Source organism: Flavobacterium sp. KS-LB2, assembly GCF_036895565.1.
GTDB lineage: Bacteria > Bacteroidota > Bacteroidia > Flavobacteriales > Flavobacteriaceae > Flavobacterium.
The window spans coordinates 2364528-2479870 of sequence record NZ_CP145904.1 but is presented as its reverse complement, the minus strand read 5'-3'; the positions used below and the strand labels follow the sequence as shown (position 1 = coordinate 2479870).

Genomic DNA, 115343 nt, shown 5'->3' with positions numbered 1-115343 from the left:
TTTTTCTTTGGAAAAGTTTAAAAACCAGAAGTTAGTCCATAAAATTACTGCTACCAGAATAAAGTGGAACCCGAAGGACAGTACCTACACTATGTATGATTATACTAAAAGGACAGTGGGTGAACTGAATGATAAGATTGAAAAAGCACCTCAAAAAGATGCTGTTTTTACTTTTGATTTAGAGGATTTAACGCCAGTAGTGTACATTGCTGAAACCCTGAGTTTAGGAAAATTGAATGCTTTTATTGCCAAAGAAAAAGCAAGAGGATCATCTAATATCAATGTGTATTTGGTGGTTTTATACAAAAAATATAGCGTCCCGGTATCAGCATTTATTCTAACTATTATTGCTGTTGCAGTTTCTTCGATGAAAAGAAGAGGAGGAATGGGAACTAATCTAGCCATAGGAATTGCATTGGCTTTTGCCTTTGTGTTTTTTGATAAAATCTTTGGTGTATTGGCCGAAAAATCAAGTATTCCACCAATGTTAGCCGTGTGGTTGCCTAATATTGCTTTTGGAATTTTAGCCATTTATTTGTTACGAAATGCAAAACGATAAATTAAAACCATACTTAAATCTTCATCTCATTGTTTTTATTTGGGGTTTTACGGCCATTTTAGGCGCTTTAATCACTATTTCAGCGGATGCTTTGGTTTGGTATCGAATGTTTTTTGCCGGAGTGTTTTTAGCGGTGTTTATTGCATTCAAAAAAATATCTTTTGTAATTCCTTTGCAATCGTTCTTGAAATTGATTTTTGTTGGATTATTGATTGCTTTGCATTGGATTTTTTTCTTCAAAGCCATTCACGTTTCTAATGTTTCTATTACACTTTCTGTTTTTTCATTAGGGGCTTTTTTTGCTTCCATACTTGAGCCTGTTTTTTATGGACGAAAAGTATTGTGGTATGAAGTATTTTTTGGACTTATCATAATCGCTGGATTAGCATTGATTATGAAAGTTGAAATTAACTATTTGGAAGGAATGTTATATGCGTTGGTAGCCATTATATTAGGAGTTTTGTTTACGTTGATGAATGGTAAATTGATAGCAAAACACGAACCATCCGTAATTGCTTTTTATGAATTTCTAGCGGGCGTATTCTTTATTACGATTTACTTTTTATTTCAACAAAAATTCACCGTTGACTTCTTTGTATTGACGACTAATAATTGGATTTTAATACTTATTCTGGCTTCTGTTTGTACCGCTTATGCTTTTACATCGTCCGTAAAAGTGATGCGCAAATTGACGCCGTATACCGTAATGCTGACGACAAATTTAGAGCCAGTTTACGGTATTGTTTTAGCCTATTTTATCCTTGGCGGAAAAGAGAAAATGAGCTTTGAGTTTTACATTGGAGCACTAATAATTGTGATCACTGTAATCCTAAACGGAGTTATAAAACACTATCAAAAGAATAAATAATAATAACTTTCTCAATGTTTCGAGAAGCAAACTTTTACACATAAATAGAATATTTACCTTTTTGAACGATTTAAAATTTTATATTTGCCGTTCGAAATAAAAACAAAAACGCAAAAATCCTATGGAATATTTAGATTTTGAGCTTCCAATAAAAGAACTAGAAGAACAGTTAGACAAATGTCTTATTATTGGTCAAGAATCGGATGTTGATGTAACGAATACTTGCAAACAAATCAACAAAAAGTTAGAAGAGACTAAAAGACATATTTATAAAAACTTGACCGCTTGGCAACGTGTGCAACTATCAAGGCATCCAAGTCGTCCGTATACAATGGATCACGTACGTGCATTGTGTGGGGATACTTTCCTAGAACTTTTTGGAGACAGAGGTTTTAAAGATGACAAAGCCATGATTGGTGGTTTGGGTAAAATAGACGGACAGTCGTTTATGATTGTGGGCCAACAAAAAGGATTCAACACAAAGACGCGTCAGTTTCGTAATTTCGGAATGGCAAACCCAGAAGGATATAGAAAAGCGTTGCGATTGATGAAAATGGCAGAGAAATTTGGCATTCCTGTTTTGACTTTGATTGACACTCCGGGAGCATATCCAGGACTTGAAGCTGAAGAACGTGGACAAGGAGAAGCAATTGCCAGAAACATTTTTGAAATGATTCGTTTAAAAGTGCCTATTATTACTGTAATTGTTGGTGAAGGAGCTTCTGGAGGAGCATTAGGAATAGGCGTGGGAGATAAAGTGTACATGATGGAAAACACATGGTATTCTGTTATTTCACCAGAATCATGTTCTTCTATTTTATGGAAAAGCTGGGAATACAAAGAGCAAGCTGCCGAAGCATTAAAATTGACTTCAGCTGACATGAAAAAACAAAAATTAGTAGATGATATTATCCCAGAACCATTAGGTGGAGCACACTATGATAGAGAGACTACTTTCAAAACAGTGGAGCAATATATCATGAAAGGTTTTAATGAATTGAAAGACTTATCAACAGAACAATTAATTGCCCAAAGAATGGATAAATACAGTAAAATGGGTGAATATAAAGAGTAAAATCTTACAAATTAATCTTTAATCCGAAGCCTTACCGTTTCGGATTTTTTTTTGGTTATAAACAAAAAATAGTTACTTATGAACAATTATTTGTAACAACTCAATGCCAATATTTTTTTAATTATTGCTACTTTCGCTCTATGGAAAACTTCAGAAATATAAACCCCGTAAAGGTGGATAAAACAACAATTATAAGCTTAGAAAAAGGGAAATTACCACCTCAGGTTCTCGATTTAGAAGAGGCGGTGCTGGGTGCCATGATGATTGACAAAAAAGGAGTAGATGACGTTATTGATATTTTACAGCCGGATGCTTTTTACAAAGACGCACACAAACATATTTTTGAAGCTATAGTTCAGCTTTTTACCGAAACACAGCCTATTGACTTATTAACCGTTTCAGCTCAATTAAAGAAAAACGCAAAATTAGATTTGGCAGGCGGTGATTTTTACTTAATTCAGCTTACACAAAAGATTTCCTCCTCGGCTCACATTGAATTTCATTCCAGAATCATTTTGCAAAAATTTATTCAGCGTAGCTTAATCCGAATATCTTCAGAAATAATTGAAGATTCGTATGACGAAACAACCGATGTTTTTGATTTATTGGACAGAGCTGAATCTAAATTATACGAAGTAACACAAGGAAACATCAAACGTAGTTCGGAGACCGCACAAAGTTTAGTGTTGCAAGCCAAAAAGAGAATTGAAGAAATTGCTGGTCAAGAAGGATTAAGTGGTGTAGCTACTGGTTTTGATAAATTAGACAAAATTACTTCTGGTTGGCAACCAAGTGATTTAATTATTATTGCCGCGAGACCAGCGATGGGTAAGACCGCATTTGTATTATCGATGGCACGAAATATGGCCATTGATTTCGGAATGCCAGTCGCCTTATTTTCACTGGAGATGGCATCGGTTCAGTTGATCACCCGTTTGATTTCCTCTGAGACAGGTTTGTCTTCGGAGAAATTGCGTACTGGAAAACTAGAAAAACACGAATGGGAACAATTGAGTACGAAAGTGAAAAATTTAGAAAAAGCACCATTGTTTATTGATGATACACCTTCTTTGTCTATTTTCGATTTACGAGCAAAAGCAAGACGTTTGGTTTCACAACATGGAATTAGAATTATTATTGTCGATTATTTGCAATTGATGACTGCTGGTGGAAACGGAAAAGGAGGCGGAAATAGAGAGCAGGAGATTTCTACCATTTCACGAAACTTAAAAGCATTAGCAAAGGAATTAAATGTTCCGGTTATTGCACTTTCACAATTGTCGCGTGCGGTAGAAACGCGTGGATCTAGTAAAAGACCGTTACTTTCTGACCTTCGTGAATCGGGTGCGATTGAGCAAGATGCGGATATTGTATCGTTTTTATACCGTCCTGAATATTATAAAATTGACGAATGGGATGATGATGAAGCTTCGCCAACAACTGGTCAAGCCGAAATTATGATTGCGAAACACCGTAATGGTAGTATCGAAAACGTCCGTTTGAAATTTATTGGGCATTTAGGTAAGTTTGATAACCTAGAAGATTTCAGTGGTGGTTACGATGATTTACCATCGAGTATGAATCAAGATGACAATCCTTTTATAACAAAAAATTTACCATCAGCTAATGAAGCTTTTGGAAGCAATCTGAATGATTTAGACGATGATAGTGATGTTCCTTTTTAGAAAATAAACTAGATTGTTTTTAAAATATAGCATTAAAAAGCCTAAATTATTAATTTGATTTGGGCTTTTTAATTTTGTATTGATAGGATGTATTTTGTTAAAACAATAAAAAAATAGTAGTTTAGCTATCGATTTTTAATTTAAAAATTGAAGGTAACCAAAACCAAAAAATCTATGAAACAAAAAACCACTTCAGAAGAGAAACCACAAGTAAAATCGATTAATGCGATACCATTAAAAACCGCTCAAAATTGGACAAAAAGATGGAGAGACAAAGAAAGCAGCTACAATAAATACCATGAGCTCAATGCTTTTTTAATACCCAATGTTGATCTAGCCGAAGTTTTGGCAGAAAAGGGTTCTGATTATGTAAGAGCCTATATAGGAGTTGAAAAAATTGCACCAACTAGAAAAGGAGAAAAACCGACTTATGTTGAAAAATTAATGTTTGTGGCAACACAATTCAATTCAGAAACAGGAATATATGAGGATATGATAACTGATGGAATAGGAAGTGCTACTAACGAACAGGAAGGAATTTATGATTTCTCACAGCCCTGTCCTCCTAATGGAGACCCAAATACCCCATTAAATCAGTAATTAGATGTACGATTCACTTGTTTATATTGGTTATTTCTTGTCATTTATTAATTTAGTGCTTTATATTAAATCGTATTCGTCTCAAGATAAAACCTTTAACGTGTTTACTTTGTATTTGGGAATTGTCTTTTGCATCCAAATGATTTCAAGTATCTATGTTTATTTTTCAGTTAATAATTTATTTTTATCACATTTCTATTTTGTTGGACAGCTAGTTATTTTGAGTTTTTTTTATTACTTGCTTTTGAAAACAATAATGCAAAAAAGATTTTTAAAATTTGCTTTTGTTTTGGGGATATTGGCGTTAAGCATTCACTATTTTTTAGATCCAAGCCAATTTTTTAAGTTTAATCTATTTGAAATTGCTGTTACATCATTGCTCGTAGTCGTTTTCGCCATGATGCATTTGTACAATATGCTTGTCGAAGAGAAAGAATTTTATTACGTTACAGTTGGGATTATTATTTATCTTTTAGGAAGTACGGTTTTGTTCTTTGTTGGGAATTTAACTGTAGGTTTAAGTTCTGAATTTAAATTTCTCACATGGACACTAAACGCAGTTTTGATTATTGTTTATCAGTTGTTTATACTATTTGAATATAGAAAGAGTTTTACAAAAGTAGGGTCAAAAAATAAATTATATTGAAGAATTTAGCGAACGAGAAAGAAATAGTAGCCATCATTTTTTACACCTCAGGTTTTTTTATAATCATGGCGGTGATTTTAGTCTTGTTTTTCTATTTTTCAAGAAAGAAAATTATTCAAAAGGAATTAGAAAAAAAAGATTTAGAAATTCAGTATCAAAAGGAACTTTTAAGTGCTGTAATTATTACTCAGGAAGAGGAACGCAAACGTATTGCCCAAGACTTGCATGATGATATTAGTTCTAAGTTGAACATAGTTTCTTTGAATAGTCATTTGCTGTCGACACCTAATTTAACCAATAATGAGGTGATCGAGATTACAAATACTATTATTAATCTCACAAGCAAAGCATTAGATAATTCTAGAAAAATTGCACACGGATTGTTGCCTCCTGTTTTAGATAAATTTGGACTTCATGCGGGTGTTGAAGAATTATGTTTGGACTTCAGCAGTTCCAAAGCTGTAAAAGTAAATTATGAAAATAAAACTACATTTGATATCATGGACAATGATAAGCATTTGCATGTGTTTAGAATTTTACAAGAGCTCATGAATAATTCGCTACGTCATGGAAAAGCATCGGTTATTTCAATTGTTTTTGAAAAAAAAGATACCAAAGATTGGTGTTTTTATACCGATGACGGAATCGGTTTTGAAATCAAAAACCATAATAATCAGAAAGGCCTTGGAATGAAGAATATAGAAAGTAGAGTCGCTTTTTTAAAGGGAGAAATGGTCTTAGAGACCTCAATAAATAAAGGAGTTTCAGTAGTTTTTAATTTTTAAAAAATGAGTAAATCCATAAAAATAATACTAGTAGATGACGAAATTCTTTTTAGAAAAGGAATCTCTTTTTTATTGGGCCGTGAAACAAATATTAATATCATTTTTGAAGCGTCTAATGGAGAGGAATTGATTTCTTTTCTCCAAAACAATAAAAATAATCATCCAGATATTATCATCATGGACTTAAAAATGCCGGGAATTAATGGTGTTGAGGCAACTAAGATTATTAGAAAGGAATTTCCAGAGCTAAAAATCATTGCATTAACTAGTTATGATTCTAAATCTTTTGTTGCTAATATGATTGATGTAGGTGCTGTTTCCTATTTAATCAAAAATGCCACTCCACAACAATTGATTACAACTATAAATGAAGTTGCTGAAAAAGGTTTTTACTATACAGATTATGTAATGAAAATTATTCAAGCCGATGTATTGACAAATAAAAGAAATAAAAATAATTTTGAAAACAACGATCTAAGTCCACGTGAAATCGAAGTGCTCAAACTTATCTGTACTCAAAAAAGTACAGTAGAAATTGCCGAACAACTTTTTATTAGCCCAAGAACAGTAGAAGGACATAGAAATAACTTGTTACTAAAAACCGAATCCAGAAACATTGCGGGTTTAGTAGTCTATGCCGTTCAGAATCAATTTATGTTGCTGAATGATTAATTAGCTGAGAGGATTGATAGGATTAAGAAACTTAGAGTAATTTTTCTACTCTATTGTAGGTTTTAAATCGGATTTTATAATTTTTTAAGTCTCTTTCAAAAATTCTTTCTAATAATTTTTTAACTGAATTTTTGCCTCCAAAATCTTTTAAATAAGACAATAAGAAATCGGAAACTTGAATTGTTTTTGACTCCTCGTCAAATTCGGTTTCTAGATGAATAAAATCGGTGGTAACTGTAGTTAGTTGTTCCTCTATCACTTCAGAATCGAAATAATCTATAGTTTTTTGCGCTAAATTAAGGCTTCTCAATGCAAAATGGATTCTATAATCGACCTTGCTTACTGCTAATTTTTTTATAAAATCGGAGTAAAATGGATTTGTGATGTAACCATATCCAATTCTAAATTTATATTTTCTTAAAATCCCGTGTTCAATATCGTTTAATGAAAGTATGGCACGTGCAATTTTGATTCTTTTCAGATTGAATATTTCTTTTCCTTGTTTGGTTTCTTTTAAGGTAATAAGGTAAAAAGCATTGTAGATATTTATCCAAAACGTTTTTTTTAAATCATCGGTGTCTAAACTTTTTTCAAGTTTTGATAGTCTTATATAAAAAAGCTGCCTTCGTAAGGGGATGGTGTCTTTCTCTAATTTAGCTACAGAAAGAATCTCTTCTGATAAAGTGGTGTAGTAGTTTTTCACAATAATGGGGTATTGTTTGCTAGGATTTTAAAGAGTTGTTAATTAAAAATTAGCTGATAACACAAGACATAGAAAGTAATGATTAGTAGTATTAAAATTACTATTGCAACATTTTTTATAAGATCCTTAATATTGACGGGTCTATTTTTTTCAGTAGAATTCATTATTAAATTTTTCATGTTGTTTGGTTATTGGATAGGTGCGAATTTAGGAATAGGAAATAGTTTGACGATGCGTATTTTTACGTGTTTTTAACTTTAAACTGATTTTAGGGATTGATTTAATCGTTAAATTGTATGTATTTGAATGGCTTACTTTCTATCTTTGAAGTATAAAAATTAAAATCGATGTCAAAACCATTTCTCTATATTCTTATTTTTTTGCTGACAACGACAGTAAAAGCTTCTTTTATTTTGTTGCCAATGGATGAAACGAGCCAACAGAATCATCTTAAAGCATACGGAATTACCTATTGGTGCTTGGATAAAAATTATAAAGCCAGTTGGTTACTTAATTATCGCGGCGGTTCTTTTTTATTGCCTGATGCAGAAGAAATACGCAAAGAATGTCAAATTAGAGGCGTAAGTTTTGAGGTTATTTCAGATGGAGATGAATTGGCAATCTTGAACGAAATATCCAGCCCTTCCCAAAATATGGAATCTGTTGTTCTAGAGAAAGCACCTAAAATTGCTGTTTATACGCCAAAAGGGAAACAACCTTGGGACGATGCGGTGACCATGGTATTGACTTATGCCGAAATCCCGTTTACCCCAATTTATGATGAAGAAGTTTTAAGTGATCAATTACTACTTTATGATTGGTTGCATTTGCATCATGAGGATTTTACGGGTCAATATGGTAAATTTTATGGTGCGTATAAAAATGTACCTTGGTATATCGAACAAAAGAAAGACGCTGAAATACTCGCTACAAAATTAGGATTTCCTAAAGTATCGCAAGCAAAAGGAGCGGTTGCTAAAAAAATTAGGGATTTTGTAATTGGTGGTGGATTTATGTTTGCTATGTGTTCTGCAACGGATAGTTTTGATATCGCTTTAGCAGCAGATGGCGTGGATATTTGTGAAGCCATGTTTGATGGAGATCCGAGTGAAGGCAATTACCAATCAAAGATGAATTATAGTAATTCCTTTGCCTTCAAAGATTTTACTTTAGAAAGAAGACCAGAACAATATGAATTTTCAGATATAGATATGACTTCAAAACGCAGAATTCCTATGGAGAAAGATTATTTTACATTAATGGAATTTTCGGCAAAATGGGACCCAATTCCAAGTATGTTGTGTCAAAATCATACCCAATTGGTAAAAGGATTTATGGGACAAACCACTGCATTTGATGCACCTTTGATTAAATCGAATATTCTTGTGATGGGGACTTGTGAGCTTAATGGGGAAGCACGTTATATTCATGGACAAAAAGGAAAAGGAATGTTTACGTTTTATGGTGGCCATGATCCAGAAGATTTTCAACATCAAGTAGGAGATCCACCAACGGTTTTGGACTTGCATCCTAATTCACCAGGATACCGTTTGATTTTGAATAATGTATTGTTTCCAGCAGCGAAAAAGAAAAAACTAAAAACATAAGATACAATAAAAGCCAATCGTAAATTTGATTGGCTTTTATTTTTTAGCCTTGATGGCAGTGGTATCCTTTCTTTGCCTTTTTAGGCGAAGAAAGATATAACGGACATCAGGAATAGCTCCTTAAAAAAATCACACAATTCCGTTTTCGTTTTCTTTGTCTAAATATTCTTGTACAATATCGATAGCATTTGTAACAACATCACTTAATGCGGTGATGAAACTTCCTTCTTCGGCACAATTGATGGCGTGTTTGATGGCTTCTGTTTCTTTTGGGATAATTTCATAAGTTACGGTTTTGCCTGATTTTTTAATTCCGTCAAGGATTAAATTAATAAGTTCATCTTCGGTTCTACCTCTCAGATATTTTTCTTGGCGAATAATAATATGGTCAAACATACGGGCGGCAATCGAAGCGCATTCTTTGATATCTTCGTCACGACGGTCTCCAACACCAGCAATAATTCCAATTTTTTTAGTAGCTTCAACACTTTGTAAATATTCTTCGACACCTTTGTAACCGGAAGCATTGTGAGCAAAGTCAATCAATACTTTGAATTTTTTAAACTCAAAAATATTCATACGACCTGGAGTTTGCGCGGCACTTGGAATGAAAGTTTGTAATGACAAGCTGATATCTTCGGTTTTAAATCCCCATAAATAACTTGCTAAAGTGGCAGCAAGCACATTGGCAATCATGAATTTTGCTTTCCCGCCTAATGTTAATGGGACATGAGTAGCGCGTTCAATTCGGATTTTCCATTCTCCTTTTTTGATGGTAATATATCCGTTTTCATATACGGCAACTGTTTTTCCTTCGGCACACAATTTTTTGATAAAATCACTGTCTTCGCTTAAACTAAAATAAGCGACATTGCAATTCAAATCTTGACCTATTTTTATACAATGTTCATCGTCTCCATTTAAAACTGCCCAACCATTTTTCTTGATGCTTTTGACGACCGTAGCTTTTACTCTGGCCAAATCATCCAAAGTATGAATGTCACTTAAACCTAAATGGTCTTCTTGAATATTGGTAATGATTCCAATATCACAAAGGCTAAATCCTAAACCGGATCGAAGGATTCCTCCTCTGGCAGTTTCTAGAACAGCAAATTCTACTGTTGGATCTCTCAAAACATATTCAGCACTGATAGGTCCAGTTGTATCACCTTTTTCCATCATGTGGTTTTGAATATAAATACCATCAGACGTGGTGAAACCTACTTTGAATCCATTATTTTTTACAATATGAGCCAAAAGTCGGGTAGTAGTGGTTTTTCCGTTGGTCCCAGTAACGGCAATTATAGGAATGCGACACGATTTTCCTGGAGGATATAACATGTCAATAACTGGAGCGGCTACATTTCTTGGTAATCCTTCAGAAGGAGCAAGGTGCATTCTAAACCCTGGAGCTGCATTGACTTCCAGAATTACACCACCATTTTCTTTTAATGGTTGTGTTAAGTTCTCGGCCATGATATCAACTCCGCATACGTCTAGTCCAATTACTCTTGAAATCCTTTCAGCAAGAAATATATTTTCAGGGTGCATCATATCGGTAACATCCACAGAAGTTCCGCCAGTGCTTAAATTTGCTGTAGATTTTAAGAATACAATTTCACCAATTCTAGGAATGGTTTCTAATGTGTAGCCTAGTTTTTCTAATAAATCTTCGGTATCTCTATCGACATCGATTTGGGTTAGCACATTTTCATGACCGTAACCTCTTCTTGGATCCAGATTCGTAGTTTCAATTAATTGCTGAATGGTATCCGTTCCGTTTCCAATTACATGCGCAGGAACTCGTTTTGCAGCTGCCACTAGTTTATTATCAATAACCAATATTCTAAAGTCGAATCCGGTAATAAATTTTTCTACAATGATTCGCTTGCTGTATTCTTTGGCGAAAGCTAAGCCTGAAACGGCATCTTCCCAATTTGTAACATTGATCGAAGCACCTTTTCCGTGGTTTCCATCCAATGGTTTCAATACGATAGGATAGCCAATTTTTTTTATGGTCTCTGCCAAGTCGTCTTCGTCCACACAAATACTTCCGCTGGCAACAGGAATTGAGGCCATATCCAACATTTTTTTGGTAAGCTCTTTATTGCAGGCAATATCAACAGCAATACTGCTTGTTTTGCAAGTGATTGTTGCTTGAAAACGCATTTGATTGATTCCGTATCCTAATTGTACCAAAGAATTTGTCCCTAATCTTATCCAAGGGATATCACGAGAAACAGCTTCTTCGACAATACTTCCAGTACTTGGTCCGAGTCGAACACGTTCTCGTATTTCACGCATTTTCTGTAAATCGGCATTCAAATCATATTCTGTTCCAGCAATTAAAGCTTCGGCAATAGCCACAGAAGATTCTGCAGCAAAAAGGCCTACATTTTCTTCAGTATAACTAAACACTACATTATAGGTTCCTAGAGTTTTGGTTTCTCGTGTTCTTCCAAATCCCGTTTCCATACCAGCCAATGATTGAATTTCAAGAGCAATATGCTCAATAACATGTCCCATCCAAGTGCCTCGTTCTACTCTGGAAAAAAATCCGCCACGACAACCCTCTGAGCAGCGATGCTCAATCATTGTAGGGAACATTGCTTCTATTCGTTCTCTAAATCCTTCTATTTTATTAGTAGGAAATTGTTCCATTTCTTCCAAATCCAATCGCATTTGGATTAATTTTTTTCTTTGGATACTCCAAATATTGGGACCACGAAGTGCTTGTACTTTGATTATTTTCATAAAACGAACAGATTATTTTGAACTAAAAAATGGATATGTAATGAAATGATTTTAAATGCTATAGATTCTAAGTTAGAAAAAAAATATGGGTTGGTATTTTTTTTATAACAAAAGTATAGAATCCAACTAATGTAGTTTTTTAAAAATAGGAATCAAAATTTATTCCCCTAAAAATAAACAATAAATATTGAGTTTGTTATAATTTAAAAAAAAAGCATAGTTCAATAGCTTCTTTTATCTTTTTGGTTATTTTTACAAAATGAATATACTAGGAAAACTAATAATAATAGGTGGTGCGGTAGATAAAGGAAGTTTTACGGAAACCGATTTAGATAAAAATGCAACTAGCAATTTAAACTTTTTTGAAACGGGAATTTTAAAGAGGATACTAAATGAATCAAAACACAAAGAGAATTCACGAATAGAAGTTATTACTACGGCTTCAGTGATTCCAAGAGAAATAGGCCCTGAATATGTTAAGGCATTTGAATATTTGAACGCTAAAAATGTAGATATACTGACTATCGAAAGACGGGAACAAGCAGCTGATGAGGAGGTTTTAGCCCGATTAAGAGCTGCAGATATAGTTATGTTTACTGGAGGCGATCAATTGCGATTGACTTCTATTCTTGGCGGAACACCATTTCATGATATCTTGTTGGATAAATACCATAATGAAGAGTTTATTTATGCTGGAACTTCGGCTGGAGCAGCTGCAGCCTCAAATAATATGATTTATCAAGGCAGTAGTTCTGAAGCTTTATTGAAAGGAGAAGTTAAAATTTCAAGTGGTTTAGGTTTAATTGATGGTGTTATTATCGATACTCATTTTGTACAACGCGGTAGAATTGGCAGGCTTTTTCAAGCTGTTGTTGGTAATCCAAGAGTTTTAGGAATTGGGCTAGGTGAAGATACTGGTTTGTTGATTACCAATAATACTCAAATGGAAGCCATCGGTTCTGGGTTGGTAATTTTAGTTGATGGTCGTGAAATAAAAGACACTAATTTGACGAAAGTAGAATTAGGTCAACCGATATCAATCTCACATTTGATAACGCATGTTATGAGTAAATTTGACACTTACAATCTCGAAACCCATAAAATGCACATCCAGTCATCACACTACGTATAAATAAGATAGCAATTTAGTATTTAGAGAGCTGTCTAAAGTTGAAATATGCACCCAATACATTATGAAAATAATCATTCACGGAGGTTTTTTTTCAGAATCTTCCACTAATCACGAAACAAAAGTTGCCAAACAAAATGCATTAGAGCATATTGTAAAAGATTCGTATGATTTTTTAAAAACACATTCGGCATTAGAAACAGTTGTTTATGCAGTTTCACTTTTGGAAGATGATGAATTGTTTAATGCGGGAATCGGTTCCCAAATTCAAAGTGATGGAAAAATTAGAATGAGCGCCGCAGTCATGGATGGAGAAACGCAGAAAATGAGTGGCGTTATCAATATTGAAGAAGTGAAAAATCCAGTTCAGGTTGCTCAAAAATTGATGCAATATGACGATAGGATTTTGGGTGGAAGCGGAGCAACTAATTTTGCAAGACACCATAATTTTGAGGCTTTTTCAACGGAGATTCCACAACGCCGTGCAGAATATGAAGCGAAGTTAAAATCATTAGGAACCGGAACTGTGGGTTGTGTAGTTTTAGATTCAAATGGAAAAATTGCTGTTGCAACTTCTACAGGTGGTAAAGGATTTGAATTTCCGGGACGCATCTCAGATTCAGCTACTGTAGCGGGAAATTATGCCAATGAATTTTGTGGTGTAAGTTTGACGGGAGTAGGAGAGGATATTGTGAGTAATGCTACGGCCACGAAAATTGTGACTCGCGTTACAGATGGTTTCACCTTAGAGAATGCCTTTGAAAAAACGTTTAACGAATTAAAACCCTATGATGGCTTTGCAGGTGCAATTGCTATTGATAGTCATGGGAATATGTTTCACCAAGACTCACATCCTAGTATGGTTTTTGCCAGTTTTGATGGAGATACATTTGAGGTTTTTGATTAATTCAAAGAAAATTCAAACCAAATGGGGATATGATCTGATATTATTCTAGCGCTTTTTAATGAATTAAATTTTTTATAAAAAGGGATAATTCCTGAATTGAGAGCTTTGATTTTAGAGGTTTTGTAATACATATTGTCAAATTCAGATGCGAGGCAAATATCATTTTTGCATTCTTGCTTTAAAGAGGTTTTTTGGTTTACTAGTATGGATTGATATCCCATTTTTTTTAAAGGATTAAAAACCGTGTGCGATTGCGGACAGTTGAAATCCCCAGCAAATATTAAATTCAAATTTGGATACTCATCTGGTAGAAACTTAAAATATTTTATTTCGGTTTCAGGTTGTCTATTTTTAGTGATAGCATGAAAATTTACGATAGTAAATTGTTTGTTTTCATTTTGAAACGTACAAAAATAGGGTTCCCGATCAATTTCTAAATGGTATTTTTTTTCGAGCCAGGCCTTTCCTATCTTTTTTAATTTACTCATTTTCCAAATAAAAGCATAACGTTCCGTTTTATAAGCACTACTACTAGTTGGATCGCTTATCACATAATCCCATTTTGCTCCTTTGCGATTGAGTTCATCTGCTAATCGAGCTACTGCTTGAGCACCACCATAGCCTGCTACAACTTCTTGAATAGCAATGACATCATAATCACGAAGTGTATTGGCAATAAAGTTTATCGTTTCATAAGATTTAGATGTGCCAAGATTTTCTATATTCCAAGAAATGAGTTTGATTTGCGAGAAACATAATGGAGTAATAAGTAGAAATAGCAGCGAAAAGAAAGATTTCAATTTTGGAAATTATTTTTTAAAGTTATTAGTTAAAGCATAACGGAAAGTAATGATAAACACTTGTTGGAGCTTTTATTTCGTTTTGAGTTTATTTTATTATTTCACTTCTCTTCTAAAACAGATTTGATAGCAAAAACAGAAAAATCATTTTCAGATTTGAATTAGTAAAATGTATCATTTTTTTCAAAGTTACTACTAAATATGGAAAATTGTATTTCATCTCCTTTTCCATATTTTATACACTAAATAAACGATAAATATTGAACCAAAAAAAATTATTGTAATGTGTGTTATGTATATTAGATTGGATTTTAAAAGGAGTATTGACTTCATTAATTTAGTTTTTAGTTGTATAAAATACACACTTGAAAAAATAATATTTACAGTTTTCTATTTTAAGATAAAAAGGATGATCTTTTTATTCAAAAGCGATAGTTGGAGTTTTTGGATAATTTTTTATATAGATAATTTTTCCTTTTCGATGTCTGGAAAAATGTTTCACAGGATGTTGTTTCTTAGAAGAGTCTATATATGTTTTTATGGGCTCGTCACGTTTATTTGATAAATGACTATTGCTGTTAATCAATAACTGTTTTTCATTTGAATTATATTTAATTGGTTCATCCTTTTCTTTTTCTAGTTGTTTTTTTGATGTATAAGAGAATAACCCAATAAATACTAAAAGTCCAAAAAATATAATTTTTTTCATTTATTTTGAAGAGTATATTAGTTAATACATGTATTCACTATTTTTTTTCGAATTTTAAAAATCGTTGTTTGTTGCTTTTTTGTCAAGAGCTCTTTCTTGATTCCTTTATTTAATTTTTTGTTTAAACTTTCAGACTTCAGTTTGAAATAAGGGTATTTAGACAGTGAAATACTATTCCCTTTAAGCGATTTTTTATAATGTTTGAGATACTCTTTGACATAATTATTATAGTCATTGAGTTTTTTATCCCATTTGTTTAAAGTTAATTCTTCTTTATTTTTTTTCGGTACGTTCAGGATGGTAATAGTTTCATTTTTTTCCATGACCTAATTTTTTTTGAAAATGACTTCGATTTTTTATGGAATCAAAAGTAACTTTGAAAAAAGACATTACTTTACGGGATTCCGTAAACTAGGGGAAAATAAATATTGCGATCCAGTATCGTATACAATAATTAGAAATGGATTGGGTAGCAACAAATCGGTATTATAATTTTATCCAATTACTTGCTATCCAGTCTAATAATTGAGAGCGGTAAATTTCGTTTTCCAAAGATGGGTGTTGTAAAAAGCTTTCTGCTTTTTGAAAACTTGCTTTGGTTTGTGGGACTTTATATTTCTTTAGGAATTGATTACAAAAATGAATTACTTCCAACTCTTCTGTTTTATCAATGTAAATCCTATCTAGGACTTCGATAGTTTTAGGATAATCTTTGGAATCAATTGTTTGGGAATATCCTGTAAATGCTAAGTCTTCTCTCGTGAAATCTGCCATTTTATATGATTTAAAGTTTTATTGGTCAAACCTAATATCTTTAGACTTCATTTCTTTACGGGAAACCGTAAAAGCAGTTTTTTTTTAAAATAATTGTAGCAATTAATTCTTAAATGATAAAGTGTATTTTTTTTTGTATCAATTTCATCGCTTGTTTAGCTTTTTTTGGAAGGGAGAATTTGTTTAAACCAAACCTAAATCTTTGGTAATGGCAATAAGGTGCACATTGTTATTGGCTTTAAAGTATATTTTTAATCGATTGATTCGTTTTTCAAGACTGCTACTACCATTTGGAATAATTCCTGAATCTTTAAATTCAGTTGAAATTTCTTCAAGTGTTAAGCCTTTGGATAATGATTTCAAAAGAGAAATGTCATAAGATTCAATTTCAAAAAGTGATTTGTCTCTTAAGGCATTAGATATTTCAGCTGAAGGTTTAATTTCTTCATTGTTATAAATGCGTTGAATGGCTTTCTTGAGTTCAGGAATGCTGTCTCTTCCTTTAGATACATAGGCATTAATTTCTAAATTATTGAATAGTGATTTTATTCTAAAAGATTTATCTTCTATAGAGAATACTATTGTTTTGATATTAGGTTGTACTTTTTTTGCTGCCTCAATTAGTTCCTCCCCTGAGCTGAGCTTATTTTCTCGATGGTCTGGTTTGAATGATAAGTCGCTGATTAATAAGTCATAGGGCTCATCATCATGGAGTGCTTTTTTAATTTTTAAAAAAGCTTCATCACAGTATTTTGCATGATGAATTTTTAAGATAAAAATTTCTTCAAGAGCTTGAATTACAGCTATACTGATACTATCTAAATCTTCGGCAACTAAAACTTTTTGGAACATAGAATCGAGTATTATATTGGAATAATAAATTGCACTTTAAATCCTTTATTTGATTTAGTATCAAAAGTAATAGTTCCTTTTATCGCCTGAATACGGTTTTCCACATTTTGAAGTCCATTTTTAGAATTTAATTGATTAAATGTTGCCCCAACTCCATTATCACTGTAATCTATTTGTAATTTTTTTCCGTTTCGTTTGAAAGAAAGAACTACTAAACTGCATTGGCTGTGTTTTTTCATGTTGACAAGCAATTCTTGGAGTATGCGATAAATGATGATTTTTTTATTGCTTTCTATCTCCATCCAATTGATTGAATCCATTCCATTAGTTATCACATTTACTTCTTGAGTATTAAAACCAGACATCATTTCTTTTAAATTAGTTATAAATAATGATCCAGTTTCCATAGTATTGTTTTCTCGGGATATATTTCGTGTCCTTGAATAAATAGTATCTAAATTTGAAATCAATATTTCTTTATTGTGTGTAGTGGATAAATCTTGAGTTTCTGCAAAAGCTATGGTATGATATACATCATTAGCTAATTCATCGTGAAGTTTTTTAGCAATTCGAATTTCAGTAGTATAGGAAGCTTTAATTTTTTCTCTTTTATTTCTGGCTAAAAGGAGATTAGTTAAAAAAATACTTATTGTAGTAATGCTTCCTAGGACTATATATAATATTAAATTTCTCTTTTTCTGATGTTCTAATTGTAGCCCTTTTTGGGCTTTTAGTTTCAGGTTTTCATCTTTTTCTTTCTTCGAATCGTATTTGATTTTAGCAAATTGATTTTTAGCTTTTTGTCTTACTTTAGTAATACTATCATTAATATGGATGTATTTTAGAGAATATTCTTTGGATTCATTTCCGGTATTGAGTTCAATTAATAATTTTAAGCAGTAGAGGCGATCATCAGGGCATTTTAATTTTGTGGCAGCATTATAGGCTAATAATGCATATTCATTTGCTAAATTTTTATTCTTTTTTTGATGATATTCTGATAGATAAGCATAGCTTGATATTTTGCCAATATCATTTCTTTTAAGTCTTATTTGAAGTGATTTATTTAAATAATTCAATGCTTTAGAATTACCCGTTTTAAAATAACAATATCCTAAGTTTGTCATTATTCTTGAATAATTTGATGGATCACTTAAGATTTCTTTTTTAGTAATTAAAGGCTCCAGTATAGTAATCGCTCTTTTAAATTCTTTCATTTGTATATATACAAATGCAATATTACTTAAAGAAGCTAATTTTTCAATAGCAGTTGTTGTTTTTATAAGTGATGCTTTTTTATAACTATATATAGCATTCTCATAATCGAATGTGTTTGAATAAATATTTCCTAAAGTTAGGTTTAAGTCAAAGTTATAGGAATGATCTTTCTTTGTTTCAAGTAATGGAATAGTTTCAATAGCTACAGTTTCAGCTCCACTGTAATCAGCTTGGATATGATGGATTGTTGCTAAATTTATCAAGGAAAGGATCATTCGAGAAGTGTCTTTTTTTGATTCAGCAGATAATTTAGCTTTAGAATAATAGTAATAGGCTTTATCATAATCCCATTTTTTTAAAAGACTATCTCCTGCATCTATATATCTGTCTGTTTCTACTCGGTCTGCTTTTGATCTTTTCCAAGAATCTTGTTTCTTTTCACAAGATTGTAAGACATGTAAAATTATTAACACTAAAATATATTTGTATAGTTTTTTTGTTGTCATTTCCCGAAAATACAGAAATTAATTAAAATACTGGAACTATCTTCTAAGCTATTTTGATTATAGTTTAGAACGCGAGTTGGTACTAATACTAATTAAATTATTCTCAGTGTTTTAGATAATTGCATTGTTTAATTTTAGTAGTTAAATTCATTAAACATTAGAATTCAATGGGAGTGTATATTACACATGCTAACTTATCCATCCCAGAAAATTTAAAAATAAATCTTAATTTTAACCTTAGAAACAACTGCGCAAAATTTATGACAAGGCTTTTAAAGGGAAAGCAGTCCAATTTAGTTATGTTAGAACATAAATATCAGAACTCGCCAGAGAGTTAGGTGTATCAGACCCACAGTTGTATAAATGGCGCAAAGAGTTTGTAGAGTTTGGAGAAGGAAGTTTTCCTGGAAAAGGAAATTTAAAACTAAGTCTCGAGCAAGAAAAGATTTATGAACTGGAGAAAAGACTCAAAGATGCCGACTTAGAAAGCGATTTATTAAAAAAAGCAATCGGCATATTTTCCAAGAGCGGTCGATGATTTATAGTTTCATAAAAAACAATCAACAACTATTCCCGATTGAAAAAATGTGCAAGGTTCTACAAATGAATAGCGGAAATTATTACCGATGGAAGAAAACAAGCAATTATAGTAAGACAACAACTAAAAATTACGATAAAAGAATAGATAACATTGATTTATTTTGGAGCCAAACAAAAATATGGAAGCCCTAGAATAACATTGGAATTACAGTATTTAGATTAATAATTTTCACGATCAGAGAGCTTGCTCGAACATGCGAAGTAATTACAGTTGTAAAATATATATGAAAGAACTTGGTTTACGAAGCAAATTAAGCAAGAAGTTCAAAGTTACAACCAACTCAAATCATAATTGTTTAGTTGTCGAAAATGTATTAAACAGAGAGTTTATTATAAAAAGACCTTCAAAAGTTTGGGTTTCGGATATTACATATATCCAAACTAAAGAGGGGTTTGTATACCTGACCACTATTATGGATTTATACGACAGAAAAATTATTGGTTGGAGTTTCAGTGACGGAATGAGTACAGAAGAAACTACGCTTGGAGCTTGGAAAATGGCAATTAAAAACCGAGATATCGATGAAGGTTTGATTTTTCATTTTGATAGAGGTGTTCAATATGCTAGTAAAAAGTTTGTAAATGTTCTTGATTCCTATAAAAAAATAACCCGCAGTATGAGTCGTAAATAAAATTGCTGGGATGATGCTGTGGCGGAAAGCTTCTTCAAATCTTTAAAACGGAATTGGTTTATGGGAACAAACTGATTTTTAAAGAACAAATGAAACTGGAAATCTTTGAATACATTGAAATTTGGTACAACAGAAAAAGGAGAGATTCTGCTTTAAATTATGCAACTATTGAAGAATTTAACAATCAAATTAATTGCAAAAATGTAGTTTAACTGATACTGCAGGTTTTATTTGCATATCCAAAAGCTTTGTAGTAAATTTTATGTAACTATTTCCTAAGTTAAAATTAATTTCTTAATTCTATTATAAGCTAAGTTAGCATGTTCAATAAATAATTACGAAGTAGATTATAAAAAGTCCAATTTTAAAAAATGAATTATGTAAAAACAAAAAACCCCAATCTTTCGATTGAGGTTTTTATATAAGTAAGTAATCTAAATTGAGTTTATAAAACGTTTATTTTACTTTGTTAAGAATTGCTTTGAAAGCAACTGGGTGATTCATTGCTAAATCGGCAAGAACTTTACGGTTCAATTCGATATTATTAGCTTTTAATTTCCCGATGAATTGAGAATAAGACATTCCTTCCAATCTAGCTCCAGCGTTAATACGTTGAATCCATAATGCACGGAAATTTCTTTTATTCACTTTTCTGTCACGGTAAGCGTAGCACATTGCTTTCTCTACCGCATTCTTAGCAACTGTCCAAACGTTTTTACGTCTACCAAAGAAACCTTTGGCTTGCTTCATTATTTTTTTTCTTCTTGCTCTTTTAGCAACTGAATTTACCGATCTTGGCATAATTTTTACTTTTTTTTTGTAGCAGGCGTCCCGAATTGAATCAAGAGAACTTAAAAGCCATACTCCAAGGTTATTTTTAAATTGTTTTAACCTAAAGGGTCAAAGTGTACAGTTTTCAATCTCAGTTTACAGTTCATAACTGCTTACTGTGATTTCGACTGGATACTAGATTATCCTTAATTGTTGTTTGATGCTTTTCATATCTGTTTTGTGAACTAGCGCTGAGTGTGTCAAAGCTAATTTACGTTTTTTAGACTTTTTAGTCAAGATGTGACTTTTAAAAGCATGCTTTCTTTTAATCTTTCCAGAACCAGTAACTTTAAAACGTTTCTTGGCGCTAGATTTGGTTTTCATTTTAGGCATTTTTTCCTAGTGTTTTAATTTATTCTTACTTACTTATTTTTTTAGTTTCAGTCTCAGTTTCCAGTCATCAGTCTGAAAACTGCTTACTTCTTTTTCTTCGGAGCAATGAACATAATCATTCTCTTTCCTTCTAGAACTGGCATCGCTTCTACTTTACCAAACTCTTCTAGATCCGTCGCTAATCTTAATAATAAGATTTGACCTTGATCTTTATAGATAATTGAACGTCCTTTAAAGAAAACAAATGCTTTCAATTTTGCACCTTCTTTCAAGAACTTCTCAGCATTCTTTCTCTTAAATTCGTAATCATGCTCATCTGTTTGAGGTCCAAAACGAATCTCCTTAACGACTACTTGTGTAGATTTCGCTTTTAGGATTTTATCACGTTTCTTTTGCTCGTAAACAAATTTCTTATAATCCATGATTTTACAAACCGGTGGATCTGCATTTGGTGAAATCTCAACTAAATCCAATTCAAATTGGTCAGCTAATCTTAAAGCTTCCGAAAGTTTAAAAACTCCAGGCTCAATGTTTTCACCTACAAGTCTTACTTCTTGTACACCACGAATAAGGTTGTTTATTCTGTGGGCATCTTTTTTTTCTACGCGAGGTTGGTAACCTCTGTTGCTTCTTATTGCTATGACTTTATAATTTAAGTTAAACTGTAAATACTTTTAATGTTTTTTTAATCTCTTCGTTTACAATAGCAGCAAATTCTTCTATTGTAACGCTGATATTTCCTTTTCCTTCTTGTCCATGACGACGTATAGAAATCGTACCATTTTTTTCTTCTTCCTCACCTACAATCAACATAAATGGGGTTTTTTGCATTTCTGCATCCCTAATTTTCTTCCCGATTGTCTCGTTTCTATTATCAATGAGGGCGCGAATTTCGTGATTTTCTAGCAAATCTAAAACTTTTTTCGCATATATTTCATATTTCTCGCTCAAAGACAATATTATAGCTTGTTCAGGCATTAACCAAAGCGGGAAATTTCCTGCTGTATGCTCTAATAAAATAGCAATAAATCGTTCCATAGATCCAAAAGGAGCTCTGTGAATCATTACAGGTCTATGCAATTCATTGTCAGATCCTTTGTAGGTCAAGTCAAAACGTTCTGGTAGGTTATAATCCACCTGAATTGTTCCTAATTGCCATTGTCTTCCCAAGGCATCTTTTACCATGAAATCTAATTTCGGACCATAGAAAGCAGCTTCACCATATTCAACTACTGTATTCAATCCTTTATCTGCAGCAGCATTGATTATTGCATTTTCCGCTTTTTCCCAGTTTTCATCAGTACCTATATACTTATCTCTGTTTTCTTTGTCTCTCAAGGATATTTGTGCGGTAAAGTTTTCGAATCCTAATGATCCAAATACATAAAGCACTAAATCAATTACTTTCTTAAATTCCTCGTCTAGTTGTTCTGGTGTACAAAAGATGTGCGCATCATCCTGAGTAAACCCTCTTACACGAGTCAATCCGTGTAACTCACCACTTTGTTCGTATCTGTAAACGGTTCCAAACTCAGCATATCGCTTCGGTAAATCTTTATAGGACCAAGGTCTTACGTTGTAAATTTCACAGTGATGGGGACAGTTCATTGGTTTCAATAAAAACTCTTCTCCTTCAGCAGGAGTGTTTATAGGTTGAAAACTATCAGCCCCATATTTTGCATAATGTCCAGAAGTTACGTACAACTCTTTTTGTCCAATATGTGGAGTCACTACTTGTTCGTAACCGCCTTTTTTCTGTGCTTTTTTCAAAAACTGTTCTAATCGGTCTCTTAAAGCAGCGCCTTTCGGTAGCCACAAAGGTAAACCCGCGCCTACTTTTTGTGAAAAAGCAAACAGTTCCAATTCTTTTCCTAGTTTTCTATGATCTCGGCGTTTGGCTTCTTCTAGTAATTCTAAGTACTCTGTTAAATCCTTTTGTTTCGGGAATGAAGTTCCGTAAACACGAGTTAGCTGTTTGTTTTTCTCGTCTCCACGCCAGTATGCTCCAGCAACACTCATGATTTTCATCGCTTTGATGATTCCTGTATTAGGAATGTGACCTCCGCGACATAAATCAGTAAACGTATCGTGATCGCAAAAAGTAATTGTTCCGTCCTCAAGATTGGTAATCAATTCGGTTTTGTAAACATTGTCTTTATATATTTCCAAAGCTTCTGCTTTAGTAACAGGGCGTAGTTTGAACTCATGCTTTCCCCTTGAGATTTCAAGAACACGATCTTCAATTTTTTTAAAGTCAGCATCTGTGATTTTCTGATCTTCAAAATCGACATCATAATAGAACCCATTAGATATTGCGGGTCCAAGAGTTAATTTTATTCCTGGGTACAATTCCTCAAGAACCTGTGCCATGACGTGAGAAGTCGAATGCCAAAAAGCTTTTTTTCCACCTTCGTCATTCCATGTGTATAATGTAAGACTTCCGTCCGTCGTCAAAGGAGTTGTTGTTTCCACAGTTGTACCATCAAAAGAAGCCGAAATAACATTTCTGGCAAATCCTTCACTAATGCTCTTGGCAACATCCATAGGTGTAATCCCTGGAGTAAACTCTCTAATTGACCCGTCGGGCAAAGTAATCTTAATCATCGTTTATTATTTTAAGAATGCAAATATAGTCCATTACAAAAATACATACAATATATATGTAAGGTTTGTTGCTATTTGTAGGTTTAAAAACGAAATCTATAGCTAACATATATAGGTAGAGAATGAATTTTTCTGTTTGAGAGTTTTTTTTGCTCCTGATACTTAGGGGTGTTTCAGTCTTTTACTCATTAATATTAAGGCGATTAAAGGATCTTCATAACTATATTAGGGTTGTTGAAGTGTTTTTTTTGATCTGTAATCCGTCTCAAAGGTAGGTAGGTCTTGTGGTTTAGGTGGTTTTAATATTAAAGTGGGAGGTTTTAATCTAACTTATATGTACTCTCAATGATGATTTTATTTGCAAAAAAAAATATTTTTAAGGTATTTCTGATTTTTTTGAAAGTGAGTTAAAAAACTTTGTTATTCAAAAACCATGTTTACAGCGAGTTAAAAAAAAGACGAATAAAAAGGAAAAAAAAGGGTTTAAAAAAGCTTGAATAACGGTATAAAGGTTGTAGTTTTGCACCCGCAACAACGGCAAACGTTCATTTAAATACTGGCAAGCACAACGAATCGGGTTGAAAATTTATTTTCAAAAAAGATTAAAAAAAGCTTGTGAGATTAGAAAACGGATGTTACATTTGCACCCCGCTAACGAGAGAAGAAACGAGTTAGAGATGTTACTGCGAGAGTGGTAATTTAGGTTAAGCAAAACAAATGAAGTTCCTTGAAATACTGATAAGAAAAGAAATTAAACGGAGATAAAAATTTCCAAAAAAAACTTCATAATTTTCTTGCCAGTTAAAAAAAGAATTTTTACTTTTGCACCCGCTTCGAGCGACACACAATGTGAGTTAAACGAGGTTAAAATAAAAGAAGAATACGTTCCTAGACATATTGAATTGACAGCCGTTTTAACAGAGATGTTAAAACAAAAGAATAAGAGTAATAGAATCGAAAGATTTGAAAAAACCACTAGAATTTAGTCGAATAACAATAGCTTGAAGAGATTCAAGCAAACAATATACGATGAAGAGTTTGATCCTGGCTCAGGATGAACGCTAGCGGCAGGCTTAACACATGCAAGTCGAGGGGTATAGGTTTTCGGACCTAGAGACCGGCGCACGGGTGCGTAACGCGTATGCAATCTACCTTTCACAGAGGGATAGCCCAGAGAAATTTGGATTAATACCTCATAGTATAACATGACCGCATGGTCGAGTTATTAAAGTCACAACGGTGAAAGATGAGCATGCGTCCCATTAGCTAGTTGGTAAGGTAACGGCTTACCAAGGCAACGATGGGTAGGGGTCCTGAGAGGGAGATCCCCCACACTGGTACTGAGACACGGACCAGACTCCTACGGGAGGCAGCAGTGAGGAATATTGGACAATGGGCGCAAGCCTGATCCAGCCATGCCGCGTGCAGGATGACGGTCCTATGGATTGTAAACTGCTTTTGCACAGGAAGAAACAACTCTACGTGTAGAGTCTTGACGGTACTGTGAGAATAAGGATCGGCTAACTCCGTGCCAGCAGCCGCGGTAATACGGAGGATCCAAGCGTTATCCGGAATCATTGGGTTTAAAGGGTCCGTAGGCGGTTTAGTAAGTCAGTGGTGAAAGCCCATCGCTCAACGGTGGAACGGCCATTGATACTGCTAAACTTGAATTATTAGGAAGTAACTAGAATATGTAGTGTAGCGGTGAAATGCTTAGAGATTACATGGAATACCAATTGCGAAGGCAGGTTACTACTAATGGATTGACGCTGATGGACGAAAGCGTGGGTAGCGAACAGGATTAGATACCCTGGTAGTCCACGCCGTAAACGATGGATACTAGCTGTTGGGAGCAATCTCAGTGGCTAAGCGAAAGTGATAAGTATCCCACCTGGGGAGTACGTTCGCAAGAATGAAACTCAAAGGAATTGACGGGGGCCCGCACAAGCGGTGGAGCATGTGGTTTAATTCGATGATACGCGAGGAACCTTACCAAGGCTTAAATGTAGATTGACCGGTTTGGAAACAGACTTTTCGCAAGACAATTTACAAGGTGCTGCATGGTTGTCGTCAGCTCGTGCCGTGAGGTGTCAGGTTAAGTCCTATAACGAGCGCAACCCCTGTTGTTAGTTGCCAGCGAGTCATGTCGGGAACTCTAACGAGACTGCCAGTGCAAACTGAGAGGAAGGTGGGGATGACGTCAAATCATCACGGCCCTTACGCCTTGGGCTACACACGTGCTACAATGGCCGGTACAGAGAGCAGCCACTGGGTGACCAGGAGCGAATCTATAAAACCGGTCACAGTTCGGATCGGAGTCTGCAACTCGACTCCGTGAAGCTGGAATCGCTAGTAATCGGATATCAGCCATGATCCGGTGAATACGTTCCCGGGCCTTGTACACACCGCCCGTCAAGCCATGGAAGCTGGGGGTGCCTGAAGTCGGTGACCGCAAGGAGCTGCCTAGGGTAAAACTGGTAACTAGGGCTAAGTCGTAACAAGGTAGCCGTACCGGAAGGTGCGGCTGGAACACCTCCTTTCTAGAGCCTTAGTGTTAGTAGCAATACACGCTAGGGAAAGAAGACGAAAGTTCAAGTTGGAAACAAATGTGGACATTTTATTACTCTTGCTGTTAATTTAAAAAAAAAGAATAAAATTTAAGAATAAGAGTGTCTCGTAGCTCAGCTGGTTAGAGTACTACACTGATAATGTAGGGGTCGACAGTTCGAGTCTGTCCGAGACAACTATTTAGACTTAAAAAAGGAAATTCTAGAGTTGAAAGATTACGAATTACAACAATTCATAATTCATAATTCACAATTCATAATTAAATTGGGGGATTAGCTCAGCTGGCTAGAGCGCCTGCCTTGCACGCAGGAGGTCAACGGTTCGACTCCGTTATTCTCCACAAGATAGTATCAAGCGGATAGTATCAAGTATCAAGATTAGTCTTAATACTTAATACATTAAACTTAATACATATTAAAGTTCATTGACATATTGAGATAAGAAATAATAAAAAGTAGAAAGCATTTTTACTTGTTTATCATTAGACAAGTAAAGAAACGGTCATTCATAATTGAATGATTGGTACAATAAGCAAAATAAGGGCGTATGGGGGATGCCTTGGCTCTCAGAGGCGATGAAAGGCGTGATAAGCTGCGAAAAGTTACGGGGATTGGCACACACGATACGATCCGTAAATACCTGAATGGGGCAACCCACTATGTTGAAGACATAGTACACCGATAGGTGGGCAAACCCGCTGAACTGAAACATCTAAGTAGGCGGAGGAGAAGAAAACAAAAGTGATTCCGTAAGTAGTGGCGAGCGAACGCGGATTAGCCCAAACCAATGTTGTTACGGCAATGTTGGGGTTGTAGGACCACGATATTTCTTGCACAAAGAATTAGAATCTACTGGAAAGTAGAGCCATAGAGAGTGATAGCCTCGTATAAGTAATAAGTGTAAAGGATAGTGGTATCCTGAGTAGGGCGGGGCACGTGAAACCCTGTCTGAATTTGGCGGGACCATCCGCTAAGGCTAAATACTCCTGAGAGACCGATAGTGAACCAGTACCGTGAGGGAAAGGTGAAAAGAACCGTGAATAACGGAGTGAAATAGATCCTGAAACCATACGCTTACAAGCGGTCGGAGCCCTTTCGTGGGGTGACGGCGTGCCTTTTGCATAATGAGCCTACGAGTTAACGTTGCTGGCAAGGATAAGTGGTTAAGCCACGGATCCGTAGCGAAAGCGAGTCTGAATAGGGCGCTTTAGTCAGTAGTGTTAGACGCGAAACCGTGTGATCTACCCATGGGCAGGATGAAGCGCTGGTAACACAGTGTGGAGGTCCGAACCGGTTGACGTTGAAAAGTCTTCGGATGACCTGTGGGTAGGGGTGAAAGGCCAATCAAACTCGGAAATAGCTCGTACTCCCCGAAATGCATTTAGGTGCAGCGTTATGCGTAAAGTTATATAGAGGTAGAGCTACTGATTGGATGCGGGGGCTTCACCGCCTACCAATTCCTGACAAACTCCGAATGCTATATAATGTTTCATAACAGTGAGGGCTTGGGTGCTAAGGTCCAAGTCCGAGAGGGAAAGAACCCAGACCATCAGCTAAGGTCCCCAAATATATGTTAAGTTGAAAGAACGAGGTTTGTCTGCCCAGACAGCTAGGATGTTGGCTTGGAAGCAGCCATTCATTTAAAGAGTGCGTAACAGCTCACTAGTCGAGCGGACGAGCATGGATAATAATCGGGCATAAACATATTACCGAAGCTATGGATTTGTAATTTATTACAAGTGGTAGGGGAGCATTCTAACAGGGTAGAAGGTGTGTCGTAAGGCATGCTGGACTGGTTAGAAAAGAAAATGTAGGCATAAGTAACGATAATGCGGGCGAGAAACCCGCACACCGAAAGACTAAGGTTTCCACAGCTATGCTAATCAGCTGTGGGTTAGTCGGGACCTAAGGCGAACCCGAAAGGGACAGTCGATGGACAACGGGTTAATATTCCCGTACTAGTTATTACTGTGATGGGGTGACGGAGTGATGAAAGCGCCGCGAACTGACGGAATAGTTCGTTGAAGTACCTACCTATAAGCTGCGCAGGCAAATCCACGCGGCTTGGGGAAATACGATAGTACTCGGAGTCTTCGGACAAAGAGATAGTGCGCCTAAGGGCTTCCAAGAAAAACCTCTAAACTTCAGGTAATAAGTACCCGTACCGCAAACCGACACAGGTAGTCGAGGAGAGAATCCTAAGGTGCTCGAGAGATTCATGGCTAAGGAATTAGGCAAAATAGACCCGTAACTTCGGGAGAAGGGTCGCCAGCAGCAATGCTGGCCGCAGTGAAGAGGTCCAGGCGACTGTTTATCAAAAACACAGGGCTCTGCAAAATCGTAAGATGAAGTATAGGGCCTGACACCTGCCCGGTGCTGGAAGGTTAAGAGGAGATGTTATCTTCGGAGAAGCATTGAATTGAAGCCCCAGTAAACGGCGGCCGTAACTATAACGGTCCTAAGGTAGCGAAATTCCTTGTCGGGTAAGTTCCGACCTGCACGAATGGTGTAACGATCTGGACACTGTCTCAGCCATGAGCTCGGTGAAATTGTAGTAGCGGTGAAGATGCCGCTTACCCGCAGTGGGACGAAAAGACCCTGTGCACCTTTACTATAGCTTAGTATTGACCTTGGACAAATGATGTGTAGGATAGGTTGGAGACTGTGAAGTGGCGTCGCTAGGCGTTGTGGAGTCATTGTTGAAATACAACCCTTTGTTTGTCTGAGGCCTAACCCCCAATCGGGGGGACATTGCTTGGTGGGTAGTTTGACTGGGGTGGTCGCCTCCAAAAGAGTAACGGAGGCTTCTAAAGGTTCCCTCAGTACGCTTGGTAACCGTGCGTAGAGTGCAATGGCATAAGGGAGCTTGACTGAGAGACATACAGGTCGATCAGGTACGAAAGTAGAGCATAGTGATCCGGTGGTTCCGCATGGAAGGGCCATCGCTCAAAGGATAAAAGGTACGCCGGGGATAACAGGCTGATCTCCCCCAAGAGCTCATATCGACGGGGGGGTTTGGCACCTCGATGTCGGCTCGTCACATCCTGGGGCTGGAGAAGGTCCCAAGGGTTGGGCTGTTCGCCCATTAAAGTGGCACGCGAGCTGGGTTCAGAACGTCGTGAGACAGTTCGGTCTCTATCTACTGTGGGCGCAAGAAATTTGAGTGGATCTGATTCTAGTACGAGAGGACCGAATTGGACAAACCTCTAGTGTATCTGTTGTCACGCCAGTGGCATCGCAGAGTAGCTACGTTTGGAAGGGATAAGCGCTGAAAGCATATAAGCGCGAAACCCACCACAAGATGAGATTTCTTTTAAGGGTCGTGGGAGATGACCACGTTGATAGGCTATAGATGTAAAGGCAGTAATGTCATAGTCGAGTAGTACTAATAACCCGTAAGCTTATGTACGCTTTTCCTCTCTCATTCTAGGATGAGAGAGGGAGAAACTTTCTTTATGCTGAACTTGTTTCAGTATCAAATTTTTTATATTCTTTATCTCAGTATGTTAAGATATTATGTAGTTGATGTTTATTATACAATATAAACAACATTACAATAATTGCCCAAAGCAATTATAACCTCTTAAGGTGGTTATTGCGGCGGGGCTCACCTCTTCCCATCCCGAACAGAGTAGTTAAGCCCGCCTGCGCAGATGGTACTGCAGTTATGTGGGAGAGTATGTCGTCGCCTTTCTTTGAAGAATCCTCATCATTTATTTGATGAGGATTTTTTTGTATTGGTTAGATGTGATAACCATTGCCTCGGCTAGTCGCTTTTCTTTAATCTGAACTAGTTTCAGATTCTATTAAATCCTCATCATTTAGTTGATGAGGATTTTTTGTTTTACAGCGGGTTCAGCCCTGTAAGTCCATTGCTTCGGCTGGTCTTGCTTATTTTAATCTAAACGCTTTTAAGATTCTTTTACATCATAATCATTAATCTGATCAGGATTTTTTGTGTATGGTAAGGTTTATGGATAATTTTTAGTTTATTGAGTAGTATAATTCTTCTTTTTCTAATTTCTACAAGTTTTAAACTGGTATTATTTCTCCTTTTATAATATTTTTCAAAGATAACCGATTTCAAATAGCTATAAAACTATCCATGCATAGCTTACTGATTTTTGCGTAAATATTTTTAATGAAGTTAAGAATGGATTAATTTATTATCCTGAAGTGTTTGTTCGGTGTTTGATTAAAGTTTAAGTTGTATTTTTGTTTTAATTATAAAAGTATAATATGAAAAGAATTATTTTGTTTTTGACATTTGTTATGTCTTTAAACTCACAAGCGCAACAACGCCCCAAATTAGTGGTAGGTATAGTGGTAGATCAGATGAAAATGGAATATCTATATCGTTTTTCAGAGGATTTTTCGGCAAATGGATTTAAAAGATTGATGAATAATGGATATACTTTCCACAATATGCATTATAATTATGTACCAACCTATACCGCTCCTGGTCATGCAAGTATTTATACTGGTACCACACCTTCTACACACGGTATTGTTGGAAATGATTGGTTTAATAAAGCTATAGGGAAAGATATGTATTGTACTGATGATGAATCTGTTAGAACAGTAGGTGATGGTACAGAAAAAGAAGGAGCAATGTCTCCGAAAAACTTGTTAAGTACCACCATTACCGATGAATTGCGAATGGCAACGAATTTTAAAGGTAAAGTAATTGGGATGAGTATCAAAGATCGTGGTGCAATTTTGCCTGCGGGTCATTTTGCAAATTGGGCATTTTGGTATAGTAAAACTGGAGCTTTTATTTCAAGTACTTTTTATGGTTCAGCATTACCTAATTGGGTTACAGAATTTAACCAAGAAAAACGATACATGAATTATATTAATAAAGGTTGGAATTTATTGAAGCCCATAGCTACTTATAATGAAAGTCTTCCTGATGATAATCCGTATGAAGGGAAATTAGATAAAGCTAACGCTCCGGTTTTCCCATATGATTTGAGTAAAATATACAAAGACAAAGGAGCTGATGTTTTGAGAACTACACCTTTTGGGAATGATATTTTGGCGGAATTAGCAATGAAAGCTGTTGAAAAAGAAGATTTAGGGAAAGATGACATTACTGATTTTCTTACTGTTAGTTTTTCTTCCACTGATTATGTAGGACATACTTTTGGACCTCGTTCTATGGAGTTGCAGGATACTTATTTGCGTTTAGATCAAACGATAGCTCAGTTTTTAAACTATTTAGACAAGACCGTTGGAAAGGACAATTATTTACTTTTTCTAACTGCTGATCACGCTGGAGCTGAGAATTCAAATTATTTAAAAGATAACAAATACAATGTTAAAAATATTCCTTCTAAAGATATTGTTGAGGCATTAAAAAAATATTCAAACGAAACATTTGGTTCAGATTTGATATTAGATTATTCTAACTTTAATCTTTTCTTTAATAAGGAAACTATTAGACAAAAAGGTTTAGAATTAACTAAAGTAAAACAAAGTTTCAAAGAGTTTTTGATGACACAAGAACAAGTTAAAAGAGTGTATACTGAAGAGGAAATTTTAGCTTCGTCAGGAGATGATTATTTCTTAAGTTTTATTGCTAAAGGTTATGATCCTAAACAAAATGGCGATATTGTAATGCTTGATAAAACGGGTTATATGGAATATCAAGCTACAGGAACTACACATGGTTCACCTAATAGTTATGATACACACGTTCCGTTACTTTTTTATGGATGGCATGTTCCAAAAGGAGAATTACACACTAAAAAACACATAACTCAAATAGCACCGACGCTTTCTCAAATGTTGAAAATTCCATTTCCTAATGGTACGGAATCTGAAGTATTGGAAACGCTTTTGGAAAAAAAATAATTGATTTAAAATCTTTTTAAACGATAAAAAACTCCTCTCTTTTTAATAAGATAGGAGTTTTTTAATTTTATGGTTGTTTCTAAAATTTATTTTCTACTTCAGCGGCCTCTAGCATTAAATAATGTAGGTCGGTGTTTTTTATGAAAGGTTTCAGTAAATTACTTCCGGGTCCGTATATTGCTAACTCACTATAATCTGCAGAATGATCCATACTGATCCAACCCACTGAATTGTGTTTCTTTTGGATATCGGCTAATACTTTGAAAGGCAGATGTTTCGGATTATAAAGACCTTCCTCCAATTTTATATTCGAATAAAAATTCAAAATTTCTTTTGCCTCATCTTCTTTTAAAATAGTTTTATTGGCATATTCAATTCTTTCAATTACTTGTGATACAGATGTTTCTTGACCAATTCCATTTAAAATCCAATCGTTGGTTTGTTTGTAATTTTGGATCGAATCAAAATTTTCATTGGCCTCTTTTCCATAGATAATTCCCGGATTTGCATTCCCATGATCTGTAGTGATGATTACCAATGTGTTTTTGTCTTTTTCAGCAAAATCAATAGCAACTTTTACGGCTTCATCATGAGCTACTTGATCATAAAGTAATCCAGCGATGTCATTTCCATGTGCTGCCCAGTCTACTTTTCCTGCTTCGACTTGTAAAACAAAACCGTTAGGATGATTTTTCATTTTAGCAATGGCACGTTCCGTCATTTCGGCTAAAGTTGGAATGGTTCCAGTTAGTTCTTTACTACTTTCTCTGTCTTTGGAATAGGGTAGGCCATCGTTATAAAACACTCCAAGTATTGGTTTACTGTTATCACAGGCCAACATTTCACCTTTATTTTTTACAACTGAAAATCCATTTTTTAAAAATTCGTGGTACATATCACGTTTGTCTTTACGGCTTTCCGAGGAGAAATAGTTATTTCCGCCACCCATCATGATATCAAATTTCAAGTCAAGATACATTTCGGCAATACTTTCCTGACTGTTTCTACTTTTTGAAGCAATACAAAAACCCGCAGGTGTGGCATGTGTGATAGGAACAGTGGTAACACATCCTGCCATTTTTCCTGCTTTTTTAAATTTTTGCCATATTGGAAGGTATTCTTCTCCGTTAACGCCTACATTTAAGGAGCCATTTTTGACACGAAAGCCACTTCCCCAAGAAGAACTTGCTGCAGCTGAATCTGTAACAATTGATGAAGCTGATGCCATGTCCATCAATGCTCGTGTTACTTTGTTGTCTTTATACAATTGGATCCAATTACTCCCTATACCTGTTTTTCTATTCAGATAGATGTCAGCCATATTTAGTGTACCAATGCTCATTCCGTCACTAACGATTACAATGATATTTTTAGCTTTTTTATTTTTTTTTAAAGTGTCAAAATCTAGCTCGTTCGCATTACCTTCAAAAGGATTTAAGAGTGAAGCACCAATAGCAAATAAAGAACCGTTCTTGAAAAATTTCCGTCTATTCATTCGTTTGAGTTTTTTTGTAAGAATTTCAAAAGTAAAGAAACTCTTTTACTGAATATGTTAAGGATTGATTATTTTTTGGAATAAAAAATATTATAAAGAGATTGGTTTTGGTATCTAAAAAATAATCCCATTTACAGTTGCAAATGGGATTATTTAGATTATGATGTTGTTACAGCAACTGGTAACGGAATTTGATTTTTAAGAATATCTTCAAAGGTTTCATGTGCTCTGATTAAATGTCCTTCACCATTCATCCACAAAACCTCGGCGGGCTTGTATCTCGAGTTATAATTGGAAGCCATGGAGAAGCAATACGCTCCTGCATTTCTAAAAGATAAAATATCACCTTCTTTTATTTCTGCAATTTTTCTATTATTGGCAAAAGTATCAGTTTCGCAAATGTATCCTACTACGGAGTAAAAGCGTTCTTTCCCTTTGGGATGAGATATATTTTCGATATGATGTTGTGAACCATAAAACATTGGTCTAATTAAATGATTAAAACCACTGTCTATTCCTGCGAAAACTGTTGAAGTAGTTTGTTTAACGACATTTACTTTAGCCAAAAAGAAACCGGCTTCACTTACTAAAAACTTCCCTGGTTCAAATATCAAGGTTAATTCTTTTCCATATTCGGTACAAAAGGCATTGAATCTTTTAGATAATTTTTTACCTAATTCTTCAATGTCAGTTTCGATATCGTCTTTCTTATAAGGTACTTTAAATCCACTTCCGAAGTCTAGAAATTCAAGATTTTTGAAGTTCCTTGCTGCATCAAATAATATTTCAGCGGCATATAAAAATACTTCGATATCCAAAATATCAGAACCAGTATGCATGTGGATCCCTACAATATTCATTTTTGTATTCTCAACAATGCGAACTAAATGAGGTAATTGGTGTACCGAAATACCAAATTTACTATCGATATGACCCACAGATATATTTGCATTTCCTCCAGCCATTACATGCGGATTTATACGGATACATACTGGAACATTTGGATATTTTGTACCAAATTGCTCTAATATGGATAAGTTGTCTATATTTATTTGAACTCCCATTGCAGATACTTCCTCAATTTCTTCAAGAGAAACACCATTTGGAGTATAAAATATTTTTTCTGGATCATAGCCAGCATGAAGTCCTAATAATACTTCTTGAATGGAAACAGTATCTAAGCCTGAGCCCATTTCTTTCAATAACTGAAGTATAGCAATATTCGACAAAGCCTTCATTGCATAATTGATGCGCAACTTATCTACCTTTGAAAAAGCTTTTGTTAATCTATTGTATTGAGATTGTATTTTTTCGGCATCATAAACGTATAATGGACTGCCAAATTGTTCTGCTAATTGTACTAAGTCTTTTGATTGCATGATTATTAATTTTGAGCAAATTTATTACTCTTTATTTAGTCCCACAAGCTAATGAATGAATTCTAACAAAATATAACAAAAAGTTATAAATTAAACATTTACTTGAAATTTTATAAAAAAAATAACCCTTGAAAAATTTTTCTGTCAAGGGTTATACTATTATTTAAAACTACAAGCTGGGTAAATCGCCATTTCCCTTGGTTGGTAAATTGGTGTAACCCATTAAATATTTATCGACTTCTCTTGCAGCTTCACGGCCTTCAGATATTGCCCATACAATTAATGATTGTCCTCTTCGCATATCACCCGCAGTAAAAATATGAGGAACATTCGTCTGATAATTAGTTGCTTTATAATTGCTTCTCATATCAATTTCTATACCTAATTGATCACTTAGTGTTTTCTCCGGACCTGTAAATCCTAGTGCCAATAAGGCTAAATCACAAGGCCAGATTTTTTCTGAACCTTCTTTTTCTATCAATTCAGGTCTTTGTCCAGGTGTCATTTTCCAAGCCACTTCAACGGTTTTTAAACCAACAAGTTGGCCGCTTTCATTAGCAATAAATTCTTTGGTATTGATTAGCCAGTTTCTATTACAACCTTCTTCATGTGAAGAGGATGTTTTTAGTTGCAATGGCCAAAATGGCCAAGGAGTAGTTTCACTTCTTCCAACTGGTGGTTTTGGTAAAATTTCAAAATTAGTAACTGATTTTGCACCGTGTCTGTTTGAAGTTCCAATACAATCTGAACCTGTATCTCCACCACCAATAACGATCACATCTTTGCCTGTCGCCATTATTTGATCATGAATTTCCTCACCATATAAAGATTTCGTTTGTTGTGTCAAGAAAGTCATTGCTTGAACAACTCCCTTACTTTCTATTCCTTTAGTAGGTAAACTTCTTCGTTCGGTTGCGCCACCACATAATACGATAGAATCAAAAGAATTTAATTCTTCAACACTATAGTTTACGCCAACATTTACATTCGTTTTAAAAGTAATTCCTTCAGCTTCTAAAACAGCAACACGTCTGTCGATAATTCCTTTTTCCAATTTGAAATTGGGAATTCCATAACGTAGTAATCCACCAATGGCATTATCTCTTTCAAAAACCGTAACAGTATGTCCTGCACGATTTAATTGTTGTGCAGCCGCTAAGCCAGCAGGACCAGACCCTATTACAGCCACTGTTTTTCCTGTTCTAACTTCTGGTGGTTGTGGTTTTATCCAACCTTCGGCAAAGCCTCTTTCGATGATATTTTTTTCAATATTTTCGATAGCTACTGGCTCGCTTATAATTCCTAAAACACATGATTTTTCACATGGTGCAGGGCATAAACGACCTGTAAATTCGGGAAAATTATTGGTTGATTGCAATATTTTTAAAGCACTTTCCCATTCTTCCTGATGTACCATGTCATTAAAATCAGGAATTAAATTTCCTAAAGGGCAGGCGCTATGGCAAAATGGAATTCCACAATCCATACATCTGGATCCTTGTTCTTTGATTTTTTCTTTGGTTAACGGAATTGTAAATTCATTATAATTCGATACTCTTTCTGGAACAGCAACATTACTTTCGTCGGTTCTAGTGTATTCTTTAAATCCTCCTATCTTTCCCATGACTATAGTGCTATTAGTTCTTCAATTTTTTTTTCTTCGGCTAATCGCTGTAACGCTTTTTTGTAATCAGTAGGCATTACTTTGATAAAATGATTGCGTTGGTTTTCCCAATCTTCTAAAATCCTTTTTGCCAAAGGACTGCTAGTGTACAACGAATGATTTTTTATTAAACGTCTCAGTTTAGTAAAGTCATCGTCTTCCAATGCTTCAAAAGCGACCATTTCCATATTGCACAATGTAGCGTCGAATTTTTTATTTGGATCAAAAACATAAGCAATTCCACCACTCATTCCAGCAGCAAAATTTCTTCCTGTTTTTCCTAAAACAACGACAGTTCCTCCAGTCATATATTCGCAACCATGATCTCCAATTCCTTCTACAACTGCTGTTGCTCCCGAATTTCTAACACAAAAACGCTCTCCAGCCATACCATTGATGTAAGCTTCACCTGTAATCGCTCCGTAAAGAGCCACGTTACCTATGATTATATTTTCTTCTGGTTTAAATGTAGCCGTAGGTGGGACTTTGATAATCAATTTACCGCCTGAAAGTCCTTTTCCTAGATAATCATTACAATTTCCATGTATTTTGAAAGAGAGACCATTGGTTGCAAAAGCACCAAAACTTTGTCCTGCAGAACCTGTAAAATCAACTAATATGGTGTCCTCAGGTAAACCTTGTGCACCATATATTTTTGAAATCTCATTACTCAACATAGCACCAACAGAACGATCTGTATTCTTAATATCAAACGTAACTCTTGTTTTTTCTTTTCTATAAATAGAAGGAATTGCAGCTTTGATAATATCAAAATCAAGTACATGTTCTAAAGCATGGTCTTGCGTTGTTGTGTTGTGATTAGGAACTTCTTTGGCTTTTTCTGGTTTATATAAAATGGTAGACAAATCTAATCCACTTGCTTTATAATGCTTGATGGCTTTATTGACATTCAATTTTTGAGATTGTCCAACCATTTCTTTTAATGTTCTAAAGCCAAGTTGAGCCATGATTTCTCTCAACTCCTCAGCAATAAAATACATGAAGTTGATGATGTGTTCAGGTGTTCCTTTGAAATTTTTTCTCAATTCAGGATCTTGTGTTGCGATACCAACTGGACAAGTGTTCAAGTGACACGCTCTCATCATAATACAACCAGATGCTACTAAAGGAGCGGTTGCAAAACCAAATTCCTCAGCTCCAAGTAAAGCAGCGATAGCTACATCACGACCTGTTTTCAATTGTCCGTCACATTCTAAAACTACGCGACTTCTTAAATCATTTAAGATTAATGTTTGTTGCGCTTCGGCTAATCCAAGTTCCCAAGGAATACCAGTATGTTGTAGTGAAGTTAATGGTGCAGCTCCAGTTCCTCCATCGTATCCTGAAATCAAAATCACGTCGGCTTTTGCTTTAGCAACACCGGCAGCGATAGTTCCAACACCCACTTCAGAAACTAATTTTACATTAATTCGAGCTTCACGATTGGCATTTTTTAAATCAAAAATTAATTGTGATAAATCCTCAATAGAATAAATATCGTGGTGTGGCGGCGGTGAAATTAATCCAACATAAGGTGTAGAATTTCTTACTTCAGCAATCCAAGGCACCACTTTTTCGCCTGGTAATTGACCACCTTCTCCAGGTTTTGCACCTTGAGCCATTTTTATTTGTATCTCTTTGGCGTTTGTCAAATAGTTGATAGAAACCCCAAATCTTCCAGAAGCTACTTGTTTAATAGCACTATTTCTGGAATCTCCATTTAAGTCTTTTTGGAAACGTTTTGGATCTTCTCCACCTTCTCCAGAATTACTTTTTCCGCCAATTCTGTTCATTGCAATTGCAAGATTTTCATGAGCTTCCTGGCTGATAGATCCATAAGACATGGCTCCTGTTTTGAATTTTTTTACAATTTCAGTCCAAGGTTCCACTTCGTCAATTGAAATAGGATCTAAGTTATTGAATTCAAATAAACCTCTAATGGTCATCAAGTTTTCACTTTGATCATTGACCATTTTTGAATATTCTTTATAACTCTCAGGACTGTTTAAACGTACTGCTTGTTGTAGTTTAGAAATCGTCGTTGGATTAAACATGTGTTTTTCTCCTGATCTTCTCCATCTGTAAATACCTCCAATTTCTAAAGGCAGTAAATTGCTGACTTTTGAATTTGGAAATGCTTTCTGATATCTTTTTTTGATTTCTTTTTCGACTTCCATTAAACCAATTCCTTCAATTCTGGAAGGAGTATATGGAAAATATTTAGAAGTGAATGTTTTATTTAACCCTAAAATTTCAAAAATTTGTGCCGCTCTGTACGAATGTAAAGTAGAGATACCAATTTTATTCATGATTTTCAGAATCCCTTTTGCAATAGCTTTATTATAATTTTTAATGGCATAATCAGCTTTTACACTAGTGATAAAACCTTCGTTTACTTGGTTATGAATAATTTCATTTACCATGTATGGGTTAATAGCACTAGCACCATAACCAAATAGTAAGGCAAAATGGTGTGGTTCACGGGGCTCAGCAGATTCTATTATGATTCCAAATTTAGAACGAACTTTTAGAATGTTAAGCGAATGATGAATGTAAGAACACGCCAATAACATTGGTATTGGAGCCATTTTTTCACTTACTCCTCTATCTGAAAGAATTACAATATTACAACCTTCAGAAACTGCTTTGAAAGTCGCTTGTACTGCTTTTTCCATAGCGCGTTCCAATCCGTTTACTCCTTTTTTGATTTCATACAAGGTAGAAATAGTGACTGATTTGAAATCAGCATGATCAATGTTTCTTATTTTATCTAAATCTTCGTTTGAAATAACTGGATTTTGTATTTTTAATTTCTTACAATGTTTTGGTACAATGTCAAAAATATTATAGTCTCCACCAATCGCTAAACTGATATCAGTAATGATTTCTTCACGAATACCATCCAATGGAGGATTAGTAACCTGAGCAAATAATTGCTTGAAATAGTTGTATAAAAGTTGTGGCTGATCTGACAAAACGGCTAGTGGTGTATCGTTCCCCATAGAACTTAATGCTTCTGCACCTTCAGCTCCCATTGGGTTTATAATTGTTTTTAAATCCTCTAGCGTGTAGCCAAACAAACGTTGTCTGGTTTCAAAATCAATATTTTCTACAGGAATTGGATTGTCAGTATACGGAATTTGTGCTAATTGCAATAAATTTTCATCTAACCATTGTTTGTAAGGGCGTTTAGTAACAATAGCATTTTTGATCTCATCATCTTCAATGATACGACCTTCATTCATGTCAACCAAAAACATTTTTCCAGGCTCTAAACGACCATGTTGAATCACGTCTTCTGGTTTGATGTCAAGAACACCAATTTCTGAAGACATAATTACGAAACCACTTTTAGTCAAAGTATAACGGGAAGGACGCAATCCATTTCTATCCAATAAAGCGCCAATAACATTACCATCTGTAAAAGGTATTGAGGCTGGGCCATCCCAAGGCTCCATGATGCAAGCGTTGTATTCATAGAAGGCTTTTTTATCGGCTGACATCGTCTGGTGTTTTTCCCAAGCTTCAGGAACGACCATCATCATTGCTTCCGGCAAAGAACGACCTGTCATTAACAACAGTTCAATTACCATATCCATTGAAGCAGAATCTGATTTTCCTTCTAAAATAATTGGGAATAATTTTTTGATATCATCACCAAAAACATCACTTTTCATCAATTCTTCACGAGCACGCATACGGCTAATATTACCACGAAGTGTATTGATTTCACCATTGTGACACATATAACGGAAAGGTTGTGCTAATTCCCAAGATGGAAATGTATTGGTAGAAAAACGTTGGTGAACCAAAGCTAATCTGGTTACCAAGTCATCGTCTAACAAATCAGTATAGTATCTGCTGATGTCTTCCGGCATCAACAAACCTTTGTATATAATAGTTGTAGTGGAGAAACTTGAAAAATAGAATCTGTGGCTTTCTGAAATTCTTGAATTTCTGATGGTGTGTTCAGCAATTTTTCTTGCCGCAAACATTTTGGCGTTAAATTGTTGTTCGGTAAGATCTAATCCATTTTTACCAACAAATACTTGTTTTACAGTGGGTTCCTTTTCAGCAGCGATTTGACCTAAATTAGAAACATCCACAGGAACATCTCTCCATCCTAGAATTTCTAAATTTTGATCGCGCACTGATGCTTCAAAAGTTGTTTCGCAAAAAGCTACTTGGTTGGGACTTTTTGGCATAAAAACCATTCCTACAGCATATTGTCTTGCTTCTGGAATTTCAAAATCACATACTTTCTTAAAAAAATCATGAGGGATATCAAATAATATTCCAGCTCCATCTCCTGTTCTGCCATCTGAACTCACAGCACCACGATGTTCTAGTTTGATTAGAATGTCCAGTGCTTTGTGTATTATGTCATTTGATTTAATTCCATTTAAATTACAAATGAATCCTGCTCCGCAATTGTCGTGTTCAAATTCGGGCAAATAAAGGCCTTGTTCTTTAACTTTCATGCTTAATATTTTTTTCACAAAATTAAAGATTTACTAATATATAATAGGCTTAAAAGTTAAAAACGCCTTGTTTTTACAGTTATAATAGAAAAAGGTTAAATAAATCACAATAATAAGATTTAAGTGCATCTGATTTGGTTTTTCGACAAAAACAAAATGAAATTTGAGCCGTAAACACGAGAATTTTGAGCGAAATGTTATACCAATTGTTTTTGTTAAATATTTATAACAAATTAGTGATTAATTTTTATAAATTTTTCATTTTGATGTCTCTTGTCGCTGGGTTTAAAATATCTAAATTTAGACGCCATTTAAATTAAAAAAAAAATAACAGTTAAGTTTAATTTTGCTATTTTTGTGCCACTTTTATTCTGAAATAAATTCAGAATCCAGACAAATTCTATATTATGAACATACACGAATATCAAGGAAAAGAGATTTTAGCTAGTTACGGAGTTCGCATTCAACGCGGAATCGTTGCTAATAGCCCAGTAGAAGCCGTTGCTGCTGCAAAACAATTAACTACCGAAACTGGTACAAGTTGGTATGTAGTAAAAGCCCAAGTTCATGCAGGTGGACGTGGAAAAGGTGGTGGAGTTAAACTTGCCAAAAATTTACAACAAGTAGAAGAAATTGCAGAGCAAATCATCGGAATGCAATTGATTACACCTCAAACTTCTGCTGAAGGTAAAAAAGTACACAAAGTTTTAATCGCTGAAGATGTTTATTATCCTGGTGAAAGTGAAACTTCGGAGTTTTATGTATCTGTTTTATTGAATAGAGCTACAGGTCGCAACATGATTATGTATTCTACTGAAGGTGGAATGGATATTGAAGAAGTTGCTGAACACACACCACATTTAATCTTTACTGAGGAAGTTGATCCTTCTGTTGGATTGCAAGGTTTTCAAGCAAGAAGAATTGCTTTTAACTTAGGTCTTTCTGGAAATGCTTTCAAAGAAATGGTAAAATTTATCGATTCTTTATACAATGCTTATATTGGATCTGATGCTTCAATGTTTGAAATCAACCCGGTTTTAAAAACATCTGATAATAAAATTATGGCTGTAGATGCTAAAGTAAATATCGATGATAATGCTTTATACAGACAAAAAAAATATGCTGATATGCGTGATATTCGTGAGGAAAACCCAATCGAAGTGGAAGCAAAAGAAGTAGGATTAAACTATGTAGATCTTGACGGTACAGTAGGATGTATGGTTAACGGAGCTGGTTTAGCGATGGCAACTATGGATTTAATTAAATATGCTGGTTTTGAGCCTGCTAACTTCCTTGACGTAGGTGGAACTGCTGATGCAAAACGTGTTGAAACTGCTTTCCGTATTATCTTAAAAGATCAAAACGTAAAAGCTATTTTGATTAATATTTTTGGTGGAATAGTTCGTTGTGACCGTGTGGCGCAAGGAGTTGTTGATGCATACAAAAATATGGGAGATGCAATTAAAGTGCCAATCATTGTTCGTTTACAAGGTACAAATGCAGCTATCGCAAAAGAATTAATTGATAATTCAGGAATGCCAATTTTATCAGCTGTTGAATTCCAAGAGGCTGCAGACCAAGTACAAGCGGCACTTTCTTAATTTACACATTTTGTATATTTCTAAAACCTGTTTGCGCAAGCTAACAGGTTTTTTTAGTTTAAAGCAGTTGCTAATTGTAATGAAACAAATCATAATAATAATTGAAAGTGTAAAGTTTTCTGGCTAACAACAATTATCTTTGTTTTTAATGATTTTTAGTACTCATGAAACTCCATATACAAAATAAATTTACTTCTGAATTACCTGCTGATTCCAATCAAATTAATGTTCCAAGACAGGTTCATCAGGCTTGTTATTCGTTTGTATTACCCAAAAAACCTTCAAATCCTTCACTAATTCATGCTTCAATTGAAGTAGCAAATGCAATTGGTCTTTCTAAGGAAGATATACTTTCTACTGATTTTTTGAATACTTTTTCAGGAAGTACCATTTATCCTGGTACTAAAGCGTATGCGATGCCTTATGCAGGACATCAATTTGGAAATTGGGCCGGACAATTAGGAGATGGTCGTGCCATTAATTTAACTGAAGTTGTTCATAATAATAAGACTTATACTTTACAGCTAAAAGGAGCAGGGCCAACACCATATTCCAGAACAGCAGATGGTTTTGCGGTATTACGATCTTCTATTCGAGAGCATTTATGTGCCGAAGCGATGCATTATTTGGGAGTTCCTACCACGCGTTCGCTTTCGTTAATGCTTTCTGGCGATCAAGTATTGCGGGATGTTTTGTATAACGGAAATCCAGCTTACGAAAAAGGTGCTATTGTTTGTAGAGTCGCTCCTTCTTTTATTCGTTTTGGAAGTTTTGAATTATTTGCTTCCCGAGAAGACCATGTTAATCTCAAATTATTGACAGATTTTACGATAAAACATCATTTTCCTCATATTAAAAAAGAAGGTATCGAAAAATACCTAGCCTTTTTTCAAGAAGTTACTCAAACTACGTCGAACATGATTATGCATTGGCAACGCGTAGGTTTTGTTCATGGCGTTATGAATACGGATAATATGTCCATTCACGGCATTACCATTGATTATGGACCTTACGGTTGGTTGGAAGATTATAATTCCGGCTGGACGCCAAATACAACTGATAATCAACATAAAAGATACCGTTTTGGGAATCAACCAGAAATTGCACTGTGGAATTTGTATCAATTGGCAAATGCTTTGTATCCTTTGATAAACGATGCAAAGCCACTCGAAGCTATTTTAGAGGCGTATAGTACAAATTACGAAAAGGAGTATTTGAATATGATGCAAAATAAACTTGGTTTCCAAATCAAAAAAGAACACGATATTGTTTTGATTCACAGTTTGACTCAATTGCTTCAAAAGGTAGAAACAGATATGACCATTTTCTTTAGAAATCTGAGTAATGTAACCAAAGCTGATGCTGCAATAACCGCTTTTAATTCTATAAAAGAGTCTTTTTACAATGAAAAGAACTTAGATGAAAAGATCTTAAAAGATTGGCACGATTGGTTGGAGAAGTACAGCATTCGAATCAATGAAGAAACGCTTTCAGATGCTGAAAGAAAAGAGCAGATGAATTTAGTTAATCCAAAATACGTGCTGCGAAATTATATGGCGCAGTTGTGTATTGATGACGCAGATAAAGGAGATTATTCTTTGCTAAACGAGTTATTTGAAATGCTTAAAAATCCCTATGACGAACAACCAAATTTTCAAAAATGGTTTGCTAAGAGACCGGATTGGGCCAGAGATAAAGTGGGCTGTTCTATGTTAAGCTGTAGTTCTTAATTATGGATTTGAACACTATTAAAATTAGAATTTATTTAATGCCAATTGCTTCATGACCTCTTAATAAAATCTTATTTTTATTTTCTAAATTTTCTTTAGTTTTTCCCAAGATGTTTATGATGTCAAATTTGGTATTGCTTTTTCTTAGATTGTAAAACGCTTCTGAATTTGTGATTTCAAATTCTAAAATATAGTTTCGGTCTAATTTGAAAGTATCAATATTGTCTTTTATAAATGCTCCATTTACCATATAAATGACATCGTTACTTTTGATTTTGGTAAATTCAGATTTAATTTGTTCCAAACTTATAAAATCATATTTCTTAGGGTTTTTAGAACTAATATATAGTTGACCATGATACAAAACACCGTTTATTGTGGTGTCCTTTTTGATAACATTCACAGATTCAATTTCATTTGGGTCAATAGATTGCATTGAAGCACTCGAAACTAATTTTGAATCAAAAAACATGGCTGGTTGTTCAATTTTATCGTTTTGTCCGAAAAATAATGTTGTAAAAAATAATATGGAGAAGGTAAGAAGGCATTTCATATTTGAAGGTGTAAATTCATTTAGATAAAATAAATATACAAAAAAATCCTGAATGAGAGTTCAGGATTTTGATATTGTATTAGTTTCCAATTTCTTGAATCGCATTTGATTCATATATTTTAAAACCTTTATTATTTGTTTCTGCAATTTTTAAAAGTGCTTTGGCGACTGTTTTACCTTCAATAGGTTTGTACTTTTTTAAGTTTCCAAGGAATAAGAAGGAAAGTGTTTTCATGAAAAAAGCACCCACTTTTTCGCCCAATCTAAATTCAGTTCGGTTTCCTAAAAGAAGGGAGGGCTGCAATACAGCAACGCTTTCGAAATTACAGTCCTTAAGGAAATCTTGAATTTCTCCTTTTGTTTTCAAATAGAAATTTCCAGACTTTGTATCAGCACCAAGAGAGGATATAATTAAAAATTGTTTGACTCTATTTTGCAATGCAAAAGCGGCAAACTGACGAGGATATTCAAAATCTACTTTTCTAAACGCTTTTTGACTTCCTGCTTTTTTGATTGTTGTACCAATCGTGCAAAAGAAATCATCACCAACGACTAATTCTTTATAGGTTTCTGGCTTGTCAAAATCAATGATGTGTTGTGTTAATTTTGGATGTATTATTCCCGAATCTCTTTTTACGAAAGTGATTACTTTAGCGTACTGTGAACTTTCTAAAAGTAGATGTAGGAGTTCTGACCCTATTAGACCCGTGCTACCAATGATTGACGCCGTTTTCACAGTTATGATTTTTTATTCTTACCGAAATTAAATTTCACTTTCTCCACAACCTGAACTTTTGAATTTCCTTTTGGATACTGTTTTTTAGAATTGTTTTTGGCTGCTGGCTTCGATTTTGAAGGTGCTTCGTCACCTCTTGATCTTTCTTCGTCTCTTGGTTTTGCCTTAAATTCGGGTCTGTCTTTGGAACCATCTTTAGCAGGAATTTGAGCTTTATGCTTGGCTAAAACATCATTTGGGTTTTTTGGATTTTCTTTCGTTCCACGCAAATGAATTACCAATCCATTTAGGAAGTTACGCAGCACTTGGTCGCCACACTCCATATAATTTTCATGTTTTTCATCACGAAAAAAGGCACCCAATTCTGATTTGGTGATTCTAAAATCTACTAATTCTAATATTTCTACTATTTGATCGTCACGCAACATTAATGCTACGCGAAGTTTTTTGAAGATATCGTTATTTGTCATCATATTCTAATTTTTTACAAAGGTACGGTTTAAAAGCAATTGGACCACAATTTTAGATTTAGAATTGGTTTTGGTTAAGAAGGTCAATTATTTTATCTAAATCTTCTTTTTTGTGATTAGCAGTTATTACAATTCTATTTAAATCACGGGTGTCAGTAGGGTATTTAAAATTGGTTACAATAATTTTATTCGCCGTGAAAATTTCATTTATTCCTTCGATTTCCGGATAAATGAGCGGATATTCAGGATCAAAAAGGACTGCTTTGTTTTTAATTAAATGAGTATTAATGTAGTTTAAATTGTCCTTTAATTTTTGATGCTGTTGCAAAAAAATCGCTGCTGTATGAGCCATTGTTTGTACAAATGCAGCGTTCATTCCAGCACTGGAAACAAAAGTATCGTGATTTGCTAGTTGATTAATAAATTCGGAATCACTCGCAATTACGCCACCCGTCAATCCAAACGCTTTACCTAAAGATGATACCATGATTTTTCTTTTAATATTGGGAAGGTTGATTGTCGAAAAAATTCCGCAACCATTTGTTCCTAAAATTCCAAGGGAATGTGATTCATCAATAACCAAAGTGGTTTCTTTATTAGACGGAATAGAATTTAGAATTACAAGATCGATTGGTTGTACATGAAATGATGGAACCGAATCCGTAAGAATCGTAATTTTTTCAGTTGCGTTATCCAGCAAACGAGGATTTAGCTCATTTCCAATAAAAACCGGTAAGCTGTTTGGCTTTTTGATGGCGGTGTGCGTATCCGGAAAATGAAAAAATAAATCGGTTTCAGGAGTTAATGTTTCAACAACTAATTTCCCCGCCAACATACCGGAAGAGACCGTAAGTACAGCATCCGCTTTGATGTAATTAGCTAAAAATCGTTCGCCATCACCATAAGCGTTGAGTTGGATATTGGCACTTCTGGAACTTCCATAAGCTGTTCCCCATCGCAAAATATTTTTGATAAGCAGTTTTTGAAATTCAGGATGCGTTGGCAAACCTAAATAAGCTGTTCCTCCAAAATAAAGATATTCTTCGTTGTCGATTTCAATTACTCGATCCGGAAATTGGTTGACTTTCATTTAAAATCAAATTAATGTTACACCGGTTCCGTTTAAGTCAGAATAGCTTGTTTTTCCAAAATTAATTGTCACTCCTGTGGCGATATCTTCAGCTAAAAGCAATGCCCCGTCCATATCTACATAATCTAATTGTGGCAATAAATGTGCAATCGCTGATATCCCAACAGTAGATTCGGTCATACAACCCACCATCGTTTTCAACCCTAATTTCTTGGCTTCATTAATCATTCGTCTTCCAGGCGTCAGTCCGCCACATTTTACTAATTTGACATTTACACCATGGAAATGGTTATGACATTTGGCTACATCTTCTTCTATAATGCAACTTTCGTCAGCGATAATCGGTAAAACTGATTGCTTGAAAACTTCCTTGTGTCCTTCCCAATTGTCGGCTTTCATGGGCTGTTCTAAAAATTCTACGCCTAGTTTTTTTAACTCGATGGCATTCTTTATGGTTTCTTCAACTCCCCAACCGCAATTGGCATCAATTCTGAAAATAGCATTGGTATGTTTCCGAAGTTCCTTGACAATGGCAATATCTTCTTTGGTTCCCAACTTAATTTTATAAATGGGCCAAGGCAATTCCTTCATTTTAGCCACCATTTTTTCGATAGATGCAATTCCAATTGTGTAATCTGTCAATGGATTTTTGGCAATGGTATAATTCCACAATTCGTACAGTTTTTTTCCTTTTTGGCGCGCGTACAAATCATTGTATGCCATATCCAAAGCGCATAAAGCAAACATATTGTGTTTTAGATATGGATGGATTTTTGCCCAAAATGCTTCAGGTGTTTCATCTGTTGTGTTTTCGATTATGCTTCTAATTTTTTCTAAATCCTGCATCATCACAGGAACTGTTGTCTTGTAATATGGATTAGAAGTTGCTTCGCCAAAACCGGAAAAACCATCACGTTGCAACTCCACAATTAAAGAAGGTTGAAAGTCAATCGATTCTCTAGAGATTGTGAAAGTATGTTTTAATTTGAGGTTGTATTCTCTTACTGTTAATTTCATTTTGAGAGCGATTTTGAATTTGTCGAATAATGGATTTTTTAATAACCGAGCCAAGAAATGGCCTTTACAAAACCATCACGCCAGAGTTTTTCGTTGTGTTGTCCGCCCTTTATAATTTTCTTTTCATTCAAATTAAGACAGTAACATCTATTTGAATTTAGTAAATATTCCATTTTGTTCACATCAGAAACCATGTCGTCACTTTCAGTATCTCCACAAAGAAAATAGATTTTAGGTTTTATTTTTTTAGAGTTTTCTGTCAGCGTATAAATGTCTTTGGTAAACCAAAACGAAGGCGAGAAAACACCTGCTTTTCCAAAAACTGTAGGGTATTTTAAAATGGCATAATAGGAGGTAAGGCCACCAAGAGAACTTCCCATGATAATAGTATTTTTCTTTTTGGTTTTTGTTCGATAATTGTTGTCAATATGTGGTTTTAACGTTTTCACGATAAATTCTAAATAATTATCCGCTTTTCCACCTCCGTATTTCTCGTTTTTAAAAGGCGTTAATTCATCCATTCGTTTTTCGTTTCCATGTTCGATTCCCACTACAATAACTTGTGCTTTTAGACTGTCTAGTTTTTCATCTACATTCCATTCGCCTGAATAGGAGGTTTTTGCATCAAATAAATTTTGAGCATCATGCATATAAATCACGGAGAATTTATTTTTTGAGGTAGCATAATTCTCAGGTAAATACATCCAAATTTTCTTTGTCGTTTGAAGTTGTGGCGCATCAATCGTAAAAGTAGAAACTTGTTTTGAAGCAGTACTCAAAATGGGCTGTTTAGAGTCTTGAGCAGTAATTTTTGCTATTGTAAAAAAGAAAAGTAGAAGTAGGAATAGCTGTCGAATCATTATTAGTTTTTGTGTTTTGATTTAAAAACAATATTTTAGCTAAAAATAATAATTTGATGAATACATTCGAAGAAAAAAGGAGTTTAGTTTTAGAGATGATTGCTTTTTCTACTGTTGATGGACAATTACATAAAAGGGAATATGAGTTTTTAGCAATTGTTGCTAATGAGTTGGGTTTTGAACAAGATATTTTTAATGATTTATTTCATCAAGAACTTCCACAATTCCCTATTAAAACAGAGTTTTTGCGTATTCAACAATTTTACAGATTGGCCTTGTTGATGTATTGTGACGGTGTATTGCATAAAAAGGAAATGACTACTATTCAGCAAATAGCGATTGATATGGGACTTAATCCTATAGCGACAAAACGAATTCTTAAATTAATGAATGACGCACCAAATGCTATTATCGATGGCGAGATTTTATTGAATGTTTTTCAGGAGCAACACAATTAAATTTTTATTAAATATACTATACTGATTATTAGTTATTTGAATTTTTTTATTAAGAACTAATTAATTAGGATTTCTCTAAAAAAATAATTTGAAATAAAAATCTTATTTATTTCAAATTTTTGCAAAAATTTAACATTATCATTTTTTTTTTTTAATAAAACATTTATATTTGTAAATCAACAAATAAAATGCTTATGAAAAAAATTACTCTTTTATCAGGTTTAGGTTGTTTATTTTTACTTTATTCGTGTGCTTCTAAAGCTCCAGTAGTAAAGTTATCTGGGCCACAAGTTACCGCAAGTGCTAAAGAATTAGTTAGAATAACGGATGATGTAGTGCCTGAATTTCAGCCATGTTTATCTCCTGATGGTAAAAAATTATTATACGTAATTAGAGATGATGCAAATACTGGATTCAGTAAATGGAGTATTAGGTTGAAGAACGATGTAATGTTACCTGGTTTTACTCCATTAATTGGAAATAAAACTGACAGACCGTCATGGACTGATAATGAGAATTTTATTTTTACTTATTACGCTTCTAAACCAACTATAGCAGTGACGAGTGTAAACAAACTGGGTTTAACTTATATTGGTCAAAATGCCTATGGTGATTTCGATGCTGATGCTAGTCTATCACCTGATAATAAAAAAATTGTATTAACAACTACTCTCCAAGATACAAGAAATATTTGTCTTGTGAATAAAGATGGAAGCAGCTTTACAGTTCTTTCTGAAGGTATTAATCCAAAATGGAGCCCAAAAGGAGATAAGTTACTTTACACAAAACTTTCTGGTGATTTTTTTCAATTATTTGAATTAGACTTAAAATCATTTCAAAGTACTCAAATAACTACTGGGGAACAGAATTCTACAAATGGTGCTTACTCTCCTAGCGGTAAGCATATTGTGTATATTGGTACAAAAGATAAATTTAGTCATCTTTTTGTAATGAAAATAAACGGAACATCTTTGACTCAAATTACAAGTGGAGATTCTAATGAAACTCAGCCATTTTGGGGCGTTGATGGTAACATCTATTTTTCTTCTACTGCTGGGGCACGCCAGCCAGAAAAAGCTGCTAGTAAAATAAGTAATGTTTTTGCTAGAATTTCTTCAAACAATATAACTCAAGAACAGTCCGCATACTCTTATCCTTATACTGATATTTGGAGAGTTCAACCTTTGATTGTAGAATAATTTTTTGTCTTAATAAATGTAAACATTTATCAGGGAAAATAATATTAAAAAGAGCTGTAAGATATTTTATAGCTCTTTTTCTTTTTATAGGGATTTTAGGTTAGTGCAAATTATACTTACACAAAATCTATAAAATTATCTGTTTTTGTGTTTTGTAATTTATTAATAATTTATTTATTTAACTTTTTAAACTAATTGCCCTTGCAATGCTTTTATTTCATCACGTAATTTAGCCGCCTGCATAAAGTCTAATTCTTTAGCTGATTTCTCCATTGATTTTCTTTTCTCACGGATTAGTTTTTCAATTTCGGGTTTTGATAGGTACAAATTCTCTGGCTCTGCAGCTTTATCTAGCGTATTTCCTAATTCGTAATCGACAAGCGGATTTTTGGTAAAAGCGCTTTCTATTTTTTTGTTTAAAGCTTGAGGAATCAAGTTATTGGCGGTATTGTAATTAATTTGTTTGGTTCTGCGATACGAGGTTTCATCAATTGTTTTTTGCATGCTGGCCGTTATTTTATCAGCATACATAATTGCTTTTCCATTTAAATTTCTTGCTGCACGACCAATTGTTTGCGTAAGCGAACGATGACTTCGTAAAAAACCTTCTTTGTCAGCATCTAAAATGGCTACCAAAGAAACTTCAGGTAAATCTAAACCTTCACGAAGTAAATTCACACCAATCAACACATCAAAAATTCCTTTTCGCAAATCTTGCATAATTTCGATTCGTTCCAAAGTATCTACTTCAGAGTGGATATAACGACAACGAATATTAACTTTGGTTAAATATTTGGCTAATTCTTCCGCCATTCTTTTGGTTAAAGTCGTCACTAAAACGCGTTCGTCAATTTCGGCCCGAACCTGAATTTCTTCAATTAAATCATCAATTTGATTTAAACTTGGTCGGATTTCAATAATTGGATCCAATAATCCTGTCGGACGAATTACCTGCTCGACTACAACACCTTCCGTTTTTTGCAATTCATAATCCGCTGGTGTTGCTGAAACGTAAATAACCTGATTTTGCATTGCTTCAAATTCCTCAAACTTCAGAGGACGGTTGTCCATCGCAGCGGGAAGTCGAAAACCATATTCCACTAAGTTTTCTTTACGGCTTCGATCCCCACCATACATCGCGCTAACTTGTGAAAGTGTCACGTGACTTTCATCAACCACCATTAAATAATCTTTGGGGAAATAATCGAGCAAGCAAAAAGGTCTTGTTCCGGGCAAACGACCATCAAGGTAACGGGAGTAATTTTCAATTCCGGAGCAATATCCGAGTTCGCGAATCATTTCCAAATCAAAATTGGTGCGTTCTTCTAATCGTTTTGCTTCGAGATGTTTTCCTATTTCCTTAAAATAATCTACTTGTTTTACCAAATCTTGTTGGATTTCCCAAATTGCATTTTGCAATACATCTGGTGAAGTGACGAACATGTTGGCGGGATATATTGTTAGTCTTTCAAATTTTTCAAGGACTTGAGAATTCTTGGTGTCAAAACTTTCAATTTCCTCGATTTCATCACCAAAAAAATGAATGCGATAGGCTTCATCTGCATAACTTGGATACACATCTACGGTATCACCTTTTATTCTGAAACTTCCGGGATTAAAGTCGGCTTCTGTTCTGGAGTACAAACTTTGAACTAATTGATGCAATAATTTGGTTCTCGAAATAATTTGCCCTTTCTCAATTGGAATTAAGTTTTTCTGAAATTCTATTGGATTTCCAATACCGTATAAACAAGAAACAGATGCTACAACCAAAATATCTCTTCGTCCGGAAAGTAATGAGGCAGTTGTTGACATTCTCATTTTTTCCAATTCTTCATTGATGGATAAATCCTTTTCAATGAACACCCCGGTAACTGGCATGAAAGCTTCGGGCTGGTAATAATCGTAATAGGAAACAAAATATTCAACGGCATTATTCGGGAAGAATTGTTTGAATTCTGAATATAATTGTGCCGCCAACGTTTTGTTGTGTGCCAAAACTAAAGTTGGTCTTTGTACTTCCTGAATCACATTAGCCACAGTAAATGTTTTTCCGGATCCAGTAACTCCTAATAAAGTTTGGAATTTATCACCATCTATAATCCCTTGGGCTAATTTGTCAATCGCTTGGGGTTGGTCGCCTTTTGGCTGGTAATCGGATACTACTTGGAAATTCATTGAATTAAAGGGCAAAGTTTTAGAACTGCAAAGGTACAAAGTTTGGATTCTTTTTTTTCTAAACTTTTTGCCAAAAAAAAACCATCCTGATGTGTCAGGATGGTTCCAATAAAAAAATATTAATTCTTAGAAACTGAAGCTTAATCGAGCAAAAACGAAACGACCGTTTTGACCAAATTGAGATACGTTTCTAGAATATACAAATTGATTTGCATTTGATAAGTCAATTGTAGATGGTGCAGCGGTGTAATCGATAGCTCCGGATACTAATCTAGGTCTGATTGCAGTTTGTGTACCAAGATTTGCATCTGGATAAATATCAAAAATATTATTGGCACCAATAACAATTTTGGCAGCTTCTGTAATTTTGAAACCTACGGATAAATCTGTAATGATTTTTGCTCCCCAAATTGGGTGCTCATTTTCTACTGCTTGGCCATTAACAATTATTCCTTCAACTCGTCCGTCTCCATTCACATCAGCAGTATTTGGATCAGTAACTTTACCAAAATAAACGTTTCTCAAGAAGAAATCGAATTTTTTATAGGTAATTGAGTTGGTTAAATTAGCTTTTACTCTTGGAATTGCTTCTTGTAAGTACACTCTACTGGCTTCAGAATAATATCTATTGATTTGACCTGCAGCTTCTAATACTGGTGAAGCGTTTATTTCGCCCACTCTGTATGTTTTAGAAAAAGTCCCTGATAAATCTGTTTTTAAGGAAACGTTATTTCCAAAACTTGTTTTATGACTGATTACAACATCAATTCCTTTTGATTCAGTGTTAATTGCGTTTGCGAAGAAAGTCGCTGCAGTTGCACCGGCTGTATCAAATAATCCATTCAAAATTGCATTTGGAGATCCAGCTGCAGGAGTTCCGCCTGGTCTTGAAAACTGATCGGTAAGAACTACTCTGTCGTCAATTTTTACAATATAAGCATCTGCAGTTAAAGTTAAATTTGCTTCTGGGATTTTAGCTGTAAAACCAACACTTGCACTTTGAGATTCTTCTTGTTTCAATTTAGGAATTCCTAATAATTGTGCAGCTTGTGAATCATTACTGAAAGTTCCTACCTCAAATGGTACACCACCTACGAATTGTGTAGCAGTTGAATTGAAATAGATTTGGTGTAATGAAGGTGCTCTAAATCCAGTTGAAACCGCACCACGTAAATTGATATTATCTGTTAATTTATAACGAGAGGCAATTTTGAAATTGGTTGTATTCCCAAAATCAGAATAGTTTTCAAAACGAACTGCTCCGTTTACTAACCATTTGTCCGTAACGTCTAATTCTAAATCGGTATAAATTGCTACACTGTTACGATCTTTGTCAATGGCATTTGCAGGTCGGAAACCAGGGAAAACTTGTGAGCCATTTGGTCTTGCTGCACCATAAAAATCAGTAACTTTTATGTTATTTGGAGTTGATGCGGTAACAACGCCTCCGTTAATGTCATATAAATTATAAGATTCCGGCTGTCCTGCATTGATAGCGAAGTTTTCATGACGGTATTCTGCGCCAAAAGCAACGTTCAAACCTTCTAAAACATCAAATTTTCTATTCATGTCAAAGTTTGTTGTGTTTTGGGCGAAAGCCAAACCACCAGCGTCAAATTCAGTAGGAGAATTTTCTCTTAAAGAAGCATTTACAGTGTTTTCAACTCCGTAATCAAAAGCATTTCGTCCAAAAGTGTTACTTAAGTCAAAATTCCAATTTTCGAATAGCATACCTCTAAGACCTGCAGCTACCGATACATCGTTGATGGTAGAATGAATTTCTGGTAAAAAACCGTTTGGATATAAACCCGTATATGATCTTGATTGATTTGGTCTTCTGTAAAAACCGGCAGCTTCTCCTTCTCTAAAACTTGTTCCTCCAAAGGCGTAGGCTTCTAGTTTGTCATTGATTGGGTAAGCGGCATTCAAGAAGAATTGAGCACTTTGTAATGAAGATTGTCCAACTCTCATATTAAAATTTTTTCTTTCAAGACCTCTGTAAGCTAATTCTCCTGAAGTAGCATCAAAATTCAATGCAGCTTGCATTTGAGGAATATCCGCGGCACCACTAATTGCAGTTTGCTGTGCAGCTGAGAAATACGATACACCGGGAGCATATTGTTTTATAGTAGTAAGTATTTGAGCTGTATTAGGAGTATTTGTAATATTTCCAAAAAGGCTATTGATATTAGTTCCTGCCTCAGCAGCTCTTTGTTCAACAGCATTGTAGGCGTTGAATAAAGTTCCAGTAACTTCTTTAGCTCTACTTGTTGCATCACGCAGTTGGAAGCTCGCGGTAGCATTAATAAAGCTCTTTTCTTTACCAAGACTAGTTCCGTAGTTCAAGTCTAGTTGGTAATTTCCACCATCAAAACCACCATCATGGTCATTAGCACCTTTAGAAAGATTTCCTCCTCCAAAAAGGTTTACTTCTAATTTGTTCGTGTTTTTCTTAACATTGATATTGATTACACCTGCAATAGCATCAGATCCATATTGAGCAGAAGCTCCGTCTCTTAAAACTTCGATTTTTTCGATAGCAAAAGCAGGAATAGCATTTAAATCCGTCCCTACAGATCCTCTACCTGGTGAACCATTGATATTTACTAACGAAGAAGTGTGTCTTCTTTTTCCGTTTATCAAAACCAATACTTGATCTGGCCCTAAACCTCTTAATTGTGCCGGGTCAATGTGATCTGTTCCATCAGCAACCGTTTGAGTATTTGAGGTAAACGATGGGGCAACCATGTTCAAAATCTGATTTAAGTTTACTTGTGCTCCTTGAGAAGCAATCTCTTTCATAGAAATTACATCTATAGGAACGGCAGATTCTGTTACCGTTCTGGCAGGATTACGAGAACCTATCACCACAACATCTTGTAGTGTTTCTCCGCTTCCCGTTAAAGTAACATTTAAAGTAGTTCCAGTTACAGTAACCGATTTAGTTTCTAGTCCAACATAAGAAAATTGTAAAACGTCTCCAATTTCAGCACTTATGGTATACGTTCCATCGATATCAGTTGTTGTTCCCTTTGTTGTTCCTTTTACAAGAATCGTTACGCCTGGTAACGATTCTCCTTTTTCATCAACAACGCGTCCTTTGATAATCTCAGCAGTTGTACTTTGATTTAAAGTAGAGAAATATTCAGCATTCATTCCGGTGTTAGTAATACCTTCTTTTTGTAAAATAATCTGATTACTTACCTCGGTATAGTTCATTTTTAATGGTTTCAAAATGCGAGTCAATACACTTGATAGTGCTTCATTGTTAGCGTAAACACTCACTTTTTGATTCAGTTGTGACATTCTCGAATTGTACGAAAATTTTACATGTGCCAGTTTTTCAAGTTTCGTCAGCGCAGTATCTAGGTTCAAATCGGTCACAGTAATAGTTACTTTTGTGTCCAGCTTTTTTTGACCTCTGATAGTATTCGCAAATGTTACACTTGAAAAGACAAGGGCTAAAACAAATTGAAATAAGGTTATTTTCATAATTCGAATTAGTAGTCGTTGTTTGAAGACGGTTTTTTTCATAGTTTTGGTCTGTTTTTATTAATATTCGTTAGTTAGGGTATTGGTTAAACACTACAATTGCTCTTTACAGAGAGCGAATTGATTCTATTTAAGGCGTCGAGAATGTTACAGCATTTTCGGCGCTTTTTTTATTATCTTTTTAATGCATAAGCAAGTTACTATTGGTTACATCCGTCTGATATAATTATAATTTGGTTTCCATTCATTTCATAGCTTGTATTGCTTCCTAGGCTTTTACAAATAATTTTTAGTTTCTCTGGCAAAGGCTGATCGCTTAAAGATGTTGTCAGATAGCAGTCTTTTAATTTTGCTTGTGGAAAATCAATTTTCACTAAATACGCCTGTTCAATAGTTTTGAAAATTTGTGACACAGGAATATCGGTGAATTCAAATCCCAATTGCTCAATATTACTCGTGGAATTAATTAATAACTCATCTTGTGTAATATCAGTAATCTTTTTAAAACTTAAGTTTTTCCGAACGAATCGCAAAGCTTGATTTGGTAATAAAACAATTAGCTCGTCTTTTGGATTTGAAATTAATTCATTCGATCTTACTTTTACTTTCCCTGTTCGAACGACCACTTCCACATTTGGCTGATTAGCGTATGCTTTTATTTTAAAACTGGTTCCAACTACTTTAGTAACGATTTCATTTGCGAATACAAAAAACGGCTTTTTAGGATCTTTGCTAATTTCGAAAAAGCCTTCACCGGAGAGGTACACTTTTCGTTCATTACCCACAAATATTTTAGGATAACTTAATTTACTGTTGGGTTGTAGTAAAACAGAACTTCCGTCGGATAATGTTATGATTTGTGGTTTGTCTGAATTATTTGTCTGCTCCACTAAGCCTTCTTCATTTTCATTGATAAGTTCGCTGTAAGTTAGTGCAGAATCATTATCACTGTTGGTTTGATTGTACAACCATCCGGTTAAAAGGCTTAAAATCAAAACAGCCGCAACTCCGTTAAACCATTTTTTTCTTAAAAGTTTGAGAACTGGTTTTCCCTTTTTATTTTCTTCTACTCTTTCAATTTTTTTCCAAGTAGCTTCCAATGCATGTTGCACTTCATCTGAAGATAAATCATCATTAGGAACTTTCATTGCTAACAACCATAATCGAGCCTCTTCAACTAATTTAGCACGACTAGAATTCTCTAAAGTCCATTCTTCCCATTGGTGTTGATCATCATTGAAACACACCCATAATCGGAATGATTCATCAGCTAAAAAGTGTTCTATCTCGGTGTAATTATTACGGTGTTGCATCAAAAAAAGGGGTTACAATTATATAGAGGACCATTTCTTTAATTGATACTCACTAAAAGGTAAATTTTTTTGAATTTATTTTTTGTAGCTTAAAATGCAAATGAAAACAGCACTAAAATAAGGAAGATATTTCCTTTCCATTCTTTGCGTAAGCTCAACAAAGCACGATGTAAAAGGTTGTTTGCTGATTGATAATTAATGTCAAGTGTATCGGCAATTTGGTCTACGGTAAGTTCTTGGGAATAACGAAGATATAAGGCTTCTTTTTGTCGAGAAGGCAAATCATTTATCAAATGATTGAGATGTGACACTTTAGAAGCTGTGGTTTCATCAGAAATAAGGTTGTGTTCAATAGAAAAATCAAATAAAAATTCAACCGTGTCTATAGAACTGCTAAGGCGAAAGATGCGATCTCGTTCTTGTAATCTTGTAATTCGCTTGCGAACACATGCTAACAAATAGGCTTTTACAACCACTTTATCACTCAATTTGTCTCTGTAAATCCAAATATCTGTAAAAACGTCTTGCACGCAATCTTGCACTTTCTCAGGAAAAGGAAGAAATGAATTTCCATAACGTACTAAATGAGAATAATGTCTTTTAAAAAGTATTGAAAAAGCATTTTCATTCCCTTCTTTTAGACTGTTCCAAAGTTTGGAATCATCAAGTGTTTCGGTATGTGACAGTTGCTTTTCTACCATTTAGTTTGAATTTGGATATTGGTTTAAAACACAATAAAAACTCTGAAAAAGAATTATTAATTTGGCTTTTTTAGTTTAAAAAGTTTCGTTTTCAATTTCTTTGTTAACGCATTGTAAAAGAATTTTCTTTTTAATTATTTGAAAATTGCTTTACCAAATTTACGTAAAATTATGTTAAAATTACTTTTTACTCTTTAAAGTAAGAAGAAATGCAGTTTTTTATGAATAGTTGTAATTTTTTTTCGGTAAAATAAATTTATGGAAGTTTATTTGTTGATTTAATAATGGAAGTTTTTTGAGGGCTTCACTTTAAATGTATAACAGGAAAAAGTATAGGTAAAGATTGATTTTCCCGACTATCAAGAATGATTGGTGGGATTAAATGCTTAAATTAAATAGGATTTTTTATTCGAACTTCCAGGCTTTTTGTTGTGCTTCACTCAGGAAAGTCCAAGCTACTATTCGGCTTGTTTTTTGGCCTTGAGCCATATCAATTGTTTTAATCTCGACAGCACTTACCTTGTTTAGTGTTTTGTAAAGACTAGAAAGATTTTCTTTTTTAGAAACCAAAGTGGTAAACCATAAACACTGCATCGGGTATTTGGCACTTTCGTAAATCATTTGAGTAACAAAACCTAATTCGCCACCTTCACACCACAATTCAGCATTATGACCACCAAAATTTAAAACAGGTTTAGTTACTTTGCTCTCGGCACTTCGAGATTCTAAATTGTTGATTTTTCGAACCGTACTTTTCGTGGCTTCATCTTGTGAGGCATGAAATGGAGGATTGCAAATAGTGAATGTAAATTTGTCTTCGGGAGTAATTATGTTTTTAAAAATAAAACGCGATTCTGTTTGTTGTTGTAAACTAATAGCATCAATCAATTTTGGATTATCTTCAATGATAGCACTGCAGTTTTCAATAGCTTTTAAATCGATGTCGGTTCCTACAAAACTCCATCCGTACGCTGAATTACCAATTATAGGATAAATGCAATTCGCACCTACACCAATGTCTAAACCTTGAACATTTTCTCCTTCAGGAATGATTCCGTTGTTGCTTGAAGCTAATAAATCAGCGATATAATGAATATAATCTGCTCTTCCTGGAATCGGTGGGCAAAGATAATTTGCTGGAATATCCCAGTTTTGAATGTCGTAATGGGATAATAACAAGGCTTTGTTGAGTGACTTTACAGCATCAGGATTACTAAAATCAATTGTCTCGATATTATGCTCATTTATAGAAACAAAATGCTGCAATTCAGGAGATTTTTCTATTAATTGCTCAAAATTATATCCAAATCTATCCAGATTTCTAGGATGTAAATTAGTCTTTTCGGTAATCGTTTTTGCTTTCATTTTCTATATTTCGGTGCAAAGATAGGGATTCCTATTTTGTAAATGGTTAAAGACCATTAAGACTCCTTAAACAGTTGGGAAATAAATCACAAAATAGATTGTTGCTGTTTTTTTGAAACCTAAAAACGGTTACTTTTATAGAAAATACAAATAGAATGACTTTTATGGCCGCCTCATTTCATTTCAAAAAGAGATATATAGCGTATAGTTTTATGTTTTTGTATATCGTAATGTGTCAATCTTGTATGACGATGCGATTTTCGAATAAAGAAACAATAAAATTTTTTTCCGCATCTCGAACCGTGTTTCAGGATAAGATAATTGGTTTTGATGGTTATAAAATACATTATTTAGAAACGGGTAGTATTCAGAAACCAACCTTGTTTTTTATTCATGGTTCTCCCGGAAGTTGGAATGCTTTTAAAGAATATCTTACGGATACTTTATTGCTTAAAAAATACCGAATGATAGCTATTGACCGACCAGGTTTTGGATACAGTGATTTTGGCGATGCTCAAAATTTAAAGGTGCAATCTAAAAGAATATCTGAATTCATCAAAAAAATCGATAATAAAAAGCCACTAATTTTAGTAGGGCATTCCGTTGGCGGACCAGTTGTGGCTCAGTTAGCCGTTGATCATCCGTCTTGGTACAAACGATTGGTGATACTGGCTGGTTCATTGGACCCAAAAGCGGAGAACCCAGAGAAATGGAGAACCGTTATCAAGGAATCGCCTTTGCGATATCTAATTCCTGGAGCATTACGCCCTTCCAATGATGAGTTGTGGTGGTTGAAACAAGATTTGGTGGACTTAGAACCAGAGCTAGAAAAAATTACTTGTGATGTCACCATAATACATGGAACAAAAGATGTTTTAGTACCTTATAGTAATGTTGCGTTTATGAAAAAAAAGTTTGTCAATGTAAAATCAATCGATACGATAACGATAGAGAAAGCCAATCATTTTATTCCGTGGAGTCATTATGAGATTGTGAGAAATGCGTTGTTGGATATACAATAAATGTTTAATCTAGACATTCCATCATCAATAAGTCGCCTTCATCATGTTCGATTGTTACGATTCCATCTTTGATAACATGATTGCTACTTCCACTTCTGTAACCAATGGTCAGACTATCATCTTTCAATGGGTAAAATAAATTATCCGAATGGATTCCCGTAACGTGACCAATAGGAATTAATGATATAGGAGTGTTCGCCGTATACCATTTTTCGAATTTCTTGGGCAATAAAAAGACTTTTGAATGATCGTCCAGAATGACAATTTTCAATAGGTTTCTATATCTCGTAATATTGGTCAGATTCGTAATTGTATGATCGGCTCTTCGTCCGGTGGCCCAAATTACGTTTACGGCAGGAATTTTTCGTTCGATTAAATAGTCAAAAGCCTTTTCTAAATCGGTTTTATTTTGATCTGGCGTGTGAATGATTTCAATTGGATATTGAGTCGTTTTATAAATTTCAGGATCAAAACCTCTGTCAAAATCCCCTAAAAGCACATCGACTTTGATGTCTAATTCCATGACGCGAACCATAGCCGAATCCAATACCACCACAAGCGGTGACCATTCCAGTAATTGACCCAATAGTTCCGGATTACAGGAAGCACCATTGGCAATGATTAAAGCGGGTTCTTGGTCGTCGCGAACGATATGGTGTGAAGACATGAGGATTGTAGATTTAAGAACTGTGAATTAAGATTTTAGGTTTTGGCAGTCGATAATAAAATGGATTCTAGACTGTAAAGTTAGTTAAAATATGCAAACTGGAAAGTGTGACTGTCCTTTAGCCCAGATAGCAATGAAAGCCAAAACAAGTTGTAAACTTTAGTTTTCTGGGTGTAGAAGAGCGACCAAAGGAAGCTCCTTGTACGGACTGGAAAACTGTTTAGAACCTGTTTTGGTTGTAGTGAACAGCTGGAATAGCTCCTAATTATTCAAGCGTAAAATTTCTTACGTCGACTTCACTGAGGGAGAAATAGCCCAGCGGATAGTTAGCTGAATCTGTAGTGTTTATAATATTTCCTCTTACGGTTGCCGGTGGGGATTGAAATGGTCCACCGCCATTGTTTCCTGCTATACTTACTAAAACACTCATGTAATTGTAGTATGCTTTTGAAATTCCAAAGTGGCTAACCTCAATTTTATCGTCTTTTTTTAATTCATCATTTTGTGAAATACTAAAAAATTCGTTTCCGTTGAAAAACTCATCTTGATCCACATAAAAATTTGATTTTACCTGGTTTGAATACACATATTTGTAAAGGTAATAATTAGTTTCACCAGCCGGATCTTGATAGAATGTTTTAATTTCTATATCAGTACCAGTAAAACCACCTTGATTGTTTTGAACAATTTTTGTGATTGGGGTAACGGGTTTCAATGTTTCAGTAGCAGTATAGGTATTGCCATTGCTAATCACTGTCAGCGTATAGGTTTCGTTGATTACCGGTATAAAAGTAGCACAAGTATATTCGCCGGTTTTTTGGATTTCGGAAAAATTGAAAACAACATTAGTGCTGTTTTTTATGGAAACTGTTGCGCCGGAAACTTTTGGAATTTCAGTGCTGTAAAATCCGGTTGTAGTAGTCAGTTTTATTTTCTGTTGATTTCCGGAAGTCCCTTTTTTCCAATTGATTGCCGCTTCAATAACTAGTTTTGGTGGTGCATTGTCTAAATCAACTTCGATAACATCTTCACAACTCGCTGAAAAAATAGCGATGAAAAGTACCAGATATAGTGTTATTTTTTTCATGATTTCATGTTTTTATTTTGTTCTCTTTTGAAAGAATATCCTTAGAATTTAAAGTTATAACTCACTGCTGGAACTATGCCAAAAATAGAAGTTTTTATAGCTTCATTGCTTCCAGTATCTACGTTTTGTCTGAAATTGATGGAAGCCGCATTTTTCCGATTGTATAAATTGTAAATGCTGAAAACCCATTCGCCTTTCCATTCCCTATTTTTATTTTTTGTAGGAGTCAAAGTAGCGGCAATGTCAAGATGGTGGTAGGCTGGAAGCCGATTTTCATTTCTCAGTCCGTAACTAGGTACATTGATTCCTAAGTATTCATATTGTCCAACAGGATAGGTCACAGGTTGTCCGGTTTGTAAAGCGAAATTAGCTCCAAAAGACCATTTTTCGTTTAAATTATACGATGTGGTTACAGCAACATTATGCAGTTTATCATACACTGAATTGTACCATTTCCCGTTGTTGATCCCAGTTTCTATTGAGGTTCTTCCCGGAGTTTGTTGCTCTGATTTAGATAATGTGTACGAAATCCAACCATTAAATTTTCCTTCATTCTTTCGGAACATGATTTCTAAACCATACGATCTTAATTGACCGTTTAGGATTATTTGCTCAATAGCTTTATTGGCAATCAAATCAGCACCGTCAATATAATCCAATCGGTTTTGAACTTCTTTATAATACGTTTCTACTTCAAGAGAATACATATCGTCATTGAAGTTTTTAAAGTAACCTAAAGCAACCTGATCGGCAATTTGAGGTTTTATAAAACGATCACTTGGCGTCCAGACATCAAGTGGAGTAGGCGATGAGGTATTCGAAATCAGTTGTAAGTATTGCACCATTCTGTTGTAACTCGCTTTGACAGATTGCTCCTCATTGATTTGATAGGCCAATGAAAAACGCGGTTCCAGATAATCATAGCTTTGCATGACTTTATTTCTGTCGTAAAATTTGGTGCCAATTGGAGTTGCTTTTTCATAAATCTGTAAATCCGAATTAAAGAGTACTGGATTGTCATTTTCATAAATATTCACCGTAGATTGTCCCAAACGGTAAAACATACTGTAACGTAATCCGTAAGATAATGCTATTCTATCGGATATTTCGTGATCAGCATTGATGTAAAGCGCAGGTTCAAAAGCATATTTTTTATCCAATTGGGCAAAATTTATTCCGGAGTTTTCATCAGATGGTTTGATGGTTCCCGGATTGAACTCGTAATAGATTCCGTTTAGTCCGTAATTCAATTTAAATTTATCCGAAATGTAATTCTTGAAATCGTATTTGATGTTGTAATTTTTGATGCCCGAATCCCATTTGAAACCAACAAAATCCAAATCTAAACCGTAATAATAATCGCTGTAAATGAGTGATAAATTTGAAAATAATTTTTCAGAAAACAAGTGGTTCCACCTCAGATTAACCGTTGTATTGCCATAAATGTTAGCAAAACTATCTTTCAAACTAAATACATCTCTACCAAAATATCCAGATAAAAAGAGACTATTGTTTGGGTCTAGTTTGTAGCTTAATTTAGTATTTAGATCATAAAAATAAGCTGCATTATCTTTTTGTTCTTCGGAAAGCTTTAGAAATAAATGCGCATAGGAACTACGGCCGCCAATAAGAAACGAACCTTTATCTTTTACCAACGGTCCTTCGGCCAAAATACGGCTAGAAATTAACCCGATTCCACCATTAACATGAAATTCTTTGCTATTACCGTCTTTTTGATAAATATCTAAAACAGAAGACGCTCTTCCGCCATAACGTGCTGGAATGCCCCCTTTGTACAATTTTAAATCTTTGATAGCATCTGGATTAAAAACAGAGAAAAAACCAAAAACATGCGATGAATTAAAGATAGTTGCTTCGTCTAATAAAATCAAATTTTGGTCGGCTCCACCACCACGAACATTGAAACCCGAGGCGCCTTCGCCTGCATTAGTAACTCCAGGAAGTAATAAAATAGATTTTAAAACATCAACTTCTCCTAGAACTACTGGCATTTTTTTAATAGTGGCAATTGAAAGTTTATTGACACTCATTTCGGGTTTCTTAATGTCAATTTTTGTTTTATTGTCCGTTATAATTACTTCTTTTAATGCGGTTTCATTACTGTATAAATTGAAGTTATTTTTTATGTTTTGGTTTAAATTTATTGATTCTTCAATGGTTTGATAACCCAAATAGCTTATTTGAACGGTATAGTTTCCTTTTGGTATTGTAATGGAGAAAAATCCGTATTCATTGGTAGTTACGCCAGTTTTTAATGCTGGAATTACAACGTTGACACCTATTAAAGTTTCATTGCTATTGGCATCAATAATAGTTCCGCTTAGCGTGAATTTTTCTTGAGCGAAAGCAGAAAATGTGACGAATAATACGAATAGTAAGATACTAATTTTCTTTGGAATCATTGTTTACAGTTTATCAAAATGAAGTTTGCAAATTACATTAAATAGAATTTCAATTGCATTATAACAGATGTTAAGCTATTGCTAATATAAAAAAAAGACAACTGTTTGCAGTTGTCTTTTAATTGTAATGCTATATATTACAGCAGTTCATTAAGCGATTTTTGCCAATATAGAATTGAACGTTTCGCTTGGACGCATGGCTCTGCTTGTTAATTCAGGATTTGGTTGGTAATGACCACCAATTTCTTGAGGTTTTCCTTGTGCAGCAATTAACTCGGTATTGATTTTCGCTTCGTTTGCTACAAATTCTGTTGCAATAGGAGTAAAGATCGCTTTTAAAGCAGGTTCTTTGTCTTGTGCTGCCAATGCTTCTGCCCAATACATTGCCAAGTAAAAGTGAGAACCACGGTTGTCAATTCCACCAAGTTTACGTGATGGTGATTTATCAGTTGCTAAGAATTTTTCTGTTGCAACATCAAGAGTTTCTGCCAAAACAATTGCTTTAGAATTGTTTAAAGTTTGACCTAAATGCTCTAGTGAAGCACCTAAAGCTAAGAATTCACCAAGGGAATCCCAACGTAAATATCCTTCTGCAGTAAATTGCTCCACGTGTTTTGGAGCTGATCCACCTGCACCAGTTTCAAACAAACCACCACCATTCATTAATGGAACGATAGATAGCATTTTTGCTGATGTTCCCACTTCTAAAATTGGGAATAAATCAGTTAAATAGTCACGCAATACGTTTCCTGTTACAGAAATAGTATCTAATCCTTTGATGATTCTGTCTAATGTAAAGTTTGTAGCTTCAATAGGATTTAGAATTTGAATGTCTAAACCAGTAGTATCGTGATCTTTTAAATATTTAGTAACTTTTAATATCAGTTCTCTATCGTGAGCTCTATTGTTATCCAACCAGAAAATAGCGGGAGTATTAGACAAACGTGCTCTGTTCACAGCTAGTTTTACCCAGTCTTGAATAGGAGCATCTTTTGCTTGACACATTCTAAAAATATCATTCGTTTCAACGGCTTGTTCCATCAAAACGTTTCCGTTTGTATCTACTACACGCACTATTCCGTCAGCAGTCATTTGAAATGTTTTGTCATGAGAACCATATTCTTCTGCTTTTTGAGCCATCAAACCTACGTTTGGAACACTTCCCATTGTAGTTGGGTCAAAAGCGCCATGTTTTTTACAAAAATCAATAGTAGCTGTATAAACACCAGCATAACATCTGTCCGGAATCATGGCTACAGTATCTTGTAGTTTGCCTTCTTTATTGTACATCTGTCCTGAAGTACGAATCATTGCTGGCATAGAAGCATCCACAATCACATCCGAAGGGACATGAAGATTTGTAATACCTTTTTCAGAATTTACCATGGCTAAAGCTGGACCATTTTCTATCGCTTGGTTTAATGCTGCTTCTATTTCAGCTTGCATTGGTTTTCCTGCGATTTTAGCGTATATATCACCTAAACCGTTTCTGGTATCGATATTCAATTCATTAAATAAAGTAGCGTATTTTGCGAAAACATCTGCAAAATATACTTCTACGATAGCTCCAAAAATAATTGGATCAGAAACTTTCATCATTGTTGCTTTCAAGTGAACAGAAAGTAAAATGTTTAGTTTTTTTGCCTCATCAATTGTTTTCGCTACAAAACTTTTTAAAGCGTTCAAGTTCATAACTGAACTGTCAATTATTTCACCCACTTTTAGTGGAGTACTTGCTTTTAGAACAGTAGTTGAACCATCTTTAGCAACGAATTGTATTTTTACATCGGTAGCGTCAGTAACTGATTTTTCACTTCCGTAAAAATCACCGCTTTCCATAGAAGCTACGTGTGTTTTTGAGTCAGCAGACCAAGCTCCCATAGAATGTGGGTTTGCTTTAGCGTAGTTTTTTACTGCTTTTGGTGCTCTACGATCAGAGTTTCCTTCGCGTAAAACAGGATTTACAGCTGAACCCAGTATTTTAGAATATTTAGCTTTGATAGTTTTCTCTTCCTCGTTTTGCGGTTCTTCAGGGAAGTTTGGCAAATTGTAACCATGAGATTGTAATTCAGTAATAGCTGCTTTTAATTGTGGGACAGATGCTGATACATTTGGTAATTTTATGATATTAGCTTCTGGAGTTGTTGCTAATTGCCCAAGTTCTGATAAAGCATCACCTATTTTTTGATCATCAGTCAAAAATTCAGGGAAATTTGCTAAAATTCTCCCAGCTAAAGAGATGTCTCTAGTTTCAATTTCAATGTCAGATTTGTTGGGACTTTATAATAAAGAGACAGTAAACTATCTTCTTTTGTCTTTGATTTTTGCTTTTTTACCAGTAAGTTCTCTGAAGTAGAAAATTCTAGCTCTACGTACAGCACCTTTCTTATTGATTTCAATTTTTTGTAAAGCTGGCAAGTTTACTGGAAAGATACGCTCTACTCCAACTGCACCTGACATTTTACGAATAGTAAAAGTTTCTGTGTTAGCAGAACCTCTTCTTTGGATTACAACTCCTTTGAAAAACTGAGTTCTAGTTTTTTCACCCTCTCTAATTTCGTAGTAAACAGTGATTGTGTCTCCCGCTGCAAAAGCTGGAAATTCTTTTCTTGTTACGAATTCGTCTTGAACGAATTTCATTAAATCTGCCATGATAATTTTTTTAATTATGGTTTGTGTTAAATCAACATTCACGGATCTCGCCAGAGGTTAACTTAATGTGGGCGCAAAAGTAACTAAAAAAGTTTAAAGTTTAAAGTTTTTCTTGTTTAAAGTTTCGAAGTTGTTGAATACCAACTTCAAACCATAAACCTGAAACAAATTTTTTACTCCTCTAGCAAATCCGGTCTTCTGTTCTTCGTATGATCGTAGGCCATATCCTCACGCCATTTATCAATTTTAGCAAAATTACCGCTGGTCAAAACCTCTGGAACTTTCCATCCTTTGTAGTCCGCAGGGCGAGTATATATAGGTCCTGACAATAATCCGTCTTGAAAACTATCTGTTAATGCTGAGGTTTCGTCACTCAAAACGCCAGGGATCAATCGGATTAAAGCGTCTGATAATACTAAAGCACCTAGTTCACCACCGCTCAACACATAATCACCAATAGAGATTTCCTTAGTGATAAAATGATCGCGTACGCGTTGATCTACACCTTTATAATGACCGCAAAGGATAATAATATTTTCATACATTGACATGGTGTTCGCCATTTTCTGGTTCAAGGTTTCCCCGTCTGGTGACATATAAATGATTTCGTCGTAGGTTCTTTCGCTTTTCAAATGTGTAATACAGGCATCAATAGGTTGCACTGTCATGACCATTCCGGCACCACCGCCATAAGGATAATCATCCACACTTTTTTGTTTGTTGGTCGTATAATCACGCAGGTTGTGAAAATGAACTTCTACCAACCCTTTGTCGATAGCACGTTTCATAATCGAAGCCTCAAAAGGACTTCGCAATAATTCTGGGAGAACAGTAACAATATCAATGCGCATAATTTTTCTTAAAAAGGTTCTAAGTCGCAAAGGTACAAAGATGCGAAGGTTTTCAAATAACCAAATCAACGATTAAACTTTTTTTAGGAACTTTTTAGATTTTAGCTTAACCACCGCTACTTCTTGCAGGAATTAATTCTTCACCGCAATATTTAATACTATACTTTTTTCAACTACATTTATGTCTTAAAAATAAACCACTTAATTATGCGAATTTTTTCGAAAATAATCGTTGCTAGTTCCTTTTTTATAGTTGCTTCTTTCCAAACAGAAACAATTTATGCACAAAACAAATCTGTTAAGATGACGAATCCTCTTTTACAAAAAAGTACGTTGCAGTATCAAGCACCGACTTTTGATTTAATTAAAGACGAGCATTTTAAACCTGCTTTTGAATATGGATTAAAAGTGCACGATCAAGAAATTGATAAGATTATCAATAATCCAGCGAAACCTACTTTTCAAAATACGGTATTGGCATTAGAAACTAGCGGGGTAGATTTAAACAGAGCCGTAAGTGTTTTTTACAATTTAACTGGGGCGAATACCAACCCGACCTTGCAAGCAATTGATGAGGAGTATGCGCCTATTTTTTCTGGACATAATGATAAAATTTATTTAAATAATAAGTTGTACAATCGTTTCAAGGCAATCAATTTAGCTAGTTTGAAAGGAGAAGATAAAAAATTGACGCAATATTATTTGCAACAATTTGAATTGGCAGGAGCCAATTTATCTGACGCTGATAAAGTTAAAATGAAAAAAATCAATGAAGAGTTAGCAACTTTAAGCACGCTTTTTGTAAATAAACTTTTAATTGCTCGAAAAAACGGAGCTGTTTTCTTTGATAATTCAAGTGACCTAGCCGGTTTAAGTGATGCCGAAATTGCTGCTGCTAAAGCAAAAGCGACAGAAGCAGGCCAAGATGGGAAATATTTCATAGGATTACAAAACACCACTCAGCAACCCGTATTAAAAAGTCTTAGTAATAGAGCAAGTCGAGAAAAAATTTTCAAAGCATCTTGGTACCGCGCCGAGAAAAATGATGATGGTGATACTCGAGAAGTGATCGAACGAACAGCAAAATTGCGTTTGCAAAAAGCAAATTTGATGGGTAAGAAGAGTTTTGCCGAATGGAAGTTGCAAGATCAAATGGCGCAATCACCAGCACCTGCGATGGATTTATTGGCAAAAATTGCCACGCCTGCTGTTGCCAAAGCTAAAGTGGAGGCCAAGGAGATTCAGGATCTTATCGATGCTCAAAACGGAGGTTTTAAATTAGAACCTTGGGATTGGGATTTTTACTCAGAGCAAGTTAGAAAAGCCAAATATGATTTAGATGAGAGCCAAATAAAACCGTATTTCGAAATTACTTCTGTCTTAGAAAAAGGCGTATTTTTTGCTGCAAAGCAAATGTATGGTCTAACATTTAAGGAAAGAAATGATTTACCAGTATACAATCCTGATGTAAAAGCATATGAGGTTTATGATGCTGACGGAAAGTCAATTGCTATTTATTATTTAGATTTTTACACCAGAGACAATAAAAATGGTGGCGCTTGGATGAGTAATTTTGTCAGTCAATCGCACTACTTGAAACAAAAACCAGTGATTGTTAATGTGTATAATTTTGCCAAACCAACTGCGGGAAATCCGTCTTTGATAAGTTTTGATGATGTGACGACATTATTTCATGAGTTTGGTCATACGTTGCACGGTTTGTTCGCGAATCAACAGTATGTGACACTTTCTGGTACCGCAGTTCCAAGAGATTATGTCGAATTTCCTTCGCAAATCAACGAACATGCGGCTTTAGACTCTACGGTTTTAAAAAATTATGCCATACATTATCAAACCAAACAGGCCATTCCTCAGGAATTAATTGATAAAATTAAAAAAGCAGATACGTTTAATAAAGGATATGTTGTGACCGAGCTTTTGGCTGCAGCAACATTAGATATGGCTTGGCATAGTGTTACGAAGGAGTCCGATTTTAAACCTGTATTAGAGTTTGAAAAAGATGCACTTACAAAATACGGATTATTAGTTAATGAAGTTCCAACACGATATCACACGCCTTATTTTGCTCACATTTGGGGCGGAGGCTATTCTGCAGGATATTATGCGTATACGTGGTCTAAAACTTTAGATTATAACGCGTTTGATTGGATGCAAGCTAATGGTGGTATGACAAGAGCCAATTGTGAACGTTTTAAAAAATATATTTTATCTGTGGGGAACAGTGTAGATTTAAATAAAGCTTTCAAAGATTTTATTGGACATGACATGCAAATAGAACCGTATTTGAGGAATGCTGGGTTGTTAGAAAAATAGTTGCTATTTTCAACTATTAAAAAAAATGACATTCGAAAGAATGTCATTTTTTTTGTACTCAATTTATTCTGATTTTATTTGATAACAAGACTGTATGTAGAATGTAATTGCTTTCAGTTCAAAGTCAGTAATACATCATATCTTGGTCTGTAGCAGAGAAACCACACTTTTTACATCAATTTACTAAAGAAAATTGCATTCCATAATAGTTTTTCAGTTCCTAACCAAAATGCTCTAAAGTTGGTATTGTCTGTAAATACAATTATGTTTCCATCTCCTTTTTTAATGCATTGAAAAGGGACGGTTTCTTTTAAAAGTGCCAATTTTTCTTTTGAAATATAACCACTAATTAATGGCGTTTTTGTGTATTGAATAGGGTTGTTGTAACTATTTTTATTGGGTTCAATCATGATTGAGGTATTCCTAAAAATAGGCAATGTATTGCGAGGCATTCCAAAATTAATAGGATGTGATAAGTCTAATCTTGTTTCAAAAATAGCTCCAGCAATTTCTTGCGCTCCTTTATAATCATCCGTATGCTCGAAGGAAACTGCCTTGGCTTCCATATTTGAGGTTTTAAGCGTAAGTTCAGTTAATTCATTTTTATTCAGCCATTTAATTGCGTCTTGGTAAGCAATTAGTGTTCCGCCGTTTTGAACCCATTGACTGATTTTAGTTGTTGTTTTAGCTGAAATTTTAGCATAAGAACCATTTACTAAAATCAAAGTAGTGTACTTACTCAAATTTACTCCTTCTAGCTGTTCCATGTCAATTTTGGTCAAAGGCATTGCAGCTTTTTGGTCAAACATATACCAAATTTCACCGGCATCAGAGGGATCAACACCTTGCCCCACAATCATGGCTACTTTTGGTTGTGTTAAAGTAACAAAATTGGGATTGCCTAAATTAATACCGTCTGTAAAACCAGTTTCAACAGCTGTGATTTCGATAGCATACTCGGGAATACTTTGACTTAAATAAGTAAATATTTCGTCACTATTTAATTCTTGATTTTGAACAGGAACAAATAAAGATCCATAAGAAAACATTTTTCCGTTATGTGTAAATGGTTTTTTAGTGGTTCGTACACGCAGGCCTTTGGCTAATAATTGGTTCAGTAATTTGGGTGATTTATGATCTGTCCATTCCACCAAATAGCCGATTTCGCTTTTTTTGGAAACAAAACCTTTTTTTAAATTCGGCACATAATCACTACCTGCATTATCAAGTGTATTTACGCCCTCAAAGTTGAGGTTAAAAGCCAAATCAAAACTCCATGCTGAAATATCATAAAACAGACTGTCCTTAAACTGTAATTGACGGTCAAATATCGCATTGATGAGCTTGGTGTTTTGTTGTGCGACAGGTATGATGTAACTAAGGTTTTTAGAAAATTTCTTTTTGTTGATGACAACATCCTCCTTTAATTCTTGTATTTTTATTTTATGCTGACTTAAAATTTTTGCTAATTCATGTACTCTTGAAGCATCTTTTTCGTCACCAAAAACATATCCTTTTACTTTGCTTTTGTTGCTGTCCATTTTAGCATTTTTGTAAAAATCTCTTTGGTACGCTAGTAATTCTTCACGCATATCTGTGGTTGCTTGCAGTGTTGACAAACTGGTTGTAAATTGATTTCTGATGGTAAATGGAAAAGTCAAAATACCGTTAGCACTTTCTTGCGCATGTCCTCTGGAGCTGGCTTGTTCAAATAAAATTCCGATAGCCCCATTTATATCAGGATAGGACGAACCTTTCCCGTAATAAAAATCGTCGTAGTTTTCTTCAACAAAATACGAACTGCCTATTTTATCTAAGGCTTTGGCGTGGTATCCTGCAATTTTACGAGTTAATATTTGATTTAATTCTGGAGTAAGCGGATTGGTACGAGTGGGTTCACCTGGCTGAAAAAAGTAAGTAGAATTGGTGCCCATTTCATGAAAATCGCACAAGACATTCGGTATCCATTTTCTAAAGGTTTTTATTCGAGCCTGACTTTCTGGAAGCTGCACGGGCAACCAGTCTCTATTCATATCAAACCAGTAGTGGTTAAAACGACCTCTCGGCCAAGCTTCATTGAACTCGCGATCGTTAGGGTCTGTAACTAAATTGGAACTTTTATTGCTATTAACCCAAGTCGAAAAACGATGCAATCCATCTGGATTAAAAGACGGATCTAATAAAATGATTGTTTTGTCTAATGTTTTCATCAATTCTGGGCTGTCATTCGCTGCTAGATAATAAGTCAAGGCGATTGCTGCACCAGTTCCGCTGGACTCATTTCCATGAATAGAATACCCTAAATAAATTACAATTGGTAAGTCTGACAGATCATTATTATTGGTGTTAGCATCAGTAATTGCAACATGTCGTTTAAGAATTTCGTCAATGTTGGCCAAGTTTTTTGGACTAGAAATGGTCAACAATTGTAACGGTCGGTTTTCAAACGTATAGCCGGTCGTTTCAATTTTGATTCTATCCGATGCTTTTGCCACTTCTCTCATATAATTCGCTACTTGCGTATGATCTGTATGCATTTCACCCAATTCAAAATTAAGGATACTTTTTGGCGTTGGAATTTTTGTATTGTAGGTGCCGTTTTGAGGTAAATAGTAATCAAGTGACTTTTTTTGCCCGATACTCAAAAAAGGAATGCATAGCAAAAGGGAATAGATAAATTTCATTTGGTTTGGTGTTCGTTAAGGTTGTAAATATAAAAAGTATTGTATTGTCGTTTTACTGATTTGATGTTAAAAAATGCACTCGATTACTTGAAATTATGTTTTTTTGGGTATTTCTGTCGCTTTAAATGGAATTGTTTTGGTTCATCGTCATTATACAAATTTCTTTTTTATTTAACGTCACGTTGGCAAATCAAAAGTTTCATGCAATAGGTTGAAATAAATTTAATTTGTAAATTTGCCATTCAATAAAAATTAAAAAAAAATGGAAAACGGAATATATGCTAAATTCAACACTACCAAAGGTGCGATTTTAGTAAAACTAACACACGATTTGACTCCTGGAACAGTGGGGAACTTCGTAGGATTGGCAGAAGGAAACTTAGAAAATAAAGTAAAACCGCAAGGGGTTAAGTTTTATGATGGATTAAAATTCCACAGAGTGATTCCTGATTTCATGATTCAAGGTGGTTGTCCACTAGGAACTGGAACTGGAGATCCAGGGTACAAATTTGATGATGAATTTCACCCAAGTTTAAAACACAACCGTCCTGGAGTTTTAGCAATGGCTAACTCTGGACCTGGAACAAACGGTTCTCAGTTCTACATTACACACATTCCAACGGATTGGCTAGATAACAAACATACAGTTTTTGGTCATGTTGTAGAAGGTCAAGATATTGTAGATTCTGTAGAACAAGGTGATGTTCTAGAGTCTTTAGAAATTATCAGAGAAGGTGAAGAAGCTAAAAATTGGAATGCAATTGAGGCTTTTATCACTTTCAAAGGAGCGCGTAACAAGCGTGATGCAGCTTTAAGAGCAGATGCTGAAGCGGCAATGGAAAAATTAGCTGCTGGTTTTGAAAAAACAGAAAGTGGTTTGCGTTACCAATTCATCCAAAAAGGAGAAGGTAAAAAAGCAGAGAATGGAAAAATTGTTTCAGTACATTACACTGGACAACTTCCTGACGGAAAAGTTTTTGATAGTTCTTACCCTCGTAAAAAACCAATTGAATTTCCATTAGGAAGAGGAAACGTTATCGAAGGATGGGATGAAGGAATTGCCTTGTTGCGTGTAGGTGACAAAGCACGTTTCGTAATTCCGGCTCATTTAGGATATGGAGCGCGCGGTGCAGGAGGAGCAATTCCACCAAACGCTACTTTGATTTTTGACGTTGAATTAATGGATGTTAAATAAAGAGTGAAATAAGGACTACATTATTAGACGTTTTAATTTTGTATCGACTTAAAATTCTATTTATCTTTGAATTACCCCTAAATAGTTATATGCTATTTGGGGGTATTTTTTTTGTAAAGAAAAACCAAATAGAATTATGGATTTAAACTTTTAGGGTATAAAATTTTTTGAAGTAGTTGTTGAAATTGAAGATTTATCAAAGAAAAGGATTAGATTTTAAATCTAAGAATCCCTTTTATTAATGAAATATTTGATTGTCAGATTTATATAAAAAGATAAAAAAAACACCTTCATAAAATGAGGTGTTAAAAGAATGTAACTAGTCGTTTGAAGTATTAGTTACGGCAATTATTTTTAAATTTTTAATGCCGGCTGGTAATTGCCATTCTACTTCGTCATTTTCTTTAAAGCCTATTATAGCGACGCATAAAGGAGCCAAAACAGAAACTTTTCCTTCTTTAATGTTGGATTGTGAAGGCATTACAATTTGAATATTCATTCGCTGTTTTGTCTTGGTGTCTTCGACTGTTGCATGAGAATTCATTCGGATAATAGACTCGTCAAGAACACTTCCTTTGTTGACGATTGCTCGATCTAATTCTTGTGTAAGCAAAGCGATCTCTCTAATATTTGTACTGTCTTTTGCATTTTTTACCAATTCTCGAAGAATGTTATAATCGGTAATTGTTAAAATTGGTGTTGGTTTCATATGAATTTAATTTAAGGTTATTTTTTCGGTTTTAGCTTTATTTTCAAAATCGTTAAAAAATAGGGAAGTAAAACTTTCATTGGTTTTATGGTCAATTCTGCGGTAAAAAACATCTGGAGTAATCGCTTTTGGAGAATCAAATCCACAAGCTCCAATGAATTCGGCAAACGCTTTAAGTGTATTGTTATGAAAATGGGCAACACGCACACTTTTTTCAGTAATATCTAATCCTTTGTATAAAGCTTTATCCTGGGTTGCAATACCTACTGGACATTTGCCACTATCGCATTGCAAAGCTTGAATACAACCCAATGCGAACATCATTCCTCTTGCGCTGTAACATGCATCAGCACCAAGTGATATTGCTTTGGCAATATCAAAACCAGTAATAATTTTTCCAGAAGCCATGATTTTAATTTGATCCCTGAGTTCAAATTGTTGCAAAGTTTTGGTAACAAATATCAAAGCATCCGAAAGTGCCATTCCCATATAATCAATAAATTCTAAAGGCGCTGCTCCAGTTCCTCCTTCTGCTCCGTCAATGGTAATAAAATCAGGTACAATTCCTGTTTCTTTCATGGCTTTAATGATGTCGATAAATTCATCTTGGCGACCTATGCAAATTTTGAATCCGACAGGCTTTCCATTAGATAAGTGTCTTAATTTCTTTAGAAAAAGTAATAATTCCGCACTGTTTGAAAAAGCAGTGTGTCCCGCAGGAGAATGTACTGCAATGTGAGGCTGGATATTTCTAATTTTAGCAATTTCAGTGGTGTTTTTTTCGCCGGGTAATAATCCTCCGTGTCCAGGTTTAGCTCCTTGAGAGAGTTTTAACTCAATCATTTTTACTTGCGGAAAGTTGGCTTTCTCTGTAAATAATTCCTCCGAAAAAGTGCCATCGTTTTTTCTGCATCCAAAATATCCTGTTCCAATTTGCCAAATTAAATCACCGCCTTCTAAATGAAAATCACTGATTCCTCCTTCGCCGGTGTTATGTGCAAATCCGCCTTTTTGAGCTCCTTTATTCAAAGAAGAAATAGCAGTTTTGCTCAATGCGCCATAACTCATGGCGCTAATGTTATAAATACTGGCGCTATACGGTTGCAAACACTGGCTGTTCCCAACTGTAGTTCTGAAAAATTGTTTATCGGCTCTTTTTGGATAAATGGAATGTGCTGCCCATTCGTACCCAATTCTGTTTGGATCATCCTGCATTCCAAAAGAAATAGTTTGCTTTACATTTTTGGCTCTTTGATAAACGATTGTGCGTTGTCTGCGATTAAATGGTTTTCCGTCTAATTCGCCTTCAAAAAAATATTGACGCATTTCAGGACGAAAAGATTCTAGGAAATACCTGAAACGACCCACAATTGGGTAGTTTTTTTTAACTGTGTGTTTGGATTGAAAAGTATCCGAAATCAATAAATAAACTAATAAAAGTGGAATAACGAAAAATAAATAATCAAGATAATCAAAATAAATTAATACGCTACTGATTACTAAAAACGAAAGGGTAGACGCCCAAATAATTTGGTGCGCTGCTAATTTTTTTAAAAACATGTTTTTAAATTAGATTTAATTTTAAAAAGAGGACTTTTAAAATTTCAGGTTAAATAAATGATGTAAAGTAAAACCTTCGTCTCGAAGTAGTTTGATTTTATATAGACGAAGGTCTAATCAACAAAGGCTTTTGAATGCGAAAATTTTGCACTAAACACAAAAATCTCTTTAAAAAGAGTGGCTGAGATTAGTCTTGTATTTTGAAATATTTTCATGAAAAAATTAAATTTCGCAATACAAAAGTACATTCATTTCTTTTACTTCTAATACGTTTAACTTGTATTTAACATGTCAAATTGGCTTGACAAATCTTTTAATTATGAAATATCTATTTCTAATAAGTAGGTTTCTATTTTGTAAAATGTAACTTTATACTTCGAAATTAAAACTAAAATTAAATGGAACTCACTTGGAATGAATTTGAAAAAGTAGAAATGCGCGTAGGAACTATTCTGGAAGTTAATGATTTTCCTGAAGCTAGAAAACCAGCCTATCAATTGACGATTGATTTTGGTTTTGAAATTGGAATTCGAAAAACATCTGCACAAATAACGAAACGGTACCAAAAAGAAGATTTACTCAACCGACAGATTGTTGCCGTAGTCAATTTTCCTAAAAAACAAATCGGAAAATTCATGAGCGAGTGTTTGGTATTGGGTGCTGTAGGAGATGAAGGGGATGTGATTTTACTGGCACCCGATTTTAAAATAGAAAACGGATTGCAAATTGGGTAAAATTAGACGTTGGTTTTATTTAGTAATTGTTGCAAAATCAACTGCCCTTCTTCCCAATATCCCAAATTTGATTCTGAATTAATATGTCCTTTTTGACCTACGTTGATAAAATCACTGCCCCATTTTTGAGCTAAATAATCGGCTCTTTCGATTGAAATATAAGGGTCGTTTTCGCTGCTGATGACTATCGAAGGGAAATTAAGTTTTAATTTTGGTATAGGAGAAAAGTTCCAAGTTACCTCAGGTGTATGTTCAGCTGAATCAACATCGGCAGGAGCAACGAGCAAAGCACCTATGATATTCTGATTACTATTGGCGGAAGCCCAATGCACAACCATTGAAACCGCTAGACTATGCGCTACTAAAACAGTTGGAATGTCTAATTTTTGGATTGTTTCATTGAGATTAGTAAGCCAGTTATTAAGTTGAGGTTCTTCCCAATTATCCTGAATAAGCTTAGTTGAGTTGTCAAATTTTCGCAGCCAATAACTTTGCCAATGATTCTCTCCTGAATCTCCAAGTCCTGTTAGAATTAATAATTTTGGTTCCATATTTAAAATAAATTAGGCTATTTCTCTATTGGAAGATTCTCCAGTTGTCCCCATTCTGTCCAAGAACCATCATAGATTGATTTCGAATTTTTACCAATCAATTCGTAGGCTATTAAATCAATACAGGCTGTAACTCCGGAACCGCAAGTGAATATTAGAGGTTTGTCGTTAATTTTTAAGATTGTAGCTAATTCTTCTTTTGATAAAAATTTTCCGTTTTGCAAAAGTTGTGTATACGGAATATTTATAGAACCGGGAATATGACCGCTTCGTAATCCAGGTCTGGGCTCATCACCAATTCCTTTGAATCGGTTTTCTGCACGGGCATCAATCAAAATAGCATCTTTGGTTTGTATGTTTTCTAGAATTTGTTCTTTACTTTTCACTAATTCTGGGATAAATTTAGCTTCAAAATCTCCAAGGGTATAGATTGGATTTTTCGGTATTTCTTCAACAGGATAACCTTCTTTTACCCATTCGGGTAACCCGCCATCTAAAACAGCAACATTTTGATGTCCCATTATTTTAAACAGCCACCAAGCTCTTGGACTCGAATAAATACCCAAGTTGTCATAGACTACTATTGTACTGTTCTTATTGATTCCTAGTTTTTTAGCTTCTGTTTCAAACTGTTTGGGACTCTGAAGTGTATTGGGTAATGGATTAACGGTATCACTGAAGGTGTTCTTTATGTCAAAAAATCGGGCACCTTTAATTTGGATATTTTCTAAGCCAGTTTTTAAATTGGATTGATTCTCTTTTAAACTGGCATCGAGGATTATTACGTTTGGATTTTTAAGATTAGCTTGAAGCCATGCGACACTTACGATTGGTTCTGTCATTAGTTTTAGTGTTTCTTTTCCTTAGTAATTCTGCGGACTTCATTGAGCAATAAAGGAAAAGCGGGTTCTGTCATGTTGTGACCAAATCCATCTAATTCATATAGTTTCGTGTTTTGGTGCCCAGCAATCTTCATCATGCGCATTAAATAAGCGTTTTCTTCGTAACGACCTAACATTTCTAATTCACGATCTCCGGTTATTAGTAATAGAGGAGGAGCATCTGCACGAACGTGAAAAAGTGGTGCTAAATCATCTATTACCGGCTGTGTGTCTGCAATACCGCGTTCTTTTCGAACTAAAAAATGAGTAATTGCCTGTCCGCTAAGAGGAATAAGCCCCGCTATTTTATTGGCATCGATTCCTTGAGTGTTCAGCCATTTTTTATCTAAACCTACCATGCTTGCCAGATATCCACCTGCAGAATGACCGGATACAAAAATCAAAGATTCGTCTCCACCAAATCCAGTGATATTTTTAAAAACCCAAGCTACAGCAGCTGCTGCATCCTCAATATATTTTGGGGAACTTACTTTTGGCCCTAAACGATAATTGACTGAAATAACTGCTATTCCTTGGTTTTTTAGTCCTTCAGGAAGTTCTTTGTTTCCACCAGTTAATCCACCGCCATGAAACCAAATCACGGTTGCAAATCCTGGACTATTTTTTGGGTAATAGACATCTAGTACACATCGTTCTTTTATATATGTATCTGATTTATTGATGGATTCTGTGTAATAAGGAAGATTGGTTTGTGTTGTATATTCTAGTTTTTGAGCTGATATAGTAAGTCCGAAAAAGAATAGCATTACAAAAAGAGAAACGTTTTTCATTTGGCATCATTTATTTTTTAAATGTACAAAAAAAGTCCAAAAATCAAATGACTTTTGGACTTTTTACTTTTGTAAGTAGGGAATTAAAAATTAAATATCATCAAAATCAATATCAGTAAAAGTTGATGTTTGCGGTATAATATCATCGTCTGATTTCTCAGATACATATTCTTTTTTAAAATCTTTTTGGTGTCTTTCTGAGATTACTTCTTCGCCTTTGTGGTTCAAAACGTAAGAAGTCATTTCTCCAAGAATTTCTGCAAAAGCGGCAAAATCTTCTTTGTATAAATAGATTTTATGTTTCTTGAAATGGAATGATCCATCTTCTTCAGTGAATTTTTTGCTTTCGGTAATGGTAATGTAATAATCATCTGCTTTTGTCGCTCTCACATCAAAGAAATAGGTTCTTCTTCCAGCTCTTAAAACTTTCGAAAAAATCTCTTCTTTTTCTAACATGTCATGTTCTCTCATAATCCTTTCTATCAATTTATGGTTGTTAAGTAGTATCCAAAAATCTAAAAAATATATGTATTATACAACAATTATAGCATTTCTTTTTCTGAAAGTTGTTTCAAATAAAGAGCGGCGTAATACCCTTCTTGATTTATCAATTGATTATGAGAACCTTGTTGTATAATTTCACCCTTTTCTATGATAATAATTCTATCTGCATTTTTAGCAGAAGAGACCCGATGACTAACAATAATTGTTGTTTTGTCTTTACAAATTTCATACAAGTTGTTAAGTATAGTTTCTTCGGTTTCGGTATCTACTGCAGACAAGCAATCGTCAAATAGTAAAATAGGTGGATTCTTAATAATGGCTCTGGCGATAGAAACGCGTTGTTTTTGACCTCCAGAAAGAGTGATTCCTCTTTCTCCCAAAATCGTTTCGTATTGTTTATTGAAACCCATGATGTTATCATGAACAACAGCACTTTTAGCAGCTGCTTCTACTTCTTGTGCGGTTGCATTTTCTTTGCCAAACATGATATTATTCTTGATACTATCGGAAAATAAGAACGCATCTTGCGGAACGATACCAATGCTGTTTCGCAAATCAAAAAGATTGACAGTGCTTATTTCGCTTCCGTCAATGGTTATTTTTCCATCAGTTACATCATACATTCTGGAAATTAAGGATAAAATAGTAGATTTTCCAGATCCTGTTTTTCCTAGAATGGCTAAAGTTTCTCCTTTTTTTACGGTAAAAGAGATGTTATGTAACGCTTTGATATTCGTGTCTTCGTAAGTGTAGCTTACATTTTCGAAAGAAATTGAACCTTCAATCACTGATTTATTCAGATTTTTATTTTTTATCTCCGGTTCGATTTTAAGGAATTCATTCAATCGTTTTTGCGAAGCTTCAGCCTCTTGAACCATAGAAGAAACCCATCCTAGAGAAGCTACAGGCCAAGTCAGCATATTCACGTATAAAATAAATTCTGCAATGGTTCCAATGCTTTTTATAGAGCCGTTGATGTACATTAAACCACCAAAATAAATTACGACTAAGTTACTGATTCCTATCAACGCCAACATTAACGGTCCAAATAAGGATTGTACTTTGGCCAAATTCAAGCTCTTACTTTTGCTTTCATTGGCTAAATTCACCATGTTATTTTGATGTTGGTTTTCTAAGGAATAGGCTTTTATCACTCGGATTCCTGAAAATATTTCTTGTGAAAAACTGGAAACTTTAGATAAATATTGTTGAAAAATAGTACTTCTAACATTGATTTCGGAACTCAGTTTGAAAATCGCGTATGATAAAATAGGTAAAGGAAGCAATGTGTATAAAGTCAGGATTGGCGATACATTATACATATAGACAATGACTATTGCAAAACGTATGACGGTATTTATGGTATACATTACGGCAGGTCCAACGTACATTCTTACTTTTGAAACATCCTCGCTGATGCGATTCATTAAGTCTCCGGTACGATTTTGTTTGTAGAAGTTCTGCGAAAGATTTTCATATTGGCGGAATACTTCGTTTTTTAAATCAAATTCGATGTGGCGTGACATCACAATTAAAGTTTGTCTCATTAAGAAAGTAAGAAACCCTGCAATAATTGTAGTAGCAATAATCAATAGGATATTCGAAATTAATTCTTCGTGAATAACTGATTTGGCTACTGTTTTATCTTTGGCGAAAGCCTCAATGACCTTGAATGATTTGCTAATCAACTTGGGTGTGAAAAGCATAAATATTTGTGCGATAATGGTAAAAATAATTCCCAGTAAGAAGCTGTATTTGTATTTGACGAAATATTTATTTAAATAACGTAATTCTTTCATTTTTTAAGATATTCTATGTTGAAATGATTTTATTTTTTAAAATAATTGTATTTTTTGATAATTTCAGTGTTGAATTGCTAGCAAGCTAAATTATTGATTTGATAATTTTTAAACAAAAAATCAATACATATTCGTTTTTTGTTTAAATTTGGATTGTCTTTTTGACGAATTCGTAATTTATCACTAAAAAAACTTACACTATGAATGCAGCTTTCACAACTGGAAAGGAACTTCAAAAAATGGATCCCGTTTTTGGTCAATTGTCATTTGATGATCACGAACAAATTGTATTTTGCAACGACAAAGATACAGGTTTAAAAGCAATTATTGGTATTCATAATTCGGTTATGGGACCTGCTTTGGGTGGTACAAGAATGTTTAATTACGCAAATGAGTGGGAAGCATTAAATGATGTATTGCGTCTTTCTCGCGGTATGACTTATAAAGCAGCGATAACAGGATTGAATATTGGTGGAGGAAAAGCAGTTATAATTGGGGATGTTAAAACACAAAAAACACCGGAACTGATGCGTAAGTTTGGTGAATTTGTACATTCTTTAAGCGGAAGATATATTACCGCTGAAGATGTAGGAATGGAAACCGCAGATATGGATATCGTTAGAGATGTAACACCTTATGTTACCGGTATTTCTGAATCAAGAGGTGGTTCTGGAAATCCATCACCTGTTACGGCTTACGGAGTATATTTAGGAATGAAAGCGGCTGCAAAACAACAATTTGGTTCTGATGTTTTGAGAGGTAAGAAAGTTTTGGTTCAAGGAATTGGTCATGTTGGTGAAACTCTAGTTGATTATTTATCAAAAGAAGGTGCTGTAGTAACTATTTCTGATATCAATGAAGATAGATTGTACGAGGTAGGAGCAAAGTACAATGCACAAATTTTTAGAGGAGACGATTTATATAGTGCAGATGTTGATATTTATGCGCCTTGTGCGATGGGAGCTACTTTAAATGACAATACAGTTTATAAAATTAAAGCAAAAGTAATTGCTGGTGCTGCCAATAATCAATTAGCGGATGAGAATGTTCATGGTGCAATTCTACAGGAAAGAGGCATTCTTTATGCTCCGGATTTCTTGATTAATGCAGGTGGAATTATCAATGTGTATGCTGAATTAGCGCATTATGACAAAGCAGAAATCATGCGTAAAACTGAAAATATTTATAACACAACATTAGAAATATTTGATTTTGCTATTGCGAATAAAATGACAACACATCATGCTGCTTTGACTATAGCTCAAAATCGCATCAATCAAAGAAAAATAGAGAATAGTAACAAGTAAAAAAAAGTGCTCAGTTATCAGTATTCAGTGAATAATTTATTTCTGTTCACTGAATGCTGCTGATTGAAAACTTTAAAATAAGCGATTATATATTTTATTTTAAAAAATGAAATACTTATTTTTGCACTCTAATTAATAAAAGTTCTTACAAGGTGGTAAATAGAAGACACATTCGCGTTAAAGTAATGCAATCCATTTATGCGATGCATCAAAGCGGTTCAGATAATCTGGAAAAAGAAGAAAAATTCCTTTTTTACAGCATCGACAACATTCAAGATTTATACCTTATCATGCTTTCTTCTTTGATTGAAATTTGTAAAACAGAGACTGTCTTTTTACATAAATCAAGTTTGAAACATCTTGCAACTCCTGAGGAACGAAATCCCAACGAAAAGTTCATCAAAAATCAAATTTTTCAAATTCTTGCCGATAACAACTCACTAAGTATTGCACTTGAGAATCGTAAAATTAATAATTGGTCATTGAATGACGATTATATTTTATTGCTTCTAAATGACGTAAAAGCAAGTAAATTGTATGCGGATTACATGAGTAATGCAGTAAATACATTTGAAGAAGACAAACAGTTTATCGTTGATTTATTCATGGATGTAATTGTTCCTAACGAAAAATTATATGAATATTTAGAGGATGATAAGTTAACTTGGGTTGATGATATTCCATTAGTAAATACGCATATCATCAAGCAATTGAAAGCGATTAAATCTGGTGAAAATGACAATTTCAGAGTGCCAAAGTTGTATAAAGACAATGAGGACAAGGATTTTGTTAAGGATTTGTTCCGAAAAACAGTGTTAAACGAAGCAGCATTAGCCAAAGAATATTTGGATAAAACACCTAATTGGGATACGGAGCGTATTGCTGAAATAGACACTATTATTCTTAAAATGGCAATTTGTGAGTTTTTGAAATTCCCATCGATTCCCGTTAAAGTTACGCTTAACGAATATTTAGAAGTTGCTAAAGAATATTCTACTCCAAAAAGTAGTATTTTTATCAACGGAATTTTAGACAATTTAGTAAAAGAACTTGAAGGCAGTAAAAGAATTATCAAAGCTGGTCGCGGTTTAATGTAATAATCAAATAAAAAAAAGAATTTAAATTATGGAACAATTAACTCAATTTGCACCGTTTTTATTAATGTTTGTGGTGATCTATTTCTTCATGATCAAGCCACAGCAGAAAAAAGCAAAACAAGAAAAAGAATTTGAAAGCGCTTTGAAAGTAGGTGATAAAATCATCACAAAAAGTGGTCTTCACGGAAAAGTTGCTGAATTAGCAGAGACAACTGTTGTTGTTGAAACAATGTCAGGAAAATTGAAAATGGAGCGTTCTGCTATTTCTATGGAAATGAGTGCAGTATTGAACAAAAAATAATTCTCATTTTAATGAATTAAAAAAGTCCCAACCGATTATTCGGATTGGGACTTTTTTTTTGGATAAAAAATATCCTTATTTTTTATTCTTTTTATTCTTCTTCGCTTTTTTTGATTTTGCTTTGGCTTTTTTAGCTTTTATCTTGGCTTTAACTTTTGCTTTCTTAGCTTTATCCTTTTTGGCTTTTTTTGCCTTTTTGGCTTTTGCTTTCGCTTTTTGCTTAGCTTTCTCTTTTGCGTCGGCTTTCTTAGCCTTTTTCTTGTCTTTATCTTTCATCTTTACTTTGGTTTTAATCTCGTTTTTGCTTTTTTTCTGATTTGAAACATCATGAATGCTAGTGTCATCTTCACTAATAGTTGAAATTTCAATAGTTTCCGTTATGGTTTCCTCCATTATTGGGGCTATAACTTCAACAGAATCCGTTATAGGGTTAATTGCTTTCGTTCTTCGAGCTCTTGTTGGAGCTTTAGTTTCAGGTTTTGCGGGAGATACAGGATCTGTTTCCGCTTCGTTCTTTTTTATCATAATTTATAGTGTTAGCTTTTGTCTAGTGTAACGAATTGAAGTTCAGGTATTCGTAAATTATTTATAAGACTACTAGTAAATATAGTGATTTTATGAACTTGTCAATGTTAAGTTTTTCAGAACGATAGGGGTAATTTATTTTGTTATAAAAACAAGTAGTATTCAAGGAAGAAAGAAATTTCTTTTTTAAATAAAGAAATTGTATCAATGATGATGCATATAGAATGTATTATTCTAAAGTTGCTTCAAATAAATAAGTCCCAACTCTGAACTTCAGAATTGGGACTTAATTTTATCGGTATTTATCATTTAAACCAATGTTTTCTTTTATCATTGGTCTGATTTTTTCAATTCGGGAACGTTTGGTTTCCTCTCGTTTGGCAGTTTCAATATATTCTAAGAATTCATATTGCTTATAAGGAGAGAACTTTTGAAAAGCATCTGCTAAATTCCCATCAGCATCTAATTCCTTTTGAAGCAATTCAGAAATGATAGGTTCTTTTTTCTGAGGCTTGCTATTCTTTCCTTGTTTTTCATTTTCTATAGCTTCTTGAATATAATCTAAAACTGTGGCTTCATTGACTTCTTCTTTTGATGAAAAACGCCATTGTCGCAACGATTTGGTAACGCCTTCTTGCGCGTTAACCAGAACGTTTATTTTGTCTTGCAATAAAACACCATTGAAAAACCAAATCGTAAAGTAATTTTTAAATCCTCCTATTCCAAGTACATTTTTGCCATTTAATACATAAACAATACCACCCCATTTTGTTGTTTCTGTGAGTTCTGCTTTGACAATAATTGATTTTAGAAGTTCTAATTCCTCTGTCCAATTATTGTTTTTATCCCAAGAATGAGTCGTTTTTGAGGATTCCAAATAGCTTATTTTTTAGATGAATCTTCTGTAGCTGTCAATTCTGTTATTTTTACAATTACTTCAACTGCTTTTTGCATACTTTCTACTGGAACGTATTCATATTTTCCATGAAAATTGTGTCCGCCTGCAAAAATATTTGGGCAAGGCAATCCTTTATAGGATAATTGTGAGCCGTCAGTTCCACCACGAATAGGTTTTATGAGCGGTTTAATTCCTAGTTCTTTCATTGCTTTTTCAGCTATATCTACAATATGTTTCACAGGCAGAACCTTTTCTTTCATGTTGTAATATTGATCTTTAATCTCTGTGATAGCGATATCTTCACCAAATTGTTTGGCAAATTTTTTATTGATTTTTCGAGCAATTTTTTCGATTAGCTCTTTGCGTTTTTCGAATTTTTTCTTGTTATGATCGCGAATGATTAATTCCAAAACGGTTTCTTCAATACTTCCAGTCAAATGATGTACGTGAAAAAAACCTTCATATCCTTTAGTTTCCTCAGGAGTTTCTCCAGCAGGAAGTTCGCTAATAAAAGCATTTGCAATCAACATAGAATTGATCATCTTCCCTTTGGCATAGCCAGGATGCACGCTTTTACCTTTGAAAGTGATTTTGGCACCAGCCGCATTGAAATTTTCATATTCCAATTCGCCTATTTGACTCCCATCCATCGTATATGCCCAGTCAGCACCAAATTTTTCTACGTCAAAATGATGCGCGCCTCGACCAATTTCTTCATCAGGTGTAAATCCAACTCTGATTTTTCCGTGCTTGATTTCAGGATTGTTGACAAGAAATTCCATTGCTGTTACAATCTCAGTAATTCCGGCTTTGTCATCGGCACCTAGTAGTGTCGTTCCGTCAGTAGTAATTAAAGTTTGCCCTTTGTAAAGCAATAAATCTTTGAAATAATTTGGAGATAACACAATATTTTTTTCTGCATTTAATACAATGTCTTTACCATCATAGTTCGATACAATTTGAGGTTTTACATTGGCTCCGGTAAAATCAGGGGAAGTGTCAAAATGAGAAATAAATCCTATTACAGGGACTTCATGAGTTACATTACTTGGCAAAGTTGCCATGATATACGCTTTCTCATCAATTGTCACGTCTTGCAATCCAATAATTTTAAGTTCTTCAACCAGTTTATTGGCTAAATCCCATTGTTTTGCGGTACTTGGTGTACTTTCTGATTTGTGGTCAGATTCAGTATCAATAGTTACGTAACTGATGAAACGGTCAATTATATGTTGCATTTTAATTTGTTTTATGCAAATATAAACATTTTTTTAGGAGCATTTTAAAGTTAATCAGCAACTAAATTTGGTATAATAAAAATAGTAATTTGATTGTATTACCCTCAATAAACCATTTCGATATGAAATTTAAACTACCTTTTTATATAAAAAAAACCACCCGAAGGTGGTTCCAATTAATCTCTTAATTTCTGTAGCTTTTCTTCGGCTTTATCAAGATCTTCTTCCAGCTTATTTATTTTTATTTGGCATTTACTGATTTTGATGTTTTCTTTTTCAATTCCAGTTGAATCGAGCTTTCCTTTTGATTTTTTCTCCTCAAATTTTTCTTTGAGTTTGATTAGATTACGTTCTTCTTTTGAGATTTTTGTTTTAATCTTACTAATTGATTTTTCACTCGAAAGAATTTTGTTTTGTAGCTTATTGAATGCTTTTTGTTTTTTTTCAAAATCTTTTTGCTCTTTTTCAATTTTCTTAGCTTCTCTTAGCGCTTTTTTCTCTGCTTTAAGTTTGTCCTTTAGTTCTTTAGCTTCTTTTTTTAATGCTTCTTTTTCGGCTTCTGTTGCTAGTTTTGAAGCAACTGCCGGAGCTACTTTTATAGTGTCTTTAATTGTTGTAACCGTAGTTATTGTCGTTTTTGTGGCTAGCTTTATCGTATCCGATTTAATTTCCTGAGCAAAGAAAAGTTGAAAACTAGAAAGCATTAGTACTGTAAAAATTAATTTTATATTCATGATTATGTGTTTTAAGTGTATTAAATCTCCTGTAATACATTACAATATAAGAAAAATCATTTAAAAAATCAATTTTTATTTTTGTTTGAAGGAATTTTAAGTGATGTTTTTTAGGCTTAAGTGCTTGTAAATAAGTGTTTTGTTTTGGTTTCGTTGGGTGTTTTTGTGTTTTATTTAACTACTGTTCATTTATACTATTTAGCTTTGGCTTGAGCCAAATTAAATGTGGATGTATAATTTTTTTTCGAAAAATTTAATAATCGATTAGATAGTTCTATTTTTGCACGAACAACACTACTACTATCATGTATAAAGTACTCATTCGTCCATTTCTATTTTTGTTTGATCCAGAAAAAGTACATTATTTTACTTTTTCATTGATTCGTTTTTTATCTAAAATACCAGGTTTTACAAGTCTTTTTAGCTTGCTTTACGAAGTAAAGGATACAAGATTAGAAACTGAGGTTTTTGGTTTGAAATTTAGAAATCCAGTAGGTTTAGCTGCCGGATTTGATAAGGATGCTAAATTGTATAAAGAATTATCTAATTTTGGTTTTGGTTTTATCGAAATAGGAACACTTACTCCCAAAGGGCAGGAAGGAAATCCTAAAAAAAGATTGTTTCGATTGAAAAAAGACAGTGCAATTATCAACAGAATGGGTTTCAATAATGGCGGAGTTAAAGAGGCGGTGAAACGGTTGAAAGAAAATAAGGGAGTTTTAATAGGAGGAAACATTGGTAAAAATAAGTTGACACCAAACGAAGAAGCTACTTCCGATTATGAAATTTGTTTTGATGCTCTATATGATTATGTTGATTATTTTGTTGTTAATGTAAGTTCGCCTAACACGCCAAATCTTAGAGCTTTACAAGACAAAGAACCCTTGACTCAATTGTTGCAAACATTGCAAAATATGAATGTAGCAAAGCCAAAACAAAAGCCAATCCTATTAAAAATTGCTCCAGATTTAACAGATGAACAGTTGCTTGATATTATTGATATTATTAAGGAAACTAAGATTGCTGGTGTTATTGCAACTAATACAACAATTTCTCGGGAAGGATTACAATCGGATGCTAGAACCGAAATGGGAGGATTGTCTGGAAAGCCATTGACAAAACGTGCTACCGAAGTAATCCGATTTTTATCTGAAAAAAGCAATAAAGCTTTCCCGATTATTGGAGTAGGAGGAATTCATTCTGCTGAAGATGCACTAGAGAAATTAGACGCAGGAGCAAGTTTAATTCAGTTGTATACTGGTTTTATTTATGAAGGCCCAGCTTTGGTGAAAGCCATAAACAAAAAGATTTTAGAACGATTGCAATAGGATACTTTTGTTAGGACTCAAGTTGCTTACGACTTCACTTCAGTATTAAAATACGGAATGCTATCAAATTTTTAAAATTTAAAAATCATAATTTTAAATTCTTAATTGTTTTTCTATCTTTGGCTTTCTATGGAGCCAATAAAAATTATAGAATGTCCACGAGATGCCATGCAAGGCATAAAGCCATTTATTCCTACGTCAAGAAAAGTGACGTATATTCAGTCTTTATTGCGTGTAGGTTTTGATACTATAGATTTTGGAAGCTTTGTTTCACCAAAAGCGATTCCGCAAATGCAGGATACCGCAGCAGTTTTGGCACAACTTGATTTATCTCAAACCAAAAGCAAATTATTGGCCATTATTGCGAATACTCAAGGAGCAACTCTAGCTTCAAATCATTCTGAAATACAGTATTTAGGATTTCCATTTTCGATTTCTGAGAATTTCCAAATGCGGAATACCCATAAGACGATTGCTGAATCGTTGATTACTTTACAGGAAATCCTTGAAATTGCCGATAAAACGAATAAGGAAGTTGTTGCCTATCTTTCTATGGGATTTGGTAATCCTTACGGTGATCCTTGGAGTATGGAAATTGTAGGCGAGTGGACGGAAAAATTAGCTTTGATGGGAGTCAAAATCTTATCCCTTTCGGACACGGTAGGAAGTTCTACACCAGATGTTATTTCGTATTTATTTTCGAATTTAATTCCCAAATACCCAAAAATAGAATTTGGTGCTCATCTGCATACAACACCTGATAAATGGTTTGAGAAAATTGATGCAGCTTATAAAGCGGGTTGCCGTCGTTTTGATGGTGCTATTCAAGGTTTTGGCGGATGTCCAATGGCAACAGATGATTTAACGGGTAATATGCCTACAGAAAAACTATTGTCTTATTTTACTGCGAAAAAAGAAAGGACTGAAATGAGTCCTATTAGTTTCGAAAGCGCTTATAATGAGGCTTCTAAGTTGTTTGGTGAATTTCATTAAAATTAAAATGTAGATTAGTAGTTGCCTCTATATTTTGAAAATAATAAGTTTATGATAGATACGTTATGATACAGTTACTCCATTTCCTTTAAGAGACTAAATATGATGAAACTACGCGCTGTCACTACCTTTCTAAGGATACTAATTTTGATTTTATTTTCATCTTCATGTGCTAGTGATTTAGATTTTAATCAAGTAAATGATGTAAAAGTTGAGCCTGTGATTATATCAAATTTAGCCTATTTCGATATTCAAGCCAATCAATTTGTAACCGGAGGAGTTGAGCAAAATGTGTTTTTTGATGCGCCAACTGTAGATGTATTTAATGAAAAATTTTTCACGGATAGTTTAAATAGAGTTGATCTTTTTTTTGAACTTAACAATACTATAAATAGAAGTTATAGAATAGATATAGTATTTCTGGATAGGAATAATCAGTTTATTCATTCCACAAATCTTATTGTGCCTGCTTACTCAGGTGTAGAAAATAGTAGTACTAAGACTGAAATATTTGAAAATGCTACACTGGATTTATTAAAAAGAACAACTAAAATTACCTTCACACTAACCATGTTTTCTGGGCCTCCATTGACTGAAAGTAGTCTAGGTAGTATAAAATTACGATCAGCAGTAACCGCCTATTTTGTAGTAGAATGAGAAAAGTAATTTTGATTTTTGTTCTATCTATAACAATAGCTTCCTTTTCACAAAACAAACAGATTTTATATAATTTCACTTCGGTGCCTCAGTCTTTGTTGACTAATCCAGGTTCTGATGTCAAGTACAATTGGTATTTCGGAATCCCTTTATTATCTGGTATTTCTGCTAATATTGGTTCGAGTGGGTTTTCAGCTTATGATTTATTCGCAGATAATGGAGTAGATTTTAATGCGAAACTGAGAAATGTACTATTCTCCACAACACGAAAAGACAGACTCGCTGTAAACGAACAAATAGAATTGTTTAATGGAGGTTTTAAAATATCAGGAGAACAGGACGATTCCTATGTTTCTTTTGGAATGTATCAAGAGTTTGATTTTATGGGCTATGTTCCTAAAGATATTGCCATTTTGGCTTTAGACGGAAATAGAGATTATTTGGGTAAAGTATTCAATTTAGGAGATTTAAATGTAAAAGCAGAAATGCTATCTGTTTTTCATCTGGGATTTCATAAAAATATAAATAAAAAATTAATTTTAGGAGCGCGAGGAAAAATCTATTCTAGTATCTATAATGCCACTTCCACGAACAATTCGGGTTATATCTATACCATTCCTTCCTCAGTAACTGTTTACGAACAAATGATTTATTCGGATTTACAACTGAACACTTCAGGAATTGCGCAATATGATGATGCCGATAAAGATCCAAATGTGGTAAAAGACATTACTAAAAGAGCTTTTTTAGGAGGTAATTTAGGTTTGGGATTTGATGCTGGTTTGACGTATTATCCAAAGAAAAACATTCAATTAACCGCAAGTGTTATTGATTTTGGTTTTATAAAGCATACCAAAGAAGTAGAAAGCTTGACTTTTAAAGGGACTTATAAATTTGAAGGTGTTGTGCCCAAATTCAGTTCTGGAGGCTCAGCAGAAGAGGGCTATCAAGAATTTAAGGATGCAGTTTCTTTGGATACTTTATATGCTGATTATACCACTTGGCGACCAACAAAATTAAATACTTCCATTCAATTTTCATTCGAAGAAGAAGTACCTGAAGATTGTAATTGTCTCAATTATGATCCAGAAACTATTTATAAAAGTGCTGTGGGTGCTCAACTATTTGTGATGTCTACGCCAAGAACCCCTTTAGTTGCTTTTACAACCTATTACAGAAGAAAAATTTTCAATTCTTTGCAAATGAAAGCAACCTATACTATAGATTCTTATTCTTATAAAAATATTGGATTAGGATTGTCCAGTATGTTTGGGCCGGTTAATTTTTATGTGCTTGCTGATAATCTGTTAGAATATAAAGATGTAGCTAAAGCCAATAGTTTGTCCTTTCAGCTAGGACTAAATGTTGTTTTTAAGAATAGTAAAAAATAATATTATTTTTATTTGAATTTCTGACGTTTAAATCGTTTGTAAATTTCTATCCAAAGTACAGAGACAAACCCCACTACAATACTCAAGCAAATTTGAAAGCCAGAAACTCTTTCGAACTCAAAAAAGCGAGCAAATAAAGGAATAAACACCAATAAAATAGTTATTGCGATTGTTACTCCAATAATCATCAGGACTAAATTATTTTTATAGCGTAAAGTTGTTAATATGGAATAGTAAAAAGAACGGTTGGTGAGTGTCAAAAAAATATTAGAAGCAATCAAAGTGAGGAATACAACTGTTCTTGTCGTGCTTTCTGAACAATTTTCGCCCACGCAATATTGGTACACAAATAAAAGTCCTAAAGTAATAACAAGTCCTTGTATGATACTGATTGTTATTTCTTTCAGTTTAAAAAAAGTAGTTGTAAATGGTCTTGGTTCCTGGAGCATCAAGTTGCGTTCCATGGGTTCATTTTCGTAAATTATTGAACAGGTAGGCCCCATAATTATCTCCAGAAAAATGACATGAACCGGAGAGAAAATATTGGGGTAAATCCATCCTAAAGCCAAAGGAATAAACACAATCATGATTATTGGTATGTGTATTGAAATAATGTATTGAATGGCTTTTTTTAGATTATTATATATTTTACGGCCCATCGCAATGGCATCAATCATTTTTGAAAAATCATCCTCAATTAGGATAAGATTGGCGGCTTGTTTGGCAATTTCAGTTCCTTTTTTCCCCATAGCAATTCCTATGTGCGCTGATTTTAAAGCGGGACCATCGTTTACGCCATCACCAGTCATGGCTACAATCTGATTGTTGTCTTTCAGCGCTTTTATGATTTTGAGTTTAGCTTCCGGGAACATTCTTGTAAAAATGGCAGTTTCCATTACTTTATCTCTTAAGGTGGCGTCGTCCATTGTCATTAATTCATCTCCATTGAGTGTTTTTTCAGCGTTTCGAAAACCAATTTGTTTGGCTATGGTTGCAGTTGTTGCAGCATTGTCACCAGTAACTATTTTTACTTGAATGCCGGCTTTATAAAAAGATTCAAAAACAGCTTTTATATTCTCTTTTGGTGGGTCATAAAAAGCGATTAGCCCTTTGAAATCAAAAGAAAAATCTTGTTGCATTTTAGGATAATCGGTGCCTGAAAAAGTTGCAACGCCAACACCAAGAACACGAAATCCCTCCATAGCCATAGTTGTCATTGCCGCTATGATTTGTTGTGTTTCTTTCTCTGATAGGGAAGAACATGCCATTAAAGCTTCGGGAGCACCTTTTGCAGCAATGATTCTTGTTCCATTTTGGTTTTCAAAAACATGTGTCATCATAGGAGGTTTTCCATATAATGGATATTCATGTATTAATTTGAAATGGGCTCGTTCATCTGGGATTTCTAATTTCGAATAGGCTTCGTGTAAGGCAATTTCCATTGCGTCAAAAGGAATAGGTTCACTAGCCCACATGGATAGCGTTAACAATTCAATCTCATCGGGGCTAAGTAGTTTCCTTGGACTGGATATCTCATTGGATGAAAAAGTGTACCATTGTGCCAAACTCATTTTGTTTTCGGTGATTGTTCCTGTTTTGTCGGTACAAATCACGGTGGCACTGCCCAGCGTTTCTACTGTTTTCGTTTGTTTGACAATTATTCCCATATTCATCAAGCGCCATGCGCCAAGCGCCATAAAAGTGGTAAAAGCTACTGGAATTTCCTCGGGAATGATACTCATTGCTAAGGTCAATGCTTTCAATAAGCTGTCAAGAATATCTTTAGAGTTATAATAATTAATAATCCAAACAATGCCAAAAATCACTAACCCTACAAAAGACATCTTTTTTACAAAGTTTCCAATCTGTATTTGTAAAGGCGTTTTTTCTTCGATAATTGTTTCCAAACTTTTACCTATTTTTCCTAATTGAGTTTGGTTGCCAATTGCTGTAACTTTACAAATGGCTAAACCGCTAGTGACAATTGTTCCAAGAAATACCTGATTGTTTTCGGGCGTTTCATTTTTAAAAACCGCCAGCGATTCACCCGTAAGTACAGATTCATTTATAGAAAAATCATTAGACTTGATGATGATGCCATCTGCAGGGATAAAGGTTCCTTCTTCCGTTTGAATGAAATCACCCACGACAATTTCCTCACTTGGTATTTCTATAATTTCGCTGTTGCGAATGACTTTACTTTTAGGTTGAGATAGTTTTTTTAAGGCTTCAATCGCATTTCTGCTTTTTGATTCCTGATAAAGTGATATGGTGGAAACCAAAACAATAGCAACAGCCATAAAAATTCCGTTGCCAAAATCGCCCGTAATAAAATAAATACTTGTAGCAGTCAAAAGCAACAAAAACATAGGTTCTTTCACCATTTCGATAAGAGAAGTAAAGAAATTATTTTTGTCCTGTTGCACTATGGAATTGTCACCATATTTTGTTCTTGATTGCAAGACTTCGTTATTTGAAAGTCCTTTTATTTGTTGTTGAGATTCTGTCATATCAAAAAATAAATGAATCAAATTGTATCGATTATAAAAACGGAAGAAGATGGATTTGAGGAAACTCCACCCTGCAATTTAATCATTTATTATAAAATTTACTCGTTTTTTCGCATATAATTGTCTATATTTGCACGCAATTAAACTCCAACTACAATTGCAATGATCGCACACAACTCTAAGATTATCGGTGAAGGATTAACTTACGATGATGTTCTATTAGTTCCTAATTACTCAAATGTGCTTCCTCGCGAAGTGAGTATTCAATCAAAATTTTCAAGAAATATTACACTTAATGTTCCTATTGTATCTGCAGCTATGGATACTGTTACCGAAAGTGCAATGGCAATTGCTATGGCACAAGAAGGAGGAATAGGTGTTTTACATAAAAATATGACTATCGAGCAACAAGCCGCGAAAGTTAGAAAAGTAAAACGTGCAGAGTCTGGAATGATTATCGATCCAGTTACTTTGCCTTTGACTTCGACAGTTGCTGATGCCAAAAACGCCATGAAAGAATTTGGTATTGGTGGAATTCCAATTGTAGATGAAAACCAAATTTTAAAAGGAATCGTTACCAATAGAGATTTACGTTTCGAAAAAAATAGTTCTAGACCTATTGTTGAGGTAATGACTAGCGAAAACTTGGTAACTGTTGCTGAAGGTACTTCTCTGGAACAAGCTGAAGTTGTTTTGCAAGGGCATAAAATTGAAAAATTGCCTGTTGTAAACGCATCTTACAAATTAGTGGGTTTGATTACCTTTAGAGACATCACTAAACTGACTCAAAAACCAATTGCTAATAAAGATATTTTTGGACGTTTACGTGTTGCAGCAGCTATTGGTGTTACTGGTGATGCGGTTCAAAGAGCTGAAGCATTAGTTAATGCTGGTGTTGATGCCATTATTATTGATACCGCTCATGGACATACGCAAGGTGTTGTTAATGTATTGAAAGAAGTAAAAAGTAAATTTCCTCAAATAGATGTTATCGTAGGTAATATTGCAACTCCTGAAGCAGCTAAGTTTTTAGTTGAAAACGGTGCTGATGGTGTAAAAGTAGGAATTGGTCCAGGTTCTATTTGTACGACTCGTATCGTTGCAGGTGTTGGTTTTCCTCAGTTTTCTGCTGTTCTTGAAGTAGCTGCTGCTATCAAAGGAACTGGAGTTCCTGTCATTGCAGATGGAGGAATTCGTTACACAGGTGATATTCCTAAAGCAATTGCTGCAGGTGCTGATTGTGTGATGTTAGGTTCGCTATTAGCTGGTACGATGGAATCTCCTGGCGAAACTATTATTTTTGAAGGAAGAAAATTCAAGTCATATCGCGGAATGGGTTCTGTTGAAGCAATGCAAGAGGGTTCAAAAGACCGTTATTTCCAAGATGTAGAAGATGATGTAAAAAAACTTGTTCCTGAAGGAATTGTAGGTCGTGTTCCTTATAAAGGAGAATTGAACGAAAGCATGCAACAATTCATTGGCGGTCTTCGTGCCGGAATGGGATATTGTGGTTCAAAAGATGTTCCTACATTACAAGAAACAGGACGTTTTGTTCGTATTACCGCAAGTGGAATCAACGAAAGCCATCCTCATAACGTAACAATTACTAAAGAAGCACCAAATTATTCAAGATAATTTTTCTTTACTATCATATAAAAAGCACCGTTAGTTCTCTAAGAATTAACGGTGCTTTTTTTTCTAGAATAGACTTTATTCCTGCAAGTCAGGTGATTCAGATAAGTCAGCGAGATTGTTTTTCAAATGCTGACTGTCCCAACTGTGATTGGTTGCTGCAATTTGGGAATAAACATCGCTCTTTAATAATTGTTCTTGTAATTCCAGTTCTTCCTTAATGGTAATCATGTATGCCATTTTATCATGGCGTTTTTCGGCTAATTTACGCGTGGTAATTTCATCATATTTTATAAATTGCTGTCCTTGTCTGGTTGCCGTATATTTTCGAAGTCCTAATTCAACTAATGCATCAACACCCATATTTACAGCGCTATATAAAGTTTCTCGATAAATATGTTGCACTTTATGATCGATTAATTCATACGCATCATTTCGGTTTCGAGCGCGTGTTAAGATTTTTAAATTCGGAAAGTGTTTTTTTAAGGTTTCAATTACTTGAAGGTTCACTGTTGGATTATCAATGGCGGCAATAAAAATTTTAGCATTTTCGCAACCGGCAGCTTTCAATAATTCCAATCGAGTTGCATCTCCATAATAGACTTTAAATCCCATTTTTCGCAACAAATCAATTCGGTCTGAATCATAATCTAAAATAGTTGATTTTATTTGGTTTGCTCTTAATAGTCGACCCACGGTACTTCCAAAATGTCCAAAACCAGCTATAATTACTGGATTATCTTCGTCAATATAATCATTGTCTTTTTTTATTTCCTTTTCGTGAATTCGGGTATTTGGATAAATTATTCGCTCATTTATTAGCAGTAAAAAAGGGGTGGCTACCATACTCATGGCTATAACTGCCATAATTTGGTTGGCTAAAATATTGGGAATTATATTCAATTGCATGCAAAAACTCATGATTACAAAACCAAATTCTCCCGCTTGGCTCAAGCCAAAAGCAAACAATAAATTTTGATCCATGTTTTTTTTATTAAATCTACTGATTAGAAATAAAACCATGAACTTCACAAATGTAAGAATTGCTCCAAAAATGAAAATAAACAATGGATTTTCAAGAATCAATTTAAAGTTTATCGATGCGCCTACACCAAGGAAGAACAATCCTAAAAGCAATCCCTTAAACGGCGCAATATCACCTTCTAATTCATGACGAAACTCAGAATTAGCTAATACAACTCCTGCCATAAAAGCTCCAAGTGCAGGACTTAAACCAACTAATTGCATCGCATAAGAAACACCAAACACTAACAATAATGCCGACGCAGTAAACAATTCTTGCAGCCTGGTTCGTGCTATAATATGCAATAAGGGAACAAACAAAAACCGACCTGCAAAATAGATTGTCGAAATAATTCCGATTACGATTAGCGTTTGTAACCAGCTTGCATAGCCTGTAATTAATGATTGTGGAGCCTCATTTGTTGCTTCAATATTTACGGTTGACAAAAGCGGTAAAAATGCCAAAATGGGAATTACTGCAATATCTTGAAATAGTAAAACAGCAAACGAAGAACGGCCTACCGAAGTATTTGATAGTCCTTTTTCTTTTAAAGTTTGCAATACTATAGCCGTAGAGGATAATGCGAGTGCCAATGAAATCGCTAATGTAGTCTCCCATTTCCAGTCCATAAAGAAAAGACATCCTACAAATAATACTAAGGTAGTTCCTATTAGTTGCATGGAACCCATTCCAAGAATGAATTTCCGCATTTTCCAAAACTTGTTTGGTTCTAGTTCAAGGCCAATTAAAAAAAGCATCATTACTACACCAAATTCTGCAAAATGCATGATATCCTGGCCTTCCTGACCGATAAGACCAAGAACAAAAGGACCAATGATTATTCCTGCCAGTAAATAACCTAAAATAGAACTCAAGCCTAATTTTTTTGCAATTGGCACACAAATTACTGCTGCTGTTAAATAAATAATTGCTTGGAGTAAAAAATTTGTATCCATCTTATGTCAGTATTGTTGCAAACCATTCATTTAAATAATGGTGTAGCAAAATTTCATCCGTATCTATATTGTGATTTTCCATATAGTCTAGAAAATAGCCGTAAATCAAACCATTTTTTTCATAATCTTCTTGTGTCATATTATGTGTTCCATGGACTACAAAAGGAGGTAAGTAGATCATATTACACACCTTTGCAGTTTGATTGAATGGTTCTAATAATTCCAGTATGCTATAGCGATCGCTACCTGTTTCGCAATAATTTTCCTTGTCGCCACCAGTAGTTAACACCTGGAAAATAATTTTATCCTGCAAAGCTTTTCCCTTTTTTCCGTAAGCCCAGTTGTGTTCGAGTACCATATCAATCCATTGCTTCATCAATGGCGGGCAACTATACCAGTACATGGGATGGTGCCAAATGATTATATCATGCTGACTTAATAAATCTTGTTCGTATTTTACATCAATATCAAAATCGGGGTAGTGTTCGTATAAATCATGGAAAGTAATGTTTTCTGAATTGGGAATATGTTCCACTAAAGCTTTATTCGCATGAGATTTCTCGAATAGCGGATGTGAAAACAGGATTAAGATTTTATTTTTTGGCATAAATAGATTTGAACTTTAAAAAAGGTTTAGGTGTTGATTTACAGTATTTCTACAAAAATAAAACTGCTCTAAGGTATAAAATATTGCTTAATCTTATTGATTTAGAATTGTTCAAATACTATTTTTTATAATAAACTGAAAATCCCGTCTAAACAAAATCTAAAGTTTCGTTCAGACGGGATGTATATAGGATTTTTAAATTAGATCGTACTCACTCAAATATAATAATGGAATAAGAAATAAATTTTCTTAATTTAATTTTTGGAAAGATTCGCCAATAATTTTTTGCTGCCTACAATCCAAAGAACGTCATTTTTTTCTAAAATCAATTGTGATTCTGGATTTAGAATTCTTTTTCCACCTCTTTCTAAACCAACAATCAAGCCACGTGTTTTTTCACGTAATTCAGATTCACGGATGCTTTTTCCAATAAATGCTTCATTAATGAGTTCTAATTGTTGTAAAACAATATCAGATGCGGTTGCTAAAGGCGAAACATCAATCTCATGTTGGTCTAAATATTCCTTAAACGCTTTCACTTGTGTATCGGTACCAATAACACAAATTTCATCGCCTGGAAAAAGTCTTTCGTTTCTACTCGGTATATTAATTGTTATTTCTCCACGCTTAACAAAGGCGATATTAATTCCTAATTGTTCTCGAATGCTTAATTCTTCTAATGTTTTTCCTGCAATATTCGAGGTTGGAGCAATTTCAAAAGTGGTCATGTGTCCGTCCCAAGGTGTTAAATCACTGCGGCTTCTTACTGTTTTTTTAAGTTCTCTTGCATTTAAATTTTGTAAAAAGTGATTTTCAATTTTGTGGTATTGCGCATTAAGTTTTTTTGGAAAAACAAAATAGACTACTACAGCAGCAATCAGCATTACAAAAGCAATTATAGGAGAGAAAAAGATATTTAATAAAAATCCAATATAAAACAACGTCAATAGCATTCGTAGTAAAATCATCATTAGTATTGGGCCACGATATTTGCGTTCTTCTCTTAAAATGGCTACTTCTTTGACCGCAACCCGACGCAACGATAGTGCCCATAAAAAAGGAGACAGTATCACTAGTGTAATTAATGCGGCGAATATATTACCAAATTGTGACCCTTCAACTAGAGGTAAAATGAATTTTGATGAAAGTAAAATAATTGCTACAATAATAACAGAATGGATAATTACTTGTGTTAGAAATGCACGTACAACGATTTGCCAGTTGCTTACTAGTTTGATAGATTGTGCATTGGCACTATAGCGTTCGATTTTTTTAATCCATTTTCGAGGTAATTTTTTTTCCAAATATTCTGAAAAAGGAGTCGCAAATTTAACCATAAATGGAGTTGTAAACGTGGTCACTGCTGACACTGCCACTACAATTGGATATAGAAAATCACTAGTTACATTCAATGTCATTCCTAATGTTGCAATAATAAAAGAGAATTCTCCAATTTGCGATAAACTCATTCCAGTTTGTACTGATTGTTTTAAAGGCTGCCCGGAAAGTAAAGCACCAATTGTTGAACTTACGGATTGTCCTATAATCACCACTAATGTCAAAATAGCAACCGGCAAAGCATATTCATATAAAGTTCCTGGGTTAATTAACATCCCAACGGATACAAAGAAAACCGCTCCAAAAAGGTCTTTAACTGGTTTTACCAAATGTTCGATGTGTTCTGCTTGAGTAGTTTCAGCAATGATGGAACCCATTATAAAAGCACCTAATGCAGGAGAAAAACCAACATTGGCTGCCAAAATAACCATCATTAAACACAAAGCAAGTGAGATGATTAACAGCATTTCATCCGTCAATATATTTTTGGCTTTTTTAAGTAAAGTCGGGATAAAAAAGATACCTCCAACAAACCAGATGGTCAAGAAAAAGATTAGTTTAAAAACGGATAATAACAACTCACCTCCTGAAAACTGTTGACTCACTGCAATTGTAGAGAGTAAAACCATCATCAAAATGGCAACTATATCTTGAACGATAAGCGAACCAATAACGATTCCCGCAAATTTTTGGGTTTTTACGCCGAGTTCATCAAACGTTTTCAGAATAATGGTAGTAGACGAAATCGAAAGAATTACTCCTAGAAAAATACTGTCCATGGGTTTCCAACCAATCCATTGGCCTACTAAATATCCAATGGCAACCATCGCAATAATTTGTGTTACAGCAGTAATAGAGGCAGTTCCACCTACTTTCATCAGTTTTTTAAAACTGAATTCCAGCCCCAAACTAAATAATAAAAAGATTACTCCAATTTCTGCCCAAACTTCTACGCTTTTAATATCTTTTACCGAAGGGAAAAAATCAAAATGATTTCCTGCCAAAAAACCGGCAATTAAATACCCCAGAACCAGTGGTTGTTTTATTTTTTTAAATAATAAAACTGCCACTGCGGCTGTCATAAGAATTAATCCTAAATCACTAATTAGAGGTTGCAAATGGTGTGATACATTTGCTACTGTTTCTGCGGTATTCATGGGCGTTTACTGATTTTTAAGGTTTTTGAGTATATTGGTAATATATAAAAAAACTTTAATTTTTTAAGTGTAATTAGAGCTTAATAGGGCTTTTTATGATTTTTTTAGCAATAAAAAACCCGTTGAAAAGAATTTTTATCTCTTTTCAACGGGTTTTTATAAATTGGAATAATTTCTTAAAACTTATATTCCTAAGAAATTGCTAGGAGTGATTTGCATCAATTCAGCCTTAATTTCATCCGAAACTTCTAAGGTTGCAATAAAACCGTGAATTGCGTTTTTATCAATCGCTTCATTGGTTCTGGTCAATCCTTTCAACGCTTCATACGGATTTGGATATCCTTCACGGCGTAAAATTGTTTGAATCGCTTCCGCAACAACAGCCCAGTTTTTTTCTAAATCTTCATGGAATTTTGGTTCGTTCAATAACAATTTGTTCAATCCTTTCAAAGTAGCTTCAAAAGCGATTAATGTATGTCCCATTGGTACACCAATATTTCTTAAAACCGTACTATCCGTTAAATCACGTTGTAATCTTGACAAAGGTAATTTAGCTGATAAATGTTCGAAAATAGCATTGGCTATACCTAAGTTTCCTTCTGAATTTTCAAAATCAATTGGGTTCACTTTATGTGGCATTGCCGAAGAACCAATTTCTCCCGCTTTGATTTTTTGTTTGAAATATTCCATTGAAACGTACGTCCAAATATCTCGGTCTAAATCAATGATGATGGTATTTATTCTTTTCAACGCATCAAAAAATGCAGCGAAATGATCGTAATGTTCAATTTGTGTAGTAGGGAAGGAGTGGTGCAAACCAAGATTTTCCTCTACAAATTTTCCGCCGAATTTTCTCCAGTCAATTTGAGGATACGCCACATGATGTGCGTTATAATTTCCGGTTGCTCCGCCAAATTTAGCCGCAAAAGGAACATTAAACAACAAACGCATTTGCTCTTCTAAACGTTCTACAAAAACCCCAATTTCTTTACCCAAACGCGTTGGTGAAGCCGGTTGTCCATGTGTACGGGCAAGCATTGGAACGTCTTTCCACTCTACACTTAAATCTTTCAATTTTGAAGTTAAAGTAATCAAAGAAGGCATGTATACTTTCTCGAAAGCTTCTTTTGTAGAAAGCGGAATTGCCGTGTTATTAATATCCTGAGAAGTCAATCCAAAATGGATAAACTCTTTATATTCAGACAATCCTAATTTTTCAAAAGCATCTTTGATGAAGTATTCCACCGCTTTTACATCGTGGTTGGTTACTTTTTCTGTTTCTTTTATCCAAAGTGCATCTTCAGTAGAGAAGTTTTTATAAATGTCACGTAAGCTTTCGAATAAATTTGGGTTTACGTTTTTTAGTTGTGGTAAAGGCACTTCGCACAAAGCAATGAAGTATTCAATTTCAACCAATACGCGGTATTTGATTAAGGCTTCTTCAGAGAAAAATGGAGCCAGCGAAATAGTCTTGTTTCTATATCTTCCGTCGATTGGCGATATAGCATTCAATTCGTTTAAAGTAGTCATTTTTTAGTTGTTTGTTCGAAAGGCACAAATATAAACCTTTCGAGACAAATTAGAAAACGAATGTTTTTTTAAATAAACGCTGTAAGCTTCTTTTTTAGTATTTTCATTCCTTCAGAAGCCACTTCTGGAATCACATCCAATGGATTTCGAAGATTCGGGATTTTTATGGGTTTTGGATCAATATAAAAAATGGGCGTTTCTCGCGCTGTGAAATCGATTAATCCAGCCGCAGGATATACTTGTAATGACGTTCCTATAACAGCAAAATAATCCGCACTTTGAGTAATTGTTATGGCTTCATCAAGGGCAGGAACTTCCTCGCCAAACCAAACAATATGCGGGCGCAATTGATTTTTGTTTTCGTCTAAATCGCCAAAATTCAAATCCTCCTGCCAATCCAGAATGTAATTTGGGTTTTTGGTACTTCTTACTTTCAATAATTCGCCATGCAAATGCAACACATTAGTACTTCCGGCGCGTTCGTGTAAATCATCTACATTTTGGGTAATGATATATACATCAAATTCATTCTCTAATTCCGCCAGAATCTGATGACCCAAATTGGGTTGTACTTCCTTGAGTTGTTTTCGTCTTTGATTATAAAAATCCATTACTAAAGCCGGGTTTTTACTCCAGCCTTCGGGAGTTGCGACATCCATAACGTTATGGCCTTCCCAAAGTCCGTCACTGTCACGAAAAGTTTTGATACCGCTTTCCGCACTAATTCCGGCACCAGTCAAAACCACTAATTTCTTTTTCATTTGTAAAATGCATTAGGAGATAAAGCTACTCTTTTTTAGTATTTTTGCCAAAAAAATAATCCGCAATGATTGATATCGATTACCTTAATTTTCTTGAAAATATCCTGACTGATAATCGAAAAGAAAAATTTCTGAAAGTATTGGAAAACAGAACCAAGCATTTTACGATTGCTGTTGAGGATATTTTTCAAATGCACAATACCAGTGCGGTGATGCGCAGTTGTGAGGTTTTTGGAATTCAGGAATTGAATGTTATCGAGCAACGATACGGAAAAAGTATCGATAAGGAAATTGCGATGGGTGCCCAAAAATGGGTTGACATCAATACTTTCGACAGTATTACGAATTGTGTAGATACGTTAAAGAATAAAGGCTATCAAATCATTGCTACCACGCCACATGAGAATGATTGTTTGATGGAAGATTTTGATATTTCGAAACCAAGCGCTTTGTTTTTTGGAACTGAAAGAGACGGATTATCCGAAGAAATCTTGCAACGCGCCGATGGTTTTCTAAAAATCCCGATGGTAGGTTTTACGGAAAGTTTGAACATTTCGGTTTCGGCGGCGATAATCATTCAAAATCTGACGAATCGATTGCGCAATTCAAATATTGAATGGCATTTATCCGAAAATGAAATTTTAGAAAAGCGTTTGGCTTGGGCCAAAAATTCCATAAAAGACATCAAGCGAATTGAAGAACGATATTTTGAGGAGAATCCAAGTTAGATTGCTTTTGTGATAAAAAAACGATTAAGAAAGTGACTTTAAATTTCCTTTTCTAAATGGTCTGGATTTTGTCTTGTGTCAAAAAAGGTGATTATCTCAATCTCTTTTTTGTCAAAGTGTACTCTGTAGTAAAAAGTAGTTTGTTTTGTTACAACGCATTTAAAAAGCCCTTTGAATAAATAGGATTCTGGACAACTTTCAGGTTGATTTGAAATTTGTTCAATTTTAGAAGTTAGCTTTTTAATAAAGTCATTTCGAACTTTCAAATTCCATTTCAGTAAAAGATACTCATTTAATTTAAAAAGTTTACTTTCAGCTGATTCGGATAAAAAGACTTTCACTAAGAGATTTTTTTCAAAAAGTCGTTGAACTCCACTCTTTTTCCTTTATTCAATTCTTTTATTCCTTTTTCAATTTCCTCTTGTTCAGCAACACTCAATTCATCCCAAAAGTCTACTTTTTCTTTTTGAATAAACTCGGTAATTTTTTCTATAAATTTATCATTCTCAATGTTGAGAATGATTTTTACTAATTCTATTTTAGAAGATTGAATATCCATGTCTTTTATTTCTTAAATTCAAAGTTACAAAAAAATAGTCGCAGATATTCCCATCGCATTGTCTTTCCAACGAAGGAGGAATCGTAATACGTATTTTGACAAAGATTAGTTTGCTCAACTTTGTTTTTTTGCCGTTAGCTGAGTCATTGCGAGGAACGAAGCAATCACAGCTAGTATTTCGACAAAGTAAGTGACAAGTTTGCGGAAGTATATAGTTTTTAGTTTAAGAAACCGCGTTACAAACACTACGATAGTGTTCCAAATTAAATTGGGTACTCGTTGCAAACGAGCACCAGATTGGAGTATCTCGCCTTTCTTGAAAATATATTGACTGATAACCGCAAAGAAAAATTTCTGAAAGTATTGGAAAACAGAACTAAGCATTTTACGATTGCTGTTGAGGATATTTTCCAAATGCACAACACGAGTGCAGTAATGCGCAGTTGCGAGATTTTTGGAATTCAGAAATTGAACGTGATCGAGCAACGCTACGGAAAAAGTATCGACAAGGAAATTGCCATGGGTGCTCAAAAATGGGTCGACATCAATACATTCGACAGGATTACAAATTGTCTGGATACGTTGAAAAGTAAAGGCTACCAAATCATTGCTACCACACCACATGAGAATGATTGTTTGATGGAAGATTTTGATATTTCGAAACCCAGTGCTTTATTTTTTGGAACAGAAAGAGACGGATTATCAGAAGAAATTTTGAAACGCGCCAATGGTTTTCTTAAAATCCCGATGGTAGGTTTTACCGAAAGTTTGAATATATCGGTTTCGGCGGCGATAATCATTCAAAACCTGACGAATCGCTTGCGGAATTCAAACATTGATTGGCATTTATCCGAAAATGAAATATTAGAAAAGCGTTTGGCTTGGGCCAAAAATTCCATAAAAGACATCAAGCGAATTGAAGAACGGTATTTTGAAGAGAATCCAAGATAGTGTAAACAAACACTTAAATTAGATTGTAACGGTTTGTTGAGTCATTGCGAGGAACGAAGCAATCACATTTAGTATTTTCTTTTTAATGAGTTCTTATCGTCGTGGCGGATTTCATTCCCGCTATCTGGCGCTCGTTTGCAACGGGTGCCTACTTGAATTCTTATGACAAATCGTAGTGTTTGCAACGCGGTTTGACTAAAATATTACCATAAAGGTTCAACATTCACATTACAAAAAACTGCGTTGTCTTCTTCATGATTTCTATAACTACTATTTACATAATCGCGTTCCTGAAAAACGATTTCGGCTTCAATAGGATTGTAATGTATGTAGTTAACGCGTTGCTCTATTTTTTCTAAAGTATCTAATATAACCGGATGAAAGCCGTCTTGCCACAATTTGTAATTTTTTGCCCTTCCTGATTTTTGAGCTTCAAAACTAAACTTTCGTAACAACCATTCTCGTCTACTTTCAGGATGTTCTTGAATTGCCTTTACTAATTTTTTTGAAGTATGTTTTTTAAAATCACTAATTACATTTTGCAATTCACCGTCGAAGGCAGTTACTATTAAATGAATATGACTTGTCATGTAAACGTATGCATGTACACTCAAACCTTTTTCTTTAATGCAATAATTTAAAGACTCATCTAATATATTACAATAAACAGGGCGTACAAACAAATCTACCTAATCTACAACTGTAATAGTAATAAAAGTAGGCACTGTACTATCAATTACTTTGTATTTTTCGGACATTGGTTTTATTTTAAATACAGGATAAATCTTAATAATAAGAAACAGAAGTGTTTTTTTTAAAATATTTCTATACTAATTAGCCGCGTTGCAAACGCTATGATTTGTTTTTATAATTTAAGTTGGCACTCGTTGCAAACGAGCGCCAGTGGGATTTAAAGAATTGTCATGCATAACGTTCTCTTTTAGCAAGTGTTGTACGCAGTTATTCTACCTTCACGTAAAAAGTATAAATTTCTTTTTTAAGTGCTTCTTTTCGTAATTTTCTGTCTGTGATAAAACTTCGTTCATCTATAAGCATATAACCACGTCTTGAAGAATCTCTTTCAAGTGTTGGATATAGTCGCTTTTGTGATTTTTTCTTGTCGGTCTCAAAACTCCAAATTTCAGAATTTTCAAATATAACTTTACGTAAACTGTAAAAAGTCTTCATAGAATCTAATGGGAAAAATTTAATTAACTCTGAACGTATTATAGTTTCCTTCCCCTTTAAATCTTTTTGATAAAAAACAATTTTATCATCGCCAATTAGAATATACTCAGAGAATTTTGCAGAATGTCCAATACGATGTAACTCTTTTATTTTCCAATTACCCCTCCATTCTTGAATGATTTTTTTGTAGATTATAGGTAACAATGAATCATTTTTTTTGCGAGCTAATATTTGAATATCTGAATTTTTATCATATTTATAAGCCATATTAAATTGGGAAACAGCAATTTCCAATTTGCCTTTTTTTAAATATTTTTGACCACTTTCAAACCATTCAACCTTGTTTTTAGTCAATGATGATTCTTGTGCAATAAGATTCTTGCAGGAAATTAGAAAAGTTAATATTAATATGAGGTTCTTCATAATTGTGACTACGTTCCGGCGCTTGGCCTTTACTTTGTAAAAGTATAAATTTTGTAAATTTATCAAAGGAAAGCAGAAGTGAACTTACCATAAAATTTGCAATCTTGCCAAACGGCGGTTAGCAGATGTCGCTTTGTGTTTTATTATCTGTTTTTAATTACATCAAAGATTCCGCCAGTTCCAGGCATACTAGGCGAAGAATCTTCTTTTAATAAACCTGTATCTGCTCTGCTAAACAAAGACTGCATAACCAAATGACGGTCTTCTTTATCAATACTTGCATCTTTAACCATTGCTAGGTAAACATAAGTCAACCTTTGTCGCTCTTCAGCGTCACGAGAAAGATGATAGGAACTGAACATAGATTTCATAACTGCTTTAATAGCAAAAAATAGAAAAGAAATAAAAGTGATGTATATTACGCTCCATCTAATTGCTAAACTTCTATCATCATTGAAGAAAGTTTTTTCCATACCTTCTGGAGTTAACCATAGTAATAGATATAAAGTTATAACTGCAAAGCCAACTAATCCAAGTAATATTTTAAAAAAAACATCGCCCTCTTTTTTCAATTCTGTAGCTCTTTCTTTCCAATAATCAGCTGGTTTCTTTAGACTTAACAATTCATTATAGGCACTTTCTAATGCTCCAATGTTTTCATTAGAAGATGTATAAAAAGTATCAAAATTTGATTTTGATGCATTAAACCATTCTTCTATGACGTTCTCTTTATCAGTTTTTATCTCTTCAATTGATTCAATTTGCTCAAGATATTTTTTTTCTGATTCTTGGAGTTGCTTTGTAGTTTCTTTTTCAGTTTCTGAAATATAATTTACAAAGTCACTACGTAGACTGTTTATTGATTTTTTTTCGGCATTTCTTCTTTCAACAATTGAGGAGTTATCTTTTAGTATAAATTCATAAGATGCTATCATACCGATTAAACTCTCTTTTGAGGATAGTAAAGGATAGTTAAACTCTCCAACAATTACTGAATGTGCAGTTGGATAAGAGTTTGGTAAATCTTTATGTATTTTAATTAGGAAATCTACTTCGGGTAAATTATATAAAAATGGTTTTGTTCTAATATTTTGTATGGCTTGAATAATTGAAGGTATATACGATTGAATATTACTCAAATCTTGATGTGCATAACTATTCACATACTCAATTATTCTCTGCTTGATTACATTAAAATATGTAATTGAATTATTCAACTCTGCAGGAATATCGGTGTCATTATATGACTGCCAACCTTTTAACTGTTGGTTTACAAATACATACAGACTTGAAAGTCCAATAATTGTTTTAGTATAATTTATATAAGGAAAATTAAATGTAAATTCTTGTTTGTTATATTCATCTGCTTGCGGAGATTGATTGATAATTTTTTTAAGTTCTACATTTGTCATAATTACTTTTTATAAATTATTTTAAAATCTATTGTTATTTCGGTATTCTGCGGTGCGATTTCTGCTAACTAATATATTTGTCTGACACTATAAGACTTATCACCTCATAATTTGATTGATAGCCCTAATAAACATCAGGTTTTATTTATTTTCAAATATATAAATAAATCGCTGAAAATACTTATAAAAATATAACAGCTATTCATTTTTTTTAAAGATATATTCTTGGCGCACAGGATTATTACGGGAAACCGTAAACAGAGTTGTTTACCACAAAATACCTAGCCCCGACAGCAGTGGAAATCCTTGTGGGGCTTTCGTTTTGCCCCACAAGATTGAAACATATGGCGGGAATAGCTCCAAAAAAAAATTCCCCAACTACTTTCGTAATTGGGGAATGTAATAGTAAGGAATTGAAATGGTTATTAGTTCACGATAACCCATTGTCCTGAAGCGATTAAGCTTTCGGCTTTTTTGTATTTCATTTCTTGTGTTTGTCCGTTGGCCACGTTTTGAATCGTTACGTTATCATTACGATTAATTTTTGGCATATCTCTCACGATAGTTTCGGTAACTTGACGTTGTTGCGTTTGGCCAGCTTCACGGTTTGCAGCTTCGCTACTTACGATTTCATCTTTTGAAGTCGTGTAATCTTCTACCGGAGCAACTTCTTTCGCTTCTTGAATTTGTTGGTTTTCCTGAGCCGGTAAATCTCCTTTGAACAAGAATGAAATCACTTCTTTATTTACATTGTCAATCATGGCTCTAAACAAATTGAACGCTTCCAGTTTGTAAATAAGTAATGGATCTTTTTGTTCGTGAACCGCTAGTTGAACCGATTGTTTCAACTCATCCATTTTACGTAAGTGTTTCTTCCAAGCTTCATCTACGATAGACAAAGTGATATTTTTTTCGAAATCAGCCACCAGTTGAGCTCCCTCAGTTTCGTAGGCTTTTTTCAAATCAGTAACTACATTCAACGATTTGATTCCGTCTGTAAAAGGAACTACAATGCGTTCAAATTGGTTGTTTTTATCTTCGTAAACACTTTTTATGATTGGGAATGCTTCTCTGGCACTTCTTTCGGTTTTCTCTGTATAATATTCCAGCGTAGCTTTGTATATTTTACCGGTTAATTCCATTTCACTCAATTTACTGAATTCACTTTCAGTAACTGGCGATGTAATTGAGAAATAACGAATCAATTCGAATTCAAAGTTTTTGAAATTATTGGTTGCTTTATTTTGATCAACAATCAATTCACATGTATCATAAAGCATGTTTGCAATATCCAATTTCAAACGCTCTCCAAACAACGCATGACGACGACGTTTGTAAACCACTTCACGTTGTGCATTCATAACGTCATCATATTCCAATAAACGCTTACGAACACCAAAGTTGTTTTCTTCTACTTTTTTCTGAGCACGTTCGATCGATTTAGTCATCATAGAATGTTGAATCACTTCACCTTCCTGTAATCCCATTCGGTCCATCACTTTAGCCACTCTTTCAGAACCAAACAAACGCATTAGGTTGTCTTCAAGAGAAACATAAAACTGAGAACTTCCTGGATCTCCTTGACGACCGGCACGACCACGTAACTGACGGTCAACACGACGGGAATCATGACGTTCTGTTCCTACAATTGCTAATCCACCAGCGGCTTTTACTTCGGCAGATAATTTAATATCGGTACCACGACCAGCCATGTTTGTTGCAATAGTTACCACTCCAGGTTTTCCGGCTTCTTCAACAATTTGTGCTTCTTGTTTGTGCATTTTTGCATTCAAGACATTGTGAACAACGCCTCTCATTTTCAACATTCGGCTTAATAATTCTGAAATCTCTACAGAAGTTGTACCAATAAGAACCGGTCTTCCTGCATTAGATAATTCAGTTACGTCTTCGATAACGGCATTGAATTTTTCACGAGTCGTTTTATAAATAAAATCCTCTTTGTCTTTTCTGGCCATTCCTCTATTCGTAGGAATTTCTACAACGTCTAATTTATATATTTGCCATAACTCGCCCGCTTCAGTTACTGCAGTTCCAGTCATTCCTCCCAGTTTGTTGTACATTCTGAAATAATTCTGTAACGTAACGGTTGCAAATGTTTGAGTTGCAGCTTCGATTTTTACATTTTCTTTGGCTTCAATCGCTTGGTGCAATCCGTCAGAATAACGACGACCGTCCATGATACGACCTGTTTGCTCATCTACAATCATGATTTTATTGTCCATGATTACATATTCAACATCTTTTTCGAATAAAGCGTAGGCTTTCAAAAGTTGTGTCAAAGTATGAATACGCTCACTTTTCACTCCAAAATCTTGAAATAATTGTTCTTTTTCTTCGGCTTCAGTGTCTTTATCTAATTTTTTCTTTTCGATAGCGGCAATTTCAGTTCCAATGTCCGGAAGTACAAAAAAGTCAGCATCAGTATCTCCAGAAAGGTATTTGATTCCGTTGTCTGTCAATTCGACCTGATTGTTTTTTTCTTCAATAACAAAATACAATGCCTCATCAATCTTGTGCATTTCTCTTTTGTTATCCTGCATGTATTGATTTTCGGTTTTTTGAAGCAATTGTTTAATTCCTTCTTCACTCAAAAATTTAATTAATGCTTTGTTTTTTGGTAATGCTCTGTAAGCTCTTAATAATTGGAATCCACCTTCTTTAGTATTTCCTTCTTTAATTAATTTTTTTGCTTCAGATAAGAAACCGTTAGCCAATTGTCTTTGTATGCTAACTAAGTTTTCAATTTTTGGTTTCAATTCATTAAACTCATGACGATCTCCTTGCGGAACTGGACCTGAAATAATCAATGGTGTTCTTGCATCATCAATCAAAACTGAATCGACCTCATCGACAATAGCATAATTGTGTTTTCTTTGCACTAAATCTTCTGGCGAATGTGCCATATTATCTCTTAAGTAGTCAAAACCAAATTCATTATTGGTTCCGTAAGTGATATCCGCATCGTAGGCTTTTTTTCTTCCTTCTGAACTTGGTTGGTAATTGTCAATACATTCTACAGTCATCCCGTGAAATTCGAATAATGGCGCTTTCCAAGTACTATCTCTTTTTGCCAAGTAATCATTCACAGTTACTAAATGCACACCGTTTCCTGTCAACGCATTTAAGTAAAGTGGTAAGGTTGCTACCAATGTTTTTCCTTCACCCGTTTGCATTTCAGCTACTTTTCCTTCATGCAAAACCATTCCGCCAATTAATTGTACGTCATAGTGAATCATGTCCCAAGTAATTTCTTTTCCAGCAGCACTCCATGAATTTGCCCAAATTGCGTTGTCACCATCTAGGGTAATGTAGCTTTTTGTAGCAGAAAGTTCACGGTCTTTAGGGGTTGCAGTTACAACAATTGCTGTGTTGTCTTTGAAACGTCTTGCTGTTTCTTTTACAACGGCAAAAGCTTCCGGAAGAATTTCCATTAACGTTTTTTCGGAGATATCGTAAGCTTCTTTTTCAAGTGCATCAATAGCAACATAAATGTCTTCTCTTTTGTCAATATCTTCAATGCTTTCCACTTCTAGTTTCAGTGCAGCTATTTTAGCATCTTTTTCAGCGCGAGCCTGTTTGATTCTATCTTTGAAAAAAGCAGTGCGTCCTCTAAGATCATCATTAGATAATGCCATCAGAGGAGTTTCAAAAGCTTTAATTTTGGTAAGATACGGTTGTAAAGCTTTGACATCTTTTTGGGATTTATCCCCAACAAAGACTTTAATAATACTATTTATAAAACTCATAATATGTTTTTATTTCTGTTTGTGTAATTCTGTAAATTTAAACAAAAAAAAAGCCTCTTTTGAGACTTTTTCTTGGTTTACTTTTTAATATTCATCCTCATTCCAAAGATAATCTTCGTCTGTAGGATAATCTGGCCAAATTTCTTCCATTGATTCATATATCTCGCCTTCATCCTCTATAGATTGAAGGTTTTCTACTACTTCTAATGGAGCTCCTGCTCTAATAGCGTAGTCAATAAGTTCGTCTTTGTTAGCAGGCCACGGTGCATCACTTAAATAAGATGCTAATTCTAATGTCCAATACATCTGTTGTCGATTTAGTTTTGTGCAAAAATAAATTTTTTACTGAAAAAGACAAGTAAAAAATGATTTATTTTTAGTTAAAGTTAAGAACGTTTTATTTAGTTTAAAGTTTCAGGTTTAAAGTTTAAAGTTTTCGTACTGAATACTGAATACTGCAAACTGAATACTACTTCCTCGGAATCCATTGAACCTCCGCAGCATTCAAATCATGAGACAACTTTCGTGCCAACACAAAAAGGTAGTCAGAAAGTCGGTTTAAGTACTTGATTGCGATTTCAGCAACGGGTTCATTATGGCTTAAATGGACAGCTAAACGCTCTGCCCTGCGACAAACGCAACGTGCAATATGACAATATGACACAGTAGTATGTCCGCCTGGAAGTACAAAATGAGTCATTGGCGGTAATGCTTCTTCCATAGCATCAATTTCATTTTCCAATAATTCTATATCAGACTCGATAATACCCAAGTTTTTCAAACGCAATTCGCCATTTTTCTTCACTTCTTTTTCTGGCGGTGTCGCTAATATAGCTCCCACTGTAAAGAGACGATCTTGAATCTCGATTAGGATTTCTTTATAATGCGCATTGATTTCTTGATCGCGAATCAGACCAATATGAGAGTTCAATTCGTCAACGGTTCCGTAACTTTCAATTCGGGCATGGTCTTTTGGGACTCTGGTTCCACCAAAAAGGGCTGTTGTTCCTTTATCTCCAGTCTTTGTATATACTTTCATCTACGGTTTATTTGATTAAAAAAAAAACAAATTTAGGCTATTAATTCCACTATTGCCGAAACAAATCGTTCTAGTGCGTTTTCACTAAGATTGAAATATAAATCGGGTTCAATGCATTCAATTTCCATTAAATAGAGTTCGTCCTCAATTAGTATTCCGTCTACTCTGGCATACAGTAAATTCTCTGGGAAGGTGTCCGCGATTTTTTGCGCTTTATCAATTAGTTCCTGACTGGGTTGAACCAAATTGTATTTTCCTCCAAAAAGGGATTGTACTCTAAAATCACCATCAACAGGTTTTTTATTTACCGCATGAGAGAATTGTTTATTGAAAAAGATAAAGGAAGTTTCACCCAATGTTTGAATCTCGGGCATGAATTCCTGTAAAAGCAACTCTTTCTCTAGGGCTATACTTTTATATTTTTCGCTTATTGCTTGAATTTCGGAAACTTCAAAAACTTCGGTGAGATAGGAACCAGCTGAAAATGCGGGTTTTATAACCGCTTTTTTCCAATGCGAAGGAATCAGTTCTGCAAGATTAAGAGTATCTGTTTTGTCAATAAAAACGGTTGGTAAAATTGTGATTCCTTGTTTTTCTAGATCGCGCAAGTAAAACTTATGGATGTTTTGCTTGATTACTTCAATAGGATTGAGCGTTTTGATTCCCAGTTTTTCTATTTGGTCGAGCCAAATTTTAAACTCGGTTTCTTTCTCGAAATAATCCCAAGTATTGCGAAAAATCAGGTAATCAAAGTCGGTCCAAGTGATGGTTTTATCGTCCCAAATTACAGCCTTG

The 115343-nt window shown here is 34.4% G+C and carries 93 protein-coding genes, 2 tRNA genes and 3 rRNA genes (2 of these 98 cut by a window edge); 38 read left to right on the top strand and 60 right to left on the bottom strand.

What is annotated here, in order from left to right; genetic code table 11:
- The 8 genes from V5J73_RS10560 to V5J73_RS10525 form a co-directional block, all read left to right on the top strand.
- Nucleotides 1–559 carry the 3' portion of an LptF/LptG family permease gene (locus V5J73_RS10560; protein ID WP_338645717.1) on the top strand. 530 nt of this gene lie to the left of the window's left edge, so only the last 559 of its 1089 coding nucleotides appear in the window; its start codon lies beyond the left edge, outside the window; it ends in the stop codon at nt 557–559.
- Nucleotides 546–1427, top strand: coding sequence for a DMT family transporter (locus tag V5J73_RS10555; protein WP_338645715.1), 882 nt, complete (start codon nt 546–548; stop codon nt 1425–1427). The genes V5J73_RS10560 and V5J73_RS10555 overlap by 14 nt, the downstream gene beginning before the upstream one ends.
- A 121-nt stretch (nt 1428–1548) precedes the next feature.
- A complete protein-coding gene (locus V5J73_RS10550; protein WP_338645713.1) occupies nt 1549–2502 on the top strand; it encodes an acetyl-CoA carboxylase carboxyltransferase subunit alpha in 954 nt (317 codons plus the stop codon).
- 140 nt (nt 2503–2642) lie between these two features.
- Entirely contained in the window at nt 2643–4187 is a 1545-nt protein-coding gene (gene dnaB, locus V5J73_RS10545) for a replicative DNA helicase (RefSeq protein WP_338645711.1), read from the top strand.
- A gap of 174 nt (nt 4188–4361) precedes the next feature.
- Nucleotides 4362–4787 (top strand): hypothetical protein, encoded by a 426-nt coding sequence (locus tag V5J73_RS10540; protein ID WP_338645709.1) that lies wholly within the window; start codon nt 4362–4364, stop codon nt 4785–4787.
- Between the two features lie 4 nt (nt 4788–4791).
- A complete protein-coding gene (locus V5J73_RS10535; protein WP_338645707.1) occupies nt 4792–5433 on the top strand; it encodes a hypothetical protein in 642 nt (213 codons plus the stop codon).
- A complete protein-coding gene (locus tag V5J73_RS10530; RefSeq protein ID WP_338645706.1) occupies nt 5430–6218 on the top strand; it encodes a sensor histidine kinase in 789 nt (262 codons plus the stop codon). Before V5J73_RS10535 ends, V5J73_RS10530 begins: the two co-directional genes overlap by 4 nt.
- A 3-nt stretch (nt 6219–6221) precedes the next feature.
- Nucleotides 6222–6890, top strand: coding sequence for a response regulator transcription factor (locus tag V5J73_RS10525; RefSeq protein WP_338645705.1), 669 nt, complete (start codon nt 6222–6224; stop codon nt 6888–6890).
- A gap of 31 nt (nt 6891–6921) precedes the next feature.
- On the opposite strand, the gene V5J73_RS10520 is transcribed toward V5J73_RS10525, so the two are convergent.
- Nucleotides 6922–7593, bottom strand: a complete 672-nt coding sequence (locus V5J73_RS10520; RefSeq protein WP_338645704.1) for a DUF547 domain-containing protein — start codon at nt 7591–7593, stop codon at nt 6922–6924.
- Between the two features lie 347 nt (nt 7594–7940).
- On the opposite strand from V5J73_RS10520, the gene V5J73_RS10515 reads away from it, so the two are divergent.
- Nucleotides 7941–9200, top strand: coding sequence for an asparagine synthetase B (locus tag V5J73_RS10515; RefSeq protein WP_338645703.1), 1260 nt, complete (start codon nt 7941–7943; stop codon nt 9198–9200).
- A 129-nt stretch (nt 9201–9329) separates the two neighbouring features.
- Here V5J73_RS10515 and cphA read toward each other — a convergent pair whose 3' ends face one another.
- Nucleotides 9330–11954, bottom strand: a complete 2625-nt coding sequence (gene cphA / locus V5J73_RS10510) for a cyanophycin synthetase (protein ID WP_338645702.1) — start codon at nt 11952–11954, stop codon at nt 9330–9332.
- A 259-nt stretch (nt 11955–12213) separates the two neighbouring features.
- On the opposite strand from cphA, the gene V5J73_RS10505 reads away from it, so the two are divergent.
- The gene (locus tag V5J73_RS10505) at nt 12214–13086 is read left to right on the top strand and encodes a cyanophycinase (RefSeq protein ID WP_338645700.1); all 873 of its coding nucleotides are present in this window, start codon (nt 12214–12216) and stop codon (nt 13084–13086) included.
- 61 nt (nt 13087–13147) lie between these two features.
- Nucleotides 13148–13990, top strand: coding sequence for an isoaspartyl peptidase/L-asparaginase (locus V5J73_RS10500; RefSeq protein ID WP_338645698.1), 843 nt, complete (start codon nt 13148–13150; stop codon nt 13988–13990).
- On the opposite strand, the gene V5J73_RS10495 is transcribed toward V5J73_RS10500, so the two are convergent.
- From V5J73_RS10495 to V5J73_RS10470, 6 genes are all read right to left on the bottom strand, one after another.
- A complete protein-coding gene (locus V5J73_RS10495; protein ID WP_338645696.1) occupies nt 13987–14790 on the bottom strand; it encodes an endonuclease/exonuclease/phosphatase family protein in 804 nt (267 codons plus the stop codon). The genes V5J73_RS10500 and V5J73_RS10495 overlap by 4 nt on opposite strands.
- Before the next feature lie 418 nt (nt 14791–15208).
- Nucleotides 15209–15499: a hypothetical protein gene (locus V5J73_RS10490; protein ID WP_338645694.1), complete on the bottom strand. Its 291-nt coding sequence runs from the start codon at nt 15497–15499 to the stop codon at nt 15209–15211.
- A gap of 17 nt (nt 15500–15516) precedes the next feature.
- Nucleotides 15517–15822, bottom strand: coding sequence for a hypothetical protein (locus tag V5J73_RS10485; RefSeq protein WP_338645692.1), 306 nt, complete (start codon nt 15820–15822; stop codon nt 15517–15519).
- A gap of 163 nt (nt 15823–15985) precedes the next feature.
- Nucleotides 15986–16273, bottom strand: a complete 288-nt coding sequence (locus tag V5J73_RS10480) for a hypothetical protein (protein ID WP_338645690.1) — start codon at nt 16271–16273, stop codon at nt 15986–15988.
- Between the two features lie 183 nt (nt 16274–16456).
- Nucleotides 16457–17125 (bottom strand): response regulator, encoded by a 669-nt coding sequence (locus tag V5J73_RS10475; RefSeq protein ID WP_338645688.1) that lies wholly within the window; start codon nt 17123–17125, stop codon nt 16457–16459.
- 11 nt (nt 17126–17136) lie between these two features.
- Nucleotides 17137–18849: a tetratricopeptide repeat-containing sensor histidine kinase gene (locus V5J73_RS10470; protein WP_338645687.1), complete on the bottom strand. Its 1713-nt coding sequence runs from the start codon at nt 18847–18849 to the stop codon at nt 17137–17139.
- A gap of 313 nt (nt 18850–19162) precedes the next feature.
- On the opposite strand from V5J73_RS10470, the gene V5J73_RS10465 reads away from it, so the two are divergent.
- The 3 genes from V5J73_RS10465 to V5J73_RS10455 all read left to right on the top strand — a co-directional run bounded on the left by V5J73_RS10465 (nt 19163) and on the right by V5J73_RS10455 (nt 20293).
- Nucleotides 19163–19387, top strand: a complete 225-nt coding sequence (locus tag V5J73_RS10465; RefSeq protein ID WP_338648617.1) for a transposase — start codon at nt 19163–19165, stop codon at nt 19385–19387.
- A 286-nt stretch (nt 19388–19673) separates the two neighbouring features.
- Complete coding sequence (locus V5J73_RS10460; RefSeq protein WP_338645685.1) at nt 19674–20081, top strand: DDE-type integrase/transposase/recombinase; 408 nt, start codon at nt 19674–19676, stop codon at nt 20079–20081.
- A 38-nt stretch (nt 20082–20119) separates the two neighbouring features.
- Nucleotides 20120–20293, top strand: a complete 174-nt coding sequence (locus tag V5J73_RS10455) for an IS3 family transposase (RefSeq protein ID WP_338648615.1) — start codon at nt 20120–20122, stop codon at nt 20291–20293.
- Between the two features lie 244 nt (nt 20294–20537).
- Here the strand turns inward: V5J73_RS10455 and rplT are convergent, their stop codons facing one another.
- From rplT to thrS, 4 genes are all read right to left on the bottom strand, one after another.
- The gene (gene rplT, locus V5J73_RS10450; protein ID WP_338645683.1) at nt 20538–20882 is read right to left on the bottom strand and encodes a 50S ribosomal protein L20; all 345 of its coding nucleotides are present in this window, start codon (nt 20880–20882) and stop codon (nt 20538–20540) included.
- A gap of 165 nt (nt 20883–21047) precedes the next feature.
- On the bottom strand, nt 21048–21245 hold the full coding sequence (gene rpmI, locus V5J73_RS10445; RefSeq protein ID WP_022827375.1) for a 50S ribosomal protein L35: 198 nt from the start codon (nt 21243–21245) through the stop codon (nt 21048–21050).
- Between the two features lie 83 nt (nt 21246–21328).
- On the bottom strand, nt 21329–21826 hold the full coding sequence (infC, locus tag V5J73_RS10440) for a translation initiation factor IF-3 (RefSeq protein WP_338648614.1): 498 nt from the start codon (nt 21824–21826) through the stop codon (nt 21329–21331).
- Between the two features lie 76 nt (nt 21827–21902).
- Nucleotides 21903–23849 (bottom strand): threonine--tRNA ligase, encoded by a 1947-nt coding sequence (gene thrS, locus V5J73_RS10435; RefSeq protein WP_338645682.1) that lies wholly within the window; start codon nt 23847–23849, stop codon nt 21903–21905.
- Nucleotides 23850–24875: 1026 nt separating this feature from the next.
- Between thrS and V5J73_RS10430 the strand changes: the two genes are divergently transcribed.
- The 6 genes from V5J73_RS10430 to pafA all read left to right on the top strand — a co-directional run bounded on the left by V5J73_RS10430 (nt 24876) and on the right by pafA (nt 32272).
- A 16S ribosomal RNA gene (locus V5J73_RS10430) occupies nt 24876–26389 on the top strand.
- A 130-nt stretch (nt 26390–26519) separates the two neighbouring features.
- Nucleotides 26520–26593 (top strand) — tRNA-Ile (locus V5J73_RS10425).
- Between the two features lie 90 nt (nt 26594–26683).
- Nucleotides 26684–26757, top strand: a tRNA-Ala gene (locus tag V5J73_RS10420).
- A 185-nt stretch (nt 26758–26942) separates the two neighbouring features.
- Nucleotides 26943–29825: ribosomal RNA gene (locus V5J73_RS10415) — 23S ribosomal RNA — on the top strand.
- 175 nt (nt 29826–30000) lie between these two features.
- Nucleotides 30001–30110, top strand: a 5S ribosomal RNA gene (gene rrf / locus V5J73_RS10410).
- Together the 16S, 23S and 5S rRNA genes with 2 tRNA genes alongside form the textbook arrangement of a ribosomal RNA operon.
- A 545-nt stretch (nt 30111–30655) precedes the next feature.
- Nucleotides 30656–32272, top strand: coding sequence for an alkaline phosphatase PafA (gene pafA, locus V5J73_RS10405; RefSeq protein ID WP_338645680.1), 1617 nt, complete (start codon nt 30656–30658; stop codon nt 32270–32272).
- 79 nt (nt 32273–32351) lie between these two features.
- Here the strand turns inward: pafA and V5J73_RS10400 are convergent, their stop codons facing one another.
- The 4 genes from V5J73_RS10400 to gltB form a co-directional block, all read right to left on the bottom strand.
- Complete coding sequence (locus V5J73_RS10400; RefSeq protein WP_338645678.1) at nt 32352–33767, bottom strand: alkaline phosphatase; 1416 nt, start codon at nt 33765–33767, stop codon at nt 32352–32354.
- A 158-nt stretch (nt 33768–33925) separates the two neighbouring features.
- Nucleotides 33926–35146, bottom strand: a complete 1221-nt coding sequence (gene lysA / locus V5J73_RS10395; protein WP_338645676.1) for a diaminopimelate decarboxylase — start codon at nt 35144–35146, stop codon at nt 33926–33928.
- A 169-nt stretch (nt 35147–35315) separates the two neighbouring features.
- The gene (locus V5J73_RS10390) at nt 35316–36770 is read right to left on the bottom strand and encodes a glutamate synthase subunit beta (RefSeq protein WP_338645675.1); all 1455 of its coding nucleotides are present in this window, start codon (nt 36768–36770) and stop codon (nt 35316–35318) included.
- Between the two features lie 2 nt (nt 36771–36772).
- On the bottom strand, nt 36773–41290 hold the full coding sequence (gene gltB / locus V5J73_RS10385; protein ID WP_338645674.1) for a glutamate synthase large subunit: 4518 nt from the start codon (nt 41288–41290) through the stop codon (nt 36773–36775).
- Between the two features lie 407 nt (nt 41291–41697).
- Between gltB and sucC the strand changes: the two genes are divergently transcribed.
- Nucleotides 41698–42891, top strand: a complete 1194-nt coding sequence (gene sucC / locus V5J73_RS10380) for an ADP-forming succinate--CoA ligase subunit beta (protein WP_338645672.1) — start codon at nt 41698–41700, stop codon at nt 42889–42891.
- Nucleotides 42892–43055: 164 nt separating this feature from the next.
- Nucleotides 43056–44621, top strand: a complete 1566-nt coding sequence (locus V5J73_RS10375) for a protein adenylyltransferase SelO (RefSeq protein WP_338645671.1) — start codon at nt 43056–43058, stop codon at nt 44619–44621.
- 31 nt (nt 44622–44652) lie between these two features.
- Here V5J73_RS10375 and V5J73_RS10370 read toward each other — a convergent pair whose 3' ends face one another.
- The 6 genes from V5J73_RS10370 to V5J73_RS10345 all read right to left on the bottom strand — a co-directional run bounded on the left by V5J73_RS10370 (nt 44653) and on the right by V5J73_RS10345 (nt 49347).
- On the bottom strand, nt 44653–45174 hold the full coding sequence (locus V5J73_RS10370; RefSeq protein ID WP_338645669.1) for a hypothetical protein: 522 nt from the start codon (nt 45172–45174) through the stop codon (nt 44653–44655).
- A gap of 79 nt (nt 45175–45253) precedes the next feature.
- Nucleotides 45254–45910: an NAD(P)H-binding protein gene (locus V5J73_RS10365; protein ID WP_338645667.1), complete on the bottom strand. Its 657-nt coding sequence runs from the start codon at nt 45908–45910 to the stop codon at nt 45254–45256.
- Between the two features lie 2 nt (nt 45911–45912).
- The gene (locus tag V5J73_RS10360) at nt 45913–46380 is read right to left on the bottom strand and encodes a DUF1456 family protein (protein WP_338648613.1); all 468 of its coding nucleotides are present in this window, start codon (nt 46378–46380) and stop codon (nt 45913–45915) included.
- Between the two features lie 58 nt (nt 46381–46438).
- The gene (locus V5J73_RS10355; protein ID WP_338645665.1) at nt 46439–47470 is read right to left on the bottom strand and encodes an aminotransferase class I/II-fold pyridoxal phosphate-dependent enzyme; all 1032 of its coding nucleotides are present in this window, start codon (nt 47468–47470) and stop codon (nt 46439–46441) included.
- A gap of 6 nt (nt 47471–47476) precedes the next feature.
- Nucleotides 47477–48487 carry a dipeptide epimerase gene (locus V5J73_RS10350; RefSeq protein WP_338645663.1) on the bottom strand — a complete coding sequence of 337 codons (1011 nt, stop codon included), beginning with the start codon at nt 48485–48487 and terminating at the stop codon, nt 47477–47479.
- Nucleotides 48488–48525: 38 nt separating this feature from the next.
- A complete protein-coding gene (locus V5J73_RS10345; RefSeq protein WP_338645661.1) occupies nt 48526–49347 on the bottom strand; it encodes an alpha/beta hydrolase in 822 nt (273 codons plus the stop codon).
- A 56-nt stretch (nt 49348–49403) separates the two neighbouring features.
- On the opposite strand from V5J73_RS10345, the gene V5J73_RS10340 reads away from it, so the two are divergent.
- Together V5J73_RS10340 and V5J73_RS10335 are read left to right on the top strand one after the other, a co-directional pair.
- Nucleotides 49404–49805 (top strand): excinuclease ABC subunit B, encoded by a 402-nt coding sequence (locus V5J73_RS10340; RefSeq protein WP_338645659.1) that lies wholly within the window; start codon nt 49404–49406, stop codon nt 49803–49805.
- 194 nt (nt 49806–49999) lie between these two features.
- A complete protein-coding gene (locus V5J73_RS10335; RefSeq protein WP_338645658.1) occupies nt 50000–51004 on the top strand; it encodes a TolB family protein in 1005 nt (334 codons plus the stop codon).
- Nucleotides 51005–51190: 186 nt separating this feature from the next.
- On the opposite strand, the gene uvrB is transcribed toward V5J73_RS10335, so the two are convergent.
- From uvrB to rlmF, 5 genes are all read right to left on the bottom strand, one after another.
- Entirely contained in the window at nt 51191–53182 is a 1992-nt protein-coding gene (gene uvrB, locus V5J73_RS10330; RefSeq protein ID WP_338645656.1) for an excinuclease ABC subunit UvrB, read from the bottom strand.
- Nucleotides 53183–53308: 126 nt separating this feature from the next.
- Nucleotides 53309–56338, bottom strand: coding sequence for a TonB-dependent receptor (locus V5J73_RS10325; protein WP_445236423.1), 3030 nt, complete (start codon nt 56336–56338; stop codon nt 53309–53311).
- A 536-nt stretch (nt 56339–56874) separates the two neighbouring features.
- The gene (locus tag V5J73_RS10320) at nt 56875–57987 is read right to left on the bottom strand and encodes a FecR family protein (RefSeq protein ID WP_338645653.1); all 1113 of its coding nucleotides are present in this window, start codon (nt 57985–57987) and stop codon (nt 56875–56877) included.
- Between the two features lie 89 nt (nt 57988–58076).
- Nucleotides 58077–58688 (bottom strand): RNA polymerase sigma factor, encoded by a 612-nt coding sequence (locus tag V5J73_RS10315; RefSeq protein ID WP_338645650.1) that lies wholly within the window; start codon nt 58686–58688, stop codon nt 58077–58079.
- A 405-nt stretch (nt 58689–59093) separates the two neighbouring features.
- Nucleotides 59094–60053, bottom strand: a complete 960-nt coding sequence (gene rlmF, locus V5J73_RS10310; RefSeq protein WP_338645648.1) for a 23S rRNA (adenine(1618)-N(6))-methyltransferase RlmF — start codon at nt 60051–60053, stop codon at nt 59094–59096.
- Nucleotides 60054–60217: 164 nt separating this feature from the next.
- On the opposite strand from rlmF, the gene V5J73_RS10305 reads away from it, so the two are divergent.
- The gene (locus tag V5J73_RS10305; protein ID WP_338645646.1) at nt 60218–61075 is read left to right on the top strand and encodes an alpha/beta fold hydrolase; all 858 of its coding nucleotides are present in this window, start codon (nt 60218–60220) and stop codon (nt 61073–61075) included.
- Between the two features lie 4 nt (nt 61076–61079).
- On the opposite strand, the gene V5J73_RS10300 is transcribed toward V5J73_RS10305, so the two are convergent.
- The 6 genes from V5J73_RS10300 to trmD form a co-directional block, all read right to left on the bottom strand.
- Nucleotides 61080–61742 (bottom strand): thiamine diphosphokinase, encoded by a 663-nt coding sequence (locus V5J73_RS10300; protein WP_338645644.1) that lies wholly within the window; start codon nt 61740–61742, stop codon nt 61080–61082.
- Between the two features lie 265 nt (nt 61743–62007).
- Nucleotides 62008–62829 (bottom strand): DUF4249 domain-containing protein, encoded by an 822-nt coding sequence (locus tag V5J73_RS10295; RefSeq protein ID WP_338645642.1) that lies wholly within the window; start codon nt 62827–62829, stop codon nt 62008–62010.
- 41 nt (nt 62830–62870) lie between these two features.
- On the bottom strand, nt 62871–65252 hold the full coding sequence (locus tag V5J73_RS10290; protein ID WP_338645640.1) for a TonB-dependent receptor: 2382 nt from the start codon (nt 65250–65252) through the stop codon (nt 62871–62873).
- Nucleotides 65253–65402: 150 nt separating this feature from the next.
- Nucleotides 65403–67514, bottom strand: a complete 2112-nt coding sequence (locus tag V5J73_RS10285; protein ID WP_338648612.1) for an NADP-dependent isocitrate dehydrogenase — start codon at nt 67512–67514, stop codon at nt 65403–65405.
- 39 nt (nt 67515–67553) lie between these two features.
- Entirely contained in the window at nt 67554–67904 is a 351-nt protein-coding gene (gene rplS / locus V5J73_RS10280) for a 50S ribosomal protein L19 (RefSeq protein ID WP_338645638.1), read from the bottom strand.
- Between the two features lie 173 nt (nt 67905–68077).
- A complete protein-coding gene (gene trmD, locus V5J73_RS10275) occupies nt 68078–68755 on the bottom strand; it encodes a tRNA (guanosine(37)-N1)-methyltransferase TrmD (RefSeq protein ID WP_338645636.1) in 678 nt (225 codons plus the stop codon).
- 207 nt (nt 68756–68962) lie between these two features.
- On the opposite strand from trmD, the gene V5J73_RS10270 reads away from it, so the two are divergent.
- Nucleotides 68963–71089 (top strand): M3 family metallopeptidase, encoded by a 2127-nt coding sequence (locus tag V5J73_RS10270; RefSeq protein ID WP_445236399.1) that lies wholly within the window; start codon nt 68963–68965, stop codon nt 71087–71089.
- Nucleotides 71090–71259: 170 nt separating this feature from the next.
- Here the strand turns inward: V5J73_RS10270 and V5J73_RS10265 are convergent, their stop codons facing one another.
- On the bottom strand, nt 71260–73773 hold the full coding sequence (locus tag V5J73_RS10265; RefSeq protein WP_338645635.1) for a M14 metallopeptidase family protein: 2514 nt from the start codon (nt 73771–73773) through the stop codon (nt 71260–71262).
- Nucleotides 73774–74035: 262 nt separating this feature from the next.
- Here V5J73_RS10265 and V5J73_RS10260 point away from each other — a divergent pair, with 262 nt between their 5' ends.
- The gene (locus V5J73_RS10260) at nt 74036–74968 is read left to right on the top strand and encodes a peptidylprolyl isomerase (RefSeq protein WP_338645633.1); all 933 of its coding nucleotides are present in this window, start codon (nt 74036–74038) and stop codon (nt 74966–74968) included.
- A gap of 319 nt (nt 74969–75287) precedes the next feature.
- On the opposite strand, the gene V5J73_RS10255 is transcribed toward V5J73_RS10260, so the two are convergent.
- A complete protein-coding gene (locus tag V5J73_RS10255; protein ID WP_338645632.1) occupies nt 75288–75677 on the bottom strand; it encodes a GreA/GreB family elongation factor in 390 nt (129 codons plus the stop codon).
- A gap of 6 nt (nt 75678–75683) precedes the next feature.
- On the bottom strand, nt 75684–77237 hold the full coding sequence (locus V5J73_RS10250; protein ID WP_338645631.1) for an FMN-binding glutamate synthase family protein: 1554 nt from the start codon (nt 77235–77237) through the stop codon (nt 75684–75686).
- A gap of 398 nt (nt 77238–77635) precedes the next feature.
- Between V5J73_RS10250 and V5J73_RS10245 the strand changes: the two genes are divergently transcribed.
- Nucleotides 77636–77971 (top strand): tRNA-binding protein, encoded by a 336-nt coding sequence (locus V5J73_RS10245; protein ID WP_338645629.1) that lies wholly within the window; start codon nt 77636–77638, stop codon nt 77969–77971.
- Nucleotides 77972–77973: 2 nt separating this feature from the next.
- Here V5J73_RS10245 and V5J73_RS10240 read toward each other — a convergent pair whose 3' ends face one another.
- The 5 genes from V5J73_RS10240 to V5J73_RS10220 form a co-directional block, all read right to left on the bottom strand.
- Nucleotides 77974–78522, bottom strand: coding sequence for an RBBP9/YdeN family alpha/beta hydrolase (locus V5J73_RS10240; protein WP_338645627.1), 549 nt, complete (start codon nt 78520–78522; stop codon nt 77974–77976).
- A 17-nt stretch (nt 78523–78539) separates the two neighbouring features.
- Entirely contained in the window at nt 78540–79364 is an 825-nt protein-coding gene (locus V5J73_RS10235) for a sulfurtransferase (protein WP_338645625.1), read from the bottom strand.
- Between the two features lie 5 nt (nt 79365–79369).
- Complete coding sequence (locus V5J73_RS10230; protein WP_338645623.1) at nt 79370–80194, bottom strand: alpha/beta hydrolase; 825 nt, start codon at nt 80192–80194, stop codon at nt 79370–79372.
- Nucleotides 80195–80284: 90 nt separating this feature from the next.
- A complete protein-coding gene (locus tag V5J73_RS10225; RefSeq protein WP_338645621.1) occupies nt 80285–80665 on the bottom strand; it encodes a PUR family DNA/RNA-binding protein in 381 nt (126 codons plus the stop codon).
- A gap of 71 nt (nt 80666–80736) precedes the next feature.
- Nucleotides 80737–82497 carry an ABC transporter ATP-binding protein gene (locus V5J73_RS10220; protein ID WP_338645619.1) on the bottom strand — a complete coding sequence of 587 codons (1761 nt, stop codon included), beginning with the start codon at nt 82495–82497 and terminating at the stop codon, nt 80737–80739.
- 200 nt (nt 82498–82697) lie between these two features.
- Here V5J73_RS10220 and V5J73_RS10215 point away from each other — a divergent pair, with 200 nt between their 5' ends.
- The 3 genes from V5J73_RS10215 (at nt 82698) to yajC (ending at nt 85202) form a co-directional block, all read left to right on the top strand.
- Complete coding sequence (locus V5J73_RS10215; RefSeq protein ID WP_338645618.1) at nt 82698–83804, top strand: Glu/Leu/Phe/Val family dehydrogenase; 1107 nt, start codon at nt 82698–82700, stop codon at nt 83802–83804.
- 185 nt (nt 83805–83989) lie between these two features.
- A complete protein-coding gene (gene nusB / locus V5J73_RS10210) occupies nt 83990–84901 on the top strand; it encodes a transcription antitermination factor NusB (protein WP_338648610.1) in 912 nt (303 codons plus the stop codon).
- 28 nt (nt 84902–84929) lie between these two features.
- Nucleotides 84930–85202, top strand: coding sequence for a preprotein translocase subunit YajC (gene yajC, locus V5J73_RS10205; RefSeq protein ID WP_338645616.1), 273 nt, complete (start codon nt 84930–84932; stop codon nt 85200–85202).
- A gap of 75 nt (nt 85203–85277) precedes the next feature.
- Here yajC and V5J73_RS10200 read toward each other — a convergent pair whose 3' ends face one another.
- The 4 genes from V5J73_RS10200 to V5J73_RS10185 all read right to left on the bottom strand — a co-directional run bounded on the left by V5J73_RS10200 (nt 85278) and on the right by V5J73_RS10185 (nt 88597).
- Nucleotides 85278–85727 carry a hypothetical protein gene (locus V5J73_RS10200; protein ID WP_338645614.1) on the bottom strand — a complete coding sequence of 150 codons (450 nt, stop codon included), beginning with the start codon at nt 85725–85727 and terminating at the stop codon, nt 85278–85280.
- 292 nt (nt 85728–86019) lie between these two features.
- Nucleotides 86020–86604, bottom strand: coding sequence for a YdeI/OmpD-associated family protein (locus V5J73_RS10195; RefSeq protein ID WP_338645612.1), 585 nt, complete (start codon nt 86602–86604; stop codon nt 86020–86022).
- 5 nt (nt 86605–86609) lie between these two features.
- The gene (gene pepT, locus V5J73_RS10190; RefSeq protein ID WP_338645610.1) at nt 86610–87863 is read right to left on the bottom strand and encodes a peptidase T; all 1254 of its coding nucleotides are present in this window, start codon (nt 87861–87863) and stop codon (nt 86610–86612) included.
- A 176-nt stretch (nt 87864–88039) separates the two neighbouring features.
- Entirely contained in the window at nt 88040–88597 is a 558-nt protein-coding gene (locus tag V5J73_RS10185; protein WP_338645608.1) for a hypothetical protein, read from the bottom strand.
- Nucleotides 88598–88902: 305 nt separating this feature from the next.
- On the opposite strand from V5J73_RS10185, the gene V5J73_RS10180 reads away from it, so the two are divergent.
- From V5J73_RS10180 to V5J73_RS10165, 4 genes are all read left to right on the top strand, one after another.
- Nucleotides 88903–89925: a quinone-dependent dihydroorotate dehydrogenase gene (locus V5J73_RS10180; protein WP_338645606.1), complete on the top strand. Its 1023-nt coding sequence runs from the start codon at nt 88903–88905 to the stop codon at nt 89923–89925.
- 129 nt (nt 89926–90054) lie between these two features.
- The gene (locus V5J73_RS10175; protein ID WP_338645604.1) at nt 90055–90918 is read left to right on the top strand and encodes a hydroxymethylglutaryl-CoA lyase; all 864 of its coding nucleotides are present in this window, start codon (nt 90055–90057) and stop codon (nt 90916–90918) included.
- Nucleotides 90919–91020: 102 nt separating this feature from the next.
- A complete protein-coding gene (locus tag V5J73_RS10170) occupies nt 91021–91575 on the top strand; it encodes a hypothetical protein (protein ID WP_338645603.1) in 555 nt (184 codons plus the stop codon).
- Complete coding sequence (locus V5J73_RS10165) at nt 91572–92966, top strand: DUF5723 family protein (protein WP_338645601.1); 1395 nt, start codon at nt 91572–91574, stop codon at nt 92964–92966. The genes V5J73_RS10170 and V5J73_RS10165 overlap by 4 nt, the downstream gene beginning before the upstream one ends.
- An 8-nt stretch (nt 92967–92974) precedes the next feature.
- On the opposite strand, the gene V5J73_RS10160 is transcribed toward V5J73_RS10165, so the two are convergent.
- Entirely contained in the window at nt 92975–95476 is a 2502-nt protein-coding gene (locus V5J73_RS10160; protein ID WP_338645600.1) for a cation-translocating P-type ATPase, read from the bottom strand.
- A 162-nt stretch (nt 95477–95638) separates the two neighbouring features.
- On the opposite strand from V5J73_RS10160, the gene guaB reads away from it, so the two are divergent.
- The gene (gene guaB / locus V5J73_RS10155) at nt 95639–97111 is read left to right on the top strand and encodes an IMP dehydrogenase (RefSeq protein ID WP_338645598.1); all 1473 of its coding nucleotides are present in this window, start codon (nt 95639–95641) and stop codon (nt 97109–97111) included.
- 75 nt (nt 97112–97186) lie between these two features.
- On the opposite strand, the gene V5J73_RS10150 is transcribed toward guaB, so the two are convergent.
- From V5J73_RS10150 to V5J73_RS10130, 5 genes are all read right to left on the bottom strand, one after another.
- Nucleotides 97187–99088, bottom strand: coding sequence for a monovalent cation:proton antiporter-2 (CPA2) family protein (locus V5J73_RS10150; RefSeq protein ID WP_338645597.1), 1902 nt, complete (start codon nt 99086–99088; stop codon nt 97187–97189).
- 1 nt (nt 99089) lies between these two features.
- Complete coding sequence (locus V5J73_RS10145) at nt 99090–99623, bottom strand: NAD(P)H-dependent oxidoreductase (RefSeq protein WP_338645595.1); 534 nt, start codon at nt 99621–99623, stop codon at nt 99090–99092.
- Nucleotides 99624–99949: 326 nt separating this feature from the next.
- Entirely contained in the window at nt 99950–102190 is a 2241-nt protein-coding gene (locus V5J73_RS10140; protein WP_338645593.1) for a cation:proton antiporter, read from the bottom strand.
- A gap of 183 nt (nt 102191–102373) precedes the next feature.
- Nucleotides 102374–103720: an adenylosuccinate lyase gene (gene purB / locus V5J73_RS10135; protein ID WP_338645591.1), complete on the bottom strand. Its 1347-nt coding sequence runs from the start codon at nt 103718–103720 to the stop codon at nt 102374–102376.
- A gap of 68 nt (nt 103721–103788) precedes the next feature.
- Nucleotides 103789–104481 carry an SIR2 family NAD-dependent protein deacylase gene (locus V5J73_RS10130; RefSeq protein WP_338645589.1) on the bottom strand — a complete coding sequence of 231 codons (693 nt, stop codon included), beginning with the start codon at nt 104479–104481 and terminating at the stop codon, nt 103789–103791.
- 65 nt (nt 104482–104546) lie between these two features.
- Between V5J73_RS10130 and V5J73_RS10125 the strand changes: the two genes are divergently transcribed.
- The gene (locus V5J73_RS10125; protein WP_338645587.1) at nt 104547–105209 is read left to right on the top strand and encodes a TrmH family RNA methyltransferase; all 663 of its coding nucleotides are present in this window, start codon (nt 104547–104549) and stop codon (nt 105207–105209) included.
- A gap of 38 nt (nt 105210–105247) precedes the next feature.
- Here the strand turns inward: V5J73_RS10125 and V5J73_RS10120 are convergent, their stop codons facing one another.
- Nucleotides 105248–105550, bottom strand: coding sequence for a type II toxin-antitoxin system RelE/ParE family toxin (locus tag V5J73_RS10120; RefSeq protein WP_338645585.1), 303 nt, complete (start codon nt 105548–105550; stop codon nt 105248–105250).
- Nucleotides 105550–105768, bottom strand: coding sequence for a hypothetical protein (locus tag V5J73_RS10115; RefSeq protein WP_338645583.1), 219 nt, complete (start codon nt 105766–105768; stop codon nt 105550–105552). The genes V5J73_RS10120 and V5J73_RS10115 overlap by 1 nt, the downstream gene beginning before the upstream one ends.
- 279 nt (nt 105769–106047) lie before the next feature.
- Here V5J73_RS10115 and V5J73_RS10110 point away from each other — a divergent pair, with 279 nt between their 5' ends.
- The gene (locus tag V5J73_RS10110) at nt 106048–106719 is read left to right on the top strand and encodes a TrmH family RNA methyltransferase (protein ID WP_338645581.1); all 672 of its coding nucleotides are present in this window, start codon (nt 106048–106050) and stop codon (nt 106717–106719) included.
- Nucleotides 106720–106922: 203 nt separating this feature from the next.
- On the opposite strand, the gene V5J73_RS10105 is transcribed toward V5J73_RS10110, so the two are convergent.
- The 7 genes from V5J73_RS10105 to V5J73_RS10075 all read right to left on the bottom strand — a co-directional run.
- Entirely contained in the window at nt 106923–107333 is a 411-nt protein-coding gene (locus tag V5J73_RS10105; RefSeq protein ID WP_338645580.1) for a transposase, read from the bottom strand.
- A gap of 346 nt (nt 107334–107679) precedes the next feature.
- Complete coding sequence (locus V5J73_RS10100) at nt 107680–108330, bottom strand: hypothetical protein (RefSeq protein ID WP_338645579.1); 651 nt, start codon at nt 108328–108330, stop codon at nt 107680–107682.
- A 143-nt stretch (nt 108331–108473) separates the two neighbouring features.
- Complete coding sequence (locus V5J73_RS10095) at nt 108474–109742, bottom strand: DUF6161 domain-containing protein (RefSeq protein WP_338645577.1); 1269 nt, start codon at nt 109740–109742, stop codon at nt 108474–108476.
- Between the two features lie 425 nt (nt 109743–110167).
- Nucleotides 110168–113509, bottom strand: a complete 3342-nt coding sequence (gene secA, locus V5J73_RS10090; protein WP_338645575.1) for a preprotein translocase subunit SecA — start codon at nt 113507–113509, stop codon at nt 110168–110170.
- 84 nt (nt 113510–113593) lie between these two features.
- Nucleotides 113594–113815 carry a DUF2795 domain-containing protein gene (locus V5J73_RS10085; protein ID WP_007138072.1) on the bottom strand — a complete coding sequence of 74 codons (222 nt, stop codon included), beginning with the start codon at nt 113813–113815 and terminating at the stop codon, nt 113594–113596.
- Nucleotides 113816–113978: 163 nt separating this feature from the next.
- Nucleotides 113979–114548, bottom strand: a complete 570-nt coding sequence (locus tag V5J73_RS10080) for a cob(I)yrinic acid a,c-diamide adenosyltransferase (RefSeq protein ID WP_338645573.1) — start codon at nt 114546–114548, stop codon at nt 113979–113981.
- 32 nt (nt 114549–114580) lie between these two features.
- Nucleotides 114581–115343, bottom strand: the 3' portion of a protein-coding gene (locus tag V5J73_RS10075; RefSeq protein ID WP_338645571.1) for an ATP-grasp domain-containing protein. 95 nt of this gene lie beyond the right edge of the window; only the last 763 of its 858 coding nucleotides appear in the window; the start codon falls outside the window, past its right edge; it ends in the stop codon at nt 114581–114583.

What these genes read in the sequence shown, in the direction of transcription:
- V5J73_RS10555 (WP_338645715.1), top strand. Translation starts at nt 546, where the DNA reads ATGCAAAACGATAAATTAAAACCATACTTAAATCTTCATCTCATTGTT.
- V5J73_RS10550 (WP_338645713.1), top strand. Translation starts at nt 1,549, where the DNA reads ATGGAATATTTAGATTTTGAGCTTCCAATAAAAGAACTAGAAGAACAG.
- dnaB (WP_338645711.1), top strand. Translation starts at nt 2,643, where the DNA reads ATGGAAAACTTCAGAAATATAAACCCCGTAAAGGTGGATAAAACAACA.
- V5J73_RS10540 (WP_338645709.1), top strand. Translation starts at nt 4,362, where the DNA reads ATGAAACAAAAAACCACTTCAGAAGAGAAACCACAAGTAAAATCGATT.
- V5J73_RS10535 (WP_338645707.1), top strand. Translation starts at nt 4,792, where the DNA reads ATGTACGATTCACTTGTTTATATTGGTTATTTCTTGTCATTTATTAAT.
- V5J73_RS10525 (WP_338645705.1), top strand. Translation starts at nt 6,222, where the DNA reads ATGAGTAAATCCATAAAAATAATACTAGTAGATGACGAAATTCTTTTT.
- V5J73_RS10515 (WP_338645703.1), top strand. Translation starts at nt 7,941, where the DNA reads ATGTCAAAACCATTTCTCTATATTCTTATTTTTTTGCTGACAACGACA.
- cphA (WP_338645702.1), bottom strand. Translation starts at nt 11,954, where the DNA reads ATGAAAATAATCAAAGTACAAGCACTTCGTGGTCCCAATATTTGGAGT.
- V5J73_RS10505 (WP_338645700.1), top strand. Translation starts at nt 12,214, where the DNA reads ATGAATATACTAGGAAAACTAATAATAATAGGTGGTGCGGTAGATAAA.
- V5J73_RS10500 (WP_338645698.1), top strand. Translation starts at nt 13,148, where the DNA reads ATGAAAATAATCATTCACGGAGGTTTTTTTTCAGAATCTTCCACTAAT.
- V5J73_RS10490 (WP_338645694.1), bottom strand. Translation starts at nt 15,499, where the DNA reads ATGAAAAAAATTATATTTTTTGGACTTTTAGTATTTATTGGGTTATTC.
- V5J73_RS10485 (WP_338645692.1), bottom strand. Translation starts at nt 15,822, where the DNA reads ATGGAAAAAAATGAAACTATTACCATCCTGAACGTACCGAAAAAAAAT.
- V5J73_RS10480 (WP_338645690.1), bottom strand. Translation starts at nt 16,273, where the DNA reads ATGGCAGATTTCACGAGAGAAGACTTAGCATTTACAGGATATTCCCAA.
- V5J73_RS10475 (WP_338645688.1), bottom strand. Translation starts at nt 17,125, where the DNA reads ATGTTCCAAAAAGTTTTAGTTGCCGAAGATTTAGATAGTATCAGTATA.
- V5J73_RS10470 (WP_338645687.1), bottom strand. Translation starts at nt 18,849, where the DNA reads ATGACAACAAAAAAACTATACAAATATATTTTAGTGTTAATAATTTTA.
- V5J73_RS10460 (WP_338645685.1), top strand. Translation starts at nt 19,674, where the DNA reads ATGAAAGAACTTGGTTTACGAAGCAAATTAAGCAAGAAGTTCAAAGTT.
- rplT (WP_338645683.1), bottom strand. Translation starts at nt 20,882, where the DNA reads ATGCCAAGATCGGTAAATTCAGTTGCTAAAAGAGCAAGAAGAAAAAAA.
- rpmI (WP_022827375.1), bottom strand. Translation starts at nt 21,245, where the DNA reads ATGCCTAAAATGAAAACCAAATCTAGCGCCAAGAAACGTTTTAAAGTT.
- thrS (WP_338645682.1), bottom strand. Translation starts at nt 23,849, where the DNA reads ATGATTAAGATTACTTTGCCCGACGGGTCAATTAGAGAGTTTACTCCA.
- pafA (WP_338645680.1), top strand. Translation starts at nt 30,656, where the DNA reads ATGAAAAGAATTATTTTGTTTTTGACATTTGTTATGTCTTTAAACTCA.
- V5J73_RS10400 (WP_338645678.1), bottom strand. Translation starts at nt 33,767, where the DNA reads ATGAATAGACGGAAATTTTTCAAGAACGGTTCTTTATTTGCTATTGGT.
- lysA (WP_338645676.1), bottom strand. Translation starts at nt 35,146, where the DNA reads ATGCAATCAAAAGACTTAGTACAATTAGCAGAACAATTTGGCAGTCCA.
- V5J73_RS10390 (WP_338645675.1), bottom strand. Translation starts at nt 36,770, where the DNA reads ATGGGAAAGATAGGAGGATTTAAAGAATACACTAGAACCGACGAAAGT.
- gltB (WP_338645674.1), bottom strand. Translation starts at nt 41,290, where the DNA reads ATGAAAGTTAAAGAACAAGGCCTTTATTTGCCCGAATTTGAACACGAC.
- sucC (WP_338645672.1), top strand. Translation starts at nt 41,698, where the DNA reads ATGAACATACACGAATATCAAGGAAAAGAGATTTTAGCTAGTTACGGA.
- V5J73_RS10375 (WP_338645671.1), top strand. Translation starts at nt 43,056, where the DNA reads ATGAAACTCCATATACAAAATAAATTTACTTCTGAATTACCTGCTGAT.
- V5J73_RS10370 (WP_338645669.1), bottom strand. Translation starts at nt 45,174, where the DNA reads ATGAAATGCCTTCTTACCTTCTCCATATTATTTTTTACAACATTATTT.
- V5J73_RS10360 (WP_338648613.1), bottom strand. Translation starts at nt 46,380, where the DNA reads ATGACAAATAACGATATCTTCAAAAAACTTCGCGTAGCATTAATGTTG.
- V5J73_RS10355 (WP_338645665.1), bottom strand. Translation starts at nt 47,470, where the DNA reads ATGAAAGTCAACCAATTTCCGGATCGAGTAATTGAAATCGACAACGAA.
- V5J73_RS10350 (WP_338645663.1), bottom strand. Translation starts at nt 48,487, where the DNA reads ATGAAATTAACAGTAAGAGAATACAACCTCAAATTAAAACATACTTTC.
- V5J73_RS10345 (WP_338645661.1), bottom strand. Translation starts at nt 49,347, where the DNA reads ATGATTCGACAGCTATTCCTACTTCTACTTTTCTTTTTTACAATAGCA.
- V5J73_RS10340 (WP_338645659.1), top strand. Translation starts at nt 49,404, where the DNA reads ATGAATACATTCGAAGAAAAAAGGAGTTTAGTTTTAGAGATGATTGCT.
- V5J73_RS10335 (WP_338645658.1), top strand. Translation starts at nt 50,000, where the DNA reads ATGAAAAAAATTACTCTTTTATCAGGTTTAGGTTGTTTATTTTTACTT.
- uvrB (WP_338645656.1), bottom strand. Translation starts at nt 53,182, where the DNA reads ATGAATTTCCAAGTAGTATCCGATTACCAGCCAAAAGGCGACCAACCC.
- V5J73_RS10325 (WP_445236423.1), bottom strand. Translation starts at nt 56,338, where the DNA reads ATGAATGCTGAATATTTCTCTACTTTAAATCAAAGTACAACTGCTGAG.
- V5J73_RS10320 (WP_338645653.1), bottom strand. Translation starts at nt 57,987, where the DNA reads ATGCAACACCGTAATAATTACACCGAGATAGAACACTTTTTAGCTGAT.
- V5J73_RS10315 (WP_338645650.1), bottom strand. Translation starts at nt 58,688, where the DNA reads ATGGTAGAAAAGCAACTGTCACATACCGAAACACTTGATGATTCCAAA.
- rlmF (WP_338645648.1), bottom strand. Translation starts at nt 60,053, where the DNA reads ATGAAAGCAAAAACGATTACCGAAAAGACTAATTTACATCCTAGAAAT.
- V5J73_RS10305 (WP_338645646.1), top strand. Translation starts at nt 60,218, where the DNA reads ATGGCCGCCTCATTTCATTTCAAAAAGAGATATATAGCGTATAGTTTT.
- V5J73_RS10300 (WP_338645644.1), bottom strand. Translation starts at nt 61,742, where the DNA reads ATGTCTTCACACCATATCGTTCGCGACGACCAAGAACCCGCTTTAATC.
- V5J73_RS10295 (WP_338645642.1), bottom strand. Translation starts at nt 62,829, where the DNA reads ATGAAAAAAATAACACTATATCTGGTACTTTTCATCGCTATTTTTTCA.
- V5J73_RS10290 (WP_338645640.1), bottom strand. Translation starts at nt 65,252, where the DNA reads ATGATTCCAAAGAAAATTAGTATCTTACTATTCGTATTATTCGTCACA.
- rplS (WP_338645638.1), bottom strand. Translation starts at nt 67,904, where the DNA reads ATGGCAGATTTAATGAAATTCGTTCAAGACGAATTCGTAACAAGAAAA.
- trmD (WP_338645636.1), bottom strand. Translation starts at nt 68,755, where the DNA reads ATGCGCATTGATATTGTTACTGTTCTCCCAGAATTATTGCGAAGTCCT.
- V5J73_RS10270 (WP_445236399.1), top strand. Translation starts at nt 68,963, where the DNA reads ATGCGAATTTTTTCGAAAATAATCGTTGCTAGTTCCTTTTTTATAGTT.
- V5J73_RS10265 (WP_338645635.1), bottom strand. Translation starts at nt 73,773, where the DNA reads ATGAAATTTATCTATTCCCTTTTGCTATGCATTCCTTTTTTGAGTATC.
- V5J73_RS10260 (WP_338645633.1), top strand. Translation starts at nt 74,036, where the DNA reads ATGGAAAACGGAATATATGCTAAATTCAACACTACCAAAGGTGCGATT.
- V5J73_RS10255 (WP_338645632.1), bottom strand. Translation starts at nt 75,677, where the DNA reads ATGAAACCAACACCAATTTTAACAATTACCGATTATAACATTCTTCGA.
- V5J73_RS10250 (WP_338645631.1), bottom strand. Translation starts at nt 77,237, where the DNA reads ATGTTTTTAAAAAAATTAGCAGCGCACCAAATTATTTGGGCGTCTACC.
- V5J73_RS10245 (WP_338645629.1), top strand. Translation starts at nt 77,636, where the DNA reads ATGGAACTCACTTGGAATGAATTTGAAAAAGTAGAAATGCGCGTAGGA.
- V5J73_RS10240 (WP_338645627.1), bottom strand. Translation starts at nt 78,522, where the DNA reads ATGGAACCAAAATTATTAATTCTAACAGGACTTGGAGATTCAGGAGAG.
- V5J73_RS10235 (WP_338645625.1), bottom strand. Translation starts at nt 79,364, where the DNA reads ATGACAGAACCAATCGTAAGTGTCGCATGGCTTCAAGCTAATCTTAAA.
- V5J73_RS10230 (WP_338645623.1), bottom strand. Translation starts at nt 80,194, where the DNA reads ATGAAAAACGTTTCTCTTTTTGTAATGCTATTCTTTTTCGGACTTACT.
- V5J73_RS10225 (WP_338645621.1), bottom strand. Translation starts at nt 80,665, where the DNA reads ATGAGAGAACATGACATGTTAGAAAAAGAAGAGATTTTTTCGAAAGTT.
- V5J73_RS10220 (WP_338645619.1), bottom strand. Translation starts at nt 82,497, where the DNA reads ATGAAAGAATTACGTTATTTAAATAAATATTTCGTCAAATACAAATAC.
- V5J73_RS10215 (WP_338645618.1), top strand. Translation starts at nt 82,698, where the DNA reads ATGAATGCAGCTTTCACAACTGGAAAGGAACTTCAAAAAATGGATCCC.
- nusB (WP_338648610.1), top strand. Translation starts at nt 83,990, where the DNA reads ATGCAATCCATTTATGCGATGCATCAAAGCGGTTCAGATAATCTGGAA.
- yajC (WP_338645616.1), top strand. Translation starts at nt 84,930, where the DNA reads ATGGAACAATTAACTCAATTTGCACCGTTTTTATTAATGTTTGTGGTG.
- V5J73_RS10200 (WP_338645614.1), bottom strand. Translation starts at nt 85,727, where the DNA reads ATGATAAAAAAGAACGAAGCGGAAACAGATCCTGTATCTCCCGCAAAA.
- pepT (WP_338645610.1), bottom strand. Translation starts at nt 87,863, where the DNA reads ATGCAACATATAATTGACCGTTTCATCAGTTACGTAACTATTGATACT.
- V5J73_RS10185 (WP_338645608.1), bottom strand. Translation starts at nt 88,597, where the DNA reads ATGAATATAAAATTAATTTTTACAGTACTAATGCTTTCTAGTTTTCAA.
- V5J73_RS10180 (WP_338645606.1), top strand. Translation starts at nt 88,903, where the DNA reads ATGTATAAAGTACTCATTCGTCCATTTCTATTTTTGTTTGATCCAGAA.
- V5J73_RS10175 (WP_338645604.1), top strand. Translation starts at nt 90,055, where the DNA reads ATGGAGCCAATAAAAATTATAGAATGTCCACGAGATGCCATGCAAGGC.
- V5J73_RS10170 (WP_338645603.1), top strand. Translation starts at nt 91,021, where the DNA reads ATGATGAAACTACGCGCTGTCACTACCTTTCTAAGGATACTAATTTTG.
- V5J73_RS10165 (WP_338645601.1), top strand. Translation starts at nt 91,572, where the DNA reads ATGAGAAAAGTAATTTTGATTTTTGTTCTATCTATAACAATAGCTTCC.
- V5J73_RS10160 (WP_338645600.1), bottom strand. Translation starts at nt 95,476, where the DNA reads ATGACAGAATCTCAACAACAAATAAAAGGACTTTCAAATAACGAAGTC.
- guaB (WP_338645598.1), top strand. Translation starts at nt 95,639, where the DNA reads ATGATCGCACACAACTCTAAGATTATCGGTGAAGGATTAACTTACGAT.
- V5J73_RS10150 (WP_338645597.1), bottom strand. Translation starts at nt 99,088, where the DNA reads ATGGATACAAATTTTTTACTCCAAGCAATTATTTATTTAACAGCAGCA.
- V5J73_RS10140 (WP_338645593.1), bottom strand. Translation starts at nt 102,190, where the DNA reads ATGAATACCGCAGAAACAGTAGCAAATGTATCACACCATTTGCAACCT.
- purB (WP_338645591.1), bottom strand. Translation starts at nt 103,720, where the DNA reads ATGACTACTTTAAACGAATTGAATGCTATATCGCCAATCGACGGAAGA.
- V5J73_RS10130 (WP_338645589.1), bottom strand. Translation starts at nt 104,481, where the DNA reads ATGAAAAAGAAATTAGTGGTTTTGACTGGTGCCGGAATTAGTGCGGAA.
- V5J73_RS10125 (WP_338645587.1), top strand. Translation starts at nt 104,547, where the DNA reads ATGATTGATATCGATTACCTTAATTTTCTTGAAAATATCCTGACTGAT.
- V5J73_RS10115 (WP_338645583.1), bottom strand. Translation starts at nt 105,768, where the DNA reads ATGGATATTCAATCTTCTAAAATAGAATTAGTAAAAATCATTCTCAAC.
- V5J73_RS10100 (WP_338645579.1), bottom strand. Translation starts at nt 108,330, where the DNA reads ATGAAGAACCTCATATTAATATTAACTTTTCTAATTTCCTGCAAGAAT.
- V5J73_RS10095 (WP_338645577.1), bottom strand. Translation starts at nt 109,742, where the DNA reads ATGACAAATGTAGAACTTAAAAAAATTATCAATCAATCTCCGCAAGCA.
- secA (WP_338645575.1), bottom strand. Translation starts at nt 113,509, where the DNA reads ATGAGTTTTATAAATAGTATTATTAAAGTCTTTGTTGGGGATAAATCC.
- V5J73_RS10085 (WP_007138072.1), bottom strand. Translation starts at nt 113,815, where the DNA reads ATGTATTGGACATTAGAATTAGCATCTTATTTAAGTGATGCACCGTGG.
- V5J73_RS10080 (WP_338645573.1), bottom strand. Translation starts at nt 114,548, where the DNA reads ATGAAAGTATATACAAAGACTGGAGATAAAGGAACAACAGCCCTTTTT.